We start from the raw sequence: 110,099 nt of genomic DNA on the forward strand, positions 1-110,099 counted from the left end.
TCGACTGTGACCTCCGCGGGGAGGTCGAGGTCCGGGATGTCCGGCTCCTTGCGGATGGAGTCCGGGTCGATGAGCGCGAGCGTGTACTCGAGCCCGTCGATCTGGATGTGCAGTTTGCGCGTCTCCTCGTCGAGTTCGAGTTCGACCAGCTGGCCCGAGTCGGCCATGCCGGCGATGTCCTCAAGCCGCGAGAGGTTCACGCCGATGACGCCGCCGTCGGCCTCGTAGGACTCGAACGCGGCAGCAGACAGTCGCAGGTCGACCATGCCGACGTTCGCCGGGTCGACGGCACGAATCTCGAAGCCGTCCTCGTTCAGGTGGATCTTACACTCGTCCACCAGGACGCTCACCGAATCGAGCGTCGTCTTGAGCGTATCCGCGCTCACGATGGCCTTGAACATGATGAGTGTCGCTACGAAATCGTCCCGTAAAAAGACACCCTTTCACTCGCGTGCGTGGGCGACGCGCGAGGGAGACACAGAGCGAGGTCGAAGCGTAGTAGAGCGAGGTCGAAGCATAGTAGAGCGAAGTCGAAGCGTGGTGACGCCTTGCACTCCAGAGCGACATCCCTAACCGACTCGGCCTGATACCTTCCAGCAATCGACCATGGCACGAAAGGACCACTGGTACAACAAGTCGAAACAGGAAGGCTACCGGACACGGGCGGCCTACAAGCTCAAACAGCTCGACCGGAAGGAGGGGCTGTTCGGCCCCGGCAACACGGTCGTCGACCTGGGCGCTGCCCCCGGTGGCTGGCTGCAGGTCGCCGCCGAGAAGGTCGGCGAGCAGGGGACCGTCATCGGCGTCGACTTCCAGCGCATCAAGGACTTCGGCGACCAGTACGACGCCCACATCGAGACGATCAAGGGCGACATGACCGAGGAGAAGACGAAAGAGCGGGTCAAGGAAGTCGCCGGCGGCGAGGTCGACGTGGTCATCTCCGACATGGCACCGAACATGACCGGGGAGTACAACCTCGACCACGCCCGCTCCATCCACCTCGCCCGGCAGGCGTACGAGGTCGCACTCGACGTGCTCGACACCGGCGGCGACTTCGCCGTGAAGGTGTTCGAAGGGCAGGACCTCCCGCCGCTCCAGAAGGAGATGGAAGCGGAGTTCCAGTACGTCCGTCTCACCAAGCCCGAGGCCTCGCGTGACGAATCGTCCGAGATGTACCTCGTCGCGAAGCACCGCCTCACCGCGCCGGTCTCGACCGGCGACGTGCTCGAGGTGACCATCGAGGACGTCGGCAGCGAAGGCGACGGCGTCGCGAAGGTCGAGGACTTCACGCTGTTCGTCGACGGCGCCGAGAAGGGCCAGACGCTCACCGTCGAGGTGACGGGCCTGAAGCCGCGCTTCGGCTTCGCGAAGCCGGTCGACGACGAGTAGGTTCTGTTCTACTCTCTCCGCGCTTTTCTCTCATTCGCGCTTCTCGCTACGACTCGTCGTCCAGCCGGTCGTGCCGGGCGTCGATCTCGTCGAGGATGTCCAGGTTCTTCCGTATCGACGAGCGGATGGCGTCGCTCCGGTTGACGAACTTCCCGTCGTCGCCGACGTGCTCGTCGAGGTCGTCGAGCAGCTCCTGCGGTATCTCGACGCTTATCTTGGGCATACCAGAGGATTCGCTGGAGAGGGTTTACGACTTACGGGGCGGCAGGGAGAGCTGGAAAAACGGAATCGCGAGGGCGCTCAGGCCGCTTCCTCAGGCTTCGTGCCGCCGCCACCACCACGGAGGCGCCACGGGAACGTCAGTACGCCGAGCAGGAACAGCCCGATGAGGTACGCCAGCGTGACCGGGATGGCCATGATGAGCATCGTGAGGACGCCCGACGGCGTGATGACGGCCGCGAGGCCGAAGATGAGCACGACGACGACCTTCCAGTACTGGCGCTGTTGCTCGTAGTTCACGATGCCGCCCGTGTGGAACAACAGCATCGTGATGGGGATGTCGAGGAACAGCCCGATGCCGGCCGTCGTGAAGAAGATGAGCCAGAAGAAGCTGTTCAGCCGGTAGGAGATGATCATCTCCGCCTGGATGGCGTCCTGGACGAGGTACGAGATGATGGTCGGCGCGACGTAGAAGAAGCCGAGGAAGCTCCCCACGACGAAGCCGACGAGCAGGGCGACGCCCCAGACGAGGAACGTCTTGTTGTTGCCAGAGCCGACGATGCCGCGCTCTTTCATCGCGGGCCACGCGTAATAGAGGAAGATGGGCAGGGTCGCGACCGCCGCGAGCAGCGTGCTCACCTTGACCTCGAAGATGAGTGCCTCGACGGGGTGCAGTGCGACGATGAGGCCGATCTCGCTCGGTCCACCCATGCCGGCGACGACCTCACCGTACGGGAGCGACGACGCGACCGCGCCGGGGTTCGTCGGAGCCGCGCTCGCGGCCTGTGGCGCGCCGGGCATCAGCGTCATCGCGTCCGTCAGCGGCTGACCGGCCTCGAAGAACTTCTCGAAGCCGACGGCCGCGGGGTCACCACGGATCGCTGGCGGGACGCGCGAGATGAAGTTCCGCTTGATGTCGCCGAGTCCACCGCCGTACAGCCACGCGAACGTCCCGAACAGCGTCAGCATGAACACTGCGACGATGCGGAAGAACTTGGACGAGAGCGACTGCAGGATGAACGCGAGGTCGTAGTAGTAGCCGCCGATGTCGTCCTCGGTGGTCTCTTCCTCGGTGAACGGGTTGAGCATCCCCGCCGCGGTCCGGGACATGACGTTCCCGCTCTCCTCGGCGGGTTCGTCGTCGGACATCCCCATGCTCGCGGGGTCGGCGAGGGACTTCGGCTTGCTTCCACCAGACTCCGCCGCTTCGGCCGCTTCCTTCGCCTCGACCGCGGCGTCGAACCGGTCGAGGATGGCCTGTGCCTTGTCCGAGTTGTCCTCGTCCATCGCCTTCCGGGCGTGTTTGAGCGCCTGGCTCTCGGACAGTTCGAGGAAGACCTCCTCGGGTGCCGCCCGGACGCCGGCCTCGTCGAGCGTATCGAGGTCGATGCTCGCCGGGTCACCCATCCGGTGGCCGCCACGCGGGACCGTCGGTTGCCGGAGGACGCGTGCCGAGTACGCGACGAGCACGATGAGTCCGACGATGATGGCGATGTAGCCCGAGACGATGAGCTGGTTGAGGACGCTGATCTCGTTCGTCGGCGCGAACTGCCAGACGGTCAGGTCTGCCGGTCGGAAGGAAGCCGGAATCCTGGGCAGGACGTACCAGTTGACGTACCGCAGCCCCTCGACGGCGAAGAAGCTGTACGCCGCGGTGAACGCCAGGCCGATGAGCAGGAAGTACTGGTAGATGCGCCGCTTGAGCAGGCCCGCGTCGGCCCCGCTCTCTCCCCCTCTGTGCAGGTTGGTGACCATCTTCGCCAGCGCCAAACTCAGGACGTAGAGACAGATGAGCGGAATCGCCCACATGATCTGGGTGAACGGGTCCGGCGGAGAGAACACCGCACCGAAGACGAAGATGAGCACGAACGCGTACCGCCAGTTCTTCCGGAAGAACTCGTAGGGGACGATCTCGGTGTACGAGAGCGTCGACATCACGAGCGGGAGCTGCGCCGCGAGGCCGAACGAGAGGGTCAACAGCAGGATGAACTGGGTCCACTTCGTGATGTCGTAGCTCGGTTTGATGGAGGCGTTGATGGCGTTCGTCGCCAGGAACTGGAACATGAACGGGAAGAAGACCAGGTACGCGTAGATGACCCCCAGCACGAACAGGAAGATACCGAGTGCGGACATGCCGACGATCTGGAACCGGGTGAGCGGCGTCTTCGGTTCGAACCCGCGGCGCGCGATGGCGTCGCGACCGAAGTAGAGCAGTACCGGGAGCGCGAACACGATGCCCACGAACAGCCCGATCTTGAACTGGAGCAGTATGACGTCGAACGGTGTTCGGGCGATGATGTCGACTTGCGTCGCCACCTCCTGCGACATCCGTTGCTGGGTGTTGTCGCGGAGGAAGTCCCAGACGTAGAGACGCAGGGCGTAGATGGTACCCATCAGCCCGATGAGGAATGCGATGAAGACTTTCTGGAGGTGTAACTGCAGTTGACGGAGCAACACCCCGAGGGTCTCTCGGCCCTCGTTGATGGTGCGCGCAGTGTCCTCTCCGACGACCGAACTCATTGGATGCGGAGAGGTACCAACCTCGCAAACATCAATCTTCTTCTCCGGGGGCGAGACCGGAGTAAGAAAAAGGTCTATAACGCGGCGGGCGTCTACTTCAGGTAGATGGCGGACGAGCCCGACGAGTCTGGTCTCTCGAAGGTCGACGACGACGAGCACCAGCCACGAGAGTCAGAGACCGCACCCGACGGCCGGGAGGACGACCCAGCCGACGGTTCGCGGGACGACGGCTCGTCCAGCGACACACCCGACGACGGCGATTTCGATTTCGTCGAGCTGTCCGAGGAGTCAGCCGACGGAGACGATGCTGCCGACGAACCAGCCGACGAGGACGGCTCGGCCGACGGCGACGGAAATGCCGACGACTGGGCTACAGACGACGGGGACTCGGCTGACGCCGGCGACGAAAGCGACCACGGTCTCGTCCCGGACACGCACGAGACCGACCCGAACCAGACGCCCGCGGACGAGGTGGAGATTCCGGATGCAGAGGACCTCCCGCCCCAGACGGCCGAGGACGAATCCGGTTCGGACGGCGAGGTCGCGCGGACCGCCGACGCCGACGGTGGCGAAGACATCCCCGTCGGGCACGCTGCGGGGGCGACTCGCCCCGGTGCCGAACCGACCGTCGACGACTCACCGGAGACGTTCGTCGAGGACGGTGACGACTTCGAGTACGAGAAGCCCCCGGACGACGAGGAGATGCCGCTGGCCGTCCACATCGAGGAGATGGTTCGCCGGCTCGGTATCGTCATCATCGCCGCGGCGGCCGCGAGCGCGGTCGCGATTCCGCTCTCGGAACAGCTCATCACGGCGATGTGGTTCGACGTGCTTCCCTCTGCGGGCGAGCTGACACGACCCCACGTCTACTCGCCGCTCGAGTTCGTCCTCACGAAGATAAAGGTCGCCAGCCTGGCCGGCATCGTCGTCGCCCTCCCCTTGTTCGTCTACGAAACGTATCTGTTCATGCGCCCGGGACTGTACCCGAAAGAGCGCCGGTACTACCTCGCATCGGTCCCGACCAGCCTCGTGCTCGCCGTCGCCGGAATGGCGTTCGCGTACTTCCTCGTCCTGCCCGCGTTGTTCGAGTACTTCATGTACTACACCGAGGGGTCGGCCCAGATCGCCTTCGCGCTCTCCGACACGTTCAACCTCATCATCACGCTGATGGCGTTCCAGGCGGTGGTCTTCCAGATTCCGCTGTTCATCATGCTCGCCATCATGATGGGCGTGACCAGCCGGCGCTGGCTCGAATCGAAGCGCCTGCTGTTCTGGGGTGCGTTCGTGGCTATCGCGTTCGTCTTCGCCCCCGACCCGACCGGGATGGCACCCATCATCATCGCCATCTCGATGGTCGCGCTGTTCGAGGGCACGCTGCTCCTGCTCCGGTGGACGGGCAGCTCGGACGCGGGGTCGTTCGCAGAGACGCTCTCGAGCTGGCGGCCTTACGTCTGGGCGCTGGCCGGCCTGCTCGGCGTGGCCATCAGCACGGTACCCGTTCCGACTGGGTACTACGAGCGCGTGCCAGCGTCGGTCGCCGAACCGCTCGCGACCCTCGGACTGGGTGATACGACGCCGTTCCTGTTCAGCGCGGCTGCCATCTTCCTGTTCGAGGTGGCTGCCTACGTGAACAAGAACTACGTCGGGAGCGTCACGGCGTGGAGAGGACTCCGGAAGGTTCGCCCGTTCGTCTGGCTCGGCGCGCTCATGGCTGGCTACCTCGCCTCGCCGAACTCCGTGCTGGCGCTGGCTATCACCGAGATCGCGCTGCCGGCGGTCCAGGTGGCGGCCATCGTCGGTGGTATCATCGTCCTGTTCGAGCTGGCGGCACTCTGGGCGCGCCGGAACGCCCAGTGACGCTCGGGCCGGCATCCCACCGTTCCCCGCATCTCCTCCGATAGCGACTTCTGGCTTCCGTGTCGACCAGCGGGTATGACGACAGTCGATCCGACGAGCGTCGTCCTCGTCCGCCACGGCCGGACGACGTGGAACCACGAGCGTCGAATCCAGGGCTGGGCCCCGGCCCCGCTCGACGAGACCGGACGCGAGCAGGCGCGGCGACTCGGACGCCACCTGGAAACCGAGTTCGACGTCGACCGGCTCGTCTCGTCCGACCTCCGGCGAGCCCGGGAGACGGCGCGGCTGGTGAACCGCGAGCTCACCGTGCCCGTCTCGTTCGACGCCGACTGGCGCGAACGTGACTTCGGCGTGCTGCAGGGACTCTCCTACGAGGCGCTGTTCGCCGGCTATCCCGAGTTCGACCTCGGTGAGTCGGGCGTCGCGGCGGCTCGCGCGGTGCCGGAAGGTGGTGAGTCGCTGCTCGCGACTCGAGAACGCGTCCTCGATGCGTGGGAGCGCCTCGTCGAGGACTGCGACCCCGGCGAGACGGTCGTCGTGGTCACGCACGGGTTGCCGCTGTACGTACTCCTCGGCCACCTGCAGGGTCGTGACGTCGTGACCGCCGTGACGGAGCACGGCCAGGCGAACTGCGCTGTCAACGAGGTACGGATAGACGACGGTATCACGGTCGTCCGGGAAGGTGACAGGGCGTAGTTTCGGCCGACCAGTACCGACATCTCTGAAACATCGTCTCCAGACCCAGAAAGTACCGGAATCGTGAGACTAGGTGTCCGTTTAACGGTCGTTCCGGACCGAGTTCCGTGTATGACCCGGTGCGCGTTCCACACCCCCACCTTCGACGGCACGTCGACAGACGACTGGGAGGCACCGACCCGCGACGACTTCGAGACCGACGATCTCGGCGTCATCGCCGACCACTTCCTCTGCTCGGAGACCGGTTTCCCCCCCATCCGCTTCGAGGACCTCGCACTGCCGGTCGTCGACCCCGACGGGAACCTGAACCGACACGCACTCGAAGCGATTACGTCTGCCGACCAGGAGTCAGAGCCCCTGGCGGCCATGGACGACCTCGTCGCCGTCCGCGTCCAGTCGCTCGCCGAGCGTCTCAAGGCGTCCTACTTCGAGGACGAGACCAGGGCTGCACGCAGCGATGGTGAGCCCTCGGTTCGGGCGGGCGAGCGCACGACTCAGGGTCGAGATTCTGCCTTCTGACGCACATCCGGGCCGTTAGCCGCAGAACGAGTCGTTTCTATCGTGTGCCACAGCAGTTTTACCCCCTTGCACGCGATAGTGGAGGCCGATGGAACTCTCGGCGATTCCCGGGGTCGGGGAGAAGACGGCGGCGGCGCTGTCCGAACTGGACGACCCCGAGACCGCGTTGGCGGAGGGTGACGTGGCGACACTGGCACAGGCACCGGGCGTGACCGAGGGCCGGGCAGCCCGCATCGCCCGCGCCGCGATTCGGCACACACACGACGACCCGGGGGGCTTCCTCGCGACCGACCGGGCCAGAGAAGTCTACGGGGCGATGCTCGACAGACTCGCGGAGCGGACCGTCACCCGGTTCGCCGCGAAACGGGTCGAGACGTTCTACCCGAGCGGGACCGAATCGCGTATCCAGGAGGTCAGAGGGTTCACCGAGGCGGCGATGTCCCGCGAAGTGGACGAGGCCGTCCTCGAGGCGCTCGACGGCGTCGAACCGCTCGTCGAACCCCGTGACGTCTCCGTCCGTGACCGCTGTCTGGCGACGGCCGATGCCGAAACCTACTCGGCGGCCCGAGAGGCCGTCCCCGAACTCCCGGTCGAGGTGGTCGACGACGCCCGGGGTCTGGCGGAACTCGCCCGGGGATACGCCACCGTCGTGGCGCTCGACGAACAGTTCGCCGGCATCGAGGTCGAGGGAGACGTCCGCGTAGAGCCGGGTGCACTCGACTCGCCGGTCGACGTGGTCCCCGAGCGCATCCTCGCCTTCTTCGCGACCAATCGGCGCCGACTCCGGGCCGCCATCGCGGTCCACGAGGCGGCCGACCTCGACCCGGCGGCCGACCTCGACGCCCTCTCGACCGCGCTCGAGCGGCTGGACGACGACGGGAGTATCGTCGGCGACGAGGAGGTCGACCGCCTCACGACGGCGAAGGAGGACCTCGACGCGGCCGTCACGATGGCGGAGAACATCGCGAACGACCACCTCCGTGAGGCCATCGAGGAGAAGGACGTGACCATCGAGGGCGCGGACCTGCTCTCGCTGGTCGAACGCGGTGCGGGCGTCGATTCGCTCCTCTCGCGCGAACTGGCCGACGAGTACGCCGCGGCCGTCGATTCGGCCCGGGACAACCTCGTGGACGCACTGGAGCTCGACGCCGGCGAGGCAGAGGTAGCGCGCCGGGCCTTCGGCGACGAGCCGACCTACCCGGTCGACCACGACGAGCAGGTCGTCTCCCGGCTCCGGGACGAGCTGACCGCCGCGAAGGAGAGACGAGAGACGCGGCTCAAGCGGGAGGTCGCGGCCGACCTCGCCGACAGGCGCGAGGCCGCCGAGGCGCTCGTTCGGGACGCGCTGGAGCTCGACGTCGAACTCGCGGTCGCCCGGTTCGCGGCGGACTTCGACTGCACGCTGCCGACCTTCGAGGGCGAAGGGTTCGACATCGAAGGTGGGCGGTCGCCGCTGCTGGACGTTCCCATCGACGCGGTCGACCCGGTCGATTACGACGTCTCCGGGGTCGCGCTCCTGTCCGGTGTGAACTCCGGGGGGAAGACGTCGACGCTGGACCTCGTCGCCGCAGTCGTCGTCCTCGCCCACATGGGACTACCCGTCCCCGCCGATTCGGTCCGCCTTCAGCGGTTCTCGGCCCTGCATTACCACGCGAAGACGCAGGGAACCCTCGACGCGGGGGCGTTCGAGTCGACGGTCCGGCAGTTCGCCGGGCTCGCCGAGGGCGGCGCCGATTCGCTCGTGCTCGTGGACGAGCTCGAGTCCATCACCGAGCCCGGCGCTTCGGCGAAGATAATCGCCGGTATCCTCGAAGCGCTCGACGAGAACGGGGCGTCGGCGGTGTTCGTCTCCCACCTCGCCGGCGAGATACGCGAGATGGCCGGCTTCGACGTGACCGTCGACGGCATCGAGGCGCGTGGACTCGAAGACGGCGAGCTCGTGGTCAACCGGTCGCCGGTCAAAGACCACCTCGCGCGGTCGACGCCGGAGCTCATCGTCGAGAAGCTCGCCGAGGAGGACGACGGCAGCTTCTACGAGAGACTGCTGGAGAAGTTCTGAACTGTAGATTGACAGACAATAACCGCACATTACTTACTTCATCATACCGTTTACTCACCCCATTTGAGAGGTGAACACATGACATACGAGTTCCACTGCGACAAGTACGACTGCCCGTTCATGATCCGGACGACCGACGACGAAGAGATACTGGAGCACGTCACACGGCACGCGTCGACGGCACACGGGATAGCTATCGACCGAGGTGTAGTGGAGGACGCGCTCGAGGTCGTCTAAGACCGGTTCAGGGAAACGGTGAAACGCCCACGGAGAAAAGAATCGGGCAGCGAGCCGACGGTTCTAGCGGGACAATGGACAAGCCCTCACGACGCCTTCGTATGAGACATGGTAAAAGAGTTCGAGTGTACCATGGAAGATTGTCACTTCGTCATCCATTCCGACAGTGACGACGAAATCGTCTCGATGGTCCGCAAGCACGCCCAGGACGTCCACGGCATGAGCATGAACGCCGGCCAGATCAAGGGCGGAATCAAGACGCTACAGGCCTGATCGAGGCGCACACAGGCGGGGTTCGAGTACGGTAGCCCATCGGGTGACCAAACGACGAGCGAACCGGGCCACCAAAGAACGACCCGAACGACGGGCACCGCGACGGGGAGCCGGACGTTCGCCACGGCTCGCGCTGTTTTCGTGGGGAGATGACCCGCGTCTGCCGAAGACCTAAGTAGTCTGCGAGGCGTGGTGGAAGTGATGTCAGGCGACCCCGGGGACGAGGGGATGTTGTCGTGGGACGAGTCCGTCTTCCGCAACGAACGCGTCTTCGAGATCGACCACGTCCCGGAGACGTTCAAGCACCGCGAGTCCCAGCTACAGAGCCTGCAGTACGTGCTCCGTCCCGCGGTTCGTGGGTCGCGCCCGCTCAACGCCATCGTCCGGGGACCGCCCGGAACCGGCAAGACGACCGGCGTGCGCCGGATGTTCGACAAGCTGAAAGAAGAGACGACGGGCGTCCGTACCGTCCGGGTCAACTGCCAGATGAATGCGACCCGCTACTCGGTGTTCTCGCGCCTGTTCGAGGGGATGTTCGAGTACGAACCCCCCGCATCCGGCATCTCGTTCAAGAAGCTGTTCGGTCAGGTTACCGAGAAGCTCGTCGAGGAGGATGAGGTACTCGTCGTCGCGCTCGACGACGTGAACTACCTGTTCTACGAGAGCGAGGCGTCCGACACGCTCTACTCGCTACTCCGGGCGCACGAGGAACACGCAGGCGCTCGAATCGGCGTCGTCGTCATCTCCTCGGACCCGAACCTCAACGTGATGGACGAACTCGACACGCGCGTCCAGTCCGTGTTCCGCCCCGAGGAGATCTACTTCCCGCCGTACGACCGGGGCGAGATAGCCGATATCCTCAGAGAGCGCATCGAGCGCGGTTTCCGCGACGGCGTCGTCTCGACCGAGGTCCTCGACCTCGTGGCCGAGCGAACCGCCGAATCCGGCGACCTCCGCGTCGGTATCGACCTCCTCCGTCGCTCCGGGCTCAACGCGGAGATGCGCGCCTCCCGGACGGTCGAACGAGAGGACGTCGAGGCCGCCTACGAGAAGTCGAAGTACGTCCACCTGTCACGGTCGCTGGAAGGACTCTCCACCTCCGAGCGGACGCTCGTCGAGGTCATCGCGGAGATGGACGGCGAACAGGCAGGTACGGTCTACGAGCGGTTCCACGAGCGCTCGGAACTTGGCTACACGCGCTACTCGGAGATCGTCAACAAGCTCGCCGACCTGGGTATCATCACCACCGAGTACGCCGACGTGGAGGGCCGCGGTCGCTCACGGGAACTGACGCTCTCGTACGACGCCGATGCCGTCCTCGACCGACTCTGAGCCCCTCGATCGCTTTCCAGTTCGCTGAGGGCTGCGTCGCTTTTTCTAGGATAGTCACTTACCGAGAGGTATGGACACGCTTCGTACGCGCCGGCAGCTCGGCGCGGCCATCGCCGGGACGAGCGTCGCCGTCGCGGGCGTGCTCGCATCCGCGCTCGCGACCGTCCCCGTCGTGGTTCTCCTCGCGGTCGACAGGAGCGATATCACGATTCCACTGTACGCCCTGTTGTTCCTCGTCGGCTACGCCGCGCTCGCGTTCGTCGGCGTCGCCTACCTCTTCATCACCGGGCGGGGCTGGCGATTCATCGACCTGAAACCGCTTGACAGAGAGGGGTTGAAGGCCGTCGTTGGTTTCACCGCGCTCGCGGTGGCCATCGTCGGCATCGTCGGCGTGCTGTCCCTGGTCGGCAGGATAGAGACGAGCCAGAACGTCAACCTCGCGCCCGGAACCGCAGGCAACACCCAGTATCTGCTCTTGCTCATCCCCATCGCGCTACTGGTGAACGGGCCGGCCGAAGAGTTCCTCTTCCGCAACGTCATCCAGAAATCCCTGTACCGTCACTTCTCGCGACGGAGCGCCATCGTGGTCACCAGCATCATCTTCGCGCTCGCCCACGTTCCGGCCTTCTGGTCCACCGACCTCGCGGCGATGGCGACCTCGATCACCGTCGTCTTCCTCGGCTCGCTCGTGTTCGGGTCGGCCTACGCGAAGACGGAGAGCCTCACGGTCGTCGCACTGGTGCACGGCCTGTTCAACGCGGTTCAGATAGGGCTGCTCTACCTCGCGCTCACGTACGGCCTGTTCTGAACCGGAGAAGAACGCTCCCGGTCCTCCCCAGCCGCGACTCACCAGTCGAGGCGAGCGTCAGACTCAAGCCGGTTCCCGGAGACCGCGTAGACAGATGGGACTCGCAGAACAGTTCTCGCAGGCGCCGGTCCTCGTCTCGCTCTCGCTGGGCAGTCTGGTCGCGAGCGTGCTGATGTTCATCGGCACCATCGCGTTACTGCCGCAGGGGTTCACGGCGACGACCGAGCCGTTCTGGCTGGCGATACTCGCCGTCGGCGTGTCGATTCCGGTCGTCTGGAACGTGCTCTATCCACTGTACGACAGGCTCTCCTGAGCAACGCCGTCAGATTCCCGCCCGGATCACAGCACGCCGAGCACGCCGAGTATCCCTAGTACCACGTCCCCGTAGACGAAGCCGACGAACAGGCCGAGGAAGACCGGGACGAGGAACGGGATACCCGGCGTGACCCACAGTTCCTCCTCAGCGACCAGTTTCTCCAGTCCGTCGCGCAGACGGTCGGGTGAGGTCCCGTACGCGTCCCCTTCGATATCCGCCAGGAACGCCTCCGCGCCCCACTCGTCGAGCGCATCCGTCCCGGAATTCGGGGTCGCGGCGTCAGGGTCCGGCTCGACCGTCCCGCGGTCTGCATCGGGGCCGGTCGCCTCGCCGTCGCCCGCATCGGGGCCGGTCGCCTCGCCGCCGTCGGTCGCCACGTCCCGACTTCGGGTCCGGTCGGGGTCGAGGTGGACCGCACCGTCGGTCGGGTCGTTCGGCTCCGCCGGCAGGCTCTCCGGGTGGCGGAATCGGGTTGGGTCGGCTCGCACCTCGTCCAGTGTGAGCCCGCGCCAGCGGAGGTACATCCGGACCGCGTCGAGGTCGAGTCCCGTACTACGGGGATAGATGAGCGTCTGAATCCGCTCTCTGAGCCCGCCCTCGCGGTCGAGCAGGAGCTTCCCGTGCGTCGTCGGGACCGCGTCCCACCGCGTCGGGACCGCGACGAACATCCGGCTGCTGACGTGGCCCACCGCCCCGTTCCGGACCGCGAGCAGTCCGGGGTAGGCGATTCCCCAGAGGACCGCGTTCGTCAGGACGGTGAACGAGAACACGCGCACCGTGGTGGGGTCGCCGAGCGGGAACGTCGTCCCCGCGAGTTCGATGGCAGGCCAGGTCGGATACAGCACCGCCATCGTCATCAGCGCGCGAGCGTCGGCCCCGCCGAACGCGCCGAGGAAGTGGAACAGATACGCGAGCGAGACGACGAAGCCGACGCTGATGGTCGCCGAGATGACGAACAGTCGCCATTCGCGTCCACCCGCGGCCGCCGCATCCTGGAACTGGAGTGCGAGCAGGACGACGCCGAGCGCCGTGAGCGGCACCCAGGTCAGGTTGTCGACGCGCCGCGTCTTGATGTCCGTGTAGGCGAGATAGCCGAAGACGGGCACCGTCAACAGGCGCAACAGGTCGGGGATCGTCGCAGAGAGGGGGCCGACGTCTACCACTGGAAGAACGGGCTTCGGGGAGGGAGGTAACAGTTACGGTCAAGTCGGTTCGTGAATCGACGGCGAGAGCTACCGCTGGGCGGGGGTGGAAAACGGATGAAGGTGAGACCGTTCAGATGACGCGGTTCTGCAGGTAGTCGAGGTGCTTCGCGTTGTACACGATCTTGACCTCGTCAGCTGCCGGGGAACCGATGCAGGTGAGACGGACGTTCTTCTCGTCGACCTCCTCGTCGGAGAGGATCTGCTGCATGTCCATCTCGATGTCGCCTTCCTTCACGATGGCTGCGCAGTTCGCGCAAGCGCCAGCGCGGCACGAGAAGGGCCAGTCGTAGCCCTGCGCCTCGGCGGCTTCGAGGATGTACTCGCCCTGGTTGACCTCGAGCGTGCCGTAGTCCTCGTCACCGAGGCCGGCGTCCGCCGCTTTGTCGAAGAGGTCGTCGTCGTCCATGTCCCAGCCCTGGTCGTCCAGCACTTCGTAGTTTAGGTAGGTTACCGTGGGCATCACCAGACGGTTCGCACCCCGGACCCTAAGAACTTGCTGTTTTGAGACTTCACGAACGATGATGTTAGAAACGGTCTGTCGTCGTCCGTGGTTCGGTTCGGAGCCTGAGAAATAGACAGCGAGAAGACATGAGCACCCGAGGTCAGGCGTAGAGGGGGAACGTCGAGAACAGCAGATAGGAGGCGACCGCGGAGATGCTGGGCGTCAGGATCCACAGGCCGATGACGCGCGCGGTGGTTCCCGGATCGAACAGGTCGCTCGCTGCGAGCTCGTCCGGTTTCTCCTCGCCGATCGGTGCGACCGGCTCGCCGGGCTTGTCGGTCGTGAGAGCTCCGCCGACGGTCTTCCGCCGCGGCCCCTGAACGGGGTCCTTGCCGCCGTCAGCCGCCGCGCTGGACTCTCCTTTCACCGCCTTCCCCGCGGCCTGTGTGATGGTGGTGGTTCGGGTCGCGCGGCCCCAGCCAAGGCCGACGATGGACATCGTCGCCGAGACGGCGAGCGAGGCGGGGATGCCGATGGCAGAGAGGAACGTGATGAGGCTCGCACTGACGAGCTCGACGATGAGTGCTGCGAGCAGGGGGAGGTCGGTGAGGTCGTTCCCGACGGTGTCGAGGGTCCGACGAGCGATGGTGAACGCGCCGAGCCCGATCGCGCCGCCGGCGAGGAATATCCCCGGGCCGAGACCGATGGCACCCGAGCCGTACAGGGGGGCGATGGCGTTGGCGACGTTCGACGCCCCCGCCGAGTAGGCCATGTAACAGCCGATGGCGACCACGAGGAACTGGCTCACCCGTTGTTTCCTGGAGCCGTCCTCGCCCTCGATGTCGAATCGGACCGAGAGGTACGGGTAGAAGTATCGGCCGATGACCGCACAGACCCAAAACGCGGCGACGGGCGCGACGATCCACCACGAGACGATCTCGCCCATCTTCTCCATGTTGAGGCTCCCGCTGGCCGCTCCCAGCCCCGCGATGGCCCCGACCGCCGTCATCGAGGTTGACGCCGGGACGCCGAACAGGTTGGAGATGAGCAGTGCGAAGCCGACGAAGAAGAGGACGGCGACGCTCGCGGCGAGGGTGAACTCCGACTGGGGGACGATCTTCCCACCCATCGTCTTGACGACCTCGCGGCCCGCCGTCCAGCCGCCGAGCAGCGCGAAGGTGGTCATCAGTCCCGCGGCGAGCAGCTTCGAGACCGTGCCGCTCCCCACGGCGGGGCCGAAGGCGACTCCTGTGGAGGAGCCACCGATATTGAAACCGACGAAGACGGCCACAGCCAAGCCTACGAGGAGAAGCGCTTCGACCATACTGTCCGGGCGTACGGGGAGGGCGCGTAAAAAGGCCGTCATCGTAGTCTTTACCCCGCCTGCACGCCCCCCTCCTGACATGAACCTGTTTCCGGAGTTCGAAGTGATACCCGCCGTGGACGTTCAGGACGGAGAGGTCGTTCAGCTCGTCCAGGGTGAACGGGGAACGGAGAAGACCTACGGCGACCCCGTCGACGCCGCTCGCGACTGGGTCTCCCAGGGCGCCGAGACGCTCCACCTCGTCGACCTCGACGGCGCGTTCGAGGGCGAGCGGCAGAACGCCGACGCGATAGATGCCATCCTCGACGCCGTCGACGTACCGGTCCAGCTCGGCGGCGGCATCCGGACGGCCGAGGACGCTATCTCACTCCTCGAACGAGGTGTCGACCGGGTCATCCTCGGGACTGCGGCGGTCGAGAATCCGGACATCGTCGCGGAGATCGCCGAGGAGCACCCGGACGGCGTCGTCGTCAGCCTCGATGCGAAAGATGGCGAGGTCGTGGTCTCGGGCTGGACCGAGGGCACCGGGCTCGACCCCGCCGAGGCCGCTGGCCGCTACGAGGAGCGCGGCGCGGCAGCCATCCTGTTCACCGACGTCGACGTCGAGGGACGGCTCGACGGGGTCAACACCGACACGGTCCGACGAGTGGTAGATTCGGTCGACGTCCCCGTCATCGCCAGTGGCGGCGTCGCCACGCTGGACGATATCCGGGCGCTTCGCGAGGCGGGTGCGGGCGCTGTCGTCGTCGGAAGCGCGCTGTACGAGGGTCGGTTCACGCTCCGGGAAGCACTCGACGCCTGAGGAAGACGTTCTGCACAGGTACGGAGGTGAGAACGGAGGACAGCCCGACGCCGATGCGGTGAGAGGCCGGCGAGTGTGGTGGGTTCTGACGGCCACCGGAATCTGTTGAAGGCGTCTGGTTCGAGGAGAGTGCGGGTCGGAGGGCGCGGAAGTGGTATGGGGCCGGAGGGCGCGGAAGTGGTATGGGGCCGGAGGGCGCGGAAGTGGTGTGGGTCGGAGGGCGTCTGGTGCGTGTCGGTGTGGGGAATGGTGTGGGAGCGTCAGTCGCGTCTGTGGCCGTGGCCGGCGACGAGCGCGAGCAGATTCAGGGACAGCAACACGAGGAACGCCTGCGTCTCCGCGGGCGTTTCGATACCCGATGCGAGGAGCGACAGGTGCGCGAACGGGAGGGCGACGGCGAGCCAGAAGCTCGCGGTACGGACGGGGGACAGGAGCGTGTTCGAGTCGAGCCGCTCCAGGAGCGAGTTTTCGAAGGTCGGGAATGGTTGTGGCGTTGCGGGGGACATCGGAATCTACCTCGTCTGCATCTACACCATAGTCCGGGTACCACATATAACGAGGCGAGGCTTCGGACGATTTCGGGACGTTTTATCCGATTTCCCAAATATCGAGAAACGGTGCGAGAATCGTTTAGACGTTTTAAAGCCGCAGGATAAAACGTCTCATACAGTTCGACACCGTATAACACACATATTTTTGATACTTCTTCTCAGACTGTATTTCGGCTGCTCGCCGGGAGCGAAATCGCTTTGGACGCGTACCAAGACCTCATTCGTATGACCGACCGTGCCGCAGCAGTCACGCGCGAGACGGGTGAGACGGAAATCGAGGTGACCCTCGACGTCGACGGCGACGGCGAGAGCGAAGTCGAGACCGGCGTCGGCTTCTTCGACCACATGCTCGACGCCTTCGCGAAGCACGGGCTGTTCGACCTGACCGTCCGCTGTGACGGCGACCTGGAGATAGACGACCATCACACGGTCGAGGACGTCGCCATCACCCTCGGCCAGGCGTTCGAGGAGGCCCTCGGCGACAAGCGCGGTATCGTCCGCTACGCCGACCGGAAGGTTCCCCTGGACGAGGCGGTCGCCGGGGTCGTCGTCGACGTCTCCGGCCGGCCGTTCTTCGACTTCCACGGCGAGTTCTCCCAGCCCTACGTCGGCGAGTTCACGAGCCACATGGCCGAACACTTCGCGATGTCGCTGGCCATGAACGCCAGCTTGACCCTCCACTGCGAGGTCTGGGGCGACAACGCCCACCACGAGGTCGAGGCGCTGTTCAAGGCGCTGGCGCGGTCGCTGGACGACGCGACACGAATCGACGAGCGTCGGAGCGACACACCGAGTACGAAGGGACAGCTGTAGTCAGCTGTCGACGGCGTCGCCCATCCCACTTTCGGGGCCGGCAGACCGCATATCCACACGCATAAATCACCAGCCCTCGTCTCTGGAGTCAATGTTCGACGAGATCATGGAGAAGTTCGAGGGCTCTCCGAGCCAGCAGGCTGTCATCCGCCTGCTGCTCGAACGAGGCTTCTCCGTGAACGACGGCGGTCGCGTCGTCTCCGGCGGCATCGAGATTCCCAACACGGGCATCGCCCGCGAAATCGGCGTCGACCGCCGCGTCGTCGACTCGACCACGGACGCCATCCTCGCGGACGAACAGCTCCGGCGCATCTTCCAGAACATCTCGCAGGTCCCGAGCCTGATGGACCTCGCCCCGGTCCTCGACCTGACCGTCCTGACCGTCGAGGTGACCGACGCCGAACAGCAGGGCATCGTCGCGCAGGTGACGAGCCTCCTCGCGGAACACGGCATCTCCATCCGCCAGACCATCAGCGAGGACCCGGAGTTCACCGACGAGCCGAAGCTCCACATCGTCACCGACGAGGAGCTTCCCGGCGAGCTCATCAACGAGATACGGACCCTCGACTTCGTGCGGAAGATCGAGCTGCAGTGAGGCGGTTTCCGGCCTGCGTTCTTCCGTTTGCGGGTGACCGCGGCCTCCTTCGCGCGTAACCGACGCGCTATTGGGTCCCGAATCCAGAGTGAAGATATGGACGAGAACGTCGACGCGGCGCTCCGCTTCGTCGCCCTGCAGCTCGCGGTGGCGACCGCCGCCATCCACCTCTGGGTGGGCTGGCCGGCGTGGTACGCCTACACGCAGGCCGGGCGACCGTTCACCGACCCGCGCGTCGCCCTGTTCGTGCTCTCGTCGCTCGCCGTCCTCGTCGGCATCGGGATGGCGGCCTACGGCGTCCGCCGCGACTACGTCTACGGCCTCGGCATCGTCCTCATGCTCTGTTACCTGCTCGGCTGGCTGTTCCTCGGCGGCCATCCCGACCCCGGCGAGGCGTTCGCTCCGGCGTGGGAGGCGACCGGCCACACCCACGGTTCGGCCGTCCTCACCCTGTTCGAGCACCTCGTCTCGACGTGGACGCTGCTCGTGAGCAAGGTCGTCGAGGTCGTCCTGCTCGCCATCCTCGTCGTGCTGCTCCGCGAGGAGCGCCGGAACCCCACGGGGAGCGGTGACGGCGAGAGCGGGGAGACGGACGCCGAGTCCGAGGTCGCAGCGTGAGCGAGCCCGACACCTACCTGACCGTCGCGGGGCGCGGGCAGGCCGCCTTCGAGGTCCGCGGCTCCGAGTTCATCGGCCACGTCGCGCCAGTCGAATCGGTCGAGGCCGCCGAATCCTTCGTCGACGCCATCTCCGAGGAGTACGCCGACGCGACGCACAACGTCCCGGCGTACCGCGTCCGCGCCGACCCGCTTCGCGAGTGGTCCAGCGACGACGGCGAACCGTCCGGCAGCGCCGGGAAACCCGCGCTGAACGTGCTCGTCCAGCGCGAGATAGAGAACGTCGTCGTGGTCGTCACCCGGTACTACGGCGGCACCAACCTCGGCGTCGGCGGCCTGGTCCGGGCGTACTCACAGGCGGTCAAGGAGGCCGTCGACGAGGCCGGAGTCGTCGAGGAGCGCCCCCACGAACGGTTCACCGTGACGGTGAACTACGACGACTCGGGAACCGTGCGCGGCATCATCGAATCGACCGGCGTCGAGTTCGACGCGGAGTACGACCAGCGCGTCAGCTTCGACGTTCGGGTGGCCGTCGAGGAGGCCGAAGCACTTCGTGATAGACTGCGGAGTGCGACGAGCGGGCGGGCGGAGATCGAGAAGTAGGACGCGAAGAACTCGAACCGAGAAGAAGAAGCCCGTTAGTCCGCCGTCTGCGCCGCCTTGACCTCGTTTCCACTCTGGTTCCGGTTCTCGAAGACCAGCAGTGCGAACAGTGCACCGCCCAGCAGCCGCAGGCCGATCTCGAGCGTCATCGACGTGGCGAAGCCAGCGCCGAACAGCCCCAGCGTCGTCGACGTGATGTCGATGATGATGAACGGCGACATCAGCGCGAGCGCCGAGAGCGCGAACAGGCCGCGCTGGACCGACTCGACGTCGGTGTAGAGGTAGCCGATGACGGTGGCCGCGAGGCCGATGACGCCGACGAAGACGCCGGCCACCGGGAGGACGACCTCGGGCAGGAAGTAGCCCAGCTCGAAGACGTCACCGAGCTGGAGCGGCCGGAGGCTGTTCCCGGTCTGGCGCAACAGCAGGATGCCCGGGGTGAGCACGAACGCGAACGGCACGATGGCCTTGTTCAGCGAGAGCGAGAACGCCTCGACCCCGGTCTGGAACTGGTCGGATTTCGCGATACCTGACGCCGCGTAGGCCGCGACTGCGACCGGCGGCGTGATGTCGGCGATGACGCCGAAGTAGAGGATGAACAGGTGCGCCGCGAGCTGGGGCACGTCGAAGACCGCGATGGCCGGCCCGAGCAGCGAGACGAGGATGATGTAGGTGACCGTCGTCGGCATGCCCATCCCGAGGATGATGGAGGAGACCGCCGTCACGAGCAGCAGGATGACCAGCGAGCCTCCGGCGACTTCGGTGATGAGCGAGGTCAGGTTCGGCCCGAGGCCGGTCACGGAGACGACGCCGGGAATGATACCCGCGGCGGCGACGGCGACGACGACGGGGGTCGCGGTGCGGGCCGCGGACTCCATCGACGTGAAGTTGAACGTGACGTACTTACCGAGGTCGGAGTTCTGGAACCAGCCGACGCCGGTCTCGTCGGACAGTTTCTCCGCCGCGTCGTCGACCTGTTTGTCGTAGTCGAGTAGCGGTGAGGCGGACGAGGAACGGACGACCATCGTCACCATCGAGATGAAGACCGTCGCCCAGCCGAGCTTGCCCGCGGCGGCGAACAACGCGTCGGTCACCGACATCGCAGTGCCCGAACCGCCGGCGATGGCGCTGGTGAGGCTGACGCCCGTGACGGTGAACGCTGCCGTCTGGGCGAGGAACAGCCCGGCGATGGCGCCGAGCAGCGGGACGCGGGTCTTCCGGTTGTAGGCCGCCATGAACGCGATGAGCGCGATGATGGCGACGATGGTGAACCAGGCCGAGCGCGCCGGCGTGAGCCGTTCGACGACGAGGTAGTAGAGCAACAGCAGGATGGGGATGAGATAGAACCAGCCCGTCTGCAGGTGCTTCTTGAGGTCGACGAGCTCCTCACGAGAGACGCCACCGACCCCGGTTCGAGCGGCTTCGAGGTGGACCATCACCCAGACGCCGAAGAAGAACACGATGGCCGGGATTGCCGCCGCCGTGATGACGACGGGATACGGCGTGCCCGTGAACTCGACGATGAGGAACGCGGCCGCGCCCATGACCGGTGGGAGGATCTGCCCACCGGAGGACGCGGAGGCTTCGACCGCGCCCGCGAACTCGGCGCGATAGCCCGACTTCTTCATCAGCGGGATGGTGAACGCGCCGGTCGTCACCGTGTTCGCGATGGACGAACCGGAGAGCGTGCCCATGAAACCAGACGCGAGGACGGAAGATTTCGCGGAGCCACCCTTGCGGGTCCCGGTCGCGGCGTACGCGAGGTCGATGAACCACTGACCCGCGCCGGACATCTCCAGGAAGCCACCGAACAGGACGAAGATGTAGATGAACTTCACGGAGACCTCGACCGGGACGCCGAAGACACCGTTGTTCGTGGTGTACCAGAGGTTGAACATCAGGTCCGCCCAGCCCGTCTCGGGGATGGAGAGGACGCCGAGGTACGGCATATCGCCCGGGATGTGGTGTCCCATCTTCGCGTAGACGATGAACGTCGAGACGATGATGCTGAGGAACAGGCCGAGGGCCCGACGAGTCGCCTCGAGCACGAGCAACACGCCGACGATGGCGAGCAGGTACGCGTAGGAGAACTCGTCGAGGGGGAGACCGGTGAGCGAGATGAGTTCGACGGGAAGCGCGAGGAAGGTGAACACCTCCTGGATGGGCCGCATCGACTGGAGCCCGTAGAGCGGTATCTGACGTATCTCACCGAAGTCCATCACCATGTACCACGAGGTGGCGATGGCGGCGACGATGGAGACCACGTCGAGCGGCGTCACCCGTTCCATCTCCTCGTCGACGGCGAACCACGCGAGGAAGCCGCCGACGCGTGAGGAGGTCGTCGCGAGTGGTGAGCCAGCTCCGGTCGAATCGACGACCTTCGAGTGGAACCGTCGACACGCGTTCGCGAACCGACCGTCGCCGGTCGACGGCGGGTACAGCAAGAACGCGAGCACGAGCGCGAAGGTCACGTGGATCGAACGCGCCTGGAGCGCCTGGAGCGAACCGAGGTCGACGATTCCGTAGAGCGGAACGTCGACACGGAAGATGGTACTCCGGGCGGCGAGCCACATCTGGTACAGCGAGAAGAGCACTCCGAACAGGGCGACGAACGCCGCGGTGGTTCCCCGGATGGAGCGCTTTCGCTCTATCTCCTGGATGAGCTCTTCCTGCTCTTCCTCGGAGATGGTTTCCTCTGGTGTGTCAGTGCCGCCGTCGGTAGCGATTCGGCTGGCCGGAACGTCGGCCTCCGTCGTTTCGTCTGGGTGTTCACGCGTCATGACTACAGTGCTGAAAGCAGCGTCGTGAGTTTCGACTGGCGCCGTGTGTAGATTCGGACAGACTGCTCGTCGGTTCGGGTTACGAGGTCATAGTTGTGCCCGTCCACGACCAGCTCGTGGCCGGCGTCGTGGTGTGGCTGGACCGATATCTCCTGGTACGGACGGTCGAACGTGAGGACGAACCAACCGTCCTCGGTCGTGACGTTCTGGTTGCGGGACGGGAGACCCCAGCCGTAGGACTGGAACTCCATCCGCGTCATCACGAGCGAGTCGTTCCGCACGTGATAGACGTCGCGGATGGGAGTCTCCTCGACGCTGTGATTGTATGCGAGCACGACCGTCGAGTTCCCGTCGACCGGCTGCGTGACGTACGTCTCACCGGTCTCCGAATTCTCGACGACGAGGACACGCTCACCGGGCAACACCGCCCCAGCGGTAACGGCTGCGCTCAGCAGCACGAATACCGCGACGACTACGTGGGTTCTCGAAATGGCTCGCATCGGTTCTGTACTCGCGTATGCAAAAAGCGGTTGGCTACAGTGCTACCCGAAGTAGGCCTTGGCGCCCTCGTGGAGCTCGATGGACATGCCGTCCTGCGCGGAGTCCTTCGTGATGAAGTCCGTCTTGATGGTCAGGTCGCTCGTGTTGTCGAAGATGGCCTTCGTGACCTCCTCGACGACCTTCGCGTCGAGCTCGGAACGGGTGGCGATCATCGCCTGCACGGAGACGGTCTCCTTCGCGGAGTCGACGCCGTCGTAGGTGCCTGCGGGGATCTTGTCGTCCGCGAACCAGGACGCGGCGTCCTTGATCTTCTTGCGGTTGTCACCCTTGACCTCGACGATGGTGATGTCGCTCGTCGTCGCGAGCTCGGCGACCGCGCCGACCGGCCAGCCACCGACGACGAACGCGGCGTCGATGTCGCCGTTCTTGAGCTGCTCGGTCGCGGTGGAGAAGCCGGTGTTCTGCTCGGTGTAGTCCGAGATACCGACGGCTTCGAGGATCTGGACCGCGTTGACCTGGGTACCCGAGCCGAGGTTACCCGTGTTGATGACCTTGCCGCTCAGGTCGCCGATGGTCGAGATGTTCGAGTCGCCGCGGGCGATGATGTGGATGGTCTCCGGGTAGAGCGTCGCGACACCGCGGAGGTTCTCGATGGGCTTGCCCTTGAACTCGTCGAGACCCTCACCGTTCTTGGCGAAGTAGGCGACGTCGTTCTGGATGAGCGCGAAGTCGGCCTTACCCTGTGCGAGCGAGCCGACGTTCGCGACGGACGCGCCAGTGGACTTGACCGTCAGCGTGTGGCTGGAGTTCGCCTCGACGATCTTCTTGAACTCGTTCGAGAGCGGGTAGTAGGTGCCACCCGTGCCGCCTGCGTGCCACGAGAGGTTCTTGCCGCCACCGGAGCCGCCGTCTCCGCCGGAGCCGCCGTCTTTCTTCGTGGTTCCGTCGTCGCCGTCTCCACCGTTTCCGTTGGAGTCGGAGTCATCGCCACCTGTACATCCTGCGAGTCCTGCGAGACCGACTGCACCGGTCGCGCGGATGAAGTCACGACGGTTGTAATCGTCGAACATACCCAGGCCGAGGGGCTGCCCGAGTATATATATTACTACAGCAATCGCGGAACAGTCTGAAATAATCCACTTTCAACCCCTATAATAGCACTTCAGGTGAAAACTTTGTCCAGAGTCCATAACAAATATAAATAAACGACTGGACCGACCCGGTTCCGTTCTCCGCCTCCTCTCGTCATTATATATCATATAACACGACAAAGACTGTCTAGCAAAGTGCCGAATTCGAGACTATACAGCGCATTGGGAAGTGGACACGGTCGTCCAGGTCGCGGACCCGGTCGTCCACGACCGACGCGAGTGTGCGAAACTTGCTTGGCCTCCCCCGCCATCGTCGCCGCTATGCGAACGATAGACGCAGTCGACTACCGGGAACTGGCGCTTCCGGCGGCACCTGCCGTCTCACCTTGCGGTGAGCGGGTCGCGTTCGTCCGGACGGTCCCCGACGACGACGAGTCCTACGAGGCGTCGATCTACGTCTGCCCGGTCGGCGGAAGCGAACCGAGGCGGTTCACCCTGCGAGAGGGCGTCGATGCCGAGCCGACGTGGAGTCCATCCGGCGACCGACTCGCGTTCACCAGCACGCGAGGCGAGGCGGACGACCGCCAGCAGCTCTGGGTCATCGACGCCGACGGCGGCGAGGCCCGTCAGGTGACGACCGTGGTCGGTGGCGTCTCCAGCATCGAGTGGTCGCCCGACGGCGAACGGGTCGCGTTCCTCCAGCAGGTGACGGCGGAGGACCGGGCCGACGACCGGGACCGCCAGGTCGACGGCGAGTACGAGCCCGAGGAGCCGGACCCGCGCGTCATCGACCGTACCGTCTACCGCGCGGACGTGGACTACTTCGACGGTCGCCGCGGCCACGTCTATCTCGCCGACCTGTCGGACGACTCGGTCCGTCGGCTCACCACCGGAGAGGTCGACCACTTCGGGCCGAGCTGGGGCGACGCGGAGACGCTCTACTACGGGCGACAGGTCGGCGACGACCCGGACGACTCCCTCGACGTCGCCCTCGTCGAGCAGGACCTCGAGACCGGGACCGAGACAGTCCTGACGACGGACACCAGCTGGGGCACGCCGCTCCGGGCGACCAGCGACGGTCGACTCGCGTACTTCCACTCGCCGCCCGAGCAGTCGACGCTCCGCCAGACGGAGATACGCGTCTACGACTCGAGGACCGGCGAGACCCACACGCCGACGGCCGGCCTCGACCGGACGATGGCCTACCACCCGGACCTCCAGTGGGGCGCGGACGAGGAGTTCCTCTACTTCCCGACCCCCGACGAGGGGTCGGTCGTCCTCCGCCGCGTCCGCTGGAACGAGGGCGAGGACGCGGACGACACACAGGTCGTCGCCGGCAGGGGAATGCACGTCGGCGACTTCTCCGTCGGGGCGGACGTGCTCGCCTACACGGCCAGCGAGTGGGACCATCCCGGCGACGTGTTCCTCTCGACGCCGGGCGGCGGCGAAGGGACGCGACTCACTCGGCTGAACGAGTCGTACCTCACCGATCGGGCTGTCAGTCAGCCCGAGGAGCTCCGCTTCGAGAACCCGGACGGAGACGAGATACAGGGGTGGCTGCTCACGCCGCCCGACTTCGACGCCGGCGAGACCTATCCGCTGGTCGTCGAGGTCCACGGCGGTCCGCACGTCACGTGGACGCCCGCGGACACGATGTGGCACGAGTTCCAGACGCTCGCAGCCTCGGGCTACGTCGTCTTCTTCTGCAACCCTCGCGGCTCGTCGGGCTACGGCCAGGCGTTCATGCGCGCCATCGAACGCGACTGGGGCGAGAAGACCGGAGCCGACGTGCTCGCGGGTGTCGACGCGGTCTGCGAACGGGAGTACGTCGACGAGGAGAACGTCTTCCTGACCGGTGGCTCCTTCGGCGGGTTCCTCACCGCGTGGCTCGCCGGTCAGACCGACCGGTTCGCCGCCACGGTCGCTCAGCGCGGCGTCTACGACCTGCTCGGGTTCTACGGCTCGACCGACCGCGCGTACAAGCTCGTCGAGGGCGACTTCGACGCGCTCCCGTGGGAGGAGCCCAGATTCCTCTGGGAGCAGTCCCCCGTCGCCCACGCGGACGACATCGACGACCCGATGCTGCTCATCCACGCCGAACGCGACTACCGGGTGCCCATCGGGGGCGCGGAGATGCTGTTCCGGTTCCTCCGCAAGCGAGGGACGCCAACCCGACTGGTCCGATACCCCCGCGAGGGCCACGAACTGTCCCGGTCGGGGGAACCGGCCCACGTCGTCGACCGTATCGAACGCATCCGCCGCTGGTTCGACGGCTACTCCGACCACCACGACGCGCCTCCGGCGCTGGAGCGAGGGCGCGACGATGGGCTATCGGCCGGCGGGACGGGCGATTCGACCGCGAACCGATAGGGTGACCAACGGGCACGTACCTGGGACCGTTTCGTCCGGACTGGTTCCGTTCACGAGTGACTCCCTGCTGGTGGTTCCCACCCGAAACGAGGGGTCGCTCCAGGTCGGCGGTTCGGGTTCACCGGCATCGGGTCAGAGTCATCTGTACCGCTCGATACGCCTCTATAGCACGGTTTCGTCCGGAGAATACAGTGCGTCAGACGTTCCGACTGCTCCCGGTCTTGACCCGAAACGAAGGGGTTGCAGGGCGGCGACTGACGGGGCGAACCGGACCGAACGGGAGCTCTCCGGAGAACTCCATCGCCCTCGCAGCGGTCTATCGCACTCGAAAGGGTGGTTTCGTTCGGAGAACTGACAGCCCTTCCGCGCCGCCCTCGGGCGGTCTTGACTCGAAACGAGGGGGTCGAAGCGAGAGAGCGGGCCGACGGCGGAACCGGATCCCGTTCCCGCTCGGGCCGTCCGTCTGGGCCGGGCTCAGTCGACGATGATGTCGTCGTCGGGCGTCACGGTCCGTTCGGCTGGCTGCATCTCACGCTGGTAGCGGTCGATCCAGTTCGCGAAGCACTCGGGACAGAGCCGCTGGGCGTCTATCTGGGTCCTGTCGACTGCGAGCTGGACCGTCCGCGACAGGGCATCGGACACCGCCTCCCCACAGCTATCGCACGCGTCGTCGGTCATGTCCCACGCGTCGCGTTCGATTGATAAAGTCGTTGAGGTCGCATCAGTGAGATATGAGTGTCGAGCAGGGGTAGTCCGCCGTGTCGCTGGGCGAGGGGTCGAGCCGAGCAGGTCACGAATCACGGTAGAACTGAAGACAGCGCCACTGCTTACGGCTCGCCGAGGCTCGCCGTTCGTCATCCTTGGCGAGAGCAAGCTCTCACTGGCCTTCGTTCACACGTTCGCGAAGACCTCACGCGGCGTCGACGGCGGCCACTCGCGGGACTCGTGACTGCCGTCAGCGCGCGCCAGAATGGTCGTCGAGAGACGGTCGCAGAAACGGTCGGTTCGAGCCTTACGTCGTGCGGAAAGCGCGGTCGCCGGCGTCGCCGAGACCGGGGACGATGAAGCCCTCGTCGTTGAGGTGGTCGTCGATGGAGACCGTGAGCAGGTCGGCGTCGGGGACCTGCTCGCCGACGTGGAGGAGTCCCTCGGGGGCGCTGACGGCAGAGAGGACGAACAGGTGCTCCGGGTCGGGCGCCTGCTCCTGGACGTGCTCAAGGACGGCGGCCATCGTCGAGCCGGTCGCGAGCATCGGGTCGGCGACGATGACGGTGTCCTCCTCGTGGATTTCGGGCAGTTTCACGTAGTCGATGGTGATGGGGAACTGGCCGTCCTCGTTGCGGCCGGCCTCCTCGTCACGCGAGGCGGAGATGACGCCCTGGCGGGCGCGCGGGAACGCCTTCAGCAGACCCTCGACGAACGGGGTCGCGGCGCGCAGCACGTTGATGATGACGACGTCGTCGAGGCCCTTGACGCGCTCGCCCATCGTCTTCTCGAGCGGCGTCTCGATCTCGACGTACTCGGTGTCCATCCGGCCGTCGATGATCTCGTAGCCACAGATACGGCCGAGTTTGACCAGGCCCTTCCGGAAGGCGACCTGTTCGGTCTCGACGCTTCGGAGCTTCGACAGTGTGTCCTTGGCGAGCGCGTGCGTGATGAGGTACGCGTCTCCCCGGTCTTCGATGGTCATACGACAAACGCCGCTTCCCGTGCAATAGAAAGTACCGGTCCTTGGCGACCGTGAGACCCCCTCTCTGGGCCGGGCAGGCCCGATGAGGTGGCGACGGGCGGCGTCACCGACCCCCACTGCTTTGCCCTCCCGGTTCCTGGGTCCCGACGATGGCCGAGGTTTCCGTCTCCCGTCGACTCGCCGCGTCCCGCCCGACCGTCGCCCGAGAACTCGACCCCCGAACGATCGTCGAACTGGAGGGCACGTTCGAGGTCGCGGACGTAACCGAGACGGACGACGGCTGGCTGGTCGAGGCGACCGCCCCGGGGATGCGTGCCGAGTTCGCGGTCCGGGAGTTCGAGGAGGGCGACCGGTCGGGCTACGTCTACGAGCAGGTCGGCGAGCGTGGGCCGTTCGCCGCGATGCGGACCCGGCTCTCGCTGGAACCCGCGTCGGATGGAACCACCGTGACGGCCGAGTCGACGGTCGACCTCGGCCTCCCCGCGAAGGTCGTGACCGACCGTATCGCGGGCTGGAAACGTCGCGGAGAACTCAGACGGGTGCTCGACGGCCTGGAATCGGCCGTCGCGTAGGACGCCGGCTACGACCGACCCTGGCTGTGCAGCCGCTGTGCACGACCGGGCAGGGATTTACGTACCGGTCCGGAAACGGAGAGATATGGGAATCCTTGGCACGGTTCGGGAGATACTTGAAGCGTCCACCCAGTCGACCAGCCGCGGTGACACCGCGACGCAGTCGAAGGGTGCCTACTGGTGCGACGACTGTTCGGAGCGTATCCTGGATACCGAAGTCGAGGGCGACGAGCCGCCGAGCTGTCCGGAATGCGGCGGCGAGATGAGCTTCGAACGGTCGCCCGGGTCGACCGGTTGCGCCTGCTGAGGGGGGCGTCCGTCCTTGCGGGGCGACCTACCGCGTCGCCAGATGCGTGATGATCATCATGAGCCCGGTGAACACGACGAACCGGTCGAGCGTGAACGCCGTGACGCCGACGAACTCCGAGCCCCAGAGGACGACCGCCGCGAACGTCGCCGAGAGGACGAGGTTCATCACCAGCAGCACCCGTGGGTCACCCTGCGATGCCATGGTCCGAACGATGAGCCGGGGTCACTTAGTTCCCGCGCGGATGGGGCGGGCTTTACGGAGTTCGAACCGTACTAGCGCGTATGCGATTCACGAACCGCTCGGGGACCCCCGTCGACCCCGTGCCGTTCTTCGTCGTCTGCGCCAGTGCGGTCGTCGTGCTCTTCTCCTTCGGCCCGGTCTATCTGCTCGCGCTCGATCTGGCGCTCGACGCGGCCATCGGCATCTGTACCCTCGTCTTCGCCGGTATCGTCGGTGCGGCGTACCATCAGCTCGTCTGGCACAGTCGGCCCGAACACCGGGGGGAGATTCCGGCGTCGCTCCGGCTCCAGCGGCTGTTCTACGTCGTCCTGACGGGGATGGCACTGCTCGCACTCCTCTCGCTGCCGCTCTTGCTACGCTGACGTCGGTTCCGGGGGCGGACTCGTATCGAACCGGGATTTAAGACCCGTCACGCCTTGTGGGAACACATGACACTGGTAGCGCGCATCGCTGCGTTCCGAGAGTGGCTGGAAGAGGTGGTCCACGGGCTGTACCACGGCATGTTCGAACACCCGGCGTTCGAGAAGATAGAGCACGAGGCCGAGGACCAGGAGGACGCGTTCTTCTTCGCGTGCTTCGCCGACGCCTTCGGCATCCCGAGTCCGGTGTCGTACTACACTGCGGAGCTGCTCCCCTACCTCGCCGAGGAGTTCGAACAGTGGGAACGGCGGATGTGGGACCGGGGCACCCTGCTCGAACGAAAGGGCGAACAGTACCACTTCCACTGACTATGGAGAAATTCGTCTTCTTCGGTGGGAAAGGCGGCGTCGGTAAGACGACCGTCTCCTGTGCGTACGGCCTGAAATGTGCGAACGCTGGGCTCGACACGCTCGTCGTCTCGACGGACCCCGCTCACAGCACCTCCGACGTGTTCGACCAGCCCTTCGACGACGAACCGGAACCGGTCGACGGCATCGACCACCTCTGGGCGATGGAGCTCGACCCCGACGAGGAGGTCGAGCGCCACCTCATGGAGACCAAACGCGCAATGGGTGACCAGGTGAGTCCGGCCATCGTCAACGACATCAACCGGCAGATAGAGCTGGCACACAAGACCCCTGGCGCGTACGAGGCCGCGCTGTTCGACCGGTTCATCGACGTGATGCGGAACAGCGACCGGTTCGACCGCGTCGTCTTCGACACCTCACCCACCGGTGGAACCCTGCGACTGCTCTCACTCCCCGACTTCCTCGAGGACTGGATCGACCGCCTCATCGACAAGCGCGCCAAGAGCATCGACCTGTTCGAGAAGGCAGCCATCGGCGAACGAGAGGCTCGGCGGAAGGCCGAGAGCGACCCGATAATCGCCCGGCTGACCGAGCGAAAGGAGATGTTCGAGTTCGCCGGCGAGGCGCTGCGCGAGGACGCCCAGTTCTATCTCGTGCTCAATCCCGACGAGCTGTCCATCCGCGAGACGGACCGGGCCGTCTCGCAGCTCACGGAGTACGGACTGTCCGTCGCGGGCCTGGTCGTCAACAAGGTGACCCCGGAGCCGGACGACGACGAGACCGGACGGGGTGCGCGCTACCTCCGCGACCGCTGTGCGACCGAACGAGAGCGCATCGAGACCGTCAAGACGCGGTTCGACGAGCCCATCGTCGCCCAGATAGCGTCCCGAGTATCGGAGGTGAAGGGCGACCTGCTCACCACGGTCGCCGCCGAGCTCGACATCGCGGTCGACTCCCAGCGCGTCGACGGTACTACCTGACCAGCGTCGCCTGTTTCCCTCATCCGTCGCTTGGCGCACGCACAGCCGGCGAGAGTACGCACAGCCGACGGGAGCGACCGCCGCCGACTTGGAGTACCCGCCACCGCCGAGAGCACCGTGTCGGGGGAGGACGACGTGGTCTCTATTTTTCGTTGTAGAGCCGGGTTACTGTCCATATCTCTAAACAAGTTTTAAACGGTAGTTTGTCATGCATTAGCGTGAGGTAACTCAACATGGTACAGGCGATATGGTTGGTCGTCTCCGTACTGTTCACGTTCAGCGTGGGATACATCGGGTACAGCAAGTATCTATCCCGTTTCGTGGGGCTGGACGACAGTCGGGAGACACCAGCGCACAAGTACGAGGACGGACAGGAGTACGTGCCGGCGAAGAAGCCGGTACTACTGGGGCATCACTATTCGAGTATCGCGGGCGGAGCGCCTATCGTCGGACCCATCACGGCAGCGGTCTGGTGGGGATGGGTCCCTGCATTCCTGTGGATCGCCATCGGCAACCCACTTTTCGGCGCGGTGCACGACTTCATGTCGCTGAGCACCAGCATCCGTCACGACGGGAAGTCCATCGGGTACATCATCGGCGAGTACGTGGGCGAACGCGGCAAGGACATGATCCTGTGGTTCGCGTTCCTTACCATCGTCCTCGTCATCGCGGTGTTCGCACTGGTCGTCGCGCTGGTCTTCACGGCGTACCCGCAGGCGGCGACGGCGAGTCTGGTGTACATCGCGCTCGCACTGGTGTTCGGGGTGTACCTCTACCAGCTCGACCTGCCGTTCGTGCCCGGGGCGGTCGCATTCATCGCGGCCGTCTTCGGTGGTATCTTCGTCGGGGTGGAGTTCCCGATCGCACTCACCCCCGGTGCGGGGCCGTTCGCACCGTATCCGGAGGGAACCATCGTCCTGCTGTCCGGGACGCCGCTTCCGGCCGTACTCGGCAGCACGAACATCGCGATGTGGATTCCGGTCGTCATCGCGTACGGCTTCGTCGCCAGCGTCCTGCCGGTCTGGGTCCTGCTCCAGCCGCGTGACTTCCTGACGTCGAACCTGCTGTACGTCGGCGTCGGCGGCACGCTGCTCGCGGTCATCGTCGGGACCTTCACCGGTGCCGGGCAGACGCTGGCCATCAAGCTCCCCGCGTTCAAGGGCTTCATGGGTGACCCCGAACTCGCGGCGGCACCCCTGTTCCCGCTGCTGTTCGTCACCATCGCCTGCGGAACCATCAGCGGGTTCCACTCGCTGGTCTCGTCGGGGACCACGGCGAAGCAGCTCGACAAGGAGTCGGACGCGCGGATGATCGGCTACGGCGGGATGCTCGGCGAGGGCCTGCTCGCCTCCGTCGCGCTCGTGACCGTCGCCGTCTACGCGAACATCCCGACCGGGAGCGGTATCGGTCTCGCACTCCCGAACTTCGCGACCGGCGGCGGCATCATCCTGAACGCCGCGTTCGGCATCAACGAGACGCTGGCCGCCGCGTTCATGGGCCTCGTGCTCGTGAGCTTCCTGCTGACCAGCACCGACACGGCCGTCCGGCTGGGCCGGTACATGATGGAGGAGCTCATCGGCACGCCCGAGACGACGCTCCAGAGCTACGGCGCGAACAAGTACGCGACGGCAGCCATCCAGTGCGTGCCTGCGTACGTCCTCGTCGCGAGTGGCCGGTGGGCCGACCTCTGGCCGCTGTTCGGCGGCGCGAACCAGACGCTCGCCGCACTCGCGCTGCTCATCGCCACCATCTGGCTGGCCAACTGGGACGAGAGCAAGCAGCTGCTCAGTACGGGCGTCCCGATGGCCATCATGTTCACCGTGACGACCACGGCGCTACTCTACCTGGCCTTCTGGCAGAACCTCTACCAGAAGTTCGTGCTGGGGAACTGGGGCCCCGACGTCACCGAGCCGACGACGATAATGCAGGTGGCCGCGGCAGTACAGATACTCATCGCACTGGTACTGGTCTACCTCGCCCTGTCGCTCCTCCGGATGGGCTACACGCACATCCAGGAGGCGAAGGGGACGGGGACCGTCGCCACGGACGGTGGGGAGGTGGCCGGCGAGGAGTGAGGCCTCAGCCGAAGAGACCACGGACTCGGTCGACGAGACCGGTTCGCCCGGCCTCGACCGAGTCCCACAGCTGAAACGCGCGCCAGACGTCCGCTTTCTCACTCGCGACAACTCGCTCACGTTCGGGAGCGACGACCACGAGATTGACCTCGTAATGACCCTTGAAGCCGTGTTTGAGCAGCGTCCGGTCGCGGAAGCCCGAGACGAACGACGCCACCTCGTCGGCTATCTCGGGAACGACGCAGACGAAGGTGAACTGCGTCTCGAAGTGGTGGTCGTCGAGCGTTATCCAGTCGTCGGAGAGCTCGTGGCCGAGCGCGACCAGTTCCTCGAGGTCCGCGGTGGTGACCTCGTCTCGCCGGTCGACGAACAGATGCTCTGTCGACTCGTGGTAGCCGTACCGCAGGGCGGCGATGAAGAACTGCTTCTGGTTCTTGATGAGCATCTTGCCGTAGAGCGGGAACGTCCGTCCCGCGACCTCGCGGTCCTTCTCGAGGTCGTAGTTGAACATCAGCCGGTCGGAGACACGGTCGAGGTACTCGTCCTCCCAGTCGGGAACGTTCGCGGTTCCGTCCGCACCGTCTGCCTGGCCCGTCTCGGCCAGTTCCCGGTCCGCCCGAGCTTCGTCCTCACGCATCGTCTGGATCGTACGCGTGGGCGTCGTCGACCACCGGTGCACCGACCGCGAGCAAGCAGACCGGTTCGTCGGCGTCGGCGGGGTTGTAGGCCCGGTGGGGACTGTCCGGCTCGGCGACGAACACCTCGTCCGACTCGACCGTGTACTCGCCCTCCGGCGTCTCGACGGCGAGGGTCCCGTCGAGGACGTAGAACAGTTCCTCCTGCTCGTCGTGGACGTGGTAGACGAACGGGACCTGTTCGCCCGGGTCGACCTCGTACCGGTTGAACGCGACGTTCGCGAGGTCCGCGGCGCCGCTTATGCTTCGCTGTGTAGACGGCCTGTCGGGCGTCTCATCTATCGAATCCACCTCGATGTGCTGGTACCCCATACCCCCGGTGACGGAACCGACCGACAAGAAACCACTGTCGTGTGGTCACATGGAGCGAAGGTTTTTGGTAACAGACGGTCGTGCAGTGAGACACGTATGGGAACGAACGACGACGTCGAACAGTGCGGTCGATGTACCATGAGTTCGGTCGTCGAGACGACCGGCGGCGAGCACGGGAAGAACCCGTTCGACGGCGACCGCATCGAGCTCGACGACGACGAGCTGCGGTCGGTCAACGGACACGTCGTCGCACTCGGCCGGCTCAAGAACCGGCTGAACGACTGGGCGCGGCGTCTAACCTACGGTCGCTGACCGGTCCGGTCCGTCCGGCGAAGTCGTTTCTCACTTCTGTCCATCTGACACACGGACGGCGGCCTCCGTGTCGGCACCGTGTGCCCCGTGACCGTCAGCCGTACCCGAGACACATCGCTGGAAGCTTTATCACGGACGCTGGCCTACGGACCAGCAACCGATGGAAGAGAGCATCTCCGGGTTCAAGGTGCGTGGAACGTGGCCCGAGATCGTCGAACACGGCGAGAGAGTGACACGCGCCCTCCGGGACCTCGACGCGAACGACGGCGAGTACGCCGACGCGTTCGAGGCGTGGAACGAGTGGCGGCCGAAGGCCACCGACCGACTCGACGAGGACGTCTCGGAGAAGACCGCCGCCCAGGCGAGCGTGAAGGAGGGCGAGGGCGAGAAGGCCGGTAAGAGACCGAACGAGGACGTACAGACCGCTGGGGAGAAGATATCCGAATCTTACGAACGGCTCGAAGAGGGCGACACGAACGACGCCGTCAGCAAGTGGAACGAGTCCATCGAGTACGTGGCTCGCGCGGCCGACTCCGCCGGGCGGAAGGCGCTCAGGAAGGTCGAGAGTACGGTCTACCAGCGCGTGATGACACAGCTCGCACCCTATTACTTCGACAACGCGCTCGTCTCCGCCAACATCCAACAGACCGGCGGCGACGAGGACCGGTTCATCTTCGAGGTCAACGTCAACGACGACCACCTCAAGAGCGAGGTCGCCGACCGGCTCTACGAGTACGAGGACACGGTCGACCGCTGGCACGTCGACACCGAGAAGGAGACCGCGGAGGTCGAAGCCGTAGAGGGCGTCGAGCCCCCCCAGTCCGACGACCGCGCGAAACACACCACGAACTGAGACGGTGCACGGACTGGGACGGCGGGGTGACACCGTCGGTCCCCTCTTTCGCTTCTCGAGACGATACCGACTTATAGCCGCCCGTCGACCGTCCGACAATGCTCGACGCCGCGACGATAGCGACGTTCGTCGTCGCCGGACTGGCCAGTCTATTCATGGCGTGGTCCATCGGGGCCGGGTCTTCAGGCTCCACACCGTTCGCCCCTGCAGTCGGTGCGAACGCGATATCCGTCATGCGCGCTGGGTTCGTCGTCGGAATCCTCGGCTTCGCGGGTGCAGTGTTGCAGGGGCAGGGAGTCGCCGAAGCGGTCGGCGAACAGCTCGTTCGGTTCCCCGCTGGCGGCGGCCTGACCGCTATCGCAGCGACCGTCGGCCTGCTCATCGCTGGAGTCCTCGTCGCGGTCGGCATCTTCGCCGGCTATCCCATCGCGACCGCGTTCACCGTTACCGGTGCGGTCGTCGGTGTCGGACTGGCGATGGGCGGCCAGCCCGCCTACGAGAAGTACCAGGTCATCGTGGCGATGTGGGTTGCCGTCCCGTTCGTCGGTGGCGGAGCCGCGTACGCGGTCGCTCGACTGCTCCGGGCGGAACGCGTCAGTGAGCGCATCGCGGTCCCGATACTGGCCGGCGTCGTCGGCGTCATCGTGGCGAACGTGGGCTTCGTCCTGCTGGGTCCCTCCCCCGAGGTGAGCTGGTCTATCGCCCGCACGCTCGCACACTCGCTCCCCGGTCCGACGGTCCCCGTGACGGTCGCCGTCTCGGTCGCCATCGGCGCCCTCTGCGCTGTGGTACTGGCTCGCGACATGGCCCGCGACGAGAACGCAGGCCAGCGGCACTTCCTGCTCGTCCTCGGCGGACTGGTTGCGTTCTCTGCCGGCGGCAGCCAGGTCGGCCTCGCCGTCGGCCCACTCGCTCCCCTGCTCTCGGACTACGCGGTCCCCGCGATTGCGATCCTCGTCGGTGGCGGGCTCGGTCTGCTGGCCGGCTCGTGGACGGGCGCACCCCGGATGATCAAGGCGCTCTCGCAGGACTACTCGTCGCTCGGGCCCCGGCGGTCCATCGCCGCACTCATCCCGAGCTTCGCCATCGCCCAGACCGCGATCTTCGTCGGCGTCCCCATCTCGTTCAACGAGATAATCGTCAGTGCCATCATCGGCAGCGGGTACGCCGCCGGTGGAGCTGGAGTCAGCCGGAAGAAGATGGTCTACACCGTCCTCGCGTGGGCCGGATCGCTCGCGCTCGCGTTCGTGGTCAGCTACCTCGGCTACCTCGCGGTCGCCGCGATTCTCTGACCCGGCGACAGAGTCGTGATAGCCACCACCCCTTGTAGACGTTGGGCTATCATGGTCTGCTTCTATCTGTCTAACAACTAATTCACGCATGAGATGGTTACCAGGTCGAATTTCCAGTGGCCGTACAGTGAGGAGATCCCCGACAGGCACCGTCATCGGCGGGCCTCATGACAGTCTCGATCGCTGTAACAGTCCCCGTCGAGAGCGTCATTCCAGGACACAACAGATTCGTCGAACCCGAGCAATCCGCCGAGTTCGAGCGGGTCGTCTCCTGCGGCCCCGGTGAGATGACGACCCTCTGGGTGAGCGGCCCCGAGCACTCCCGTGTCCCAGAGCCACTGGAGGCGCATCCCGGCATCGAGCGAGTCACGAGCCTCGAACAGTACGAGGACAGCAGCCTCTACGAACTATCGTTCTCGGAAACGAGCGGTCCGGTCGCGCTCGCGATCAAGGAGACCGCCGTGCAGGTCCTCCGCTCGGAGACCGTCGATGAATCCCTGCTGCTCACGCTCCGATTCCGGTCCCACGAGGACCTGGAGGAGTTCATCCAGACGCTCAGGGAGGACTCGATCGCGTTCGAACTCGCATGGAAGGGTGACAGCGAGATCACACAGGACGGCGGAGTGGACCGTCTGACCCAGCGACAGCGCCGGACGCTCTGGCTGGCGTACGAACGAGGTTACTTCGACATCCCGCGACGGGCGACACTCGCAGAGCTCGCGGACGAGCTCGACGTATCGAGTCAGGCCGTGTCGGAACGCCTTCGACGAGCACTGAAAGGACATCTCGCGGGAACGCTGTCGAAGAACTAGTTACTCGCTCGAGGGGACCTCGTTCGTCTCGGGCTCTGCTGCGTCGCCCTCTTCGGACTCCGAGGCCGATTCGAGCCGGGTGAGCCGCGCTTTCATGATTCGGGTGTTCTCGACCTGTTCGACGGTGATACGGATGTCACCGTAGGTCAGCTCCTCGCCCTCCTCGACGAGCCGTCCCGCCCGGTTGAAGATGAAGCCTGCGATGGTCTCGAACTCCTCGCCCTCGGGCAGGTCGATGTCCATCGCCTCGTTGACGTCCTCGATGTTGACCTCGCCGCGGACGATGTAGGTCTCGCCGTCGACGGCCTCGATGGGCTCTTCCTCCTCGGCTTCGAGAATTTCGCCCACGATCTCTTCGATCATGTCCTCCATCGTCACCAGCCCCTCAGTCGTCCCGAACTCGTCGATGACGATGACCAGGTGCATCCGGTTCTCGCGCATCTCCGCCATCAGCTCGTCGACGTTCTTCGACTCGGGGACGTGCAGCGTCGGCTGGATGAGGTCCGCGAGGTCGATGTCGTCGGGTTCGGTCACGCCGTAGTTCAGGTCCCGGACGAGGTCCCGGATGTGGACGACCCCGATGACGTTGTCCAAGCTCCCCTCGTAGACGGGGATTCGTGCGTGGCCGGACTGGATGCACTTCTGGATGGCCTCGTCGATGTCGGCGTCCTTCGGGACGGCCTCCATGTCCAGCCGCGGCGTCATGACCTCCTTCGCGATGGTGTTGTTGAAGCGGAAGATGCGCTGGAGCATCTCGCGCTCTTCCTCTTCGATGACGCCCTCGCGCTCGCCGGTCTCGATCATGTCCTGTATCTCGTCCCGCGTGACGTACGAGGTCTCGATGGCCGAGCGACCACCGGTGACCTTGTTCACGATGCGGGTGAGGTAGTCGAACAGGACGATGAGCGGCAGGAGGACGTACTCGGAGACCTTCAGCGGGCGTGCGATGCGCAACGCCCACGATTCGGTGTTCTCGACGGCGTAGCTCTTCGGGGCGCTCTCGCCGAACAGGAGCACGAGCGCCGTGATGCCGAAGGTGGCGGCGGCGACCGCCTGCCCCTGGTCGAGGTACATCGCGAACAGCCCAGTGGCGATGGACGACATCGCGATGTTCACCAGGTTGTTCCCGACCAGGATGGTGACGAGCAGCCGGTGCGGGTCGTTCTTCAACTCTGCAACCGTCTCGGCAGCCGGTGCCCCGTCTTCGACGAGCGAGTCGATACGGTGCTTCGCGAGCGAGAACATCGCGATCTCCGAGGAGGAGAAGAACGCGGATAGACCGATCAAGACCGCTATCGTAAGGACCCCGAGAGAAGCGATGACGTTCCGCGAAAGCTCGAGACCGAGAAGCGAGACGTAGTCACTCTGGAGGACCACGGCCGCAGCACTAGGCAATGAACCCATTCAACACTGACCCTTGGTAGGCCCTACGATTAACTCTTTTCTCTTTCATTGTCGAATCGCACAGAACCCAGCCTGCCGCGAGCAATAGCTTTTCCGCCCGTCCTGCCGAATCGGAACCTATGACAGAGAGCGAACCTGCTATCACGCTGTACCGGTTACAGGCGTGTCCGTTCTGCGAGCGCGTCGTGCGCGTGCTCGACGAGTACGGCCTCGATTACCGGTCGCGCTTCGTCGAACCGATGCACTCGCGCCGGAACGTCGTCAAGCGGGTCTCGGGCAAGCGGACCGTCCCGGCCATCGTCGACGAGCAGACCGGCGTCACGATGTCCGAGAGCGCCAACATCGTCGACTACCTGCACGCCACCTACGGCGAGGGAGGTGTCAACTGATGGAGCTCGAGTTCGACGTCGTCGACCTCGGCGAGACGGACCACGTGGACGAGGGCGACACCGCGCCGGACTTTACGCGCCCGCTGGTGAACGAGGAGTTCTGGGAGGACCGCAGTCTGTCCGAGCTGACCGACGACGGGCACGTCCTGCTCGTCTTCCACACGATGGACGGTGCGTTCCCCTCGACGTACATCTGGAACGAGATTCGCGACCGCGACTGGGGCGAACGGTTCGACGTCCAGGTCGTCGGCCTCTCCATCTCCGACCCGTACGCGCACTCACAGCTCATCCGCGAGCGCGAGATGGAGTACGAGCTGTTCTCCGACCCGGGGAACTGCGTCGCGCGCGAGTACGGCATCGCCCACGACCTCGACGGTATGGCCGGAATATCCGAACCCCGTCCGGCCGTCTTCCTGCTCGACGCCGACCGGACCGTCGAGTACGCCTGGGTCGCCACCGAGTGGCCCGACTTCCCGGACTACGACGTCGTCGAGGAGCATCTTCCCCAGGCCTAAGCATCGCGGGACCCCCTCCAGTTTGGGACAACGGCCAAGAGCAAGACTGGCGTGGGCTGCGATATGGCAACTCGTGCCGAACCCCGCTTCGAGACCCGCGACGACTTCACCGTCGTCGGTCTCTCCATGCGTGCGACCCCGGAGGCGAACTTCAGTGCCCACTGGACCAACTTCGACGCCCGCCAGGAGACGTTCGCTGAACTGACAGACACCAACGAAGCCTTCGGAGTCGAATACGACTTCGACCCCGCAAGCGATTCGTTCACCTATCTCGCCGGCGTCGAGCCAGCGCGCGACGCACCGCTCCCATCGGACGCCGAACAGGTGGACGTCCCCGGTGGCCGGTACGCCGTCTTCACCACCACCCTCGAGGACCTCGACGACGTGATGGACTACGTCTACACCGAGTGGTTCCCGAACACCGAGTTCGAACGCGGCGAGGGCCCAGAGTTCGAGTACTACGGACCGGATTTCGACCCGTCCGACCCCGAGGCGACCTTCGACGTGTACGTCCCCGTTGCGAACTGAGCCCGCCTTCCCGCCTCTCCTCTTCCGAGCACATCCCCGACAGTATCAACCATCAGTACATTTATTAATTACCAATGGAAGTTTTCGTTGGAAACACATGGTGAAACAGACACGGCGTTCGATGCTGAAAGCCGGCGGAACAGCCGTCCTCGGCGCGGTCGGGGCGACGACGCTCTCCGAGACCGCCGCAGCAGACTACGTCGGCCTCCCGGTCTACACGACGGCGGACCTCAGCGTCCGAAGCGGCCCCGGACTCGGCTACAACCGCGTCGCCGTCTCGGAGCAGTACACCGGCGGGTACATCGTCGACGGCCCGGTGTCCAGCGACGGCTACACCTGGTGGAAACTCGACTACTGCGGCGACTCCAACAACGGTCGCGTCACCGGGTGGTCGGTCGAACAGTACCTCGCCAACGCCGACTTCGCCTATCCCGCGACCGGCTACTGTTCCTCGGACTGGTACGACTCGCGGAGCTACGGCTACCACTCCGCCGTCGACATCACCAACGACACCGGAACGCCCATCCTGGCGGCCAGAAGCGGGACCGTCAGCGTCGTCGGCTACGAGTCCGGCGGCTGTGGCAACTACATCAAAGTCGACCACGGCGCGGGCTACACCAGTCTCTACTGCCACCTCTCGTCGGTCTGGGTCAGCGAAGGACAGTCCGTCGGCACCGGCGACCAGATCGGTGAGATGGGCTCGACCGGTAACTCGACCGGCCCCCACGTCCACTTCGCCATCCGCCTGAACGGCGCCGACAAGTACGTCCCCGGCGAAAAGGGAGACGAGATCCAGGAGCTGGCCGGACTCGCGAAGGACTACGACGGCATCGGCTCGTTCTGAGTCGGTTCCGGCGACTCCTCCCGTCCGTCTCACGTCATCACTCCCGGCGACTCGAACTCGCCACCGTTTTTTCCCTGTACATCGAACGCGCAGCCATGCAGGAAGCCGAGATAGCCAGGGCTGGCCGTGCCATCCGCGACGGCAAGCTCGTCGTCTACCCGACCGAGACGGTCTACGGGCTTGGCGCCGACGCGCTCGACGCGGCGGCCGTCGAACGGGTGTTCGAAGCGAAGGGTCGGAGCCGGGACAAACCCGTCTCGCTCGGCGTCCCGACGGTCGAGGACGCCCTCGAACACGTCCGCGCCAGCGACCGCGAGGAACGGTTCATGCGCGAGTTCCTCCCGGGGCCGGTGACCGTCCTCTGCCGGCGACGCGAGCACGTCCCCGACGAGCTGACCGCTGGCCGGGAACGCGTCGGCATCCGGGTGCCGGACCATCCCGTCGCACTCGACCTGCTGCGTGAGGCCGGAACGCCGGTGACAGCGACGAGTGCGAACGTCAGCGGGACACCGAGCGTCACCGACCCCGCCGAACTCGACCCCGAGTTCCTCGACGAGGTCGCCGTCGTGCTCGACGCCGGCGAGACAGACGGGACCGAGAGTACCGTCGTCAACGTCGAGACTGGCGAGATTCTCAGGCGTGGCTCGCTGGCCGACCGTATCGAGGCGTGGCTGACCGAGCACGACTGACTCTACCGGCGGCACGGAGTCGGCGGCCGCCGACTACAGTCCCAGCAGCGTCCGCAGACTCCGGGTCCTCACGCCGCAGTCGCTCGCGTACTCGCAGGACCCACATTTCGACCGATTCCGGAGCCGCGGCGGTGGCCCGTCGATGGCCGCCACAGTACGCATCGCACGGCGGTAGGCCGCCTTCCGCCTGCCGGTGACGTCGACCGACCGGATAACGCCGTAGGCCGGGTATTCGACGAAGGCTCGTTCCACCGGAACCTGTTCCTCCCACGCGAGCGCTTTCGCCGCCGCGACCGCCCAGACGGAATGTGGCTCCCAGACTCCGTTCTCCGGCGGTTTCCCCGGCGAGACCAGCGACGGCTCGGGCGGCCCGGTGAGCACCTTGTGGACGACGCCGCGAACCTCCCGCCCGGTGAGTAGCACCTCCCGACGGTCGGGGTCGCACAGGTCGTCGAACCGGTCGCACCAGTCCCGCGTCTCCCGCAACCGCTCGCGGTACTCCTGCGGCGGGAGTTCGACGGGGAGTTCGCCGAGCATCTCGTCGTCGGCTTCGAGGAGCGTCGGGTACCGGAACGCGAGGGCACGGACCCGGGCGACCGACTCCGGAGGCGACCGCTCGCCCTGTCTCGCGTAGTAGAGCTTTCGCGGGCAGTAGGTGGCGACCCGGAGGTCGCTGAAGGCGAACACGCCGTCTCTGGCCGCGGCTTCCTATTTAAAAGTCGACGTTCGACTCGGGCTCGGTGTCCTCGGTCGCGTCCTGCAGCCCGGTCTTTCGCACGTCCTCGGTCAATCGGCCGGACAGGTCGGCGTCCGACAGGATGGACGCGAACTCGTCGCGGTACCTGTCGTTCGCGGCGCGGGCCTGCTCCCGGGCTGCACGGGCGTCGAGGAACCGCTCGAGCTCGTCCGCCGAGACGTCGAGGTCGGCGGCGAGGGCAGCGGGCGATTCCCCGGCGTCGCGTCGCGCTGCCGCCTCACGCAGGTCGAACGGTGCGTCGAGGTCGGCGTCCCGTAGCAGGTGGCAGTCGAGTCGCGCTCGGAAGACGGTCCCCTCGGTGGCGTCGAGAGTCGCGGAGATCTCGGCGTCGTCCTCCCCCTCGTGGAACGCCCGGACGAGTCGGCAGTACGCCTCGTCGTCGAGGTCCGTCCGGAACTCGTAGCGCTCGCGGAGTTTCGCGACGACGGCGGCGAGTTTCTCACCCACGTCCCCCCGCTCTACGAGCGACCCGCGCGACTCCTCCTGCCGTTCGGTGACGGTCTCCCCGTCCGCCACGTCGACGAATATGTCTCGGAGCTGCTCGGTCTTCTCGTCCATCGTGATAGGGAATGTATGCGAAGGTCCGTATAAAAGGCTGCGGACGGTGGACTGACCACCGAACGGCTCCCGTCGACGCGGCCGGGAGTTCGGAGACTTGGCCCACGTTTGACCTGTCGGCGCGTGGTACGAACGGGGTGACCCCGAACGTATGAGCGCCGACACCGAGCCCACCGGTGCGTCCCTCTCGTACCGGAAGATACTGGAACGCGAGATGGAGAGCGCGCTCAGGGAGATGGAGCGACCGGCGGCCGGCGTGTTCCTCTCGGCGTTCGCCGCGGGACTGAACCTCAGTTTCGGCGCGCTGTTCATGGCGATGGTGTTGACGTTCTCGGGCGGGTTCGCGTCGACGCTGGTGAAACAGACCGCGCTGGCCGGCGTCTCGGCCATCGCGTTCCTGTTCGTCGTCCTCGGCCAGACGGAGCTGTTCACCGCGCACTCGACGATGGCCATCCTCCCGGTGCTCGACGACCGCGCCTCGCTTCGCGACCTCGGCCGCGTCTGGACGGTGACCCTCTCGGGCAACCTGCTCGGCTGTGCCGCGTTCGCCGTGCTCGTCGCCGTACTCGGTCCGGCGATGGGAGTCGTCACGCCCGCAGCCGCCGGGTCACTCGCGTCGGCGCTCCTGCCGTATCCCTGGTGGGTCGTCTGCTGCAGCGGTATCGTCGCCGGCTGGTTGATGGGACTCGTGACGTGGCTCTCGGCGGCGAGTCGGGACACCGTCGGCCGCATCCTGTTCGTCCTGCTGGGGACCGCCGTCATCGGGTTCGGGCCGTTCCACCACAGCATCCTCGGTAGCACGGAGCTCCTGCTCGCCCTCCTGCTCGACCGTGGTGTCGGGCTCGCCGGCTTCGCTCACTTCCTCGGCTGGACGGTGCTCGGCAACGTCGTCGGGGGTGCCGTCTTCGTCGGGCTACTCAACTACGGTCACGCTTCGCTCCCGGGCGAGCAACAGGACGTGACGCTCGAAGGGTAGCTCTCGACGGACCCCGGCTCGGGCGGAGCCCCAGCGCACGCCAGTAACCTGTTCAGGGTCGGGGACGTCTTGCACCGACCGCCGCCCCTGCTGGCGATTCAGACACCTGTCCCACCCGACCGGTAAATTAGCAACTAGTTGCGCATTCTCGCAAGACGGGACCGGGACGCTATATGCGGGTGTAACAAGATTTAAGCCCCAATCGTCCGGGTGATAGACTATGACAGTTCCGCTGCAGACGGGCCCGACGAGGGAGACGTTCTGGCAGATCGGTCACGTGCAGGAGGTGGTCTTCTACTTCTTCGCGCTGATGGCGGTCCTCATCTTCGGCTGGGGGGTGTACCAGCGGTTCGCCCGGTACACCCAGGGGTCGGAGGACTGGTTCGACCGTACCGACGAGCTGGGACGTCGTATCGCCGAGGCGGCGAAGATAGTCGCCTCGAACGAGAAGCAGTTCAACCGCGACCTGTACGGCGGGTTGATGCACACGTTCATCCTGTGGGGGTTCCTGACGCTGCTCATCGGGACGACCATCATCGGCATCGACATCGACCTCTGGCAGAAGCTCCTCGGCAACGAGCCGTTCCTCTCCGGGGCGTTCTACCTCTCGTACTCGCTCGTGATGGACGCGATGGGGCTGCTGTTCGTCGTCGGCGTCGGCATGGCCATCTACCGTCGCTACTGGGTCCGTAACGAACGGCTCTGGGGCAAGCACACCTCCAGGGAGGACGACCTCTTCATCTGGACGCTGTTCCTGCTCGGCGTCGGCGGCTACGCCGTCGAGGGGCTGCGCATCCTCGGGCAGGGTGCCGGCAGCGAGTCGTTCCCCGCCTTCGAGCGCGTCAGCTTCGTCGGCTGGTTCGTCGCCGAAACCTTCCAGGGGATGGGCATCGACCCGACGATGGCGGCGGACATCTACCCCGCGATGTGGTGGAGTCACGCACTGCTCGCGTTCGGCTTCATCGCGCTCATCCCGTACGCGAAGCCGTTCCACATGATCTCGAGCTTCGCGAACGTGGTCGCCCGCGACGAGAAGGCCGGCAAGCGTCTTCCTTCCGTTCCGGCCGCACTCGACGCCGAGACCGGTGCCGAGAGCATCGACCACTTCTCGTGGAAGGAGATACTCGACCAGGACGCCTGTACGAAGTGTGGCCGCTGTTCGTCGGTCTGCCCGGCGAAGGCCTCCGGTCGTCCGCTCGACCCGCGCGACGTGATCCTCGACCTGAAACAGTACCGTGAGAACCTCGACGCGGGTGGTGAGGAGAAAGCAATCGTCGCCGACGGCGGCACGTCGGTCATCCAGGCGGAGACGATGGAGTCCTGCATGTCCTGCATGGCCTGTATGGACGCCTGCCCGGTCGAGATAGAGCACCTCAAGTCGTTCACCCGGATGAACCGCCAGCTGACCGACTCGGGCGAGATTCAGCCCTCGCTGCAGGAGGTCTTCCAGAACGTGATGCAGAAGGGCAACACGTTCGGCGACCCGAACCGCAAGCGCGGCGACTGGACCGAGAAGGTCGACGTCGACGTCCCCGACGCTCGCGAGCAGGAGGTCGAGTACCTCTGGTACGTCGGCGACTATCCGAGCTTCGACGAGCGGAACAAGAAGGTCGCCCGGTCGCTGGCGACCATCCTCGACGCCGCCGACGTCAGCTTCGGTATCCTGTTCGACGACGAGAAGTACGACGGCAACGACATCCGCCGCGTCGGCGAAGAGTTCCTCTACATCGAGCTCGCCGGCCACCACGTCGAGTCCTTCCAGGACTGCGAGTTCGAGAAGATCGTCTGTACCGACCCGCACTCGTACAACACGTTCAAGAACGAGTACCCGGAGGTCGACTTCGAGGAGTTCGCCGACGACCCGATGATGCCGTTCGAGGTCGAGGAGCTGTGGAACACCGACGGCGAGATAGACGTCCTTCACTGGACGCAGGTCGTCGAAGAGCTCGTCCCCAAACTGGGACTCTCCGGCACCGAACTCGACTACACCGTCACCTACCACGACCCGTGCCACCTCGGTCGCTACAACGACGAGTACGAGGCGCCGCGCGAGCTCGTGAAGGCGACGGGCTGTGACCTCCACGAGATGCCGCGCAACCGCGCCAACTCCTTCTGCTGTGGCGGCGGTGGTGGCGGCCTCTGGATGGAACTCGAGGAGGAGACGAAGCCGAGCGAAGAGCGTCTCCGCGAGGCTCTAGAGGACACCGACGCCGGCGCCGAGATAGAGAAGTTCGTCGTCGCCTGCCCGATGTGCATGACGATGTACGAGGACGGCCGCAAGACCGGCGGCTTCGAGGAGGACATCGAAATCGTCGACGTCGCCGAGCTGGTCGTCGAAGCCATCGGCGAGCAGGAGAAAGCGTCGCTGTAACACGGCGACGACACGACGGCGGTCTTCTTCCGTTTCTTCGGTGGAGTGGCTCCGCGCGACGGCTTCGGTCCGAAGCGACCGTACCGTCGATTCCAGCTGCCGTCTCGGAAGAAGTGAACTCGAGACGAACGGACGTGAACGCGAAAACGAGCTACGGGTCTCTCGCACGAAGGGCCTGCGCGACGGCGGTTCCCACACCACGGATAACCGGCGTCGGTCGGCCCGAACCGTCGGGGCCACGTCCCACTGGTGACACCGGCGAGATGCGAGATGGCGGGCGCTCGGCCCCCTCCCGACAGGAACCGGAGGGGTGAGCGCTCTCGGAGACTCAGGCCGTTATCTCGTCTATCTCCTCGAACTCGATGTCGGCGGATTCACCGGGCTCGCCGGACAGTTTCCGTGCTATTGCGGTCGCGGCGACCGAGAGACCCACGAGGACGACGACGGTGGCGAGCTTCGTGCCCGCTCCCGACCCCGACGTCGAGGATTCCGTCTGGACCTCCCGCCCGGTCTCGTCCGGGACGTCGACGCCGCTTTCGCCGCCGAATTTCGCGCCGTCCATGCGGATCTCGAACAATGTGAGTTTCTCGAATGCCATACAACTCAATACGCAGATATAGTATAAATCCGTTGTGAGAGAAGTGCTATCTCGTAGTAACAGCCCCCGAGACGTAGGGTATAGAGCATATAATTCTGTTTCTACAGTTCGCAAATCACGACAGTTGTCCCTCAGTTGACTACTCCCCTCGCGTCTGCCACTCAGCAGCGAGCAGACTGTACAGGTGGACGTCGACGTACTCGCCGTCGACGAACTTCGCGTCGCGCATCACGCCCTCCTCGGTGAAGCCGACCTTCTCCAGCAGGCCGCGCGAGCCATCGGTCCACGAGAGAGCACGGGCCTGGACGCGGTGGACTCGTCGCTGGCCGAAGAGGTGGTCGAGTACGAGCGGGACCGCCTCCGACATCAGTCCCTCGCCGTGGGCGGGTGGGGTGAGCCAATAGGCGACCTCGAACGCGCCCGCGTTCTCGTCGCGAGGCCAGCCGAACAGCACGCCGACGGGTTCGACCTGCTCGCCGGCGGCCTCCGTGACGAACCGGTCGGCGTATCCCGCGTCCTCACCCTCGACGCAGACGAGCAGCTGGAGCCCGTCCCCGTCGTCGTCGCCGTCGTCGACGTGGTCTCGTTGCTGTTCGAGGTTGGACGGGCCGGCCATCGTCATGGGCCGGCGGATGCGCGGGTCGTTCGCGTTGTCGCGGAGGAACTCGGCGTCGTCCTTCTCGACGGTGCGGAGGGTGACGCAGTCGCCAGCGAGGAACAGGGCTCCGGGCATGAAGAGATGTCCACGGGGCGACGGTAAAATCGTTCTGGGGACGTGACAGGAGAGGTCGCAGGCGGTCTCAGAGGAAGCCGAGCTCGATGACCCCGAACGTGAGCAGCGTGAGGAGTATCTCGAACGACAGGGTCCCGACGGCCGACAGCACGACGAACTTGCGGGTGTCCATCTCCGAGAGCCCGGCGGGGACCGTCAGCATCCCACGGGTGAACAACAGCGTGTTGCTCAGGGGGACCGCGAGGACGCCCCACCGGTCGAACCAGGACTCGAAGCGGTCCAGCTGCGAGTCGCTGATTCGGAACCACGGCCGCTCGAGCAGGCGTTCGCGGCCCCAGCGCTTGGCGAGCAGGAACAGGAGCACCTGCCCGATGGTCGCGCCGGCGACCGCCGTGGCGAAGATGAGGGCGTAGACGGTCGGGGTGTCGGGTGCGACGCTGGTCTTCTGGGCGACGATGATGGCGCCCGGCACGAGCGATTCGCTGGGTGCGAAGTAGAGCAACATCGCACCTTCGAGGATGAAGATGGCGAACAGGGCGGCGAGCCAGTACTCCTTCAACAGCACCTCGAAGAAGGCCTCGTCGCGGTTGAGGAACAGCCAGATGCCGGCGACGGCGAAGCCGCCGAACAGGACGAACACGCCGTAGTCCATGGCGAGACGTTTCGTGGACGACCGGGCCTCGTCGGAGAAGACCGACCCGACGGCGAGGGCGAACAGTGCCGCGACCGCGAGCTGTGGGGAGAGCGAGAGGGCGGCTGTCATCACTCCCATCGAACCCGGCAGCGGGCAAAGTTCTTGCGTGATTCGTCCGGGGGACGACAGCTTCCGGGCGTTGAACCCTCGATATCGCGGTATCTGGTGGGCCCAGAGCACAGGCCGACACCCAATGGGTGGAGCGACGGGATTTTGGAACGGGCCGTCGAAGGCCGACCATGACCCTCATCGACCGCCCGCGCCGGCTCCGCGGGGACGGCGTCCGCGGCCTCGTCAGCGAGACCAGTCTCCGACCGACCGACCTCATCGCACCGGTGTTCGTCGACGCGACGACCGATTCTCGAACGACCATCGAGTCGATGCCGGGCCACGAGCGCGTCCCCGTCGACGACGCGGTCGACCGCGTCGAGGAGGTCCTGGAGACGGGCGTCGAGGCCGTCATGCTGTTCGGAATTCCCGAGTCGAAGGACGAAAACGGCTCGCGAGCCTGGGCGACCGACGGCGTCGTCCAGGAGGCGACCCGCCGGATCACGGCCGAGACGGACGCCTACGTCATCACGGACGTCTGCCTGTGCGAGTACACCGAACACGGCCACTGTGGCCTGCTCGAGGAACACGCCCACGAGGACCCTGACCTGACCGTCGACAACGACGCGACCCTCCCACTGCTCGGAGACATCGCCGTCTCGCACGCACGCGCGGGGGCGGACATGGTCGCCCCCTCCGGCATGATGGACGGGATGGTCGGTGCCATCCGCGGGGCGCTCGACGACGACGGTCACACCGACGTGCCCATCATGAGCTACGCGGCGAAGTTCGAGTCCGCCTTCTACGGGCCGTTCCGCGACGCTGCCGACGGTGCACCCTCGTTCGGAAACCGCCGCCACTACCAGATGGACCCGGCGAACCGCCGCGAGGCGATGCGCGAGGTCGAACTCGACGTCGAACAGGGCGCGGACGTGCTGATGGTCAAGCCCGCGCTGCCGTACCTCGACGTCGTCTCGGACGTCCGTCGCGAGTTCGACCATCCCGTCGCCGCCTACAACGTCTCCGGTGAGTACGCGATGCTCCACGCCGCCGCCGAGAAGGGCTGGCTCGACCTGGAGGCGGTCGCGCACGAATCGCTGCTCTCCATCAAGCGGGCCGGCGCGGACCTCATCCTGACGTACTTCGCCGAGGACGTGGCGCGCCAGCTCTGAGCGCGCGCCAGGTTTCGATACCCTCGAATCGCAAGCAGGCGTCGGGGGTCGTGTTCACTCGCTCTCGAGTTCTCGGGACGACCGGGTACGAGACACGTTGACAATCGTCCGGGAATATCGCGTCCAGATGCCCGGTTTCTGGACAGAATACATCCTTAAACAGCATTGATTCGCTTATAATCCGTACGTATGCCCACCCAACAGCATTTATCCAGACGTTTGTCAACACCAACCATTATATAGTAACCGTCCGACGCCATCGACCGGAGAAAACAGTCACAAACATGGTCGATATGAGCGAAAACATTGACGAACGTTCGGAGATTTTCAGTAACGTGTGGGGGAAGCGGGAGGTGGTGGTCTGATGCTACCGCTCCAGACCGAGCTCGGTGCCGTCGCGAACAGCATCAACTACGTGTGGATTCTCGTGGTGTCGTTCCTCATCTTCTTCATGCAGCCCGGCTTCGCGCTGCTGGAGGCAGGACAGGTACGGGCGAAGAACGTGGGTAACGTCCTGATGAAGAACATGACCGACTGGGCGCTCGGCGTCCTGGTCTACTTCCTCGTCGGTGCAGGCGTCGCCGGCATCGTCGGTGGACTCACCTCGAGTGGTGCGCTCGACGTCATGGGTGCGTTCGCCTACATCGGCGAGCCCGGTTCGACGGGCTGGATCGACTGGGTCTTCGGGGCGGTGTTCGCCATGACGGCGGCCACCATCGTCTCCGGCGCGGTCGCAGAGCGCATGGACTTCAAGGCGTACGTGGTGTTCGCGGCGGTCATCACGGGCGTCATCTACCCCGTCGTCCAGGGGCTGACCTGGTCCGGCGGCCTGCTCGCCGGCTCGGGCTACCTCGGCGCGGCGCTGGGCGTCGGCTACCTCGACTTCGCCGGAGCGACGGTCGTGCACATGGTCGGCGGCGTCGCCGGCCTCGTGGCCGCGAAGATGGTCGGCCCGCGCAAGGGCCGCTTCGACGAGAACGGCGACAGCCAGCCCATCCCGGGCCACTCGATGCTGCTCGCCGTGCTCGGCACGCTCATCCTGGCCTTCGGCTGGTACGGCTTCAACGTCGGCACGCAGGCGACGGTCCTCTCGGTCGCCGAGGACGGCTCCGTGGCGTTCATGGGCGCGGCACTCGGCCGCGTCGCACTCGTCACCACCCTCGGCATGGGTGCCGGCGCGGTCGCGGCGATGGTCGTCTCGACCTCGTGGCAGGGCAAGCCCGACCCGCTCTGGATGGCGAACGGGCTGCTCGCCGGCCTCGTCGCCGTCACGGGCGCGGTCCCCCACGTCACCTGGTGGGGCGGCCTCGTGCTCGGTGCACTCGGCGGCGCCATCGTGCTGCCGGCGTACCGCTTCACGGTCGACACGCTGAAGATCGACGACGTCTGCGGCGTCTTCGCGGTCCACGGGGCCGCGGGCGCGATCGGCACGGTGCTCATCCCGGTCTTCGGTGCGTCCAGCTCCGGCGTCGCCATCCTCGGTGACGGCTGGGCGTTCATGGGTGCGACCCAGCTGGCGATGCAGGTCGTCGGGGTCGCCCTCATCGCGCTGTGGACCATCGTCGCGACGGGCGTCACGTTCGCCGCACTCGACAGCGTGTTCGGTCTGCGCGTCTCCGAGGAGGAGGAGATCGCCGGCCTCGACGCTGGCGAACACGGCGTCTCGACGTACCCCGAGTTCGTCGGCGACAGCGGCCCCGACTCGGCCCGCGCGGTGCTGAGCACCGACGGCGGAAGCGGCGGTGTCCGCGCCGACGGCGGCACGACCGTCGAGTCCTCCGGGGGTGAGACCGATGACTGATGTCGAGGTCGTAGACAGCGACATCAAGATGGTCGTCGCGATAATACGGCCGGACCGGCTGACGGAGGTCAAACGGGCACTGGCCGCCGCTGGCGCACCGTCGCTGACCGTCACCGACGTCTCCGGCCGCGGCTCACAGCCCGCGAAGAAGAGCCAGTGGCGCGGCGAGGAGTACGTCGTCGACCTCCACCAGAAGGTCAAGGTCGAGTGCGTCGTCGCCGACGTCCCGGCCGAAGACGTGGTCACCGCCATCGCGGAGGCCGCGCACACCGGCGAGAAAGGTGACGGCAAGATATTCGTCCTCCCCGTCGCGTCGGCCTACCAGGTCCGCACCGGGAAGGAGGGGGTGGAAGCAGTGTAGGCCGCGGCTGACAGGGTGCCGCCCCCTGTCTCACCACCGACCACGCAACCTGTCAGGTCCTCCTGCCACCGCAGGCACGCCGCGGCGCCGGCCACGCGCGCCACGTCCGCCGCGGCACGATAGTCCTCTTTTCCGACACGACGAACGTCAGATTCTGTGGCAACATTTGTCCAGACAGTGCCCACAATATGACCTTATACAACACCCATTCGATTATAACCTGGACAGTCGCCAATATACGGAGACAATAGTAGACATTTGTAGTCCTTGTCTTTATGTGCTGCCATACCGTGACAGACTAACCGAAGCGAGAATGACGAAGTTCACGATATTCAGCCACTCAGCGGACGAACGTCCAGCAGATGTCGCGGAGACTACGGAGGGGAACAGATGGTCCTGACCCCGCTTCAGACCGACGTCGCCACCCTCGTCGAAGGCGTCAACCTCATGTGGGTGCTCGTCGTCACGTTCCTCATCTTCTTCATGCACGCCGGCTTCGCCATGCTCGAGGCGGGCCAGGTACGCTCGAAGAACGTCGCGAACCAGCTGACGAAGAACATGTTGACCTGGAGCGTCGGCGTGATGCTGTACTTCGCGGTGGGTGCGGGAATCTCCACGCTGGTGGGAGCCTACACCGGTCCCGGCACCAGTACGGTCGGTGAGGCGTTCAGTTACGTGAACGGCGGCTCGGCGGACTGGGTCAGCTGGCTGTTCGGGGCGGTGTTCGCCATGACGGCGGCCACCATCGTCTCCGGCGCGGTCGCGGGCCGCGCGAAGCTCCGGGCCTACGTCGGCTACACCGTCCTCCTCGCGGGCGTCATCTACCCCGTCGTAGTCGGCTTCACCTGGGGTGGCGGTATCCTCGCGGAACTCGGCTTCCACGACTTCGCTGGCGGCATGATCGTCCACGGGATGGGTGGCGTCGCCGGCCTCACCGCCGCCTGGGTCATCGGCCCCCGCCTCGGCCGCTACAACGACGACGGGAGCACGAACGTCATCCCGGGTCACTCCCTGACGTTCGCGGTCCTCGGGACGCTCATCCTGGCGTTCGGCTGGTACGGTTTCAACGTCGGAACCGCCTTCACCGTCTTCTCCCCGACGCAGGCCGCCGAAGGAACGCTCGAACTCGGCTCGTTCGCCTACGTCGGCCGCGTCGCGCTCGTGACCACCCTCGGCATGGCGTCCGGCGCCATCGGCGCGGCGCTCGTCTCGCTGTACAAGACGAGCAAGGTCGACACGCTGTACGTGGCGAACGGGCTGCTCGCCGGCCTCGTCGGCATCACGGGCATCGCCGACGCAATCGTCTGGCCCGGTGCCATCGCCGTCGGGCTCCTCGCCGGGGCACAGCTCCCGGTCGTCTTCGAGTTCGTCGAGAAGCGCCTGCGGATAGACGACGTCTGTGCGGTCTTCCCGGTCCACGGCTCGGCCGGTATCCTCGGCGCACTCGCGTTCCCGCTGGTCGCGATTCCGGGCGCAGAGGCCAGCTTCGTCGCTCAGTTCGCGGGCGTCGCACTCATCGTCGGCTGGACCGTCCTCGCGACGGGACTCGTCTTCGGCGGTGCGAAGTACCTCGGACAGGCTCGCGTCTCGGCGAGACACGAGCGCGAGGGTCTCGACGTCAGCGAACACGGCGTCGACACCTACCCCGAGTTCGGCCAGCCCGACCCCGTCACCGACGGCGGGATGGAGGTCGTCCGTGCAGACGGCGGCCGGCCCAACGCGGGCGGCATCAAGCTGGTCATGGCGTACATCCGTCCGGACAAGCTCGGCGACGTGAAGCAGTCGCTCGCCGCGGCAGGTGCACCCTCGCTGACGGTGACGAACGTCTCGGGTCGCGGGTCGCAGCCCGCGAAGAAGGGCCAGTGGCGCGGCGAGGAGTACGTCGTCGACCTCCACCAGAAGGTCAAGGTCGAGTGCGTCGTCGCGGACATCCCCGCCGAAGAGGTCGTCGAAGCCATCGCGGACGCGGCCCACACCGGCGAGAAGGGCGACGGCAAGGTGTTCGTCCTCCCGGTCGACTCGGCGAGACAGGTCCGCACCGGAAAGGTCGGCCCGGAAGCGGTCTAGACGCACGAACCTCCGGATTTTCGGGGTGTCAGCGGCGGAACCCGAGGGGAAAGCGGCTTTCCCGTCGGCGTGGTACTTTCTCACATGAGCTTCAGAGACAGGCGGGACGCCGGAGAGCGTCTCGCCAGCGTCCTCGACGACTGCGACGTCGACGCCGACGTCGTCGTCGCCGTCCCCCGCGGAGGTGTTCCGGTCGGCCGAATCGTCGCCGACGAGCTGGGCGTTCCGCTCGGCGTCGTCGTGGCGAAGAAGCTCGGCGCCCCGGGGAACAGCGAACTCGCCATCGGGGCGGTCGCCGCCGACGGGACCATCTGGCGCAACGAGAACCTCGTCCGTCGTCTCGGCGTCGACCCGGGCTACGTCGAGAGGGAACGGAAGCGGGTCGCCAGGGCGGCCAAGGAGAAAGCGACCCGGTACGCGCCGGACGGCCCGCTGGACCTCGCGGGCAAGCGGGTCCTCGTCGTCGACGACGGCGTCGCCACCGGGGCGACGATGTTCGCCTGCATCGAATCGTGTCGGAACGCGGGAGCGAAATCGGTCGCGGTCGGCATCCCGGTCGCCCCGCCGCACACGGTCGAGGAGCTCAAGCGGGTCGCAGACGACGTCTGCGCGGTCGAGACGCCGCCACACTTCGCCGCGGTCGGCCAGTTCTACGAGCGCTTCGAGCAGGTCTCCGACGAGGAAGCCATCGCCGCGCTCAAACCACCGCGTCGCGGAGCGCCCGGCGCTTGACCAGCGCGAAGCCGGCACAGATGACGAGGAATCCGAGGACGGTCCCCGCGGAGACGACCTCGTCCAGCCAGTACCAGCCGACGAGCGTCGCGAACACGGGTGCGACGTAGCCGACGAGGTTTATCTCGACCGGCCCGAGCCGGTCGAGCAGCCCGAAGTACAGCAGGTAGCCGACGGCACCGGCGGCGAGGACGAGGTAGCCGAAGGCGAACGCGACCCGTGAGGTGACGGCGACGGTCTGCGATTCGCCGGCTACGAGGCTGGCCACGTGGAGAAGCGGGCCACCGACGAGCATCATCCAGCCCTGCCGGGCGGCCACGCCGAGCTCCGGGTCCTCCCTGCGGAGGCCCACGGCGGCGAGTGCGAACGCGGCCGCGGACGCCAGGAGGAGTACGATACCGAGCGGGTCCGGCGCGTCGACCGCCATCGGCCCGGGAACGGCGAGGATGGCGGTGCCGACGAGTCCGAGGCAGACGCCGGCGACACGAGAGGGTGTGGGTCGGGCGGTATCGAGGAAGGCCGCGGCGAAGCCGACGCTCCAGATGGGGACGGTCGCGAGCACGACCGCGCCGACTGCACCCGAGACGCGGGCCTGACCGAGGAACAGCAGGCCGTTGTGGACGGCGACCATGCCGACGCCGCCGACGAGGACGCTCCGGGCGTCGGCGCTGCCCGGCAGGATACGCTGGCCACGAGCGAGCGCGTACGCCAGCACGACCACGCCGATGGCGTCGAACCGGAGCGCGGCCATGAGCAACGGCTCGACGCCGTCCCTCGCGGCGCGAATCGCCGGGTACGACGCACCCCAGAGTGCGGCGAGTGCGACGAACCCGAACAGGTTCTCGTGGCGTCTCACGGTTCGGCCGAGGAGAGGGTCGGCAATAGCAGTTGCGTGGTGTCAACGCTCAACATGATAGCCGGCGGGCCGTCGAGTTCGACGCCAGTGAGATAATCCTTTTAGGCCACCCACCGAACGCCCGCCCATGAACGAGGAGAACTCGCGGAACCTGTACGACCGGGCGCTGTCGGTCATGCCCGGCGGGGTCAACTCGGCGGTCCGCGCCGCCATCGAGCCGTACCCGTTCTTCGTCGAACGCGGCGACGGCGGCCACGTCATCGACGCCGACGGCAACCGCTACATCGACTGGGTGCAGGGGCTCGGCCCGCTCCTGCTCGGCCACGACCTTCCCCAGCCCGTCCAGTCCGCCGTCCAGAAGCACGCCAGCGCCGGGCCGATGTTCGGTGCACCGACCGAGATAGAGGTCGAACACGCCGAGTTCGTCACGCGACACGTCCCGAGCGTCGAGATGATCCGGTTCGTCAACTCGGGCACCGAGGCGACCGTCTCCGCGGTCCGTCTCGCCCGCGCCTACACCGGCCGCGACAAGGTGGTCGTCATGCAGGGCAGCTACCACGGCGCGAACGACTCGACCCTCGTCGAGGGCGAGGGCGGCGACCTCCACCCCTCGAGTCCAGGTATCCCGGATTCGTTCGCCGAGCACACCATCGCCGTCCCGTTCAACGACGCCGAAGCCGCACGCGAGGTCTTCGAGCGCCACGGCGACGACATCGCCTGCGTCCTCGTCGAACCCATCCTCGCCAACTACGGCATCGTCATGCCGGAGAACGGCTACCACGAGACCCTCTCGGACCTCTGCGAGGACAACGGCTCGCTGCTCGTCTTCGACGAGGTCATCACCGGGTTCCGCGTCGGCGGCCTCCAGTGCGCCCAGGGCAAGTTCGACATCGACCCGGACCTCACCACGTTCGGGAAGATCATCGGCGGGGGCTTCCCCGTCGGCGCTATCGGCGGCAAGGCCGACATCGTCCGCCACTTCACCCCCTCCGGCGACGTGTTCCAGGCGGGTACGTTCTCCGGCCACCCCGTGACGATGGCCGCCGGGCTCGAGACGCTGAAGTTCGCCGCCGAGAACGACGTCTACGACCACGTCAACCGCCTCGGAGACAGGCTCCGCCGCGGCCTCACCGAGGTCTGTGCCGAGGTCGCCCCCGAGTACACCGTCGTCGGCACCGACTCGTTGTTCAAGGTCATCTTCACCCGCGAGGGCCCGACCGACCGCGAGGGGCAGTGTGAAGCCGGCTGCCAGCAGGACCCCGGCTGCCCGCGCTACGACTACTGTCCGAAGAACGGCGCGGACGTCGCCCGGGCCGAGACCGACCGCTGGCGACGCCTGTTCTGGCCCCGCATGAAGGAACAGGGCGTCTTCCTCAGCCAGAACCAGTTCGAGGCCCAGTTCGTCTCCTACAGCCACACGGAGGAGGACGTCGACGAGACAATCGAGGCCTACCGCGAGGCGCTGTAGGCGGCGAAGAGCAGCGGCAGCCGACCGAATTCTCCGTATTCGCCGAATCGAAGCTCGAGAGCCGTCTTTCGCCCTCGTACTGGTGCTCTGTCGGTCGGTGAAGGACCTCGTCCATAAATCCCATGCCGCGATACCAAATCGGGCATGGCCTGAATCACTCGGCTCAGTATAGACGCCCTTCAGAGCGCCCATCGTGGTCGTCGACGGCGGAGTCGCAGGACTTCCGCTCTGTCTGCCGAGCGGGCTGCGGCCGACCAGCTGGATACGGCGTCGCGACCCCGGCGTCGAGCGCGCACCGACCCCTTGGAACAGTCCGAAAGTATTCACGTTCTACGACACGAGTACCAGACATGCCCAACCAGTGGGAGCTCGTCAGCGTCCTCGTCGCACTCGAGTTCGTCGTGCTCGGCGCGTTCGCCGTCCTGTTGTTTCCCCTCGAAAAGGTCGCGGGCGTCCTGCCACTGCTCGCGCTGTTCACCGTGGCGCTCGTCCTCTACTGGTACCCTGGGTCGACGTCGTGAACGGCGGGTGACGGCCCAGGTCAGGACTGCTTCAACCCCGTCACGTCACACGAGATACCGACCAGGCCGACCGGGAGGACAGTCCCGTCACGCCGCAAGATGCGATATTCGGGGTCGTACGACGCCTCGTCGGTGATCGCCGCCGCCAGTCCCCTCCGACGGCCGCACGGTGGTCGGGGTGCACCACCGCCTGCAGGTCCGCGATGGTCTCAAGTTCGTCGTCCTCAAGCGCACACCACGTGCAGCGTTCTCCCGAGAAGACCCCTCGTCGGTAGTGCGGTCCCAGATGACGCCGAAGTTGGCGCTCTCCGGGAGCAGCTCGGGACGTTTTTGTTAGTGATACTCGCGCGCACGAGCCGCGGTCCGAGCCTGTTCGACGTGGTACTGGATGGCGACCACCGGTATCCCGATCTGCGCCGACGGCTCGCCGCCCTTCTGCAGGCAGGTGGTTCGGGCGTAGTTCATCCGTGCCCGGCATCCAGGAGACGCGCGTGGACGGCCAACGACCCATTTGATATCGCATTATTCGGTTTATCGTCTGAGTGCCCCACCCCAACGGTGAACTGTACAGAGCGGCCAGAGACGGGGTCTCGAGTGCGCCAGACAGCCGAATTCGAGAACTATCGGGAGTCCACCAGTCCACGACGCGTCGAGGCGACGGTCTGACCCGAAACTGGAGGGCTTTTCACCCTCGGCCGCCGACTGCCGTCCATGCGAACACGCGGGACCATCCGACTCGCGACGCGAGGCTCCGACCTCGCGCTGCGACAGGCGGCCACGGTCCAGTCTGCCCTCGAGGACCAGCGCTACGAGGTAGAGCTGGTCACCGTCGAGACCGAGGGGGACAAGATACGTGACGAGTTGATACAGAATCTCGGGAAGACGGGTGCGTTCACCCGGACGCTCGACGAGAAGGTGCTCTCCGGCGACGTCGACGCGGCCGTCCACTCGATGAAGGACATGCCGACCGAGTTCCCCGACGACCTCGTCGTCGCGGCCGTTCCGGAACGCGGCCCGGCGAACGACGTGCTCGTGACGCCGGATGGCGGTTCCATCGACGACCTCGAACCCGGGAGCGTCGTCGGAACCTCGTCGCTTCGGCGCGGGGCACAGCTCCGCCACCACCGCGACGACATCGAGGTCGAGCCCATCCGCGGGAACGTCGACACCCGCATCGAGAAGGTGCTCGCCCCCGCTCTACAAGCCGAGCACGAGCGACGGAGCGAGGCCGACAAGGAGCGCAAGGGTGCGACCGGCGAGGACGACTTCGACCCCGAGTTCGACCAGAACGTCGACGAGTGGTTCGACGGCCTTCCCGAGATAGAGAAGCGAGCGCTGGGCCGCGAGATCGAAACCGAGTACGACGCGCTCGTGCTCGCAGAGGCCGGGCTCCGTCGCATCGGCCTCGACCACCACGTCGAGTTCGAGCCACTGCCGACCGACGGGTTCGTCCCGGCGGCCGGGCAGGGTGCACTGGCCGTGACTGCCCGCGACGGCGAGGTCGCAGAGGCGCTGTACGGCGTGCTCGACCATCCCCTGAGTCGCGTCGAGACGACGGTCGAGCGGACCGTCCTCTCGACGTTGAACGGTGGCTGTATCGCCCCTATCGGCGTCTACGGCCAGCTCCAGGGCGAGTACGTCCGGACGGCGGTCCAGGTGTTCCACCCGGAGGGCGACGGTGTCGTCCACGAACGACGGGACATTCCCGTCGAGACGCACCTGAAGGCCGCCACCGCGTTCGCCGAGGACCTCGCGGAGAAGGGCGCTGCGGAGTACGTCGCGGCGGCCCGCGACGATGAGTGACGCAGCGAAGTCGGGGGACGTCGCCGAGCAGGGGACGGTCTACCTCGTCGGAAGCGGCCCCGGCGACCCCGAGCTGCTGACGGTCAAGGCGACGCGGCTGCTCGACGAGGCCGACGTGGTCCTCCACGACAAGCTCCCCGGTCCGGAGATACTCGAGCTGATTCCCGCGGAGAAGCGCGAGGACGTCGGGAAACGTGCCGGGGGCGAGCGGACCCCACAGTCGGAGATAAACGCCCGGCTGGTCGAGCTCGCGCGCGAGGGGAAGTCGGTCGTACGGCTGAAAGGCGGCGACTCGTTCGTCTTCGGCCGCGGCGGCGAGGAGGCCGAGTACCTGGCCAAGCACGGAATCCCGTTCGAGTACGTCCCGGGTATCACCTCGGCCATCGCCGGGCCCGGAGTCGCCGGAATCCCCGTCACGCACCGCGACCACGCTTCCTCGGTCTCGTTCGTCACGGGTCACGAGGACCCGACGAAGCCTGAGTCGACGGTCGACTGGGAGGCGCTGGCGGCGACCGGCGGCACCATCGTCGTCCTGATGGGCGTCGGTAAACTGCCCGAATACACGCAGGCGCTCCGGGACGCCGGCATGGACCCCGAGACGCCGGTCGCACTGGTCGAACGGGCTACCTGGTCGGACATGCGGGTCGCGACCGGCACGCTCGACAGCATCGTCTCGGTCCGCGACGAGGAGGCCATCGAACCGCCCGCGATAACCGTCATCGGTGACGTCGCTGGCACCCGCGAAGCGGTGCTGGAGTTCCTCCGATGACGACGAGAGACACCACCGTCGCGGTCTTCCGCCCTGACGACGAACGGCTCGTCGACGCGGTGGAGCTGGTCGAGTCCCTCGGTGCGACGCCCGTCGCCGACCCGATGCTCGAGGTCCGCCCGACGGGCCTCGGCCCCCGGGAGGGCGCCGACTACACGGTCCTGACGAGCAAGACCGGTGCCGAACTCGCCCGTGCAGCCGACTGGCAGCCCGACGAGACGACCGTCTGCGCAATCGGTCCCTCGACGGCCGCGGCGCTCCGCGAGCAGGGCTACGAGGTCGACATGGTCCCCGACGAGTACACCTCGGCGGGGCTGGTCGCAATGCTCGCCGACGAAGTGGCGGACGCGACGGTCGAGGTCGCCCGGAGCGACCACGGTAGCGAGGTCCTCATCGACGGCCTCTGGGACGCGAACGCCTACGTCCACCAGACCGTCCTGTACGAACTCGTCCGACCTGCAGGTTCCGGAAAGTCGGTCGAACTCGCTGCCGCGGGTGACCTGGATGCAGCCGCGTTCACCTCCTCGCTCACCGTGCAGCACTTCGTCGAGGCAGCCGAGGAGCTGGGAGTCCGAGACGCGGCCATCGCCGGGCTGAACGACGCCGTCGTCGGCGTCATCGGTACCCCCACGAAGGAGACGGCCGAATCGTTCGGTATCGAGGTCGACGTGGTTCCCGAGAACGCGGACTTCGACGAGCTGGCGTGCGAGGTCGTCGAGGCGGCCGCGCCGACGTATCACGAGTGACGTATCTGGACGGACTTCTTTCACTGAAACAGCGAGTATGAACGCAGGCAAACCTGTCGCCCTCGTCACCGGCTGGCAGGTCACCGCCAGTCTCTGTTTCTACGCGCTGTTCGCCTCGACGGCCGTGCTGAGCGACGCGTTCGCCCTCTCGGGCTTCGCCGTCGGTCTGCTCGTCACCGGGGCGACGCTGGGCTACACCCTCGCGCTGTTTCCCGTGGGAGCTACCGTCGACGCGCTTGGCGAGAAACCCGTGATGGTCGGTGGGCTGCTCGCGCTCGCAGCGGGGGCGGCCGGCGTGGGGGTCGCCCCCTCGACGCCGCTTCTGTTCGCCGCCGCGGTGTGCCTCGGCGTCGCCTACGCGACCGCGATGCCCGCCACCAACCGGGCCATCGTCGCCAGCGTCCCGGCCTCCTACCGGGGACGGGCGATGGGGGTCAAACAGGTCGGCGTTACGGCGGGTAGCGGCCTCTCCGCCCTGCTCGTCGTCGGGCTCGCACCCCAGATCGCCACCTGGCACGCCGGATTCTTCGCCGCGGCAGCCATCGCAGTGGTCGTCGCCGGACTGTTCACACTCGCGTACGATGGCTCCCCGGGCGGTGACTGGGCGCTGCCGGACCTCGGCGGCCTCCGGGCGAACCGGGCCTACGTCGCACTCGTCTCGGCCGGGCTGTTCCTCGGCGCGGCGCTGTTCACCCTCGTCGGCTACACCACTCTGTTCCTCACCGACGGGGTCGGCGCGTCGGTCGCCCTGGCCGGCCTCGGCTTCGCCGCGATGCAGGTCTCGGGGAGTCTGGGGCGTGTCGTCGCCGGTGGACTGGCGGACCGACTCGACGACGGGAACCACGCCCGCGCGAGTGCGACGGTGATGCTCGGACAGGTCGGCCTCGGTATCGGCTTGCTGGTGGTGCTCGCGACCGCCGACCTCGGCGTCGTCGCCGCACTCGTGGTCGTCGTCCTGCTCGGCGCGACGGTGCTGGGCTTCACCGGTCTGTTCTACGGCTGCATGACCGCCATCGTCCCGGACGACGAGGTAGGTGCGGCCACTGCGGGCGGGCAGACCGCTCTAAATTCGGGAGCCCTCGTCGCGCCGCCGGCCTTCGGCTGGCTGGTGGACGCGGCCTCGTTCGGGATGGGCTGGTCGCTTCTCGCGGGGTGTGTCGCGGTCGGAACAGGGTTGCTGGCGGTGGTTCGGCGGACGGTCGGCAGGGACTGACTGGCCGGCGACCACCTCCGCGACGACTCGCTCGATGATGGGCACCTCGGTGACGACTCGCTCGACGGCGACTCGATAGCGACAGATACCGCCGTCAACACCTGTTCATCGTACGAAAGAGGCCGTTTCAGCACGTTTCGGAGAGCGTTGGGTAATCTGGTCGAGAGTACCGAATGAACCGCATGCTGCGATATGAAATCTACACTGCGCAGCTATCGCTGGCCGTCGTCGAACAGGGAAAGAATGCCGCTTTCGTACTTTCAGGCGGTCTGCAGACGATTCAGCACGACGAACTCCTCACTCCACCCCGCCGACACCCGACGACGCCTCCGGCAGGTCGTACGGCGTCGCGTCCAGCCCGAGCTCCTCCAGCGCCGCGGCGAGGTGTTCGTCCTTCGCGTAGTCGGCCCCGTCCTCCTCGCGGATGCGCTGTGTCGTCGCCAGCACCTCAGCGCGGCGGTCGTCCGGAACGTCGTACTTGTCGGCCGAGAGCTCGATGACGAGGCCGTTGTTGTCCTGCGTGTAGATGGAGTGGAAGATGCCCCGGTCGAAGACGTTGTACGGGTGGCCAGCCTCGTCGAGCGCCTCCATGACCGCCTCGTACCGCTCCGGGGCGACGCTGAAACAGAGGTGGTGGACGCCGCCGACGCCGGTTCGCACGCCCCGCGACGAGGGCCGGTCGTCGCTGACGAAGAATGTGAGGATGCGGCCGTCACCGGTGTCGAAGAACAGGTGCGTCTGCGAAGGATCGTCGAGGTTCGGCTGGCGCAACACGAGGCGCATCCCGAGCAGGTCCCGGTAGAACGCGAGCGTGTCTTCCTCGTTGCTCCCCCAGATGGTGACGTGGTCGGTGCCGGTCGTCCGGAAGGCGCTGTCCGGGAACTCGGCGCTGACGGGTGCAGAGTCGTCTGTCGGCATGAGCGAAGATACGGGAGCCGTGCGGAAAAGCGCTCGCGGGCGTGGACGACACCGGGTGACGGGCGTGTCCCCTGCCGACGACGACGGTCGCCTCGTGCCCCCATTCGCCCGGCCACGCAACCGAGGCTTTATCCCGCATACCGACCCAACCACCGACGAATGTCCGCCAGCGCCCCCGTTCCAGAACTCGCCGACCGCGCCGCCGCGTGCGCCGAGCGGCTCCGCGCCGCAGACGAGGTCCTGCTCTGCTCGCACATCGACGCCGACGGCCTGACGAGCGCGGGGGTCGCCGCGCAGGCGCTCGAACGCGCCGGCATCCCGTTCGAGGTGAACTTCGAGAAACAGCTCGACGCGGAGTCGGTCGCGGCCATCGCGGAGACGGACTACGAGACGGTTCTGTTCACCGACTTCGGGAGCGGCCAGCTGGACGTCATCGCACCGCACGAGGAGCGCGGCGACTTCACGCCGGTCATCGCGGACCACCACCAGCCCGCCGACGCCGAGACCGAGTTCCACCTGAACCCGCTGCTGTTCGGCATCGACGGCGGCTCGGAACTCTCTGGGGCGGGCGCGGCGTACGTCCTCGCGCGGGCGCTTGAGGCCGACGGCGACAACAAGGACCTGGCGGCGCTGACCATCGTGGGGGCCGTCGGCGACATGCAGGACACCGACGGCGAACTCCACGGGGCGAACGCGGCCATCGTCGAAGACGGCGTTGCTGCCGGGGTCGTCGAGGCCGGGACCGACCTCGCGGTGTACGGCAAGCAGACACGAGAACTGCCGAAGCTGCTCGAGTACGCCTCTGACGTCTACATCCCTGGTATCACGAACGACCGGAACGGAGCCGTCTCGTTCCTCAACGAACTCGACGTCGAGTGCAGGACTGGCGACGACTGGAAGCGCTGGGTAGACCTGACCGCCGACGAGAAACAGACCATCGCGAGCGCGCTGGTCCAGAAAGCCGTAAAGAGCGGGGTACCCGCCGACCGCATCGACGGGCTGGTCGGGACGACCTACACCCTGACGGCGGAGCCAGCGGGGACGGAGTTGCGGGACGCCAGCGAGTTCTCGACACTGCTCAACGCGACGGCGAGATACGACCGGGCGGACGTGGGGCTCGCGGTCTGTCTCGGCGAGCGCGAGGGGGCACTGACGGCGGCCCGTGAACTGCTCCGGAACCACCGACGGAACCTCTCGGAAGGACTCCAGTTCGTCAAGAACGAGGGCACCACGAAGGAGGAACACGTCCAGTGGTTCCACGCCGACGACCGCATCCGCGAGACCATCGTCGGCATCGTCGCCGGGATGGCGCTGGGCGCGTCGGGTATCGACCGGAGCAAGCCGATCCTCGCGTTCGCCAACGAGAGCGCCGAGGAGGTGAAGGTCAGTTCGCGCGGAACGGGGGCACTCGTCCGGAAGGGGCTCGACCTCTCCGTCGTGATGCGCGAGGCGTCGAACGCGGTCGGCGGCGACGGCGGGGGGCACGTCGTCGCCGCCGGCGCGACGATTCCGCGCGGGAGAGAAGCGGAGTTCGTCGCGGAATGCGACAGGATAGTCGGCGAGCAGCTGGGCGAGTAAGGTCGGCGAAACGACGAGGCTGACTCCTACTCGTAGAACCGCTCCGGGACGTGCTGCCGGAACCGGGGCGGGACGGCACGGGCGAGGCTCGACCAGACCGCAGCCAGCCGTTTTCGCAGTACGACGTAGCCCGCGCTGACCGCGACCGTCACGACGACGAGCGGCGGGACCGGCTCGGGAAGGGTGAGCGCCGGCAGCCCCATCGCACCGGCGAGTGCGAGGTCACGGGGTGAGCCGTCGTACGGGACGAGCCGCCGCGGTTTCAGCCACCGCTTGTGGTAGTGACTGTAGACGGCTTTCTCGGAGCGGGCCTCCCACGGTCGCAGTTCGAGTCCGCCGCCGTACAGGTCCATCACCGGGTGGAGCGCGAAGGCGACGAAGAACGTCGCGAGCGCCAGCGTCCACGTCGAGGGGAACGCCAGGGCGAGCGCGACCGCGAACCCGGCCGGAACCCAGCCCATGACCGGGTAGTGAAGCGTCTCTCGGTGTCCAGCGTAGATGTCAAGGTCCGGGAGGACGCTCCCGGTGACCGCCGCCATCACCAGTGGTGTCGGGTCGCCACCGCTGACCCGTACCACGAGCGTCGCGAGCAAGAGGCCCGCGAGCGCGTGCGTCATGGCCATCATCGGTGGCCGTGGTACGACACGGAGGTATACAAACTTGTCCCGCCGGTGTTTTTCCCGGGGAACGCGTACCATCCACTATGAGACGAGTGACACTCGTGACGCGAGCGATGCAGGTGTCGCTCGTCGGGATGTTCGTTCTCGGGCTGACGCTCAGGAACGTGAGCGTCGTCGTCAATTCGCTGGGTGCGCTCGGAGTCACGCTCCTACCCGCGGTGCTCGAACGCGACTTCCGTATCGAACTCGACCCGCATTTCACCGTCTACCTCGCCGTCGCCGTCTCGCTTCACGCCCTCGGGATGTTCGGCTTCTACGACGCAGTCTGGTGGTGGGACCACATGACGCACACGCTGTCCGCGACCGTCGTCGCGGTCATCGGCTACACGACCGTGATGGCCATCGACGCCCACAGCGACAGGCTCTACCTCCCGCCACGGTTCGTCACCCTGTTCGTCCTCGCGTTCACGCTCGCGATGGGCGTCTTCTGGGAGGTACTCGAGTTCGTCCTGCGCGAGGTTGCCATCGCGGTCGATCTCGACCCGGTTCTCATCCTCTACGGCGTCGAAGATACGATGTACGACCTCGTGTTCGACCTCGCCGGGGCGCTCGTCGTCTCGCTGTTCGGGTCGAAAACCGTCAGAGAACAGAGCGAAGCCGTCGCGGCGTGGCTCGATAGACGGCAGCGAGCCAGATGAGCGGCCAGTAGCACGCGAGAGTCGGCGCCGGCGTGGCCGCTAGTCGCGCCACGCGGCGATGTTCTCCTCGCGGAGTTCGCCCTTTGCCTGCCATTCGCGGGGGCGACAGGCGACGACCGCGGCTGCGAGGTACAACAGCGAGACGAGGGCCGTTACCACGGTACCGGGAATCGAACCGATGTCGGCCGACGCGGGCCAGCTGGCCTGGGACGGAACGACGACGACTCGCGCGATCCAGGCTGCACCCAGGATCGTGAACAACGGGAGGTAGACCCGGCGGAGCCGGTGCGCCATCGCCTCCTCGAAGGAGACCTTGATGACGGGGCGGCGGTAGTCCTCGCTGAGGCGGCGCCGCCACTCCATGTCGAGGACGTCCGACGAAGGGTCCAGCCCCTTCGCGAAGACGTTCTCCTGCAGCATTCGGACGCGGGAGCGCCAGATGTCGTAGCCGCGGTACCGGCGCGACTCCATCACCAGGAAGGCGGTCAGCATCACGCCCGCGATGAGGATGAGGTAGTGCGGGCGGTCGGGGCTGGCGAACGCGAAGGTGAGGATGGCCGCCATGGTCGTCACCGCCCAGTTGGTCGTCCGGTCCAGGCGCTCTCGCCAGAACTTCATCCGGTGGATCTCGCCACGGTAGAGATGCGCGAGCGACGAACTGGGCCCCATCTCCGCCTCCAGCAGCCCGCTGCCGATGTCGCGGGCTTCCGCGCTCTCGGGGTCGAACCGGGAGCCGGCCCGCGTCGTTCCGCCAGCCGGGGAACCGACGGTGGATCGGTCGGTTACCGACCGGTCGGTCGTCGGCTGGTCGTCCATCGTCCGCTCGTCGGACGAGGCGCCGGGCTGCCGTTCGTCTGCCGACGATTCACCCGTCATCGCCTCACTGTTCGCTCGCCTCGGCGGGCGCCCGCTCGTCGTACTTCGTGCGGAACTCGCCGATGAGGCTTCCCATCTTCGCGTACCAGTCGTTGAGCATACGCTGCATGTCGTCGGCGATCTGGTCCGGGTCGACGGGATGGTAGACGTGGTAGTAGCCACCCTGGTCGTAGTTGACTTGCTCCTGCTGGACGAAGCCGGTCTGCTGCAGGCGCTTGATTGCGCGGTAGGCGGTCGACCGTTCCCGGTCGACGCGGTCCGCGACCTCGTCGACGGTCAACGGCTCGGCGCTCTCGACGAGTGCCGAGAACACCTGCTTGTCGAGCTCCTTGAGTCCGTGGATGCACTCCAGCAAGCCCTCGCACTCCATGTCCTGCTGCAGGTACTCTCGCATCGAGTTAGCCATGTCTGTTCCGTGGTACGCACCTCAGCGGTAAAAAGCCTTGTTCGATTCGTGCAACACTGTGAATTACTGTGTCTCGAAGGGGGAGGAGACGGTAGGCGCGAGTACCCTGCTGTCAGTCGCCCGCGGCGGCAGTCTCGCTCCCTTCGCCGGATTCCGACCGCCAGTAGCCCTGGGCGTAGGCGCCGAGGAACATACCCAGAATCCCGTACAGGATGGTGACGTTCCCGACGCCGAGGCTGGCGTAGGCCGCGCCCGGACAGATGCCGGAGATTCCCCAACCGACGCCGAAGATGGCGCCACCGGCGAGGACGTTGCTGTCGTAATCCTTGAGTCGCCGGGTGTAGGCGTCGCCGGTCAGGGGCGCTCGACGGCCGGACCTGCTCATCGTCCAGAAGGCGATGCCGGCGACGACCGACGCGCCGCCCATGACGAACAGCAGGCCGAAGTCCTCCAGCAGGAGGAAGTCGAGGACGACCTCCGGCTGGGCCATCTCGCTCACGGCGAGGCCGACGCCGAAGACGAGGCCGCCGAGCAGGACGAGGCCGTAGAAGGCGGCCCCGCGTTCCTGGTTCGCGCTCATGCGCCACCTCCGAGGACCGCGAGCACGTTGGCGGTCCCGATGGCGATGACGACGAAGGTCGCGACGTTCACGAGGGAGGTCTCGGAGAGCGATCCGACGCCACAGACGCCGTGGCCGGACGTACAGCCCTTGCCGACGCGGGTACCGATGCCGACGAGGAAGCCGCCGACGAGCAGTCGCCACGGGGCGACCTCGGTGGTGAACCAGTCGCCGCCGGTCGCGAGGGTATAGCCGAACGCGCCGAGCACGATACCGAGCGTGAACACGACGCGCCAGTCGCGCGTGCTCGTGAACCGGAACTGCTGGAATCGGGAGAGGCTCGAGGCGTAGGACCAGGTCGATTCGAGGAACGTGCTCGCCCCGGCGATGATGCCGGTTCCGAGGTAGATGACGACGGTGCCCAGGCCGATGAGCAGGCCGCCGAGCAGGTAGTGGTCGATGCCGTTCGGGAACAGTGTCTCCATCATTGGTGAATCAGGTCCTCCGTCGTCGCTGGGTTCGAATCCGCCGTCATTGGTGAATCAGGTCCTCCGTCGTCGCTGGGTTCGAATCCGCCGTCATTGGTGAATCAGGTCCTCCGTCATCCTTGGGTCAGGTCCTCCTGGCTCGCGGCGCAGTTGTTGGGGCCGAGTTCGAGCTCGAACGCCTCCTCGTCGTCGGTCTCGCGGACGCCGCGGTTCGTGTCGATGATGTCCTCGTAGTTCGAGGGTCGCTCGGGCATGTCCGAGAGGACGAACTCGACGAACTCGTCGCGGTCCATCGAGAGCGCACCCATCCGGTCGAACAGGTGCCCGAGCGTGTCGGTGTAGGTGCCGTCAGCCGCAGGCGTCGCGCTGTCGCTGACGTGGCCGGGTGCGACGACGATGTCGGTCGGCAGTTCGCGAAGTTCCTGCAACGAGTCGTAGAGCTGGCCGGCCGCCTCTGGAGCGCCCTCGTCTCCCGATTCGAGGTCGGGCCGGGCGACGCTCTCGACGAACAGGAAGTCCCCCGTGAACAGGGCCGAGTCGTCGAGCGCGTAGCTCGTCATGCCAGAAGTGTGTCCGGGCGCGTGCTTTACGGTCACGGTTGCGGAACCGACTGCAAGCTCGTCGCCGTCCTCGAGGACACGGCTGGGAGTGAAACCGGTACCGCGGTCGAGCGCGGGCTTCGGGTAGGCGAGCGTCGCGTCGGTCTCCTCGGCCAGTTTCCGTGCGCCGCTGACGTGGTCCGCGTGGATGTGGGTGTCCATCGTGTAGCGGATATCGGCACCGCGAGACTCGGCGTCAGCGACGTACCGCTCGGTGAACTCGCGGAGCGGGTCGACGACCGCAGCCTCGCCGTCGGAGACGACCATGTACGAGAGACAGCCGCTGGAAGGCCGCAGATACTGGAGGACGGTCGCGTCGGTGTCGAACGAGAGCTCGGTGGCACGGTAGACGCGCGCCCACTCGTTCATCCCACCCGCGAGGTTGACCGCGTCGACGCCCGCCTCGACGAGCAGTTCGGCGACCATCTCGCTCGAGCCGCCCTTCGCACAGACGACCACGACCGGTTCACCATCGGGGACCTGCTCGAGCAACTCGTCCGTCACGCCGTCGAGGAAGTCGAAGTAAGGGACGTTCGCGACGGTGACGTCGTCGCCAGAGATGTGCCACTGCTCGTACTCGTCCGTGGCCCGGACGTCGAGGATGGTCACCTCTTCGTCGCCGTCGACCTGTTCGTACAGCTGTTCCGGGTCGATGCTACCGACGGTGTCGTCCGGTTCGGCGGACGCGTTGTCGCTCATGGGTACTCGAGGCTACCGGATGGCTGGACATAAGCGTTTTGCTGGTCTTTCGCAATACGCACAATACTAAATGTGGCGGTGGGCCTCCTTGACCCGCCAAATCAGGCACTTAGAGCTGTGTAACAGAACTATCCTCGTAGACACTCAACCAACACGGCGCCAACCAGCGCCAGATATTTATTGTAGTGCCCAATATTGTGCAGTACACACAACAATGAACGACTCCATCGAACCTACCGAGACACTCGACGTGAAAGGCGAGAACTGCCCGATGCCCGTCGTCAAGACGAAGCAGGCTATCGACGACCTCGAACCGGGCGACGTCCTGGAAGTCGTCGCGACGGACTCCGGCAGCATGAGCGACATGCCCGGCTGGGCCGACACGACCGACGGCGTCGAGCTGCTCGACCAGGAGGAGGGCGACGGCGTCTACACCCACTACGTCCGGAAGACGGAGTGAGTCCCATGAGCACCGAGACATCCGCAGACGAGTCCGACTCGGCCGCTGGACAGGCCGACGGGTCCACTCAGACGAGAGCGGACCTTCACGCGCGTATCGACGAACTGGAGACCGAGCTCGCCGAGCTGAAAGAGGAGGTGGTCGACGACCAGCAGAAGATGGTCATCATCGCCACGAAGGGCACCCTCGACATGGCGTACCCCCCGCTCATCCTGGCGAGCACGGCGGCCGCGTTCGGCTGGGACGTGACCGTCTTTCACACGTTCTGGGGGCTGGACATCCTGCACGAGGAACACTCCGAAAACCTCGGCCTCAGCGCTGTCGGCAACCCGAACATGCCGATGCCGAACGCGGTCGCCGCCCTTCCGGGCATGGACCGCATGGCGACGAAGATGATGGAGAAGAAGATCGCCGACAACGACACCGCGACCATCGACGAGCTGCTGCAGACCGGCCTCGACATGGGCGTCGAGTTCCAGGCCTGTCAGATGACCATCGACCTGATGGGCTACGACGAGGACGACTTCCGCGACGGCGTCACGGTCGGCGTCGGGGCGGCCAGCGCACTGAGCGAGATGACGGATGCGGACGTCCAGCTGCTGGTCTGAAACGGGAATCTACAGCTTCTCCGAGAGGGTCCCGTTCCCGAAGCCGCCGAGGGTGACGTACGCGAGAATCGCGTGGACCACGAGCGCCACGAGCAGCAGCCAGCGGTTCGCTATGGGCTCGTTGTACCAGAAGACGTCGACCGACCACGGTTTCTCGAACAGCGGCCAGAACGGCTGGACCGGGTCCGCGATATCCGGTGCCGACAGCATATCGGCGAAGATGTGGCTCAGGCCGCCCCAGAGCAGGGCGAACGCGGTGAAGAGGAACAGCTGCGTCCGCGATGCGGAGTGGTGTTCACTGTCGGTCCACGCCCGCTGGAGCGTCCCCCGGAACACCGTCGAGATGATGGCACCCGCGACGAGGGCGACGGCGAGGACGAACACTACGGTGTGAGTCACGCCGTGGTGCTCGACCGGAACGACCAGCTGCAAGTAGAGGTCCGAATCCGGGAGCATCGCCGTCGTCAGTGCAAGGGCGATGAATGCGATGCTACGTCTGCCGTTCCAGACCAGCCAGGCGGGGGCGGCCCAGAGCAGCGCCATTCCGAAGTGACCCATCACGTCGACCATGTCATCGGGTTCGGTTCGTGTCGGGAAAGACAGCGAGCCTATCTACGTTCGGGCGAGTGGGCTCAACCGAGCGTGAGTTCGCCGGCGAGTCGCGGGAAGACGGTCTTCCCGAAGTGGACCACGAGTACGACGACGAGCGGGCCGAGAAACAGTCCGTACCAGCCGAACACCATCGTCCCGAGGACGTACCCGAGCAGGATCAGCCCCATGTGGATACCGCTCCGGGCGGCGAGTAACGACCGGACGAAGAAGTCCGGGATGGTGTCGACGAGCAGGGCCGCCACCGCGAGGAAGACGAGCGGGTACCACATGGGAATCGACCCGGCCAGCGCGGCGAAGACGAGGTAGCCCGCGTAGGGAAGGTAGACGAGCTTCATGCCGATGACGGGTATCAGCATACCCATCCCCGTCAGCAGCCCCAGCAGGATGGGTATCGTCACGATGTCCGGTCCGGGGACGACGAGGTTCAACAGCAGGTAGGTCACCGTCGCGATGCCTGCGGAGACCGCGACGACGGCCAGATTACCGAAGAACACCGTCTCGAGGTCGTCGTCGACGGACTCGACGAGGTCTCTCGTCCGGTCGTCGAGTTCCACAGACCCGAGGAACCACGCCCGAAGCTTGTGGTCGTCGCGGAGGAGATAGAAGAGGAACACGCTGATGAGGAACAGCCTGGAGAGGACCGCGAAGACGACGGTGGCAGCACCGAGCGCCGGCTTCAGCGCCGACCGGGCCGTGGCCATCACGGAGGACGAGGTCTTCCCCTGAGCGACCTGCCAGAGGGCTTCGAGGTGGCCGTGTTTCGCCAGTCCGATGTACGGCTGTAACGAATTACGGTACCCCTCCATCGACGAACCCGAGAGCACCGTGTTCAGCTCCTGCAGCCCGAGCAAGAGCCCGTACCCGAGGACCGCGACCATGGGGAGGAGGACGACCAGCACGGTGGCGACGACCTGCAGGTTCGAGTGCTCGACGTGGTCGTCGAGTCGGCGGTGCAGCGGACGGGTCGCGTAGTAGAGGAATAGCGCGGTCACCACCGACCCGATGTAGTCGAACAGGGCGAACGCGACGACCGAGACGAGGACGAATCCGGCGGCGAGCCAGACGAACGCGTCGGTCTCTCGGTCTACGAGCAGTTCCATACACGAACGAGGAGTCGAAGCAGGAAAAACGACCGACCCAGATGTGTGCCCCCGGAACCTGCGAATCAGCCCGTCCTCACAGTCTGCCGAACTGTCGATACCGGACCATACTCGGAATCGACCTGGCGAAGTCGACGACGCTGTCCCAACCGGCCTGACCGACGAGGGCTACGACTCGCTGACCCGGCCGACTCGGGCTCCCTGCGGCTGCCCGTGCCATACGAGCCGAGCGTTCTCTGCTGGTGTGAGTCAGCTTGGGTGAGCGCCCACCAACCTCATTTCATATCGCAGTATCCAGTTTATTCACTGCAGCTAGTGCCTGCCGAGAACAGCCGAGAAGAGCGACGAGAGAGTATATAGACCGCTCCCGGGTCCGAAATAGTGCATCGAGACGAACGCGCTGTAGGGTAGCAGCTCGTGGCGGCACGAAACGTGCACCCGGATATTTCCGTGAATGCGTTCGCTGCCGGGAACGAACGGGCGCAGTCTACAGGGTGGAGATCGAGTGGTCCACTACGACGCCGGTCACTCGGAGGAACGAGCGTCGTGCCCACGGTCGAGACAACGACCAACCGGTTCGGCACGGCGACGCGTGGGCTCTGCCAACTGCAATCGGGACTCACCCCACGGAGAGACCACTATCGTCACAGACTCCGGGCCTGATCCTGGTTACCGCGCCGTGTGCATCCATGACTCGTCGTCGGTACCTGTCGAATCGTTTCGTCAGCATCGTACCGCTACCGTATCGGGATTCCACCGTATCGAGCACTGACTCGGCTGACCGAACGCGTTCGGCTCAGAACCGAACCCAATTAGATGAATCGTATTTCAGGATATAGAATAGCCATAGCTCACCGACAGCTGCAACCTCAACCAGAACACGATGTCGGCTCTCAAATACACATTCATCTTCACTCCGCTTGCGAAAACCCACCAATTCTTGTCGGGTATCGAATAAGCAGAGATAACCGTCCAGCGAACCTCTCGATAGAGAGTTAGATGGATATCTCAGAGATTCTCTCGACGAAATTCACCGAATTCGACATCGGGACGCCGTTGTCGAAGGTGGCAGGCGCGTTCGAGAACCGACAGCTCGATGCGGTCGTGGTCACCGACGGCGACGAGTATCGCGGTGTCGTCAGCCGACGGCAGCTGGCCTCCTCGTCCAACCAGCCATCGGCGAAGGTCGGTACACAGGCACAGCACGTTCCGACCGTCGACCGGACCGAGGACGTCCGCGAGGTCGCGCGGCTCATGCTCGGGAGCGACGCCAAGACCCTTCCCGTTCTCAAAGACGACCGGGTCGTCGGTGTCGTCACGGCCGACGCAGTCCTGCGAGCGGTGAGTCCGTATCTCGATGCCGTCACCGTCGACGACGCGTACACGTCGAAACTGATCAGCGCGACCCCGGAGACCACGGTCGGACAGGCACTGAATACGTTCCGGGAAGCACGCATCGCACACCTTCCGGTCATCGACGAGGGCTCTCTCGCGGGCATGCTGAGCCTGTACGACGTCATCGACTTCACCACGCGAGGTGGCAGAAAGAGTCAGGGCGCGGCGACGGGCAGAGGCGGCCGTGGCGGCAGGGGTGGCCGAACGGGCGGCGGCCACGGCGGCTCCGGATCCCGTGGTGGCGAGAGCGACCGACTGCTCGACCTTCCCGTCCGAAACCTGATGACCGACGCCGTCGCGACCGTCAAGCGGAGTGCACCGCTCGATACCGCCGTCGAGGCCATGTTCGACCGGGAGATATCCTCGCTCGTCGTCACGAGCGACGAGACGGACGAACCGATCGGTATCGTCACGAAGACGGACGTCATCGAAGCGCTCACCTGGGAACGCGAGGACAGGCAGGCCGTACAGGTGTTCGGTCTCGACCTGCTCGACGGGATGGACTACGACGACGTCGTCGCGTTGCTCGAGAGCGTAACCTCGAAGTACGGCGATATGCGGGTCATCAAGGCCAGCATCGAACTCAACGAGCACAAAGAACAGAGCCGTGGTGTGCCGCTGGTGCTCGCACGGATCCGGCTGGTCACCGACCGTGGCTACTTCACCGCCGAGGGGGAGGGCTACGGCGCGACCCACGCACTTCGTCTCGCTGCGAACGGCGTCGAGCGACAGGTACTCAAAGGGAAGACGTACGGTCACTCGAAGAAGCACCGCGATACCGAGAGGCAGGAACCGCTCTACGGCTGGTGGCTCGGCGGGTGAACCGGGCCAGGTGAGACGGTGAAGATAGCCCGTGAGGTCGACTGGGAGGAGTCACCTCACGGGTGAACCGATTCATTTCTCGAACGACGGCTGCGACTCCCGGAGGAACCGGTCGAGTTCCTCTTCGATGAGCGTGGACACGCGCTCGCTGTATCGCCAGAGAGCCGCGTTGATTCGCTCTTCGGTCTCGTCGTCGATGCCGTCGGCCCCTTGCAGGACCGAATCGCTCGTTATCTGGGGATGGTACACGCAGACGACGCCCACCGACCGGTCCGAACTGGTGGGTCCGCCCGTGTGGATACCATACTGGTCCGTCCCCCAGACCCCGTCCCCTCCCTGTCGTTCCATCGCCGAGTCGAGCGCGTCGAGGACCCGAAGCTCCTCCGCGGTCAGGAGGGGTGTGTCACCTTCGAAGAGTTCGGTGTATGCCCGCGTCCGAGCTCGTTGCGTCCAATCCTCGAGGCGGGAGCGAGCCTGTACGACGAGCTGTCGTTCGTCTAATAAATCGGTCATGCTACTAGGAGGGCCCTCAGCCCAATCAACGTTCGTGTAACTTCACAATGCAATGAAGCGTCCGGCTACCGTTCACGAATGGCGCTCGGTAGAAGTGTCAGTAGGCTACGTTAAGCACGTAGACGCCCCATAGTACGTCATGGCAACCATCGTTTACCAGGGTACGGACGACGTCGTCTCTACAGACGTCGACGACGACGACCTGCACTACCGCGAAGACCACTGGCAGATTCACCACGGTGACGACCAGTACACCTACATCCCGCGAGAACGGGTCTACACCGTGAAGATGACGGACCCGCACGCCATCGACGAAGTCGGGAACTGAATCTCTCCCGAGCGCCGGTCGAGTGCCAGCCCGGGCGCGCAGGACCGATTTCTGGGGCAGAACTCCGGAGAGTCGGTGGCACCATCTGCAGGAAGCCCCAATCAGAAGACACTTACTGGGATTCCGAGTCTCGCAGTATATGCCAGGCGCCCGAATCACGAGTGGAGACCGGGTCACGCTCCGAACGCTCGAAGCCGATGACGTACCGTTCCTCCAGCGAGGCTTCGCGAACCCGGAGATACGGTACCCGATGGGGAATCCTCTCCGGAACCAGTCGGAGATAGACATCGAAGACGGCGACGGCGACTCGTTCCTGGTCTGCCTCGACGACGAGGACGACGGTGAACCGAGGCGAATCGGCGTGGTCACGGTCGGCGACGCAGACTGGCGCCGCCCCGAGCTCGGCTACTGGCTCGTCCCCGAAGTCCACGGACGGGGATACGGGAAAGAGGCGGTCTCGCTCGTCGTCGACTACGTCTTCCGGACCTACCCTCATCCCGCCATCGGCGCGGTGGCGTACGACTTCAACGAGGCCTCGCGGGGACTGCTCGAGTCGCTCGGGTTCTCCGAAGAGGGCTGCATCCGGCGAGACCGGTTCATCGACGGGGCGTACGTCGACACCTACCAGTACGGGCTCCTTCGCGAGGAGTGGGACGTCGACCGGTAGGGCGACGCGGTCGAAACGCCTCATTTTTGTCCGACTGCGTCCACGGCACGAGTATGACCGACCTCGACCCCGAGACGTTCGAGGAGGAGAAGTACGTCGAGTACTTCCCCCGCCTCCAGCAGGCGTACAAGAACGCGTTCAACACGATGAACGAGGCGTACGACTCTCAGCTCATCCACGGTATCGACCAGCAGGTGCTGAACGAGTCCGAACCGCACTACGAGGGCGACGGCGAGTTCTCCATCGAACTTCCGGACGACCCGTACGAGCGACTCACCGCGGTCGTCGTCGACGAGGAGAAGTTCGACGAGGTGCTGTCCGAGTACCTGGAGAAGATAGAGTGGGAACTCAAGCGCGTCTTCTCGATGACCTGAGAACGGCGTCTAGAGGTCTTTACCCGTCACGTCTTCTGCGACTTCCTCTGCACCCTCAGCGAGTGCGCCCTCGACGCCGCCCTCGCTGTAGCCTTCCAGCATCTCCTTGATGAGTTCGAGTACGTTCATGCCGAGTGGTTCTCGTCCGTAGACACTATAACTGTTCGGGATTAGTGAGCATTCACCACGCCGGAATGTTTCGGCGTCGGAACCGCCGCTAATGCATGGACAGTCCTGCACCGGCAGCTGCTCCGATGCTGATACCGATGGCGATTCCGAGTCCGACATTGTCCATCGCGACACCGAGTGCGACGCCGAGTGCGATTCCAACGCCGATCTTCTCCTCGTCGAGTTCGTCATCCATGCCGTTATACGTCTCGCGTCACCGCGAAAACCGTGTCTGTTGTTCGGTGCATCAGTCCGTACACCGGGTCGGTGCGACCGGGGCACTGACCGCGAGCCCTCTAAAAACGGTGCGCAAGGTTTAGGGACGCCGGTCCCCAATCCGCGTGTATGAGTACGGAGACCGCAGAGGGCGACGACCTGGAAGAGCGCGTCACGAACTTCCTGCGTCGCAACTTCCCGCAGATTCAGATGCACGGCGGCAGCGCGGCGATTCAGAACCTCGACCGCGAGACGGGCGAGGTCACCATCCTGCTCGGCGGTGCCTGTTCCGGCTGTGGCATCTCGCCGATGACCATCCAGGCCATCAAGTCCCGCATGGTCAAGGAGATTCCCGAGATCAACCAGGTCCACGCCGAAACCGGCATGGGTGGCAGCGGTGACAGTGGTGGCATGTCTCCCTCGTTCCCCGGCGAGACCGTCGACGACGACGGCGCCGAGGACGACGAAGGACCGCAGGCCCCCTTCTGAGCCGCCGGCTCCTGACGGTTCGCAGTCGGTAGAACCCCTCGATTTTCACCGCGTTATCGCGTGACGCACCAAAGCACGTAGAACGACAATACTTAGTCTCTCGTCCCCCCCACACGCAGTATGAACCGCACCGACGGTGCCGGGCGGAACGTCCTCTTCGTCGTGATGGACACGGTCCGCAAGGACCATCTGTCCGTCTACGGGTACGACCGCCCAACAACCCCTGGCCTGGAGGCGTTCGCCGAGGAGGCGGCCGTCTTCGAACAGGCCGTCTCGCCGGCGCCATGGACACTTCCGGTGCACGCATCGTTGTTCACCGGGCTCTACCCGAGCCAGCACGGTGCCAGCCAGGAGAACCCGTATCTCGAAGGAGCGACGACGCTAGCCGAGACGCTGTCGTCGACCCACCAGAGCGCCTGTTACTCGTCTAACGCCTGGATCACGCCGTACACCCACCTGACCGACGGCTTCGACGACCAGGACAACTTCTTCGAGGTCATGCCGGGCGACTTCCTCTCCGGGCCGATGGCCAAGGCCTGGAAGGCGATGAACGACAACGAGAAGCTTCGCCGCATCGCGGACTGGCTCGTCTCGGTCGGGAACATGGCCCACGAGTACCTCGCTTCGGGCGAAGGTGCCGACTCGAAGACGCCACAGGTCATCGACCAGACCCAGAACTTCATCGACTCGGCCGACGGCAACTGGTTCCAGTTCATCAACCTGATGGACGCCCACCTGCCGTACCACCCGCCGGAGGAGTATCGCGAGGAGTTCGCACCCGGCGCGGACCCCCAGGAGGTCTGTCAGAACTCGAAGGAGTACAACTGCGGCGCGCGCGACATCGACGACGACGAGTGGGCCGACATTAAGGGCCTCTACGACGCCGAGATCCGACACATCGACGCCGAACTCCAGCGGCTGTTCGACTGGATGAAGGCGGAAGGCCACTGGGAGGACACCCTCGTCGTCGTCTGTGCCGACCACGGCGAACTGTTCGGCGAGCACGACCTGTACGGCCACGAGTTCTGCATCTACGACCCGCTCATCAACGTCCCGTGCCTGGTCAAGCATCCGGACCTCGAGCCGGGCCGGTACGAGGAACAGTTCGAACTGCACGACATCTACCACACCATCCTCGACCACGCAGGCGCGGAGGCGACCGACCCGCAGGCCGTCGACTTCGATCCTGCCCGGTCGCTGCTGTCCGACAGTCACCGCGAGGGCGTGACCCCGCCGCGGACCGACGGCGACGACGACGTCGACTTCGGCGAGTACGCGTTCGTCGAGTACTACCGGCCTGTCGTCGAGCTCAAACAGCTCGAGCAGAAGGCCAGCGCGGCCAACATCGAACTCGACACGGACTCCCGGTTCTACTCTCGCATGCGCGCCGCCCGTCGCCTCGACGGGAAGTACATCCGGAACGAGCGCATCACCGACGAGTTCTACCGCATCGACGAGGACCCCGGCGAGACCGTCGACCGCATCGGCGAGGACGACCCCGTCGAGGCCGAGGTCGAAGCCGCCCTCTCGGCGTTCGAAGAGCGCGTCGGCGGCGAGTGGAAGGAGGTCGACGACGGCGACGTCCTCCAGGACATGAGCGACGACGCCAAGGACCGACTGCAGGACCTCGGCTACATCGAATAGCGTGACGGGGAGGGTCTAGTCGCGTGACGGGGAACTCTCGCGGGTCACTGAGCGAGCTGTTCGGACGCCAGACCCTCGTCAAGATGGCCGTGGGCTTCGTCATCGCCCTCGTCCTCGTCTACCTGCTGGGGACCGTCGTCGGCTGGCGCGCCACCATCGACGAACTCCAGCGAGCCGACGGTACCTGGATAGCCATCGGCTGTCTGTCGACGCTGGTCTGTCTGATGATGTGGGGCCGCGCCTGGCAGATAGTGCTCAGGGTCGGCGGTATCGACGTTCCGTACCGGAAGCTCGTGGTGACGTACTTCGCCGCGACGTTCGCGAACTACGTCACACCGCTGGGCCAGGCAGGCGGCGAGCCGTTCATCGCCTACGTGCTCTCGCGGGACACCGAGGCGGACTACGAGCAGAGCCTCGCGAGCGTCGTCACCGCGGACCTCCTCAACCTCCTGCCGTTCTTCAACTTCGCGGCCATCGGCGTCGCATACGTCTTCGTCCAGTCGTCGCTGGGCGACTCTGAGACGGTCGGCAACCTCGTCCTCGGGCTCGGCGCGCTCGCCGTGGGTGTCCCCGCCATCGTCTGGGCCGGGTGGCGACACCGGGCGCAGGTCGAAGACGGCGTCGTCGCCGTAGTTCACCCGCTCGCACGGCTCACCGACCGGGTCAGTGCGGACGGTATCCGCAAACGTATCGAACGGTTCTACGCGTCCATCGAACGCATCGCGGCCGAACCCCGGTCGCTCGCACACGCACTGGCGTACTCCTACCTCGGCTGGTTCTTCTTCGCGTTCCCGATGTACGCCGCCATCCGGGCGACGGGGTCGGACGTGAAGCTCCTGCTCGTGTTCTTCATCGTGCCCGCCTCGACCATCGCCGGCATGGTCCCGACCCCGGGCGGACTCGGGGCGGTCGAAGGAGCGCTCACCCTCCTGCTCGCAGAGGTCGCGAAACTTCCGACGACGAGCGCCCTCGCCGTCACGACGCTGTACCGTGTCGAGAGCTACCTGTTCGCGCTGCTCGTCGGCGGCATCGCGGCGCTGTGGGTTACGGCACGAGCCTGACTGGCAGTTCCGGAGACCGCACTTCAGTCGGGCCGGAGACCCTGACCTTCCTCCCACGCTCGGAGCAATCGCGTCGTGGTTTCGCAGACCGGGACGGCAACGTCGGCGTCCCGTATCTCACCCGCCCGTTCGACGACGTATCCCGTGATGGCGTCGACCTCGGTTCGCTTTCCCGCGAGGACGTCCTGTCGCATCGAGGACGTGTTCTCGGCGGTGGCGCGGGCGACGGATTCGACCGCCTCGACGGCCGCGCGATTCGTGAGCGCGACGTCGTGGCCGCGGGCGACGCGGGCGGTCTCCCTGGCGGCGTCTGTGGCGAGACGGTGCGCCGCGCCACCCAGCAGGTCGCCGTTATCCACGTCCGCGAGTGCGGTGATGGTGTTGATGCCGGCGTTCACGGCGAGTTTCTCCCACAGCCGTCGCGGCATGTCGGTCGCGAGCTCGGCGACGAAGCTGCCCGTGAACACGGCCTCGAGTTCGTCATCCAGTGGCCCCTGTCCGCCGGTGTGGACGCCGAAGACGAGCTCGCCGACGCCGGTGCACTCGACGACGCCCGGCTCCCTGAGCATCGCCCCGTAGGTGACGGTCCCGGCGTAGACCGGACAGTCGAGGTGTCGGGCGAGCGTCGCCTCGTTCCCCATCCCGTTCTGGAGGGAGCAGACCACGTCGAATTCGCCGGTCTCGAGGTCCCTGGCGGCTGCGGCCGTGTCGAACGCCTTGACGGTGACGAGCGCGAGGTCGCCTGCCAGGTCGGTCCCGTCGATCGTGGCCGCGGGCTGGGTGACGAACTCGTCGTCCGGCGTGAGGACCCTGAGACCGTCGTCTCGCACGGCCCGGGTGTGTTCATCGCGAGCGACCAGGGTCACGTCGTGGCCGTCGTGGGCCAGCATTCCGCCGACCAGACTCCCGAGGCTTCCGGCGCCGTAGACGACGATACGCATACCGGCCCCTGCGCGGGGCGGCGACAAAAACAGCTAGTCTTCGGTCCAGTAGTAGATCTCTTCCTTGCCGACCCCACAGCCCGGGCAGCTGTCCGGGATGTCGTCGTCGAGTCGGCCCATCTCGCCGCACTGCCAGCAGCGCCACATGAGCTCGCCTTCGCCGAATTCGTGGCCCGCTCGGATGTGCTCGATGCTCATGCCGTCGACGCCGTCCTCCGCCGTGACGTAGAAGCCGTGCTCGTCGAACCCTCGGATGGTCCCGACCTTCGTCCCGTCCGAGGTGTAGATGTCGGTGCCGAAGCCGAGCCGGCTCTGCTCGCTCTCTTGCATGTGTTACCAGACGGCATAGAGCAGCATAAAACAGGGTGTCGATACGATTCGTCAGTCCACATTCGGGTTATTAGTCCGATTCATCTAGAAATTCCGTCCAGAACTGGTTCGCGCAGTCGATCACGACTCGTCTGTTCCGTCGCCCGCCGGCCACGCCATCCCCTCGTCCGTCTCCGGCCGGTTCGTCTCGCGGACCGCCGGGAGGTTCGGGTCCCGGAACGGGTCACGACCCAGTACCGCACCCTCGAGGTCGCGCTCCTCGAGTTGCGTCTTGAGCACGCGCGTCAGCCGGTTGATGTTCGTCGTCGTCAACCCGTTCCGCTCCAGCATCGCCTGGAACTTCGGGTTCTCCTTCAGCGAGGTGAACTGCTCGTACAGGTCCTCGAGGCGCTCCTCTGAGAGGCTCGCGATCCACTCGTGGTCGTCGAGGCCCAGCTGCTGCCGACGTTCCCGGTCGACGACGTACCGCAGGACGACCAGCGAGACCGTCTCGAGCGCGCGCTGGCTCCCGAACTTCGTGAAGTCGAGTTCGCTCACGATGCCCAGCGTGCAGTCGCGCTCCCAGCGCGTCACGTCCAGCGCGGAACAGAGCGCGTGGGCGATACGGAGTTTATCGAGCTGGTGCATCCGGACGCCGTGACCGGCCATCGCCCCGTGCTGTTCGTCGTGTAGCCGACGGATGTTCTCCGACAGATCCGACGACGGATCCCTCGCCCGACCGATGAGGGTCGCACTCGGCGTGATGACGTCCCAGCGCCGGGTCACCTCGTCCTTGACGGCGTCCACTCGCGACAGCGAGCCGTCGCCGGGACCCGCGCTCACCCAGCGGGCCAGCGGGTCCGACTCTCCGTCACCACCGACGGCCGCGGCCGCGGTGTCACCATCGAAACTCATGGGTAGAATATCTGCGCTTGTGACGGTTCAATGCATCGGAGAAATCGACAGGTGAGTCAGCCGTGGCTCGTCGGTGGTAGCTCCCGTAGAACGCTTCACTATGAGCCGTTGTCACCAGAAGCACTTAAAGGACGAGCGGCCAGCTACATGAAGTCCGCCGCCGGTCGGGAACCACTCCTCGAAAAAGCGGGACCAAAAAGCGCTCGCTCCGCTCGCGAACGGCTACATGAAGTCCGCAATACCCGACTGCTTGTTCTTGTCGTCCTGCGACCCCCTTTTTCCGCGTCGGGTTCCCTCCCGCTGGTCGGGAACCGCTCCTCCAAAAAGCGGGACCAAAAAACGCTCGCTCCACTCGCGAACGACTACATGAAGTCCGCAATACCCGACTGCTTGTTCTTGTCGTTCTCGAAGACCGAGTTCAACGACTGCTCCAGTACCTCCAGTCGCTGTTTCGTGTAGGGCCGGCAGTCGAACTCGTCGGCGACGGTGATGGCGGTCTGCATGTACTTGTTGACCGACCCCTGGTGCACCGTGAGGTTGACCCGGCCGCCGCACTCCCGGCACTCGCCACTGAGGGGCATCCGGCGGTACTTCTCGCCGCAGTCGAGACAGCGCGTCTCCTGTCGGGAGAAGGCACGCAGGTTGCCGATGAGGTCCGGCAGGAAGTGCCCCTCGATGATGCGCTCTGCGACGTCGGTCTCGTCGACGGAACGGAGTTTGCGAGACAGGAGCAGCTGGGCGTCCATCTTGTCCTGCATCGAGCCGAGGGTCTTGTACGCCGAGAGCGCCGGGCCGAGGTGGATGTTCGTCGTGTCGTGCGTGTGCGCGAAGTCGGTGTACTCGCGGTCGGTGCCGAGCGTCTCCTCGGCGATCTTCATGATGTCCTCGACGTCGTCGGGGTCGGCCATCTCGCGGGTCGCCTCGTAGAACTCGCGCGGGTACTCCCACATGATGTCCATGTTGTGGGCCTCGTCGTCGATTTCCGAGGGGTCGATGCGGCTGGACATGACGAGCGGGGCGTCCATCTTCCCGCCACGCTTGTCCGGCAGGAACTGCTTGCTGAAGTTCAGCAGGCCGTCGAGGAGGAGCATGACGCAGTCCTCGTCGCCGTCGCACTGGGCGACGTGCAAGCCGTTCGCAACGAGGCGGTGGGTGTCCGAGACCGTGAGTGAGTACGTGTATTCGACATCCGATTGCCGAACGTCGACACGTTCGACCGCCTCTATCTCAGGACGACCGCCGTCTGCTGCCGCAGGTGCGGGTGCAGAACCGCTCCGTGTTGCATCCATCGTCTCGACTGGCAACGGAGCACCAACGTCCAGTTCCTTCGCCTCGACTCGTGCTGGACCATCCTCCCAGACGACCATCGAGTGGTCCGGTGTGACGGTTATCGACCTACCGGATTCGGTCTCTATCTCGACGAGGTGGTCCGGCGACCGGTGTTTGGAGACGGCTTCCACCGGTTTCCTGACGAGTGACCCGTCGTCTGCGAGCGACGGAACCAGCACTTCTCCGTCCAGTTCCTGCACGAGCGTTCCGAAATCGTCCTCCTCCGCAGTCTCCGGGTCGAGCCGGTCCTCGACGAAGGCCCGAATCTCGTCGTAGTGCATCTGCCCTTCCTCGTCTTCGAACCAGATTTTCGTCTCCGGATGGAAGCAGTTCCGCCGCTTGGCCGCATGGAAGTACGGATGCGCGTACCCGACAGCCGCGCTCGTGAACCCGACGACTCGCCCGACCGTCGCCGCGGAGGTGTGCGGCGCCATGCCGAAGACGAGTTCGCCGATGAGCTCCTGTCGCTCCTCCATCTCGTAGAACGGTTCGAGACCGTAGTACGATTCGAGGAGGTCGTCGACGAAGTCGGCGGTCTTGAGCATGTGCTCGGCCGCGCCGTCGGAGAGGACGACGTCCTGGACCTTCAGCTCGACCAGCTGGTCATCGTGGCGGAGAGGTTCGCCGTGGATATCCTCCTCGTAGCCGAGACCGCGGAACTGGTCGGCCGTGGCGTCGAGTTCGACGGGGCGGACGGCGGTGACCGGAAGGTCGGTCATGTCGTAGCGGACCGTCCCGTCCTTGAACGCGGTCACGCCGTGTTTGGCGCGAAGGACGCCCTTCGCCATCGGTTCGGGCGTTTTGTTCGTCGACATCAATCCCTTGACGCCCTTGAGTATCTGGAAGGAGGCCTCGCGCTCGCCGACCTCGTCCATGGCGTCCCAGTACTCCGCCTTGACGTCTATCTCGTGGAAGGTGACGCTGGTGCCGTCGACCTCGCAGCGGTCGCAGTAGACCCGGCCCGCGTCGTCGGGTTCGAGTTCCGTCTCGCAGTCGGGACAGAAGTAGTACGGTTCGGTCCGGCTATCGCAGTTCGGACAGCGGGTCTTGTAGGAGTGTTCGCCACAGGCGGGACACTCGCGGTCGCCGGCCTGGACCTCGACGCGGCCGGGCGTCGAGCGCATGTCCGGGGCGAACTTCGCCGCCTCGGCGACCGAGCGCTGGGTTCCACCGGCCTCCCCGATGGGGAACAGTGTGTGGACGGCGGGCGAGAGGTCGCGTGACTCGGACTTCTCGGGGCGGCCCATCCGGGCCCCGATTCTGGTTGGAGCACGTTCCTGTATCTCGAACTGAGCGACCTCGTTGACGGCTTTGACGGCGTTGTCGCCGCCGTCCCACTCTCGGGCCTCGAGCGAGAGGTCGTCGGCGTCCCACTGCTTCTCGAGGTCGCGGCTGAGTCCGAGACTCAAGACGAACGGGAGCCAGTCGTCGATGCGGAGCTCGTCCTCGGTCTGGGTGTGCTGGAGGAGCAGGTGTTCGACCGTCTCACGGACGTCGCCGCGCCGAGGGACGTGGAGGGTCTCGCCCTCGATTCGGCCGTCGGCGACCGTCTCGGCGAGTTCCTCGAAGCGGTCGACCGAGACGTCGTGCCAGAGGTACGTGTACTTCGGGTGGAGCGGGGCGTCGTAGGCGTCGACCCAGTCGAGCGCTTCCTCGGCGGTCGGGTCTGCGAGGTCGACGTGCGGCGAGTCCGACAGTGCCTGAACGTTACAGCCGGCGGCCGCGAGGTCCTGTCGCCACCACTCGACGGTGTAGGAGGCGGGGACCAGCGGATGGTTGTTCTCGACGAACTCGCCGAAGTTGACGAGGTACTCGCCCGCGTCGAGTATCTTCTCGACGCCGTTCCTGACCTCGAGGGCCTCCTCGGGGTCGTCGATGCGGCGGACGTCTCCGTTCGCGAGACGGACGGTCGGGCCGTCGATGGAGTCGACAGGGACGACACCCGCGGCCTTTCCGGGCCGTTCGGTCTTTATCTGGGTGCCCGTCGCGAGGAAGTCGTCGACGAGGTGCATCGTCGCGGGGTGGACGCCCGCGGTCGCGAAGCCGTGGTTTCGGGAGCGGCCGTAGCGGAGCCGGAAGCCGCCCTCGCTGCACGGGTGGCCGAAGACGGGGCGACCGGCGATGAGGTCGCGCAGGTACTTCGTCGCGGGTTCGGCGCGGGGTGGGCCGGACGGGCCGGCAGGTTCTGGCGATTCGTCGTCCTCGTCGTCCTGCGCGGATTCTGCGTCGGCGTCGTCTCCGCCGTCGCTCTCGTCTGCTTCGCTCTCCCCGTCGTCGTCTTTGTCGTAATAGGTGCCATCGATGAGGTCCTGGAGCCACGGCCAGTCGACCTCGTCGAGGTTCTTCGTGTAGCGCTGGATCTTCGGGGCCTTGAGTGCAATACCCTCGGCCATGACGAGGCACATCCCACCACGGGCGGAGTTCGTGTCGATGCGTTCGAGGTCCCGGAACCCGGACACCTCCTCGTCGCCCGTCGCCTCGCCGTCCAGCATGATGGGCATGTGCTTGGCGATGAACTTCGTCTCCTTGTCCTTCGGCGAGTACTGGAGTCCGGTCTCCTTGTCGTAGAGGGCGATCTCCTCGGCGTATCGCTCTATCTCCTCGCTCCGGGCTTTGAACTCGTCGATGTCGAGCAGTGCGCGGGCGTAGTCGGCGACGAGGACGGACAGCGCCTGCGCGGTCCCACCGGCCGAGCGGATCGGGCCGGCGTAGTAGACGTTGACGAACTCGGTGCCGTCATCGTTCTGGAGCAGTTCGACGCGGTCGATTCCCTCGATGGGGGCGGCGACGACACCCTCGGTGAGCAGGGCGACAGCGGTTCGGACCGCGCCTTCGATCTTCCCTTCGCGGCTCTCGTAGTCACCCACGTCGCCCTCGACGAAGTCCGTGACGAGTTCGAGTGCGGCCTCCTCACGGCTCATCTCGCCCTCGAGTTCGCGGACGCGCTCGGCGACGCCATCGATGCCGAGGATGTTCTCGACGCGATCGGCCATGTCCCGGGCCGTCGGAATCTCGACCTCGGGCTCGGGGTCGCCGCCCAGTTCTTTGGCCGTCTCTGCGACCTCGAAGGCCTCGTCGAGTCGTGATTCGATGCGCTCGAAGTAGCGCTCGTCTTCCTGGCGCATCTAGAGCCAGAGGTCGAGGTCTGTCGTCTCGTCGTGCTCGCGCACGAGTGACTCCTCGAACTCGCGGACGTACAGTTCGCCGGCCCAGACCGTTCCAGCGTCGAGGTGGCCGGCGAGAGCCTGCCCGCTCGGTCGCGAGAGGACGGCGTGCGTGTGGGCGAACGGTTCGCCGTTCAGGTCGGAGACGTTGCCGACGCAGGCTGCGACTTCGAGCGGTTCGTCGAAGACCGCGGCGTCGTACTCCTTTCGGTCCTGGTCGTAGAACCAGACTTCGGCGTCCTGAACCGCCCCGAGGCCTGTGAACCACGCCGCCTCCATCCCCTCTTCGGCGGCGAGGGACTCGACCTGTTCGCGCCAGTCGCCGCCGGTCTCCAGGCGGACGACGAACTCGCGCGCAGTCGCGACTTCCCGGTAGTGCATATCCACGTCGAGGGTCGTCGTCGGCAAAAAAGTAGTGTCCTCGTGCTTCGCGGGCGAGCCGAATAGGAGAACGAGAGAGCCTCGGCTACGGGGTGGTGAAACGACAGAGAAGCGAGATGCCGATTATCGCCAGTCCGGTAGGTCTGGCGCGTCGTCGGCTCGCATCGAGAGCCACGCACCGTCCGCTGTAATGTCCGCGATGACGTACTCCTTCGCGGAACCGTCGTCATCGACAGACGCTACAACGTCGCGGTCCTCGGGGAACTCCGTCGGACCTGACTCTGATGCTGCCATATGAGTCACTGTCTCATGGTGCACCATAAACTCGTCGACTCGACAGTCAAGTTGGTTGGGCTACCGACACGAGAGATGGGTGAAAATGGATTCACGGCCGAGTAGTGATTTTCGGTCGTGACAATTCGATGCTGGAGAGTTAAGTCTTCATTCCGCGCGCGCTTCTTAACGTTTTGGGTATGTAAAACGACCACAGACCATAACGGTAATTTTAACCATATACCTTTCAAAGGGATGCGTGGGATGACAGACAATACCAGTATTGACCGTCGTCGCTTCCTGAAGGCGACTGGCGGCGCAGCATCTGCAGCGGCGGTTGCGGGTTGCCTCGGTGGCGATGGTGACAGCGAGGGCACCGAGACCGACACGGGCACGAAAACGAACGAGAAAGCGACGTCCAAGACGACGCGCAAGAGCGAGGACCGCGAGAAGCTGGACAAGACGTTCCAGCTCATCAACTCCACGATGAGTACGCTGGACCCGATCAAGGCGACGGACACGGCGTCCGGCACGGTCATCCAGCAGGTCTTCGACGCGCTGATGAACTACCCGAACGGCGAGGTCGAAGTCGAGCCGCTCCTCGCGAAGGACTTCAGCGTCTCCGACGACTACAAGACCTACACGTTCAACCTCAAGGAGGACGTCAAGTACCACAACGGCGACACCGTCACGGCACAGGACGTCGTCTACTCCTTCGAGCGCCTCGCAGCCTCCGAGAACTCGCGGCGTGACTACTTCATCCTCTCGTACGCGATGAACGTCAAGCACGAGACGGACAGCGAAGGCAACTACAAGCCCGGCTCGCTCCAGATGGAGGCCGTCGACGACACGACCTTCAAGTTCACGCTGACGAAGCCGTTCGCGTCGACGATGGAGATGCTGGCGTACACCTCGTTCTCCGTGATTCCGGAGGGCATCGTGGGCGACATCGACGGCTACGATGGCGAGATGTCCCACGAAGAGTTCTCGACGAAGAACCCCGTGGGTGCGGGTCCGTTCAAGTTCGAGAACTGGGAGACGAACACCCAGGCGTCCGTCGTCCGCAACGACGACTACCACGGCCCCGTGCCGTTCGTCAAGGGTGTCCACTGGCAGGTCATCACCGACCCCGACGCATCGTACAACTACGGTCAGAACAAGAACTCTGACCTCGTCTCGATGCCGACCTCGAAGTACGACCCGAGCAAGGTCAAGGTCGAGAAGACCGACGACAAGGGTCGGAAGATCGGTACCTACGGTCCGATGCGGAACGGAATGAACGCGGACTATCTCCAGTACGCGACCATCAACTCGTTCTACATCGGTCTGAACGCGAAGAACGTCGAAGCCCCCGCCCGGAAGGCCATCGCATACGCGATGAACCAGAAGGAGGGTGTGGACGCAGTCTTCAAGGGACGCGGCCAGCCCGCGTACCACCTCACGCCGCCGGGCATCTACCCGGGTGGCGCACCGAAGTACGAGGAGCACGCGAAGAGCAAGTACCCGTACGGCTACAACAAGACGGACCTCGAGTCGGCACGCCAGGTCATGGAAGACGCCGGCTACGGTCCCGACAACAAGTACGAGGTCACGTTCACCACGTACCAGTCCGACACGTGGCAGGGTCTGGGTAAGATCCTCCGCGACAAGCTGACGAACGCCCACATCAACATGAAGCTCGAGGAAGCGCCGTTCTCGACGCTCCTCAGCCGTGGTCGCAAGGGTAACCTCGCAGCGTACTCGCTGGGCTGGATCATGGACTGGCCCGCACCGGACAACTTCCTCGGCCAGATGGTGCCGAAGCTCACCGACACCAGCCAGGAAGGCGGTGCAAAAGGCTTCTACCTCGACTGGGACGACGCCGAGAGCGACGCCGCACAGAAGGCCAGCGACGCCTGGAAGACGATCCAGGACAACCCCGAGCCGACCGACTCGGCGCAGCAGAAGCGTAACGAGGCCTACGTCGCGATGGAAGAAGCCAGCTGGGAGGACATGGTCCTCCTGCCGGCCTACCACCGTGTCGACGAGCGCTTCTCGTACCCGTGGGTTGACATGCCGCGCACCGGCGCAGCTGGTGGCAGCCGCATGAAGTACAACAACGTCTACCTGAACGACCGGAGCTAAACGACGGGGATAATCCCCCAATTTTCAATTTTTTACCGGGTAGCAACGGCTATAACGGCAATTTCACCCGTGGAGGAACGCAAGACATAACCATGAGTGCAGAATACGCTATGAATAGAACAATGGTGATGGAAGTGGATCACCGGAGGGATGTGACATGAGTAGATGGGGGTACTTCGCCCGACGCCTACTCCTGGCCATCCCTGTGGTGCTGTTCGGAACGACAATCACGTTCATGGTCATCAGAATGGGTCCGCTCGACCCTGTCGCGGCTATTCTTGGCCAGAACGTGCCACCGTCGAAGTACGAAGCAGTCGAAGCACAGCTCGGCCTCAACAGACCGCTGTGGGAACAATATATCGAGTACATGGGAGGACTCCTGACGTTCGACCTCGGTAATTCGTACGTCATCAAAGACGGGACGAGCGCGATGACCCTCATCGCCCAGCACGCACCGCGGACGCTCTGGCTGGGCTTCTGGTCGGTCCTCATCCCGCTCTTCATCGGGATTCCGCTTGGTTTCTACGCCGGACTGAACCCGAACACGCTCAGTGACTATTTCGCCTCATTCGGCGGAATCGTCTGGCGTGCGATGCCGAACTTCTGGCTGGCGGTCATCCTCCTGTCCGTCCTCAGCCAGTCGAAGACGTACTTCTTCGGCTTCGAGTGGCAGTCGTTCCTCGTCCAGTCGAAGATCGCGACGCCACCGCCGCTCAACTTCTACGACCCGAGTGGGACGACGGCGATAAAGCTCGGCGGGACGACGCTGTTCGACTTCCCGCTGTTCGAGTTCAACAGTGAGACGTTCATCAAGGCCGTGAAGATGGTCCTGCCGCCGGCACTCGTCCTCGGTTCCGCATCGATGGGTAACGAGATGCGTCTCGGCCGGACGGCCGTGCTGGAGACGGTCAACTCGAACTACGTCGAGACCGCCCGCGCGAAGGGACTCTCGAACCGAAAGATCGTCTGGAAGCACGTCTTCCGGAACGCGCTGATTCCCCTCGTTCCGATCATCTTGAACGAGGCGTTCCTGCTCATCGGCGGCTCGGTCATCCTCGAATCGATCTTCAGCATCAACGGGCTCGGCTACCTGTTCTACCAGGCAGCCATCCAGGGCGACATGCCGCTGGTCGGCTCGCTGATGTTCATCTTCATCCTCATCATCGTGTTCATGAACATCCTGCAGGACTTCATGTACACGATAATCGACCCACGTGTGGGGTACGAATAACATGAGTCAGCAAGACAACGCGCAACTGCGCGACCGAATCCTCGCACACCCCGAACCTGCTCTCGTCTGGCTCGCGGGTGTGGCGGTACTGCTCGCCGTCGAGTTCGGGGCGTTCATGGAGACGCTCGTCCTCTTCGGTGACCAGATCAATCCGCTCGTCAACGGGAGTGGCGAAGTCGGTGGCTGGTACGTCGAACAGATGTTCAAAACGTTCGGAACCGCTGGCGGCGCCGTGATGTCCGCCCTGGGTGCGCTAGTCATCCTCGCGATCCTCTCGGTGTTCGTGAAGGCGCTGTTCATCCCCTTCAACATCGTCGAGAAGCTCGGGTTGCAGGACATCCCCATCTCGGTCGACCTCCTCGAACGAGTCATCATCGCCGTCGGAATCGCAATAGTCTGGGCGGTTCTCCTCTACGAACCGCTCGCAGTGCTCCCGGCGCTCCCGCTCATCGGCGAGCCTTCTATCGCACAGCTCATCCACGGCTTCTCCCAGACCGTCGCAGGAATCGCGACGTGGCTGGCAGACACCTTCCCGACGCTGCTCTCGCGCGACCTGATGCCCAACGATGGGTTCAAGCCACCCGCGAACAGCGAGTTCTCGACGGGTCCGCTCGGCCCGTACCACGGGACGTTCCTCGGGCTTGCACCCGCGTACGCGTGGGCCATCCGCGTCGTCGCCATCTACGTCTACGCCTTCATGTGGCTGGCGTGGATGTGGTTCGGCTACAAGACGTTCCGACGTCACTACCGCTACGCCGACTGGACCCCGCGCGACGACATGGTCGACCGACTCCGTGACCACCGCTGGGGTCAGTTCGGTTTCGTCATCGTGTTCATGTTCATCGTGCTGGCACTGTTCGCACCTGCACTCGGCCCGGCCACAACGCAGGAGAACATCTACGACCCGTACAGCTACACGTTCAACTACACGGAGAACGGACAGGTACAGGAGATCAGCCACGGTGCGGCGAACCTGCAGAGTCGGTCGCAGGGTGACCCGAACCGCAACGTCGGGCCGATGTCCTACGACCAGTACGGCAGGTTCCACCCGTTAGGGACCTTGACGACGGGGAAAGACCTGTTCACGTTCATGGCCGACGGGGCCCGCGTCTCGCTGTTCATCGGGCTCGTCGCCATCTTGCTGAGCGGCTTCATCGCGACCTCGCTCGCGATGGTGACGGCGTACTACAAGGGTCTCGCGGACCTGCTGGTCGTCGTCACCAGTGACTCGATACAGGCGTTACCAGGCTTACTGGTGTACATCCTGTTGTCCGTCGTCTTCGGGTCACACCCGATATCGAACGTCTACAGCGGCGGACTGCTACTGGCGCTCATCTTCGCGGCCACCGGCTGGCCGGGACTGTGGCGCGCCATCCGTGGTCCAGCGTTTCAGGTCTCCGAACAGGAGTGGATCGACGCGGCCCGGTCCTACGGGCAGCGTCCGACCGTGACCATGAAGAAGCACATGATCCCGTACGTCGCGGGCTACCTGCTCGTCTACGGTTCGCTCACGCTCGGTGGCATCATCATCGGTGTGGCAGCACTGTCGTTCCTCGGTCTCGGCGTTAGTCCGCCGACGCCCGAGTGGGGCCGTGCGGTCAACGCCGGTCGCCAGTACGTGACGACCGTGTCCTGGCACATCTCGACCATCCCGGGAATCATGGTGACGCTCGTCGTCCTCGGTTTCAACGCCTTCGGTGACGGCGTGCGTGACGCCATCGACCCACAGTCCGGCGGGGCCAGTGCTGACGAGGCCGCTGCCGCAGGGGGTGGTGGATGATGTCCATCCAGACCCAGCGCGAGGAGCCCATCCTCCGCATCAAGAACCTCCAGACCTCCTTCTTCACCGACAAGGAGGTCATCCGCGCCGTCGACGGCATCAACTTCGACATCCACCACGGTGAGACGGTGGGTATCGTCGGCGAGTCCGGCTCCGGGAAGTCCGTGACGGCCCGGTCCATCATGGGCCTCGTCGAGAATCCCGGGAAGACGCTCAAGGGCAGTTCGATCCAGTTCCGCGACACTGAGACGGTCGAGCGGTTCGCGAACACGTACACGACGCGCGCCGTCGACCTGACCGAGCTCGAAGCGAAGCACGACCTCGCGACGGTCGTCGCCGACGCGATGGAGCAACACGGCGCGAAGCCCGGCGAGCTCACCAGCCACGAGAACTACGCGAGTCTCCCGCCGGAGCGCGCCGACGCGACCCAGATGGTCGCCGACGGTGCCGTCGGCTGGGACGACCTCATCGCATCCGGTTACGCGGACAAGCTGAACCTCATCGACGAAGAGGACTTCATCTTCGTCGAGAAGGGTGTCACGGAAGGCGGAAACATCCACGTCGACCGCGGCTTCGTCGACGTGACCCGTGCGCACGAGCGCGGTCTCCGTCGCCTCCGTGGCGGGAACATCGCGATGGTGTTCCAGGACCCGCTCACGTCGCTCAACCCAGTCTACACCGTCGGGAACCAGATCAAGGAGGCGCTGCGTCTCCACCAGGGTCTCCGAGGTGCCGATGCGACCGAGGAGGCCGTCAACCTGCTCGAAGCGGTCGGTATCCCGGACGCCCGCCGACGCGTGGGCGAGTACCCCCACCAGTTCTCCGGTGGGATGCGCCAGCGGGCCGTCATCGCGATGGCACTGGCGTGTGACCCGGAGCTGCTCATCTGTGACGAGCCGACGACGGCACTCGACGTGACCATCCAGGCACAGATCCTGGAGCTGCTGCAGGAACTGCAGGACGAGCGCGACCTGGCCATCATGTTCATCACCCACGACATGGGTGTCATCGCGGACATCGCAGACCGCGTGAACGTGATGTACGCCGGTGAGCTCGTCGAGTCCGCACCGGTCGAAGAGCTGTTCGGAAACCCGAAACACCCCTACACGCAGGGGCTTCTCTCGTCGATTCCCGGGCGGCAGAAGGGTGACCGCCTCGTCACCATCGAGGGTGACGTCCCGACGCCGAACGAGGAACCGACGTACTGTCGGTTCGCACCGCGATGTCCGAAAGCATTCGACGACTGTCAGGTCGTCCATCCGGAGTCGGTCCAGGTGAACGAGGACGCCACGAACCACACCGCGGCGTGTCTCCTCTACCCGGAGGACGTCTCACAGTCGGAAGCTATCGAACTTCACAAAGCCAAAGGGGGGAGTGACAAATGAGTAAGCAAGCGATGTCCCAGGCCCAGCGGAGCCAGCGGTCGGATACGATGATCGAGATCCGGAATCTCAAGACGTACTATCCGGGCGGTGGGCTCATCAACGATGAACCGGTGAAGGCTGTCGACGGTGTCTCCTTCGACATCAAGAAAGGTGAGACCCTGGGACTCGTCGGCGAGTCCGGCTGTGGCAAGTCGACGCTCGGCCGCACCCTCGTCCAGCTCGAAGACGCGACCGATGGCGTGAGCCGGTTCCAGAAGAACGACGTAGTAGAGCAGATGGCCAACGCGTACGGTCGCCGGACCGTCATGCTGGCCGACGTCTACCAGTCGAACGACCCCGTCGAGCTGGTGACCAAGCTGTTCGCCGAAGGCGTTCCGCCGCGGAAGCTGACGGAACAGCCCGGCTACGAGACCGTCAGTTCCGACGAAATCGACGCCGCCGACTTCGTCGCGCAGACGAACCTCACCGTCAAGGACGTCATCGACCAGGGCTTCGGTGCGAAACTGGGCCTGTTCGACGAGAAGGACTTCGTCTTCATCGAGGAGGGTAGCTTCGACGGCGACGAGTACCGTGTCGAGCAGGGCTACATCGACGTGACTGCCGCTCCGGGGCGCGCACTGAAGCGGCTCCGCGGCCAGCAGCTCGGTATCGTCTTCCAGGACCCCGAGTCCAGCCTGAACGACCGGATGACCGTCGGTGAGATCATCCGTGAACCGCTGGACGTCCACGGCAAGGGGACGCCCCAGGAACGACGCCAGCAGGTCAGAGAGCTGCTCGAGACGGTCGGACTGCGACCCGAGCACTACTACCGGTACCCCCACCAGTTCTCCGGCGGACAGCGCCAGCGCATCGGTATCGCCCGGTCGCTCGCCCTGGAACCGGACTTCCTGGTGCTCGACGAGCCGGTCTCGGCGCTGGACGTCTCTGTCCAGGCGAAGATCCTCAACCTGCTCGAGGACCTCCAGAACGAGTTCGGCCTGACGTACCTGTTCATCGCCCACGACCTCTCGGTCGTCCGGCACATCTGTGACCGGGTCGCGGTGATGTACCTCGGGAACATCATGGAGATTGGTCCCACGGACGACCTGTTCGAGAACCCGGGCAACCCGTACACGCACTCACTGCTGTCGGCGATTCCGGAACCGGACCCGACCTCCCAGAAGGACCGCATCACGCTCCGGGGCACGCCCCCGAGCCCGCGCGACCCGCCGGTCGGCTGTCCGTTCAGCACGCGCTGTCCGGTCAAGATCCGGCCCGAGGAGTACCAGCACGTCGACGACGAGGTCTGGCAGCGCGTCGAGATATTCCGCGAGGTCGTCCGTGAGCGGACCCGTGCGGACCGCTCGCTGACCGACCGTGCGAAGGAGCTGCTGGGCAAGCAGACCCGGTTCTCCGACATCACGGAGATCACCGACGAGCTGTTCGGCGACATCGACGTCCCGGACGACGTGGCCGAACACCTGCGCGAGGCCGCGAACCACGTCGAGAAGGGCCACGAGAACAAGGCCCGGAAGTACCTGTTCGAACAGTTCGGGAGCATCTGTGACAAGCAGCATCCCGAACATCACGTCGTCGCCGACGACGGTCGGACGAGTCTGTGCCATCGGCACATGGACGAGTACGACGAACCTGCAGTCGCGTTCCGCGAGATACTGTAGACACGATGGAAGACGCCCCGCCCGAGGTCCGTGGCCTCGTCCGCATCGCCCACAAGACCCTCGACGCCGTCTCCTACGGCGTCCTCGTGGTCATCCTCGTGGCGGGACCGGCCGCGTTCCTCGAGCTCTCGGGGCGGGGAACGCTGTTCACGACGAAACACCTCCTGTTCTGGGTCGGCTTCGGCCTGCTCGCCTACGCCTCCTTCCAGCTCCGTCCACCGTCACCGAAGGAGCTGGACGACCGGGAGGGAATCTTCGTCACGTCGGGTGACGACAGGCAGAAGAGGGCCGATACGACCATCGGCGGTCGTTCCGAGACGACGGTGGAGAAGGTGGTCGCGCTGTTGCCGCCGATGCGGTGGGCCCCGCTTCGACCGGACGAGCGGTTCTCGGTCCACGCGAAGCTGCTGGTCGCCGCGATACTGATGCTCGCGCTGTCGATGGCGATGGAGTTCGTCTTCGGCGTCGCCCAACCCGGGACCCAAAGCGCGGCGACCGCGGTCCGTCTGTTCTGACGCAGGGAGACACCCTTATCAGACTCCACTCCCTGTGTGGCTGTATATGCCAGACGTACCTGATTCCGAGGACGAAATCAGCTACGCGGATCGTATCGCGAACAACGCCGACGTCCTCAAAGGGGCGTGGTCGGGCGCACTGGAGGACATGGACGCCATGGCCGAGGCGCGCGAGGAGGAGGGCTGGGAGACGGCGAAGGTGATGGCCGGTGACACGGCTCCACGGAGCCGCGAATCCGGTCGCGACGACGACGACCGCTTCGGGCTGGTCTTCGTCGCACCGTCGAACATGGGCGAGGACTTCAGCGAGGCCTTCGCGGGCAAGCAGTTCCCACAGTACGAGGTCTACCGCCGCGAGATGGACGGGAACGTCTTCCTCGTCGTCGAGTACATCGACCCGGACACGAAGACGGCCATCTTCGTCGCCGGCCAGTACGAGCTGCGCCACGCCGCGGGAATGGTCCACGATGCCGAGGAAGCGGGCGAGTTCTACACGTACGTCCAGAAACTGTCGGGTGACATCCTGGGTGTGTTCAAGCACGACTCCCACGAGAAGTTCGTGCCCCACGCCGACCGTATCGACGATTGGCTGCCGAACGTCTCGGGGCCGGGCGACGTCGAGAAGAACTGACGCTCTCGCCGAACGTTTCCGTTCTCCGCCGACCGCTCCACGAGTACGTCCAGTACCGAGAGACACCGTTCGTGACCGGTCCGGACAGTTCCCGGACACGAACCGGTGGGGCGTGATTCGACGTGACACAGCCCCGCACACGAAACAGGGGCTTTATGCGCCGATTGGCCCTATACTGCTGATATGAAAGTAGCCGACGCGATGACCCCGCGTGCAGAACTGGTGACCGTCGAGTTGCCGGGCACCCGTGACGACGTGCTCAAGTACCTGCAGGAATACGGGTTCTCCTCCGTGCCGGTCGTCAAACAGACGGACGACGGCGAAGAGTACCGCGGTCTCGTCTCGCGTGACGCCCTCATCGAACGGCCGGACGAGGACCAGCTGGCACTGCTGATGGAGGACGTGCCGACCACGACGGCCGAGACCGAGCTCACGGAAGTGGCTCGGCTGATGGTCGAGGAACACGCCCGCCGTGTCCCCGTCGTCGACGGCGAGCTGGAGGGTATCATCACCGTGACCGACGTCGTCCACGCCATCGCAACGGGCGATGCGGAGACCGACGCCATCGTCGGTGACCTCGCCAGCCGTGACGTCAACACGACCTACGAGGGTACCCCTCTCCCGGTCGCCGAGCGCGAACTCTACTACGCGAACGTTCCCTATGCGGTCGTGCTCGACGAAGAGGCGGAGATGTCGGGGATGTTGACCGAGGTCGACATCATCGAGGTCGCTCGCATCGTCGAGGGCGAGGACGACACCGGCGAGTCGCTCGCGAACGAGGACGACGAGTGGATGTGGGAGGGCATCAAGGCGGTCGGCAACCGCTACCTGCCGACCCGGAACGTCGAGATTCCGGCGGAGCCCGTCTCCGACTTCATGACCGAGGACCTGGTGACGGTCTCGACGAAGAAGACCGCTCAGGAGGCCGCACAGCTGCTCATCCGTCACGACATCGAACAGATTCCCATGGTCTCGGGCGACAACCTCGTCGGCATCGTGCGCGACATGAACCTGCTGGAGGCGCTCTATGACTGACGCGGAGAAGGTCGTCGAACTCGCGAAGCGTCGCGGGTACTTCTTCCAGTCGACCGGTGCCTACGGTGGCGTCGCCGGCTTCTACACGTTCGGCCCGCAGGGTGCGGCGCTCAAGCAGAACGTGGAGGACGCCTGGCGCGACCGCTTCACCATCAAGGAGGGCAACTTCGAGATAGACGCACCCACCATCGCCCCCGAGGCGGTGTTCGAGGCGTCCGGCCACCTCGACGGCTTCGACGACATGCTGGTCGAGTGCCCGGAGTGCGGCGAGAGCCACCGCGCCGACCACGTCGTCGAGGACGCGACCGACATCGAGGACGCAGAGAGCTACCCGATTCCCGAGGTGGAAGAGCTCATCGCCGAGTACGAGCTCGTCTGTCCGTCCTGTGGTGCCGGTCTCGCCGGCCAGGCGGTGACGGAGTTCAACCTCATGTTCCAGACGAACATCGGTCCGGGCTCCAGTCAGCCGGGCTACCTGCGCCCGGAGACGGCACAGGGTATCTTCGTCGAGTTCCCGCAGCTGAAGGAGTACGCCCGGAACACGCTCCCGTTCGGCGTGACGCAGATCGGCCGCGCCTATCGGAACGAGATCTCACCGCGCAAGTCCATCGTCCGCGTGCGCGAGTTCACCCAGGCCGAACTCGAGCTGTTCGTCGACCCCGAGGAGGACGAGCCCGACCTCGAGGCCGTCGCCGACGTCGAGGCGCCCCTGTACTCCGCCGAGATGCAGGACGCCCCGGACGGCGAGGCGACGACGATGCGCATCGGTGACGCCGTCGAGGAGGGCATCATCGCCAACGACTGGGTCGCCTACTACCTCGGTCGCGCCAAGGAGTGGTACGAGCGGGTCGGCGTCGACATGGACCGCTTCCGCTTCCGCCAGCACCTCGCGGGCGAACGCGCCCACTACGCGGCGGACTGCTGGGACGCGGAGGGTCTCATCGACGACGACTGGATCGAACTCGCCGGTTTCGCCTACCGGAGCGACTACGACCTCTCGAAGCACGCCGAGTACAGCAACGAGGACTTCACCATCTTCAAGCAGTACGACGAGCCGAGGACGGTCGAGCGAGCCACGGTCGACCCGGACATGAGCTACCTCGGTCCAGAGTTCGGCGGTGCCGCAGCCGACGTCGCGGACGCGCTCCAGACGCTCGCAGAGCGCGACCGGACGGCCTTCGACGGCGACACGGTCGCGGTCGAGGTCGACGGCGAGACGTACGAGATACCCACAGAGAAGGTCGGCTTCAGCGTCGACGAGGTCACGGAGTCCGGCGAGCACATTACGCCGCACGTGGTCGAGCCTTCGTTCGGTGTCGGCCGTGCCCTCTACACCGTCGTCCACCACGCCTACCGCGAGGACGAGGTCGCAGGCGAGAAGCGCACCTACCTCGCGCTCGAACCCGAGGTCGCCCCGACGGTCGTCGGCGTCTTCCCGATGGGTGACGACGTCGCCGAGGTCGCACAGCAGACCGCCCAGGAACTCCGCGAGGCGGGCCTCTCCGTCACCTACGACGACTCCGGTTCCATCGGCCGCCGCTACCGCCGACAGGACGAGGTCGGCACCCCGTTCTGCGTCACCTTCGACGCGGACCCCGAGGGTACGGCGACCATCCGCGAGCGCGACTCCACGGACCAGGTCCGCGTCGACGTCGACGAACTGGTCGACGTACTGACCGACCTCCGAACCGGCGACCGAACGTTCGACGACCTCTGAGATGGACAGCGAGGTCGAACGACGAATCGTCCACGCGAGCGGGGCAGTAGTGCCGACTGTCTACCTGCTCGGCCAGCTGGAGGGCGTGCCGGACGTCCCCTGGTCGTGGGTACAGGCGTTCCTGCTAGTCGGGACGGTCTCGGCGCTCTGTCTGGAAGCCGTCCGGCTGTTCGTCGGCCTCGACTGGGTCATCTTCGACAAACTCACTCGCGAGTACGAACAGGACAACCTCGCGGGCTACGCCCTCTACGCCATCGGCGGGACCTTCGCGGGTCTGCTGTTCGAACCGACGGTGGCCATTCCGGCGATGTACATGCTGAGCATCGGCGATCCCATCAGCGGCCTGCTCTCGTCGGGCGAACTCCGGGACGTGAAACGACCCCGCGTGCTGGTGGCGATGTTCACCGTCTCGTTCGTCTTCGCCATCCTCTTCCTGCCGCTCCTGGCGGCGATAGCCGCGGCGCTGGCCGCGACGCTTGCAGACGGTGTCAAACCGGTCGTGGCCACCTACGTCATCGACGACAACCTCACAATCCCGATCGCGGCGTCGATAACCGGCTGGGTCGGCCTGCAGTACCTCCCCGAGGTCGTCCTCGCGACGGTCTGACACGGCGGACGGCGGGAGAGGGTGGACCGAGATTCGAGTAGAACCGAACTCCGTGGCGGTGTCGATTCGAAAGATGGCATCGACTTACCACAGTTAATCCACCAAACTTATTACCGTTGGCTGTTCAGCATCGACAGCCACGGCGTACCGTCGTGGCCGACACCGACGGTACGGGTGATGACCCCCCAATCCCCCCATCTCCCACTCGTACCGTTCGACGGCCGACCGCACCTCTTCTGTCGCGGTCGGCTTCCGTTCCACGTCCAGCGACAGGTCCCGAGACCGTGAGCTGGCCCACGATCCGGCCGCCGCTCGCTTCACTTCCACCGTGGTCGGCGAACCCTTAAACGAGACGCCGCCCAATGATTGGCCGATGGCTGCCACCGACGAGGCGTCTATCGAGCATCCGCTCCTCGCGCCGAACTTCCTCCAGCGTCGTCTCTACCAGCTGCAACTCGCCGGGACGGCCGCCGAGGGGCACACGCTCGTCTGCCTCCCGACCGGACTGGGCAAGACGACCGTGAGCCTGCTCGTGACGGCGCGGCGGCTCGACGAGGTCGGCGGAAAGTCGCTGATGCTCGCCCCGACGAAACCCCTCGTCCAGCAGCACGCGGAGTTCTACCGCGAGGCCCTGCAGGTGCCCGACGACGAGATAGTCGTCTTCACCGGTGACGTCCGGCCCGACGACCGTGCCGCCCTCTGGGAGGACGCGACGGTCGTCATGGCCACGCCACAGGTCATCGAGAACGACCTGGTCGGTGGCAGGATCTCGCTGCGCGACGTGACACACCTCACCTTCGACGAGTGCCACCGCGCGACGGGAGACTACGCCTACAACTACATCGCTGAACGCTACCACCAGGACGCCGCGAACCCCCTCGTGACGGGCATGAGCGCCTCGCCCGGTGGCGACGAGGAGGAGATTCTGGAGGTCTGTGAGAACCTCGGCCTGCGCGACGTCGAGGTGATGACCGAGGACGACGCCGACGTCTCTGAGTACACCCACGAGACGGAGGTCGAGTGGAAGACGATAACCTTGCCAGAGGAGGTCATCGAGATACGCGACGCGATAAACGAGGTCATCTCGGACCGGCTCGGCAAACTGAAGGAGATCGGCGTCACCCGCGCCACGTCACCCGACCTCTCCGAGAAGCAAGTACAGAAGATACAGGCCCAGCTCCGCAAGATGATGGACAACGACCAGTCGGCGGGCTACAAGGGCATGAGCCTGCTCGCGGAGATCCGCAAGCTTCGGACGGCCGTCACCTACGTCGAGACCCAGTCGGTCGAGGCGACACGTCGCTACTTCGAGCGACAGGAGAACGCCGCCCGTGCCTCCGGCGCGTCGAAGGCCAGCCAGCGGATGGTCTCGGAGCCGAAGGTCCGCGAGGCCATCCGACGGCTCGAATCGTTCGACGACATCCACCCGAAGTACCGCGAGGCGCGCATCCTGCTCGCGGAGACCCTGGGCATCGAGAACGGCGAGCGCGTCATCGTCTTCACCGAGTCGCGCGACACCGCGGAAGCGCTGACGGAGTTCCTCTCGAACCACTTCACCGTCAACCGGTTCGTCGGTCAGGGCGACAAGGAGGGCTCGGACGGCATGACCCAGAAGCAGCAACAGCAGGTGCTCGAGGACTTCAAGGCGGGCGAGTTCGAGGTTCTCGTCTCGACCTCCGTCGCCGAGGAGGGGCTGGACGTCCCCGAGGTCGACCTCGTGCTGTTCTACGAACCGGTCCCCACCGCGATTCGGTCCATTCAGCGCAAGGGCCGGACCGGCCGGCAGGACGAGGGTCGCGTCGTCGTGCTGATGGCCGAGGACACCCGCGACGAGGCGTACTTCTGGATCTCGCGGCGGAAGGAGAAGCAGATGGAGTCCGAGCTACGGAAACTCAAGGGCGTCGCCGAGACGGTCGGCGAGCAGCTCGACGCCGCGGACCAGTCCAGTCTCGGTGAGTGGGCTGGTGAGGGCGGCGGGAGCGGTTCCGGCGCCGGGGCCGCGAGCGGGGACGGGTCGCCAGCGGCGGCCGACACCCAGCCGGGCCTGCAGGACTTCGGTGCGAGTGGAGACGACGAAGAAGACGACGCCGGCGACGGAGCAGCGGCCGACGACGATTCGGCCGGCGAACCCGAGGCGGAGACCACCGACCAGTCCACGGAAAACGGCGTCGTCGCCACCGCCGAACCGCAGGACGACGACACGGTCGAGATCGTCATCGACCAGCGCGAGATGGACTCCTCGATTCCCCGCGACCTCTCGACTCGCGAGGACGTGACGACGCGGCTCGAGACGCTCGAGGTCGGCGACTACGTCCTCTCCGACCGGGTCGCCGTCGAGCGGAAATCGGTCGAAGACTTCCTCGACACCCTCGTCGGGGCCGAGCGCTCCGTCTTCGAGCAGGTCCGCGACATGGCGAGCCACTACGCCCGACCCGTCCTCGTGGTCGAGGGTGAGGAGAGCCTCGTCGGCTCCCGGGACATCCACCCGAACGCGGTCCGCGGCGCGCTCGCCTCGCTCGCCGTCGACTTCGGCGTCAGCATCCTCCGGACCGAGGGCGAGGCCGATACCCGGGACCTGCTGGCGGTCATCGCGGCCCGGGAGCAGGAGGCGAACGACCGTGAGGTCTCAGTCCACGGCGGGAAATCGAAGAAGACGCTACCGGAACAGCAGGAGTACGTCGTCAGCGCCATCGCCGACATCGGCCCCGTGACAGCCCGCTCGCTGCTGGCGCACTTCGAGACCGTCGAGGAGGTCATGTGCGCCCGCGAGGACGACCTGCTCGAGGTCGACGGCGTCGGACAGGTCACGGCCGAACGCATCCGCGAGGTCATCGGGAGCAAGTACGAGCCGTGAGCGAGGCATTCCTCGGCGCGGTACGGAAGACCGCCCCGGGGCTGCTTCTGACGGTCGCCGTCCTCGTCGGCGGCCAGCTACTCGACGTGAGCGCGAGCCTGCGCTACGGCGCGGGACTGGTTGCCTTCACCCTGTGGATGGGCTGGTTCGTCATCACGTTCGTCCACTGGTTCGAGTGGCGAGAGGACTGAGAGAGCGAAAACGAGCGGGGAACGAGGCGAGGGGCGAGTTGGGAATGGAGCGAAATCGAGCGCGACGCTACTCTCGGAGCACCGCGAGGGCGTCCGCCGCCTCGCGGACCGTCGCGAGACAGTCGCGGGCGCGAGCCGGGTCGTCCGTGCTGGCCGCGAGTTCGCTGAAGTATCGGATGGTCTGGGCGATGTCGGCTTCTGCTTCGGCGAACTCGCCGGACAGTCCGGCTTCACTCGCCCCGGGTTGCGGCGTATCCTGCACGGCAGTCCCCCCGTTACGTGACGTGCCGCTCGACTGGGCCGCGTCGACGCGGGGCTCCGGCTGCCTCGCACTGCCGAGGTCGGCCGCCGTCGGCTCTGCGTCGGTGTCGGCATCGTCGGCGTCCGTCGCCCGGGAGGATTCCTGCTCGCGGACTGCCTGTCGAGACGCCCGTGCGCTCGCGTCTGAATCCCGCGTGTCCGCCGCCTGCTGTTCCTGGGCTGCGGTTGACTGGTCCTGCGATGCCGAGTCTGAATCGGCCTGTGCCCGCTGCGCGGCGGCCTGCTGTCCCGCTGCCTGACAGCTCGGGCAGAACTCGTTGCCGTCGTACCGGAAGATGGGGTCGCCACAGGTGTTGCAGTGGCTGTTCGTCATCGTCGCGCCCTGGAGCAGGAGTTCGCTCATCCGCTGTGTCGACTTGCGGTCTTCTTCCTCCTTCGCGAACTTCTGTCGCAGTTTCTCGCGCTCTGCTTCCTTGTCGAACTCGCTCATGTCGGGGAAGAGGAGCGTGAGAGACGAAAAGCCTACGGACCGGCCGGCGGTTCACCTCGCTGGTCCGGCGACCGAGCGGGCACCCCTCGAGTGCCGTCCCGCCCGCCGTCGCCGGTGCCTGCCGAACCGCCGGTCTCGAATCTCGGCGTCGCAATCGCAGTCGGTTACGGATGTACAGTTTCGGGTCGTATCCGCGGGAGAGATTGTCCGAATGTGCTGAAATGGGCCGTCCCGGGCCGGTCTCGGTGCCGGAACTCGACTGCCGACTTCGACACGTTTAACGAGGCTCCGGGAGCATTGGCGCACGTTATGGCGAAAGTTAGCGTAGTCGGCGCGGCCGGCACGGTCGGAGCCGCCGCAGGCTACAACCTCGCGCTTCGTGACGTCGTCGACGAACTCGTCTACGTGGATATTCCGGACCAGGAAGACGTGACAGTCGGCCAGGCCGCGGACGCCAACCATGGCATCGCGTACGACTCGAACACGACCGTCCGCCAGGGCACCTACGAGGACACGGCGGGCTCCGACGTGGTCGTCATCACGGCCGGCATCCCGCGCCAGCCCGGCCAGACCCGCATCGACCTCGCGGGTGACAACGCGCCCATCATGGAGGACATCGGCTCCTCGCTCGCCGAGCACAACGACGACTTCATCACGGTGACCACCTCGAACCCGGTCGACCTGCTCAACCGCCACCTGTACGAGGCTGGCGACCGCGACCGCAACAAGGTCATCGGCTTCGGCGGCCGACTCGACTCCGCGCGCTTCCGCTACGTCCTCGCGGAGCGCTTCGACACGCAGGTCCAGAACGTCGAGGCGACCATCCTGGGCGAGCACGGCGACGCACAGGTCCCCGTGTTCTCGAAGGTCCGCGTCGACGGCCGCGACCCCGAGTTCACCGACGACGAGAAGGAGGAGATCCTTGGCGACCTGAAAGAGAGCGCGATGAACGTCATCGAGCGCAAGGGTGCGACCGAGTGGGGCCCAGCGACGGGTGTCGCCCACATGGTCGAGGCCATCCTGCGCGACACGGGCGAGGTCCTGCCCGCGTCGATCAAGCTCGAGGGCGAGTTCGGCCACGACGACGTCGGCCTCGGCGTCCCGGTCAAGCTCGGCTCGGACGGTGTCGAGGAGGTCGTCGAGTGGGACCTCTCCGAGTTCGAGCGCGACCAGCTCGGCGAGGCGGCGGAGAAGCTCTCCGAGCAGTACGACAAGATCGCCTGAAGATAGCGGGAATTCGGTCAGCTTTCTCGGTCGCTGGCAGGACGTCCGGCGACCGGCCACTGTTCGTTCGCCCGGTCCGGGAGCCTCTCACCGAGCAGTTCCGCCCACTCGCGGAGATGAGAGGTACGGTCGTCTGTCGGCATGGCGGTACGAGAGAAGACGTCAGCGAATCGCATAACTTTTTCCTCGGAAAATCTACACGTCCCGGCGAGAGCGGTAGGCTCGGAATCAGCCCCGCTCGAAGAACTCGCCGACTAGCTTGCGCTCTGCCGCCCGGAGGTGCTGGTGGTAGGTCGAGCGAGCGATACCCATCGAGTCCGCGAGGTCGTCGCCGCTGGTCGGCCGCGGCCACTCGAAGAAGTCGCCGTAGTAGGCTCGCTGAAGCGCCGTCAACTGGCGCTCGGTGAGCTGTTCTTCGAGTGCGGCGATGAACTCCTGTTTCGTCGTCGCTGGCCGCTCGCACTCGCGGTACGCGGAGAGACTCACGCCGTCGTATTCGGCCTCGATGGAATCGACGATGGACCGGGCGTTGGCCTCCCGGGGAAGCTCGACGTCGACCCTCGCGTCGCCCGGGTCGGCCGTGATTCCCGTCACGTCGCCGCCGTACTCCGCGAGCGTCGAGAGCAGTCCCGCGTTCGCGACGGTGAACTCGATCAGGCAGACTCCCTCGTTCTCCGTGATGACGTTCACACCGCGGACGGCCTCCGCCTCCTCGGCGGCCCGAACGACGCGCTCTGGGTCGTCGCTCTCGACCGTGAAGAACATCCCGAGCGAATCGCCCTCGCGGTAGACTGACCCCGCGTATCTGAGCGTGGCGTCGGCCTCGTTCGCCACCTCCACGAAGAAGACGGACCGGTCCTGCACGCTGAACGAGAGCTGGACGAAGCTGTCGGCGGTGAGCGTCCGGCGCGTCTCGACCGCGGAGATGGCGGTCGCCACCATCCGGCCGAGCGCGGCGAGGATGGTCTTCTCACGGTCGTCGAGCACCGACTCGTCGTCGGTGTAGACGGTGAGGACGCCGTACCGGGCGTCGCGGTAGACCAGCGGGACGACGGCGACCGTCGTGAACTCATCGTCCACCCGGGCCCGGTGCCACTCGGGGTGGACCAGGTCGTCGGCCGTCGCGACCTGTACCGTCCCCGTCTCCATGGCGCGTTCGACCGGTCCGTCGCTCCCGTCGAGGACGAGCGGCTCGCCGTCGCTCTCACCACCGACGATTGCGCTTGGGCGGACACTCCCGTCCGCGAGGTCGGGTTCGCCCGTCCACGCGCACGAGAACGGGTCGGTGCCGGCGAGCAGCTCGCACATGTCCTGCTGTATCTCCTCCCTGGTCGTCGCGGTGACCAGCGCCCCTGCGGTCTGTTGGATCAGCCCGTCGACCCGGTCGAGGAGGTGCTGGAGCCCCTCGCGTTCCGCCGCCAGCATGGCGGCGCGGTGCTCGGCCGTCCGTTCGGCCTCGACCCGGTCGGTGACGTCCGTCTGGAAGCCCACGAAGTGGGTGACCTCGCCGGTTTCGTCGCGGATCGGGGCGACGTCGACGCGGTTCCAGAACCGCTCGCCGTCGCGGGTGTAGTTGACCAGTTCGACCGTCGTCGGCTCCTCGTTCTCGATACCCTCTCGCATCTTCGCGGCGGCCTCAGGTTCCGAGTCCGGCCCCTGGAGGAACCGGCAGTTGCGGCCGACGACCTCCTCCCGCGGGTAGCCGGTGAGTCGCTCGAAGGCGTCGTTAGCGTAGACGAGCGGCAGGTCGTCCTTCCGGGCGTCCGCGAGCGTGATGCCGACCGGGGCCTCGTCGAGCGCTCGTTCTTTGAGTCGCTCGGTCGCGGTGAAGCCACCACCCACGGCCTCGACCCGCTCGCGGAGTCGTATCGCCCAGTCGCCCTCGCCACGGCGGACGTAGCCGTCGACACCGGATGCGACGGCTCGTTCGGCGAGCGCTTCGTTTCCGTCACCGCTACACAGTACGTACGGGACGTCGCCGTGGACCGTCCGAACCGTCTCGAGCAGCTCCACACCGCTTCCATCGTCGAGGAGAGCCTCGCTGACGACGCAGTCGGGAACGGCCCTGCTCAGCGCCGCGAGTGCCTCGTCGGTGTCGCCGACTACGTCCACGTCGAAGCCACCCGCTACCAACTCGTCCGCCGTCGCAGCCGCCCGGTCGTCGTCGCCGTCGACGAGCAGCACCCACGTCCCGTCTGTCATGGGCGCCAGTAGTGAGTGCGCGGCTAAAGAAGTTCGGCCGCGTGTGGCGGTCTGCGGACAGTTCTCACGCGATAGTTCCAGACCGGTGCGGAGTGTGCCGTCTCAGGGAATCAGCTGCTCGCCGTCGTCGTCGTAGACAACGATGGCGTCGACCGGGCAGCTTCGAGCGGCGAACTTCGCGTCCAGCTCGGCGTCCTCGGGAATCTCCCGGACGAAGACGTCCTCAGACTCTTCCTCGCCGTCGACGAGAACGGCCTTCCCGGCGTCCTCGTCGCGCTCGAACCCCTCCCACTCGGCGGTGCACTGGAACATCCCGATGCAGGTGTCGCGGTCGTACTCGATCTTCATGCGCGGGGATTCGGGCGAGGGGTGTATATCGGTGTCGGGAGGTGGGAGACGCGACCGGAGGGAGCGTTTCCAATATCGAACGGGGAGCGGAGCGACCCGTGAAGCAGGAGACGCGACCGGAGGGAGCGTCTCCTGGACCGAACGGGGAGATTCAAGGCACCCATAATTTCAAACATCCGAATGTTTTGCGGGGTGAATCGTGAAGAGCGAACCGTAAACCGAGAGACTCGACCGGAGGGAGGGTCTCCGGTACCGAAGGGCGTCGATATCCCGGGGTGTAGAAATATTCATTATCTCACACGTCCATATAACAGATGATTCTACTCGCATAGCGGCGGCTGCACCGACCACGGAATGGAACGGCCAGGTCCGGTGTGTCGTCCCGACGCTGGAGCCACGGAGAGTCAGATGATATCCATGGTCACAAAAACCAGCTCCACCGCACAGGTGGACACAATATCTACGGAGCGGATGCGTCAGACGGCCATCGCGGCCATCGTCGGTGGCATCCTCGTCATCTCGTTCACCATCGCGACCGTCGCGTTCGGTGTCGAGACGAACACGAGTGAGGAAGCCCGGGTCGGCATACTGTACGCTCTCGGTGCACTGTTGATCGTCGGTGGACTCTACGGCGTCCACGAGACCGCCAAGGCGGCGTACGGCCGGCTCGCCACCGGGGTCGCGGTCCTGCTCGGCATCGGCCTGGTCGGCATGGCCGTCGGTCTGCTGGTCAACTTCGCGTTCCCCAGCGTGGGGAGCGAGGACGCGACCCTCGGCGGAACCATCTGGTTCCTGAGCCTGGTCGTGACCTACCTCACGGCTAGCATCTACGGCGTCGTCCTGCTGCGGACCCGGGCGGTCTCTCGCGTCGGTTCCGCGCTCTTGGCGTTGACCGTTCCGGCGCTCGTCGTCGCCCTGGTCGGTGCCGAGATGCTGGTCGTCGCCGGCATCGACGTGCTCGGGCTGCTGTGGTTCGTTCCGTTCGGCCTCGCGTGGGTCGTCCTGGGGAACGACCTCCGAACCCGCGCGGTCGCTGCTCGCGAACCCACGGCCAGCCCGGTAGCCTGAGCGGCTACCCGATTCGAACGGTATTTTTCGGAACCGGTCTTTCGCTCACTGAGTTCGCCTACGGCGTTCCCCGCGAACGAAATCCACATCCCGTACCGGCCCCTAGCCCGGACGACATGGACGTCGCCACGCTCAGAGAGCGCGCAAGCGACCTGCCGCGCGAGCCGGGCGTCTACCAGTTTCTCGACGGTGACCAGACGCTGTACGTCGGGAAGGCGGTCGACCTCCGTTCGCGAGTCCGGTCCTACGCCGACCCGCGGTCGGCCCGCATCCGACGGATGGTCGACCGGGCCGACGACCTCGACGTGGCGGTTACGGACACGGAGACGCAGGCGCTGTTGCTCGAGGCGAACCTCATCAAGCGCCACCAGCCGCGGTACAACGTCCGGTTGAAGGACGACAAGTCCTACCCGATGGTCCAGCTCACCGCTCACGAGTTCCCCCGCATCGAGGTGACTCGCGACCCGAGCGAGGAGGCGACGGTCTACGGGCCGTTCACCGCCGTGGGTCCCGTCGAGACGGTCGTGAAGGCGCTCCGGGAGACCTTCGGCGTGCGCGGCTGCTCGGACCACAAGTTTGCAAATCGGGAACGACCCTGTCTGGACTACGAGATGGGGCTCTGCACTGCACCCTGCACCGGCGAGATCGACGAGCCGGGCTACCTCGCCGACGTCGAGTCGGTCAAGCGGTTCTTCGGCGGCGAGACGGGCGTACTGGCGGACCCACTCCGTGGCGAGATGGAGGCCGCAGCGGCCGACCAGAACTTCGAGCGGGCCGCGAACCTGCGCGACCGGCTGGAAGCCGTCCAGTCGTTCCACGGCGGAGGCGGCGAGGCCATCAGCGGCCAGAGCCACGAGCGGAGCGTGGACGTCCTCGGTGTGGTCATCGAAGGCGACGACGCGACGGTCGCCAGACTGCACGCCGAGGGCGGCCAGCTCGTGGAACGGGACCGACACCGTCTCTCGACGCCCGAAGACGCTGACCCCGACGAGACGATTCCGGCGGTCATCGCGGCGTTCCTGGTCCAGTACTACGCCGAGCGCCAGCTACCCGATGCGGTCCTCCTGCCGGAACACCACGGCGACGAGGAGGTCGCGGCCTGGCTCGACGCGGAGGGTGTCGCGGTCAGGGTGCCAGGGGCGGGTCGGGAGGCGAAGCTCGTCGAATTGGCACTGAAGAACGCCCGACGACACGTCGGTCGGCGGGACGAGTCGGGCGCGCTGGCTGCCGAACTCGGTCTCGGCTCGGTCTCGCGCATCGAGGGCTTCGACGTGAGCCACGCCCAGGGGACCTCGGTTGTCGGCAGCGACGTCACCTTCGTCGACGGGTCGCCGGTGAAGGCCGACTACCGGCGGAAGAAGCTCGTCGAGGAGAACGACGACTACGCGAACATGCGCGAACTGCTCCGCTGGCGGGCGAGCAGGGCGGTCGAGGGACGCGACGACCGGCCGGACCCGGACCTGTTGCTCATCGACGGCGGCGAGGGGCAGCTCGAGGCGGCACAGGCCGCGCTCGACGAGGTCGGCTGGGCCGTTCCGGCGGTCGCGCTTGCGAAGCAGGACGAGCTGGTCATCACGGCGTCGCGGACCTACGACTGGCCGAACGAAGCGCCGCAGCTCCATCTCCTCCAGCGCGTGCGTGACGAGGCCCACCGGTTCGCGGTGCAGTATCACCAGACGCTCCGGGACTCCGTGGACACCGCGCTCGACGGAGTGCCGGGCGTGGGTCCCGAGACCCGAAAGCGTCTCCTTCGGCGGTTCGGGAGCGTCGAGAACGTCCGGGAGGCGTCGCTGGCCGAGCTGCAGTCGGTCGACGGCGTCGGTGAGGGTACCGCGGCATCAATCCGGAACCACCTCGGCGGCCGAGAGTGACCGCGGTCACACGGGCCGATCGGTGAGTTCGTTCCTCCAACCAGGAATCCAGTCTTCGTCACGGTGTCGCGTGTCTAGATGCCCGTCATCTTCGCCGTGAGTGCGTCTCCGAACGGCGCTCGGTACGCTCGTCGAACGTCTCCCGACCTGCCGAGGTAGTTTGACGGACCACCACCTATATCATCTCGAAGGTCAAACATAGAATTAGAGATGTCTAAATCTATATCTGGTAGCAGACACGAATGGGGTGTTCGTCGATGAACGAATACCTCGACGTGACGCTCGCCTCTCTCC

General features: G+C 65.7%; 115 protein-coding genes (2 of these 115 cut by a window edge). 71 read left to right on the forward strand and 44 right to left on the reverse strand.

Annotation, left to right across the window (positions count from 1 at the left end; translation table 11 throughout):
- Window positions 1-401: the 5' portion of a DNA polymerase sliding clamp gene (locus ACSC1Y_RS07745; protein WP_435334177.1), read on the reverse strand. It extends 343 nt beyond the left edge of the window; 401 of the gene's 744 nt are visible here — the first part of the coding sequence; the start codon lies at window positions 399-401; the stop codon falls past the left edge of the window.
- A 205-nt stretch (window positions 402-606) separates the two neighbouring features.
- Here ACSC1Y_RS07745 and ACSC1Y_RS07750 point away from each other — a divergent pair, with 205 nt between their 5' ends.
- Entirely contained in the window at window positions 607-1,389 is a 783-nt protein-coding gene (locus ACSC1Y_RS07750) for a 23S rRNA (uridine(2552)-2'-O)-methyltransferase (RefSeq protein WP_435334178.1), read from the forward strand.
- Between the two features lie 46 nt (window positions 1,390-1,435).
- Here the strand turns inward: ACSC1Y_RS07750 and ACSC1Y_RS07755 are convergent, their stop codons facing one another.
- On the reverse strand, window positions 1,436-1,612 hold the full coding sequence (locus ACSC1Y_RS07755) for a ribbon-helix-helix domain-containing protein (RefSeq protein WP_435334179.1): 177 nt from the start codon (window positions 1,610-1,612) through the stop codon (window positions 1,436-1,438).
- 77 nt (window positions 1,613-1,689) lie between these two features.
- Entirely contained in the window at window positions 1,690-4,128 is a 2,439-nt protein-coding gene (locus ACSC1Y_RS07760; RefSeq protein WP_435334180.1) for a twin-arginine translocase subunit TatC, read from the reverse strand.
- A gap of 105 nt (window positions 4,129-4,233) precedes the next feature.
- On the opposite strand from ACSC1Y_RS07760, the gene ACSC1Y_RS07765 reads away from it, so the two are divergent.
- The 9 genes from ACSC1Y_RS07765 (at window position 4,234) to ACSC1Y_RS07805 (ending at window position 12,222) form a co-directional block, all read left to right on the forward strand.
- On the forward strand, window positions 4,234-5,985 hold the full coding sequence (locus tag ACSC1Y_RS07765) for a twin-arginine translocase subunit TatC (RefSeq protein ID WP_435334181.1): 1,752 nt from the start codon (window positions 4,234-4,236) through the stop codon (window positions 5,983-5,985).
- Window positions 5,986-6,060: 75 nt separating this feature from the next.
- Window positions 6,061-6,681: a histidine phosphatase family protein gene (locus ACSC1Y_RS07770; RefSeq protein ID WP_435334183.1), complete on the forward strand. Its 621-nt coding sequence runs from the start codon at window positions 6,061-6,063 to the stop codon at window positions 6,679-6,681.
- 111 nt (window positions 6,682-6,792) lie between these two features.
- A complete protein-coding gene (locus ACSC1Y_RS07775; protein WP_435334184.1) occupies window positions 6,793-7,200 on the forward strand; it encodes a hypothetical protein in 408 nt (135 codons plus the stop codon).
- Window positions 7,201-7,288: 88 nt separating this feature from the next.
- Window positions 7,289-9,259, forward strand: coding sequence for a MutS-related protein (locus ACSC1Y_RS07780; RefSeq protein ID WP_435334185.1), 1,971 nt, complete (start codon window positions 7,289-7,291; stop codon window positions 9,257-9,259).
- A gap of 78 nt (window positions 9,260-9,337) precedes the next feature.
- Window positions 9,338-9,496 (forward strand): DUF1059 domain-containing protein, encoded by a 159-nt coding sequence (locus ACSC1Y_RS07785; protein ID WP_435334186.1) that lies wholly within the window; start codon window positions 9,338-9,340, stop codon window positions 9,494-9,496.
- 108 nt (window positions 9,497-9,604) lie between these two features.
- Window positions 9,605-9,769: a DUF1059 domain-containing protein gene (locus tag ACSC1Y_RS07790; RefSeq protein ID WP_435334187.1), complete on the forward strand. Its 165-nt coding sequence runs from the start codon at window positions 9,605-9,607 to the stop codon at window positions 9,767-9,769.
- Between the two features lie 201 nt (window positions 9,770-9,970).
- The gene (locus tag ACSC1Y_RS07795; RefSeq protein WP_435334188.1) at window positions 9,971-11,101 is read left to right on the forward strand and encodes an ORC1-type DNA replication protein; all 1,131 of its coding nucleotides are present in this window, start codon (window positions 9,971-9,973) and stop codon (window positions 11,099-11,101) included.
- A gap of 70 nt (window positions 11,102-11,171) precedes the next feature.
- Window positions 11,172-11,909, forward strand: a complete 738-nt coding sequence (locus ACSC1Y_RS07800) for a CPBP family intramembrane glutamic endopeptidase (protein WP_435334189.1) — start codon at window positions 11,172-11,174, stop codon at window positions 11,907-11,909.
- Between the two features lie 94 nt (window positions 11,910-12,003).
- Window positions 12,004-12,222, forward strand: coding sequence for a hypothetical protein (locus ACSC1Y_RS07805; protein WP_435334190.1), 219 nt, complete (start codon window positions 12,004-12,006; stop codon window positions 12,220-12,222).
- Between the two features lie 26 nt (window positions 12,223-12,248).
- Here ACSC1Y_RS07805 and ACSC1Y_RS07810 read toward each other — a convergent pair whose 3' ends face one another.
- The 3 genes from ACSC1Y_RS07810 to ACSC1Y_RS07820 all read right to left on the reverse strand — a co-directional run bounded on the left by ACSC1Y_RS07810 (window position 12,249) and on the right by ACSC1Y_RS07820 (window position 15,196).
- The gene (locus tag ACSC1Y_RS07810) at window positions 12,249-13,388 is read right to left on the reverse strand and encodes a prepilin peptidase (protein ID WP_435334191.1); all 1,140 of its coding nucleotides are present in this window, start codon (window positions 13,386-13,388) and stop codon (window positions 12,249-12,251) included.
- A 112-nt stretch (window positions 13,389-13,500) separates the two neighbouring features.
- The gene (gene fer, locus ACSC1Y_RS07815) at window positions 13,501-13,890 is read right to left on the reverse strand and encodes a ferredoxin Fer (RefSeq protein ID WP_435334192.1); all 390 of its coding nucleotides are present in this window, start codon (window positions 13,888-13,890) and stop codon (window positions 13,501-13,503) included.
- 142 nt (window positions 13,891-14,032) lie between these two features.
- Window positions 14,033-15,196, reverse strand: a complete 1,164-nt coding sequence (locus ACSC1Y_RS07820; protein ID WP_435334193.1) for an inorganic phosphate transporter — start codon at window positions 15,194-15,196, stop codon at window positions 14,033-14,035.
- An 85-nt stretch (window positions 15,197-15,281) separates the two neighbouring features.
- Between ACSC1Y_RS07820 and hisA the strand changes: the two genes are divergently transcribed.
- Window positions 15,282-15,998 (forward strand): 1-(5-phosphoribosyl)-5-[(5-phosphoribosylamino)methylideneamino]imidazole-4-carboxamide isomerase, encoded by a 717-nt coding sequence (gene hisA, locus ACSC1Y_RS07825; protein ID WP_435334651.1) that lies wholly within the window; start codon window positions 15,282-15,284, stop codon window positions 15,996-15,998.
- A gap of 260 nt (window positions 15,999-16,258) precedes the next feature.
- Here the strand turns inward: hisA and ACSC1Y_RS07830 are convergent, their stop codons facing one another.
- Window positions 16,259-16,504 (reverse strand): DUF8028 family protein, encoded by a 246-nt coding sequence (locus ACSC1Y_RS07830; RefSeq protein WP_435334195.1) that lies wholly within the window; start codon window positions 16,502-16,504, stop codon window positions 16,259-16,261.
- Between the two features lie 270 nt (window positions 16,505-16,774).
- Here ACSC1Y_RS07830 and hisB point away from each other — a divergent pair, with 270 nt between their 5' ends.
- From hisB to ACSC1Y_RS07850, 4 genes are all read left to right on the forward strand, one after another.
- Entirely contained in the window at window positions 16,775-17,362 is a 588-nt protein-coding gene (gene hisB, locus ACSC1Y_RS07835; protein WP_435334196.1) for an imidazoleglycerol-phosphate dehydratase HisB, read from the forward strand.
- Window positions 17,363-17,453: 91 nt separating this feature from the next.
- Window positions 17,454-17,957, forward strand: coding sequence for a TrpY family transcription regulator (trpY, locus tag ACSC1Y_RS07840; protein WP_435334197.1), 504 nt, complete (start codon window positions 17,454-17,456; stop codon window positions 17,955-17,957).
- Between the two features lie 96 nt (window positions 17,958-18,053).
- Window positions 18,054-18,575: a hypothetical protein gene (locus ACSC1Y_RS07845; protein WP_435334198.1), complete on the forward strand. Its 522-nt coding sequence runs from the start codon at window positions 18,054-18,056 to the stop codon at window positions 18,573-18,575.
- Window positions 18,572-19,177 (forward strand): IMPACT family protein, encoded by a 606-nt coding sequence (locus ACSC1Y_RS07850; RefSeq protein WP_435334200.1) that lies wholly within the window; start codon window positions 18,572-18,574, stop codon window positions 19,175-19,177. The genes ACSC1Y_RS07845 and ACSC1Y_RS07850 overlap by 4 nt, the downstream gene beginning before the upstream one ends.
- A 35-nt stretch (window positions 19,178-19,212) precedes the next feature.
- On the opposite strand, the gene ACSC1Y_RS07855 is transcribed toward ACSC1Y_RS07850, so the two are convergent.
- The 3 genes from ACSC1Y_RS07855 to ACSC1Y_RS07865 form a co-directional block, all read right to left on the reverse strand.
- Window positions 19,213-21,957, reverse strand: coding sequence for a TRAP transporter permease (locus ACSC1Y_RS07855; protein ID WP_435334201.1), 2,745 nt, complete (start codon window positions 21,955-21,957; stop codon window positions 19,213-19,215).
- A gap of 2 nt (window positions 21,958-21,959) precedes the next feature.
- Window positions 21,960-22,415, reverse strand: a complete 456-nt coding sequence (locus ACSC1Y_RS07860) for a DUF1850 domain-containing protein (RefSeq protein WP_435334203.1) — start codon at window positions 22,413-22,415, stop codon at window positions 21,960-21,962.
- Window positions 22,416-22,499: 84 nt separating this feature from the next.
- Window positions 22,500-23,528, reverse strand: a complete 1,029-nt coding sequence (locus ACSC1Y_RS07865) for a TAXI family TRAP transporter solute-binding subunit (protein WP_435334204.1) — start codon at window positions 23,526-23,528, stop codon at window positions 22,500-22,502.
- A 342-nt stretch (window positions 23,529-23,870) separates the two neighbouring features.
- Here ACSC1Y_RS07865 and ACSC1Y_RS07870 point away from each other — a divergent pair, with 342 nt between their 5' ends.
- Complete coding sequence (locus tag ACSC1Y_RS07870; RefSeq protein WP_435334206.1) at window positions 23,871-25,919, forward strand: S9 family peptidase; 2,049 nt, start codon at window positions 23,871-23,873, stop codon at window positions 25,917-25,919.
- Window positions 25,920-26,393: 474 nt separating this feature from the next.
- Here ACSC1Y_RS07870 and ACSC1Y_RS07875 read toward each other — a convergent pair whose 3' ends face one another.
- A complete protein-coding gene (locus tag ACSC1Y_RS07875; RefSeq protein ID WP_435334207.1) occupies window positions 26,394-26,597 on the reverse strand; it encodes a DUF7569 family protein in 204 nt (67 codons plus the stop codon).
- Window positions 26,598-26,931: 334 nt separating this feature from the next.
- Window positions 26,932-27,609, reverse strand: a complete 678-nt coding sequence (gene upp, locus ACSC1Y_RS07880; protein WP_435334208.1) for a uracil phosphoribosyltransferase — start codon at window positions 27,607-27,609, stop codon at window positions 26,932-26,934.
- A gap of 149 nt (window positions 27,610-27,758) precedes the next feature.
- Between upp and ACSC1Y_RS07885 the strand changes: the two genes are divergently transcribed.
- Entirely contained in the window at window positions 27,759-28,181 is a 423-nt protein-coding gene (locus ACSC1Y_RS07885; RefSeq protein WP_435334209.1) for an SRPBCC family protein, read from the forward strand.
- Between the two features lie 85 nt (window positions 28,182-28,266).
- Window positions 28,267-28,488: a hypothetical protein gene (locus ACSC1Y_RS07890; protein ID WP_435334210.1), complete on the forward strand. Its 222-nt coding sequence runs from the start codon at window positions 28,267-28,269 to the stop codon at window positions 28,486-28,488.
- Window positions 28,489-28,515: 27 nt separating this feature from the next.
- On the opposite strand, the gene ACSC1Y_RS07895 is transcribed toward ACSC1Y_RS07890, so the two are convergent.
- Window positions 28,516-28,692 (reverse strand): DUF8107 family protein, encoded by a 177-nt coding sequence (locus tag ACSC1Y_RS07895; RefSeq protein ID WP_435334211.1) that lies wholly within the window; start codon window positions 28,690-28,692, stop codon window positions 28,516-28,518.
- An 80-nt stretch (window positions 28,693-28,772) separates the two neighbouring features.
- On the opposite strand from ACSC1Y_RS07895, the gene ACSC1Y_RS07900 reads away from it, so the two are divergent.
- From ACSC1Y_RS07900 to ACSC1Y_RS07915, 4 genes are all read left to right on the forward strand, one after another.
- Complete coding sequence (locus ACSC1Y_RS07900) at window positions 28,773-29,093, forward strand: hypothetical protein (RefSeq protein ID WP_435334212.1); 321 nt, start codon at window positions 28,773-28,775, stop codon at window positions 29,091-29,093.
- A gap of 66 nt (window positions 29,094-29,159) precedes the next feature.
- Window positions 29,160-29,459 carry a DUF7990 family protein gene (locus ACSC1Y_RS07905; protein ID WP_435334213.1) on the forward strand — a complete coding sequence of 100 codons (300 nt, stop codon included), beginning with the start codon at window positions 29,160-29,162 and terminating at the stop codon, window positions 29,457-29,459.
- A gap of 2 nt (window positions 29,460-29,461) precedes the next feature.
- Window positions 29,462-30,439 carry an ArsA family ATPase gene (locus ACSC1Y_RS07910; RefSeq protein WP_435334215.1) on the forward strand — a complete coding sequence of 326 codons (978 nt, stop codon included), beginning with the start codon at window positions 29,462-29,464 and terminating at the stop codon, window positions 30,437-30,439.
- 233 nt (window positions 30,440-30,672) lie between these two features.
- A complete protein-coding gene (locus tag ACSC1Y_RS07915) occupies window positions 30,673-32,514 on the forward strand; it encodes a carbon starvation CstA family protein (RefSeq protein ID WP_435334216.1) in 1,842 nt (613 codons plus the stop codon).
- A gap of 4 nt (window positions 32,515-32,518) precedes the next feature.
- Here ACSC1Y_RS07915 and ACSC1Y_RS07920 read toward each other — a convergent pair whose 3' ends face one another.
- Together ACSC1Y_RS07920 and ACSC1Y_RS07925 are read right to left on the reverse strand one after the other, a co-directional pair.
- Window positions 32,519-33,151, reverse strand: coding sequence for a DUF8052 family protein (locus tag ACSC1Y_RS07920; RefSeq protein WP_435334217.1), 633 nt, complete (start codon window positions 33,149-33,151; stop codon window positions 32,519-32,521).
- Complete coding sequence (locus ACSC1Y_RS07925) at window positions 33,144-33,521, reverse strand: cupin domain-containing protein (RefSeq protein ID WP_435334218.1); 378 nt, start codon at window positions 33,519-33,521, stop codon at window positions 33,144-33,146. The genes ACSC1Y_RS07920 and ACSC1Y_RS07925 overlap by 8 nt, the downstream gene beginning before the upstream one ends.
- Window positions 33,522-33,617: 96 nt before the next feature.
- Here ACSC1Y_RS07925 and ACSC1Y_RS07930 point away from each other — a divergent pair, with 96 nt between their 5' ends.
- From ACSC1Y_RS07930 to ACSC1Y_RS07945, 4 genes are all read left to right on the forward strand, one after another.
- A complete protein-coding gene (locus ACSC1Y_RS07930; protein ID WP_435334219.1) occupies window positions 33,618-33,833 on the forward strand; it encodes a DUF8007 family protein in 216 nt (71 codons plus the stop codon).
- A gap of 160 nt (window positions 33,834-33,993) precedes the next feature.
- Complete coding sequence (locus ACSC1Y_RS07935) at window positions 33,994-34,686, forward strand: DUF5828 family protein (RefSeq protein ID WP_435334220.1); 693 nt, start codon at window positions 33,994-33,996, stop codon at window positions 34,684-34,686.
- A gap of 98 nt (window positions 34,687-34,784) precedes the next feature.
- A complete protein-coding gene (locus ACSC1Y_RS07940) occupies window positions 34,785-35,978 on the forward strand; it encodes an inorganic phosphate transporter (protein WP_435334221.1) in 1,194 nt (397 codons plus the stop codon).
- A 167-nt stretch (window positions 35,979-36,145) separates the two neighbouring features.
- The gene (locus tag ACSC1Y_RS07945; protein ID WP_435334222.1) at window positions 36,146-36,790 is read left to right on the forward strand and encodes a helix-turn-helix domain-containing protein; all 645 of its coding nucleotides are present in this window, start codon (window positions 36,146-36,148) and stop codon (window positions 36,788-36,790) included.
- Here the strand turns inward: ACSC1Y_RS07945 and ACSC1Y_RS07950 are convergent, their stop codons facing one another.
- Entirely contained in the window at window positions 36,791-38,194 is a 1,404-nt protein-coding gene (locus tag ACSC1Y_RS07950; protein ID WP_435334224.1) for a hemolysin family protein, read from the reverse strand. It lies immediately after the preceding gene.
- A 119-nt stretch (window positions 38,195-38,313) separates the two neighbouring features.
- On the opposite strand from ACSC1Y_RS07950, the gene ACSC1Y_RS07955 reads away from it, so the two are divergent.
- From ACSC1Y_RS07955 to ACSC1Y_RS07975, 5 genes are all read left to right on the forward strand, one after another.
- The gene (locus ACSC1Y_RS07955; RefSeq protein WP_435334225.1) at window positions 38,314-38,583 is read left to right on the forward strand and encodes a glutathione S-transferase N-terminal domain-containing protein; all 270 of its coding nucleotides are present in this window, start codon (window positions 38,314-38,316) and stop codon (window positions 38,581-38,583) included.
- Complete coding sequence (locus ACSC1Y_RS07960; protein ID WP_435334227.1) at window positions 38,583-39,098, forward strand: redoxin domain-containing protein; 516 nt, start codon at window positions 38,583-38,585, stop codon at window positions 39,096-39,098. The genes ACSC1Y_RS07955 and ACSC1Y_RS07960 overlap by 1 nt, the downstream gene beginning before the upstream one ends.
- 63 nt (window positions 39,099-39,161) lie before the next feature.
- Window positions 39,162-39,626 carry a GyrI-like domain-containing protein gene (locus tag ACSC1Y_RS07965; RefSeq protein ID WP_435334228.1) on the forward strand — a complete coding sequence of 155 codons (465 nt, stop codon included), beginning with the start codon at window positions 39,162-39,164 and terminating at the stop codon, window positions 39,624-39,626.
- Between the two features lie 97 nt (window positions 39,627-39,723).
- The gene (locus ACSC1Y_RS07970; RefSeq protein ID WP_435334229.1) at window positions 39,724-40,470 is read left to right on the forward strand and encodes a peptidoglycan DD-metalloendopeptidase family protein; all 747 of its coding nucleotides are present in this window, start codon (window positions 39,724-39,726) and stop codon (window positions 40,468-40,470) included.
- A 95-nt stretch (window positions 40,471-40,565) separates the two neighbouring features.
- Window positions 40,566-41,159 carry an L-threonylcarbamoyladenylate synthase gene (locus ACSC1Y_RS07975; protein WP_435334230.1) on the forward strand — a complete coding sequence of 198 codons (594 nt, stop codon included), beginning with the start codon at window positions 40,566-40,568 and terminating at the stop codon, window positions 41,157-41,159.
- Window positions 41,160-41,192: 33 nt separating this feature from the next.
- On the opposite strand, the gene ACSC1Y_RS07980 is transcribed toward ACSC1Y_RS07975, so the two are convergent.
- A complete protein-coding gene (locus tag ACSC1Y_RS07980; RefSeq protein WP_435334231.1) occupies window positions 41,193-41,846 on the reverse strand; it encodes a CRISPR-associated protein Cas4 in 654 nt (217 codons plus the stop codon).
- Window positions 41,847-41,871: 25 nt separating this feature from the next.
- A complete protein-coding gene (locus ACSC1Y_RS07985) occupies window positions 41,872-42,474 on the reverse strand; it encodes a conditioned medium-induced protein 4 (RefSeq protein ID WP_435334233.1) in 603 nt (200 codons plus the stop codon).
- A gap of 151 nt (window positions 42,475-42,625) precedes the next feature.
- On the opposite strand from ACSC1Y_RS07985, the gene ACSC1Y_RS07990 reads away from it, so the two are divergent.
- Together ACSC1Y_RS07990 and ACSC1Y_RS07995 are read left to right on the forward strand one after the other, a co-directional pair.
- On the forward strand, window positions 42,626-43,450 hold the full coding sequence (locus ACSC1Y_RS07990; protein WP_435334234.1) for a formate/nitrite transporter family protein: 825 nt from the start codon (window positions 42,626-42,628) through the stop codon (window positions 43,448-43,450).
- A 220-nt stretch (window positions 43,451-43,670) separates the two neighbouring features.
- A complete protein-coding gene (locus ACSC1Y_RS07995; protein WP_435334235.1) occupies window positions 43,671-45,821 on the forward strand; it encodes a heterodisulfide reductase-related iron-sulfur binding cluster in 2,151 nt (716 codons plus the stop codon).
- A gap of 328 nt (window positions 45,822-46,149) precedes the next feature.
- Here the strand turns inward: ACSC1Y_RS07995 and ACSC1Y_RS08000 are convergent, their stop codons facing one another.
- The 3 genes from ACSC1Y_RS08000 to ACSC1Y_RS08010 all read right to left on the reverse strand — a co-directional run bounded on the left by ACSC1Y_RS08000 (window position 46,150) and on the right by ACSC1Y_RS08010 (window position 47,804).
- Window positions 46,150-46,419 (reverse strand): hypothetical protein, encoded by a 270-nt coding sequence (locus ACSC1Y_RS08000; RefSeq protein WP_435334236.1) that lies wholly within the window; start codon window positions 46,417-46,419, stop codon window positions 46,150-46,152.
- A 139-nt stretch (window positions 46,420-46,558) separates the two neighbouring features.
- A complete protein-coding gene (locus tag ACSC1Y_RS08005) occupies window positions 46,559-47,152 on the reverse strand; it encodes a GNAT family N-acetyltransferase (RefSeq protein ID WP_435334238.1) in 594 nt (197 codons plus the stop codon).
- A gap of 67 nt (window positions 47,153-47,219) precedes the next feature.
- The gene (locus ACSC1Y_RS08010) at window positions 47,220-47,804 is read right to left on the reverse strand and encodes a DedA family protein (protein WP_435334652.1); all 585 of its coding nucleotides are present in this window, start codon (window positions 47,802-47,804) and stop codon (window positions 47,220-47,222) included.
- A 281-nt stretch (window positions 47,805-48,085) separates the two neighbouring features.
- On the opposite strand from ACSC1Y_RS08010, the gene hemB reads away from it, so the two are divergent.
- From hemB to ACSC1Y_RS08035, 5 genes are all read left to right on the forward strand, one after another.
- Window positions 48,086-49,066 carry a porphobilinogen synthase gene (hemB, locus tag ACSC1Y_RS08015; protein WP_435334239.1) on the forward strand — a complete coding sequence of 327 codons (981 nt, stop codon included), beginning with the start codon at window positions 48,086-48,088 and terminating at the stop codon, window positions 49,064-49,066.
- A 364-nt stretch (window positions 49,067-49,430) separates the two neighbouring features.
- Window positions 49,431-50,867, forward strand: a complete 1,437-nt coding sequence (locus ACSC1Y_RS08020) for an ammonium transporter (RefSeq protein ID WP_435334240.1) — start codon at window positions 49,431-49,433, stop codon at window positions 50,865-50,867.
- Window positions 50,860-51,228 (forward strand): nitrogen regulatory protein GlnK1, encoded by a 369-nt coding sequence (glnK1, locus tag ACSC1Y_RS08025; protein ID WP_435334242.1) that lies wholly within the window; start codon window positions 50,860-50,862, stop codon window positions 51,226-51,228. The genes ACSC1Y_RS08020 and glnK1 overlap by 8 nt, the downstream gene beginning before the upstream one ends.
- Window positions 51,229-51,618: 390 nt before the next feature.
- The gene (locus ACSC1Y_RS08030) at window positions 51,619-53,295 is read left to right on the forward strand and encodes an ammonium transporter (RefSeq protein ID WP_435334243.1); all 1,677 of its coding nucleotides are present in this window, start codon (window positions 51,619-51,621) and stop codon (window positions 53,293-53,295) included.
- A gap of 84 nt (window positions 53,296-53,379) precedes the next feature.
- Window positions 53,380-54,027, forward strand: a complete 648-nt coding sequence (locus ACSC1Y_RS08035) for a phosphoribosyltransferase (protein ID WP_435334244.1) — start codon at window positions 53,380-53,382, stop codon at window positions 54,025-54,027.
- Here ACSC1Y_RS08035 and ACSC1Y_RS08040 read toward each other — a convergent pair.
- Complete coding sequence (locus ACSC1Y_RS08040) at window positions 53,993-54,883, reverse strand: DMT family transporter (protein ID WP_435334245.1); 891 nt, start codon at window positions 54,881-54,883, stop codon at window positions 53,993-53,995. The genes ACSC1Y_RS08035 and ACSC1Y_RS08040 overlap by 35 nt on opposite strands.
- A gap of 127 nt (window positions 54,884-55,010) precedes the next feature.
- Here ACSC1Y_RS08040 and hemL point away from each other — a divergent pair, with 127 nt between their 5' ends.
- Both hemL and ACSC1Y_RS08050 read left to right on the forward strand, forming a co-directional pair.
- The gene (gene hemL, locus ACSC1Y_RS08045) at window positions 55,011-56,351 is read left to right on the forward strand and encodes a glutamate-1-semialdehyde 2,1-aminomutase (RefSeq protein WP_435334246.1); all 1,341 of its coding nucleotides are present in this window, start codon (window positions 55,011-55,013) and stop codon (window positions 56,349-56,351) included.
- A gap of 350 nt (window positions 56,352-56,701) precedes the next feature.
- The gene (locus ACSC1Y_RS08050) at window positions 56,702-56,872 is read left to right on the forward strand and encodes a hypothetical protein (RefSeq protein WP_435334247.1); all 171 of its coding nucleotides are present in this window, start codon (window positions 56,702-56,704) and stop codon (window positions 56,870-56,872) included.
- Window positions 56,873-57,205: 333 nt separating this feature from the next.
- Here the strand turns inward: ACSC1Y_RS08050 and ACSC1Y_RS08055 are convergent, their stop codons facing one another.
- Complete coding sequence (locus tag ACSC1Y_RS08055) at window positions 57,206-57,337, reverse strand: hypothetical protein (protein WP_435334248.1); 132 nt, start codon at window positions 57,335-57,337, stop codon at window positions 57,206-57,208.
- Between the two features lie 246 nt (window positions 57,338-57,583).
- On the opposite strand from ACSC1Y_RS08055, the gene hemC reads away from it, so the two are divergent.
- Genes hemC through ACSC1Y_RS08075 form a run of 4 tightly spaced genes read left to right on the forward strand, consistent with a single transcriptional unit; the run spans window position 57,584 to window position 61,403 of the window.
- Window positions 57,584-58,675 (forward strand): hydroxymethylbilane synthase, encoded by a 1,092-nt coding sequence (gene hemC, locus ACSC1Y_RS08060; RefSeq protein WP_435334249.1) that lies wholly within the window; start codon window positions 57,584-57,586, stop codon window positions 58,673-58,675.
- Window positions 58,668-59,444 (forward strand): uroporphyrinogen-III C-methyltransferase, encoded by a 777-nt coding sequence (cobA, locus tag ACSC1Y_RS08065; RefSeq protein ID WP_435334250.1) that lies wholly within the window; start codon window positions 58,668-58,670, stop codon window positions 59,442-59,444. The genes hemC and cobA overlap by 8 nt, the downstream gene beginning before the upstream one ends.
- Window positions 59,441-60,190, forward strand: a complete 750-nt coding sequence (locus ACSC1Y_RS08070; RefSeq protein WP_435334251.1) for a uroporphyrinogen-III synthase — start codon at window positions 59,441-59,443, stop codon at window positions 60,188-60,190. The genes cobA and ACSC1Y_RS08070 overlap by 4 nt, the downstream gene beginning before the upstream one ends.
- Before the next feature lie 37 nt (window positions 60,191-60,227).
- The gene (locus tag ACSC1Y_RS08075) at window positions 60,228-61,403 is read left to right on the forward strand and encodes an MFS transporter (protein WP_435334252.1); all 1,176 of its coding nucleotides are present in this window, start codon (window positions 60,228-60,230) and stop codon (window positions 61,401-61,403) included.
- Window positions 61,404-61,700: 297 nt separating this feature from the next.
- Here ACSC1Y_RS08075 and ACSC1Y_RS08080 read toward each other — a convergent pair whose 3' ends face one another.
- A complete protein-coding gene (locus ACSC1Y_RS08080) occupies window positions 61,701-62,321 on the reverse strand; it encodes a VOC family protein (RefSeq protein WP_435334254.1) in 621 nt (206 codons plus the stop codon).
- A 159-nt stretch (window positions 62,322-62,480) separates the two neighbouring features.
- On the opposite strand from ACSC1Y_RS08080, the gene recJ reads away from it, so the two are divergent.
- The gene (recJ, locus tag ACSC1Y_RS08085; RefSeq protein WP_435334255.1) at window positions 62,481-63,899 is read left to right on the forward strand and encodes a RecJ family nuclease; all 1,419 of its coding nucleotides are present in this window, start codon (window positions 62,481-62,483) and stop codon (window positions 63,897-63,899) included.
- Window positions 63,900-63,925: 26 nt separating this feature from the next.
- On the opposite strand, the gene ACSC1Y_RS08090 is transcribed toward recJ, so the two are convergent.
- The gene (locus ACSC1Y_RS08090) at window positions 63,926-64,525 is read right to left on the reverse strand and encodes a metal-dependent hydrolase (protein ID WP_435334256.1); all 600 of its coding nucleotides are present in this window, start codon (window positions 64,523-64,525) and stop codon (window positions 63,926-63,928) included.
- Between the two features lie 77 nt (window positions 64,526-64,602).
- On the opposite strand from ACSC1Y_RS08090, the gene ACSC1Y_RS08095 reads away from it, so the two are divergent.
- Window positions 64,603-65,217, forward strand: coding sequence for a DUF2238 domain-containing protein (locus ACSC1Y_RS08095; protein WP_435334257.1), 615 nt, complete (start codon window positions 64,603-64,605; stop codon window positions 65,215-65,217).
- 39 nt (window positions 65,218-65,256) lie between these two features.
- Here the strand turns inward: ACSC1Y_RS08095 and ACSC1Y_RS08100 are convergent, their stop codons facing one another.
- From ACSC1Y_RS08100 to ACSC1Y_RS08120, 5 genes are all read right to left on the reverse strand, one after another.
- Window positions 65,257-66,093 carry a DUF2270 domain-containing protein gene (locus ACSC1Y_RS08100; RefSeq protein WP_435334258.1) on the reverse strand — a complete coding sequence of 279 codons (837 nt, stop codon included), beginning with the start codon at window positions 66,091-66,093 and terminating at the stop codon, window positions 65,257-65,259.
- Between the two features lie 4 nt (window positions 66,094-66,097).
- Window positions 66,098-66,499 carry a helix-turn-helix domain-containing protein gene (locus tag ACSC1Y_RS08105; RefSeq protein WP_435334259.1) on the reverse strand — a complete coding sequence of 134 codons (402 nt, stop codon included), beginning with the start codon at window positions 66,497-66,499 and terminating at the stop codon, window positions 66,098-66,100.
- 112 nt (window positions 66,500-66,611) lie between these two features.
- Window positions 66,612-67,079, reverse strand: a complete 468-nt coding sequence (locus ACSC1Y_RS08110; protein WP_435334260.1) for a DUF6691 family protein — start codon at window positions 67,077-67,079, stop codon at window positions 66,612-66,614.
- Window positions 67,076-67,546 (reverse strand): YeeE/YedE family protein, encoded by a 471-nt coding sequence (locus ACSC1Y_RS08115; protein WP_435334261.1) that lies wholly within the window; start codon window positions 67,544-67,546, stop codon window positions 67,076-67,078. The genes ACSC1Y_RS08110 and ACSC1Y_RS08115 overlap by 4 nt, the downstream gene beginning before the upstream one ends.
- Before the next feature lie 113 nt (window positions 67,547-67,659).
- Entirely contained in the window at window positions 67,660-68,844 is a 1,185-nt protein-coding gene (locus tag ACSC1Y_RS08120) for an MBL fold metallo-hydrolase (RefSeq protein ID WP_435334262.1), read from the reverse strand.
- A gap of 214 nt (window positions 68,845-69,058) precedes the next feature.
- Here ACSC1Y_RS08120 and ACSC1Y_RS08125 point away from each other — a divergent pair, with 214 nt between their 5' ends.
- Complete coding sequence (locus ACSC1Y_RS08125; protein WP_435334263.1) at window positions 69,059-69,304, forward strand: sulfurtransferase TusA family protein; 246 nt, start codon at window positions 69,059-69,061, stop codon at window positions 69,302-69,304.
- Window positions 69,305-69,309: 5 nt separating this feature from the next.
- Window positions 69,310-69,912 carry a DsrE/DsrF/DrsH-like family protein gene (locus ACSC1Y_RS08130; protein ID WP_435334265.1) on the forward strand — a complete coding sequence of 201 codons (603 nt, stop codon included), beginning with the start codon at window positions 69,310-69,312 and terminating at the stop codon, window positions 69,910-69,912.
- A 9-nt stretch (window positions 69,913-69,921) separates the two neighbouring features.
- On the opposite strand, the gene ACSC1Y_RS08135 is transcribed toward ACSC1Y_RS08130, so the two are convergent.
- Window positions 69,922-70,482: a metal-dependent hydrolase gene (locus tag ACSC1Y_RS08135; protein WP_435334266.1), complete on the reverse strand. Its 561-nt coding sequence runs from the start codon at window positions 70,480-70,482 to the stop codon at window positions 69,922-69,924.
- A gap of 62 nt (window positions 70,483-70,544) precedes the next feature.
- On the reverse strand, window positions 70,545-71,624 hold the full coding sequence (locus ACSC1Y_RS08140; protein WP_435334267.1) for an AI-2E family transporter: 1,080 nt from the start codon (window positions 71,622-71,624) through the stop codon (window positions 70,545-70,547).
- A 999-nt stretch (window positions 71,625-72,623) separates the two neighbouring features.
- Here ACSC1Y_RS08140 and ACSC1Y_RS08145 point away from each other — a divergent pair.
- The gene (locus ACSC1Y_RS08145; RefSeq protein ID WP_435334268.1) at window positions 72,624-73,841 is read left to right on the forward strand and encodes a CBS domain-containing protein; all 1,218 of its coding nucleotides are present in this window, start codon (window positions 72,624-72,626) and stop codon (window positions 73,839-73,841) included.
- 72 nt (window positions 73,842-73,913) lie between these two features.
- Here ACSC1Y_RS08145 and ACSC1Y_RS08150 read toward each other — a convergent pair whose 3' ends face one another.
- Window positions 73,914-74,354, reverse strand: coding sequence for a DUF7539 family protein (locus ACSC1Y_RS08150; RefSeq protein ID WP_435334269.1), 441 nt, complete (start codon window positions 74,352-74,354; stop codon window positions 73,914-73,916).
- A 139-nt stretch (window positions 74,355-74,493) separates the two neighbouring features.
- On the opposite strand from ACSC1Y_RS08150, the gene ACSC1Y_RS08155 reads away from it, so the two are divergent.
- From ACSC1Y_RS08155 to ACSC1Y_RS08165, 3 genes are all read left to right on the forward strand, one after another.
- On the forward strand, window positions 74,494-74,682 hold the full coding sequence (locus ACSC1Y_RS08155) for a hypothetical protein (protein ID WP_435334271.1): 189 nt from the start codon (window positions 74,494-74,496) through the stop codon (window positions 74,680-74,682).
- A 139-nt stretch (window positions 74,683-74,821) separates the two neighbouring features.
- The gene (locus tag ACSC1Y_RS08160) at window positions 74,822-75,349 is read left to right on the forward strand and encodes a GNAT family N-acetyltransferase (RefSeq protein WP_435334272.1); all 528 of its coding nucleotides are present in this window, start codon (window positions 74,822-74,824) and stop codon (window positions 75,347-75,349) included.
- Between the two features lie 53 nt (window positions 75,350-75,402).
- Complete coding sequence (locus ACSC1Y_RS08165) at window positions 75,403-75,723, forward strand: DUF5783 family protein (RefSeq protein ID WP_435334273.1); 321 nt, start codon at window positions 75,403-75,405, stop codon at window positions 75,721-75,723.
- Window positions 75,724-75,940: 217 nt separating this feature from the next.
- Here the strand turns inward: ACSC1Y_RS08165 and ACSC1Y_RS08170 are convergent, their stop codons facing one another.
- Window positions 75,941-76,087: a glycine zipper domain-containing protein gene (locus ACSC1Y_RS08170; protein WP_435334274.1), complete on the reverse strand. Its 147-nt coding sequence runs from the start codon at window positions 76,085-76,087 to the stop codon at window positions 75,941-75,943.
- A 149-nt stretch (window positions 76,088-76,236) separates the two neighbouring features.
- On the opposite strand from ACSC1Y_RS08170, the gene ACSC1Y_RS08175 reads away from it, so the two are divergent.
- From ACSC1Y_RS08175 to ACSC1Y_RS08185, 3 genes are all read left to right on the forward strand, one after another.
- Window positions 76,237-76,596, forward strand: coding sequence for a NifU family protein (locus ACSC1Y_RS08175; RefSeq protein WP_435334275.1), 360 nt, complete (start codon window positions 76,237-76,239; stop codon window positions 76,594-76,596).
- 120 nt (window positions 76,597-76,716) lie between these two features.
- A complete protein-coding gene (locus ACSC1Y_RS08180; protein WP_435334276.1) occupies window positions 76,717-78,240 on the forward strand; it encodes a sulfatase in 1,524 nt (507 codons plus the stop codon).
- 23 nt (window positions 78,241-78,263) lie between these two features.
- The gene (locus tag ACSC1Y_RS08185; protein WP_435334277.1) at window positions 78,264-79,301 is read left to right on the forward strand and encodes a lysylphosphatidylglycerol synthase transmembrane domain-containing protein; all 1,038 of its coding nucleotides are present in this window, start codon (window positions 78,264-78,266) and stop codon (window positions 79,299-79,301) included.
- A 23-nt stretch (window positions 79,302-79,324) separates the two neighbouring features.
- Here the strand turns inward: ACSC1Y_RS08185 and ACSC1Y_RS08190 are convergent, their stop codons facing one another.
- From ACSC1Y_RS08190 to ACSC1Y_RS08215, 6 genes are all read right to left on the reverse strand, one after another.
- Window positions 79,325-80,242, reverse strand: coding sequence for a ketopantoate reductase family protein (locus ACSC1Y_RS08190; RefSeq protein ID WP_435334278.1), 918 nt, complete (start codon window positions 80,240-80,242; stop codon window positions 79,325-79,327).
- 33 nt (window positions 80,243-80,275) lie between these two features.
- Complete coding sequence (locus ACSC1Y_RS08195) at window positions 80,276-80,572, reverse strand: DUF7130 family rubredoxin-like protein (RefSeq protein WP_435334279.1); 297 nt, start codon at window positions 80,570-80,572, stop codon at window positions 80,276-80,278.
- 120 nt (window positions 80,573-80,692) lie between these two features.
- Window positions 80,693-81,466 (reverse strand): DNA-directed RNA polymerase subunit epsilon, encoded by a 774-nt coding sequence (locus tag ACSC1Y_RS08200; RefSeq protein ID WP_435334280.1) that lies wholly within the window; start codon window positions 81,464-81,466, stop codon window positions 80,693-80,695.
- 362 nt (window positions 81,467-81,828) lie between these two features.
- Window positions 81,829-85,920 (reverse strand): DNA-directed DNA polymerase II large subunit, encoded by a 4,092-nt coding sequence (locus tag ACSC1Y_RS08205; protein WP_435334281.1) that lies wholly within the window; start codon window positions 85,918-85,920, stop codon window positions 81,829-81,831.
- Entirely contained in the window at window positions 85,921-86,340 is a 420-nt protein-coding gene (locus tag ACSC1Y_RS08210) for a PPC domain-containing DNA-binding protein (RefSeq protein WP_435334283.1), read from the reverse strand.
- A gap of 123 nt (window positions 86,341-86,463) precedes the next feature.
- Window positions 86,464-86,634: a DUF7556 family protein gene (locus ACSC1Y_RS08215; protein ID WP_435334284.1), complete on the reverse strand. Its 171-nt coding sequence runs from the start codon at window positions 86,632-86,634 to the stop codon at window positions 86,464-86,466.
- Between the two features lie 243 nt (window positions 86,635-86,877).
- On the opposite strand from ACSC1Y_RS08215, the gene ACSC1Y_RS08220 reads away from it, so the two are divergent.
- The 12 genes from ACSC1Y_RS08220 (at window position 86,878) to ACSC1Y_RS08275 (ending at window position 102,341) form a co-directional block, all read left to right on the forward strand.
- A complete protein-coding gene (locus ACSC1Y_RS08220) occupies window positions 86,878-88,737 on the forward strand; it encodes an ABC transporter substrate-binding protein (RefSeq protein WP_435334285.1) in 1,860 nt (619 codons plus the stop codon).
- Between the two features lie 157 nt (window positions 88,738-88,894).
- Window positions 88,895-89,968 carry an ABC transporter permease gene (locus tag ACSC1Y_RS08225; protein WP_435334287.1) on the forward strand — a complete coding sequence of 358 codons (1,074 nt, stop codon included), beginning with the start codon at window positions 88,895-88,897 and terminating at the stop codon, window positions 89,966-89,968.
- Between the two features lies 1 nt (window position 89,969).
- The gene (locus ACSC1Y_RS08230) at window positions 89,970-91,748 is read left to right on the forward strand and encodes an ABC transporter permease (RefSeq protein ID WP_435334289.1); all 1,779 of its coding nucleotides are present in this window, start codon (window positions 89,970-89,972) and stop codon (window positions 91,746-91,748) included.
- On the forward strand, window positions 91,748-93,133 hold the full coding sequence (locus tag ACSC1Y_RS08235; RefSeq protein WP_435334290.1) for an ABC transporter ATP-binding protein: 1,386 nt from the start codon (window positions 91,748-91,750) through the stop codon (window positions 93,131-93,133). Before ACSC1Y_RS08230 ends, ACSC1Y_RS08235 begins: the two co-directional genes overlap by 1 nt.
- Complete coding sequence (locus ACSC1Y_RS08240) at window positions 93,130-94,791, forward strand: ABC transporter ATP-binding protein (protein WP_435334291.1); 1,662 nt, start codon at window positions 93,130-93,132, stop codon at window positions 94,789-94,791. The genes ACSC1Y_RS08235 and ACSC1Y_RS08240 overlap by 4 nt, the downstream gene beginning before the upstream one ends.
- 5 nt (window positions 94,792-94,796) lie before the next feature.
- The gene (locus tag ACSC1Y_RS08245; protein ID WP_435334292.1) at window positions 94,797-95,306 is read left to right on the forward strand and encodes a DUF7555 family protein; all 510 of its coding nucleotides are present in this window, start codon (window positions 94,797-94,799) and stop codon (window positions 95,304-95,306) included.
- Window positions 95,307-95,352: 46 nt separating this feature from the next.
- A complete protein-coding gene (locus ACSC1Y_RS08250; RefSeq protein WP_435334294.1) occupies window positions 95,353-95,937 on the forward strand; it encodes a DUF7529 family protein in 585 nt (194 codons plus the stop codon).
- A gap of 183 nt (window positions 95,938-96,120) precedes the next feature.
- Window positions 96,121-96,972 (forward strand): CBS domain-containing protein, encoded by an 852-nt coding sequence (locus tag ACSC1Y_RS08255; protein WP_435334295.1) that lies wholly within the window; start codon window positions 96,121-96,123, stop codon window positions 96,970-96,972.
- Window positions 96,965-98,689 carry a glycine--tRNA ligase gene (gene glyS, locus ACSC1Y_RS08260; protein ID WP_435334296.1) on the forward strand — a complete coding sequence of 575 codons (1,725 nt, stop codon included), beginning with the start codon at window positions 96,965-96,967 and terminating at the stop codon, window positions 98,687-98,689. The genes ACSC1Y_RS08255 and glyS overlap by 8 nt, the downstream gene beginning before the upstream one ends.
- Window position 98,690: 1 nt before the next feature.
- Window positions 98,691-99,296: a dolichol kinase gene (locus tag ACSC1Y_RS08265; protein WP_435334297.1), complete on the forward strand. Its 606-nt coding sequence runs from the start codon at window positions 98,691-98,693 to the stop codon at window positions 99,294-99,296.
- A 373-nt stretch (window positions 99,297-99,669) separates the two neighbouring features.
- Complete coding sequence (locus ACSC1Y_RS08270; RefSeq protein ID WP_435334298.1) at window positions 99,670-102,150, forward strand: DEAD/DEAH box helicase; 2,481 nt, start codon at window positions 99,670-99,672, stop codon at window positions 102,148-102,150.
- Window positions 102,147-102,341, forward strand: coding sequence for a hypothetical protein (locus ACSC1Y_RS08275; RefSeq protein ID WP_435334299.1), 195 nt, complete (start codon window positions 102,147-102,149; stop codon window positions 102,339-102,341). Before ACSC1Y_RS08270 ends, ACSC1Y_RS08275 begins: the two co-directional genes overlap by 4 nt.
- A gap of 67 nt (window positions 102,342-102,408) precedes the next feature.
- On the opposite strand, the gene ACSC1Y_RS08280 is transcribed toward ACSC1Y_RS08275, so the two are convergent.
- Window positions 102,409-103,092: an Sjogren's syndrome/scleroderma autoantigen 1 family protein gene (locus ACSC1Y_RS08280; protein WP_435334301.1), complete on the reverse strand. Its 684-nt coding sequence runs from the start codon at window positions 103,090-103,092 to the stop codon at window positions 102,409-102,411.
- A gap of 309 nt (window positions 103,093-103,401) precedes the next feature.
- Here ACSC1Y_RS08280 and mdh point away from each other — a divergent pair, with 309 nt between their 5' ends.
- Window positions 103,402-104,316, forward strand: coding sequence for a malate dehydrogenase (gene mdh / locus ACSC1Y_RS08285; RefSeq protein WP_435334302.1), 915 nt, complete (start codon window positions 103,402-103,404; stop codon window positions 104,314-104,316).
- Between the two features lie 17 nt (window positions 104,317-104,333).
- Here mdh and ACSC1Y_RS08290 read toward each other — a convergent pair whose 3' ends face one another.
- The 3 genes from ACSC1Y_RS08290 to ACSC1Y_RS08300 form a co-directional block, all read right to left on the reverse strand.
- A complete protein-coding gene (locus ACSC1Y_RS08290; protein ID WP_435334304.1) occupies window positions 104,334-104,459 on the reverse strand; it encodes a hypothetical protein in 126 nt (41 codons plus the stop codon).
- A gap of 85 nt (window positions 104,460-104,544) precedes the next feature.
- Window positions 104,545-106,518, reverse strand: a complete 1,974-nt coding sequence (locus tag ACSC1Y_RS08295) for a bacterio-opsin activator domain-containing protein (protein ID WP_435334305.1) — start codon at window positions 106,516-106,518, stop codon at window positions 104,545-104,547.
- 102 nt (window positions 106,519-106,620) lie between these two features.
- Window positions 106,621-106,866, reverse strand: a complete 246-nt coding sequence (locus ACSC1Y_RS08300) for a ferredoxin (RefSeq protein ID WP_435334306.1) — start codon at window positions 106,864-106,866, stop codon at window positions 106,621-106,623.
- 417 nt (window positions 106,867-107,283) lie between these two features.
- On the opposite strand from ACSC1Y_RS08300, the gene ACSC1Y_RS08305 reads away from it, so the two are divergent.
- From ACSC1Y_RS08305 to ACSC1Y_RS08315, 3 genes are all read left to right on the forward strand, one after another.
- Window positions 107,284-107,934 carry a hypothetical protein gene (locus ACSC1Y_RS08305; RefSeq protein ID WP_435334307.1) on the forward strand — a complete coding sequence of 217 codons (651 nt, stop codon included), beginning with the start codon at window positions 107,284-107,286 and terminating at the stop codon, window positions 107,932-107,934.
- 116 nt (window positions 107,935-108,050) lie between these two features.
- Window positions 108,051-109,805, forward strand: coding sequence for an excinuclease ABC subunit C (locus ACSC1Y_RS08310; RefSeq protein ID WP_435334308.1), 1,755 nt, complete (start codon window positions 108,051-108,053; stop codon window positions 109,803-109,805).
- 257 nt (window positions 109,806-110,062) lie between these two features.
- Window positions 110,063-110,099: the start of a putative manganese transporter gene (locus ACSC1Y_RS08315; RefSeq protein ID WP_435334309.1), read on the forward strand. 1,199 nt of this gene lie beyond the right edge of the window; the window shows 37 of its 1,236 coding nt (coding positions 1-37); the start codon lies at window positions 110,063-110,065; the stop codon falls past the right edge of the window.

This window comes from Haloarchaeobius lipolyticus (assembly GCF_051208015.1).
GTDB lineage: Archaea > Halobacteriota > Halobacteria > Halobacteriales > Natrialbaceae > Haloarchaeobius.

Coding starts and splice junctions, on each gene's coding strand:
- ACSC1Y_RS07750 (WP_435334178.1), top strand. CDS start 607: ATGGCACGAAAGGACCACTGGTACAACAAGTCGAAACAGGAAGGCTAC.
- ACSC1Y_RS07755 (WP_435334179.1), bottom strand. CDS start 1,612: ATGCCCAAGATAAGCGTCGAGATACCGCAGGAGCTGCTCGACGACCTC.
- ACSC1Y_RS07760 (WP_435334180.1), bottom strand. CDS start 4,128: ATGAGTTCGGTCGTCGGAGAGGACACTGCGCGCACCATCAACGAGGGC.
- ACSC1Y_RS07765 (WP_435334181.1), top strand. CDS start 4,234: ATGGCGGACGAGCCCGACGAGTCTGGTCTCTCGAAGGTCGACGACGAC.
- ACSC1Y_RS07770 (WP_435334183.1), top strand. CDS start 6,061: ATGACGACAGTCGATCCGACGAGCGTCGTCCTCGTCCGCCACGGCCGG.
- ACSC1Y_RS07775 (WP_435334184.1), top strand. CDS start 6,793: ATGACCCGGTGCGCGTTCCACACCCCCACCTTCGACGGCACGTCGACA.
- ACSC1Y_RS07780 (WP_435334185.1), top strand. CDS start 7,289: ATGGAACTCTCGGCGATTCCCGGGGTCGGGGAGAAGACGGCGGCGGCG.
- ACSC1Y_RS07785 (WP_435334186.1), top strand. CDS start 9,338: ATGACATACGAGTTCCACTGCGACAAGTACGACTGCCCGTTCATGATC.
- ACSC1Y_RS07790 (WP_435334187.1), top strand. CDS start 9,605: ATGGTAAAAGAGTTCGAGTGTACCATGGAAGATTGTCACTTCGTCATC.
- ACSC1Y_RS07795 (WP_435334188.1), top strand. CDS start 9,971: ATGTCAGGCGACCCCGGGGACGAGGGGATGTTGTCGTGGGACGAGTCC.
- ACSC1Y_RS07800 (WP_435334189.1), top strand. CDS start 11,172: ATGGACACGCTTCGTACGCGCCGGCAGCTCGGCGCGGCCATCGCCGGG.
- ACSC1Y_RS07805 (WP_435334190.1), top strand. CDS start 12,004: ATGGGACTCGCAGAACAGTTCTCGCAGGCGCCGGTCCTCGTCTCGCTC.
- fer (WP_435334192.1), bottom strand. CDS start 13,890: ATGCCCACGGTAACCTACCTAAACTACGAAGTGCTGGACGACCAGGGC.
- ACSC1Y_RS07820 (WP_435334193.1), bottom strand. CDS start 15,196: ATGGTCGAAGCGCTTCTCCTCGTAGGCTTGGCTGTGGCCGTCTTCGTC.
- ACSC1Y_RS07830 (WP_435334195.1), bottom strand. CDS start 16,504: ATGTCCCCCGCAACGCCACAACCATTCCCGACCTTCGAAAACTCGCTC.
- hisB (WP_435334196.1), top strand. CDS start 16,775: ATGACCGACCGTGCCGCAGCAGTCACGCGCGAGACGGGTGAGACGGAA.
- trpY (WP_435334197.1), top strand. CDS start 17,454: ATGTTCGACGAGATCATGGAGAAGTTCGAGGGCTCTCCGAGCCAGCAG.
- ACSC1Y_RS07845 (WP_435334198.1), top strand. CDS start 18,054: ATGGACGAGAACGTCGACGCGGCGCTCCGCTTCGTCGCCCTGCAGCTC.
- ACSC1Y_RS07855 (WP_435334201.1), bottom strand. CDS start 21,957: ATGACGCGTGAACACCCAGACGAAACGACGGAGGCCGACGTTCCGGCC.
- ACSC1Y_RS07865 (WP_435334204.1), bottom strand. CDS start 23,528: ATGTTCGACGATTACAACCGTCGTGACTTCATCCGCGCGACCGGTGCA.
- ACSC1Y_RS07870 (WP_435334206.1), top strand. CDS start 23,871: ATGCGAACGATAGACGCAGTCGACTACCGGGAACTGGCGCTTCCGGCG.
- ACSC1Y_RS07875 (WP_435334207.1), bottom strand. CDS start 26,597: ATGACCGACGACGCGTGCGATAGCTGTGGGGAGGCGGTGTCCGATGCC.
- upp (WP_435334208.1), bottom strand. CDS start 27,609: ATGACCATCGAAGACCGGGGAGACGCGTACCTCATCACGCACGCGCTC.
- ACSC1Y_RS07885 (WP_435334209.1), top strand. CDS start 27,759: ATGGCCGAGGTTTCCGTCTCCCGTCGACTCGCCGCGTCCCGCCCGACC.
- ACSC1Y_RS07890 (WP_435334210.1), top strand. CDS start 28,267: ATGGGAATCCTTGGCACGGTTCGGGAGATACTTGAAGCGTCCACCCAG.
- ACSC1Y_RS07895 (WP_435334211.1), bottom strand. CDS start 28,692: ATGGCATCGCAGGGTGACCCACGGGTGCTGCTGGTGATGAACCTCGTC.
- ACSC1Y_RS07900 (WP_435334212.1), top strand. CDS start 28,773: ATGCGATTCACGAACCGCTCGGGGACCCCCGTCGACCCCGTGCCGTTC.
- ACSC1Y_RS07905 (WP_435334213.1), top strand. CDS start 29,160: ATGACACTGGTAGCGCGCATCGCTGCGTTCCGAGAGTGGCTGGAAGAG.
- ACSC1Y_RS07910 (WP_435334215.1), top strand. CDS start 29,462: ATGGAGAAATTCGTCTTCTTCGGTGGGAAAGGCGGCGTCGGTAAGACG.
- ACSC1Y_RS07915 (WP_435334216.1), top strand. CDS start 30,673: ATGGTACAGGCGATATGGTTGGTCGTCTCCGTACTGTTCACGTTCAGC.
- ACSC1Y_RS07920 (WP_435334217.1), bottom strand. CDS start 33,151: ATGCGTGAGGACGAAGCTCGGGCGGACCGGGAACTGGCCGAGACGGGC.
- ACSC1Y_RS07925 (WP_435334218.1), bottom strand. CDS start 33,521: ATGGGGTACCAGCACATCGAGGTGGATTCGATAGATGAGACGCCCGAC.
- ACSC1Y_RS07930 (WP_435334219.1), top strand. CDS start 33,618: ATGGGAACGAACGACGACGTCGAACAGTGCGGTCGATGTACCATGAGT.
- ACSC1Y_RS07935 (WP_435334220.1), top strand. CDS start 33,994: ATGGAAGAGAGCATCTCCGGGTTCAAGGTGCGTGGAACGTGGCCCGAG.
- ACSC1Y_RS07940 (WP_435334221.1), top strand. CDS start 34,785: ATGCTCGACGCCGCGACGATAGCGACGTTCGTCGTCGCCGGACTGGCC.
- ACSC1Y_RS07945 (WP_435334222.1), top strand. CDS start 36,146: ATGACAGTCTCGATCGCTGTAACAGTCCCCGTCGAGAGCGTCATTCCA.
- ACSC1Y_RS07950 (WP_435334224.1), bottom strand. CDS start 38,194: ATGGGTTCATTGCCTAGTGCTGCGGCCGTGGTCCTCCAGAGTGACTAC.
- ACSC1Y_RS07955 (WP_435334225.1), top strand. CDS start 38,314: ATGACAGAGAGCGAACCTGCTATCACGCTGTACCGGTTACAGGCGTGT.
- ACSC1Y_RS07960 (WP_435334227.1), top strand. CDS start 38,583: ATGGAGCTCGAGTTCGACGTCGTCGACCTCGGCGAGACGGACCACGTG.
- ACSC1Y_RS07965 (WP_435334228.1), top strand. CDS start 39,162: ATGGCAACTCGTGCCGAACCCCGCTTCGAGACCCGCGACGACTTCACC.
- ACSC1Y_RS07970 (WP_435334229.1), top strand. CDS start 39,724: ATGGTGAAACAGACACGGCGTTCGATGCTGAAAGCCGGCGGAACAGCC.
- ACSC1Y_RS07975 (WP_435334230.1), top strand. CDS start 40,566: ATGCAGGAAGCCGAGATAGCCAGGGCTGGCCGTGCCATCCGCGACGGC.
- ACSC1Y_RS07985 (WP_435334233.1), bottom strand. CDS start 42,474: ATGGACGAGAAGACCGAGCAGCTCCGAGACATATTCGTCGACGTGGCG.
- ACSC1Y_RS07990 (WP_435334234.1), top strand. CDS start 42,626: ATGAGCGCCGACACCGAGCCCACCGGTGCGTCCCTCTCGTACCGGAAG.
- ACSC1Y_RS07995 (WP_435334235.1), top strand. CDS start 43,671: ATGACAGTTCCGCTGCAGACGGGCCCGACGAGGGAGACGTTCTGGCAG.
- ACSC1Y_RS08000 (WP_435334236.1), bottom strand. CDS start 46,419: ATGGCATTCGAGAAACTCACATTGTTCGAGATCCGCATGGACGGCGCG.
- ACSC1Y_RS08005 (WP_435334238.1), bottom strand. CDS start 47,152: ATGCCCGGAGCCCTGTTCCTCGCTGGCGACTGCGTCACCCTCCGCACC.
- ACSC1Y_RS08010 (WP_435334652.1), bottom strand. CDS start 47,804: ATGGACTACGGCGTGTTCGTCCTGTTCGGCGGCTTCGCCGTCGCCGGC.
- hemB (WP_435334239.1), top strand. CDS start 48,086: ATGACCCTCATCGACCGCCCGCGCCGGCTCCGCGGGGACGGCGTCCGC.
- ACSC1Y_RS08020 (WP_435334240.1), top strand. CDS start 49,431: ATGCTACCGCTCCAGACCGAGCTCGGTGCCGTCGCGAACAGCATCAAC.
- glnK1 (WP_435334242.1), top strand. CDS start 50,860: ATGACTGATGTCGAGGTCGTAGACAGCGACATCAAGATGGTCGTCGCG.
- ACSC1Y_RS08030 (WP_435334243.1), top strand. CDS start 51,619: ATGGTCCTGACCCCGCTTCAGACCGACGTCGCCACCCTCGTCGAAGGC.
- ACSC1Y_RS08035 (WP_435334244.1), top strand. CDS start 53,380: ATGAGCTTCAGAGACAGGCGGGACGCCGGAGAGCGTCTCGCCAGCGTC.
- hemL (WP_435334246.1), top strand. CDS start 55,011: ATGAACGAGGAGAACTCGCGGAACCTGTACGACCGGGCGCTGTCGGTC.
- ACSC1Y_RS08050 (WP_435334247.1), top strand. CDS start 56,702: ATGCCCAACCAGTGGGAGCTCGTCAGCGTCCTCGTCGCACTCGAGTTC.
- ACSC1Y_RS08055 (WP_435334248.1), bottom strand. CDS start 57,337: ATGAACTACGCCCGAACCACCTGCCTGCAGAAGGGCGGCGAGCCGTCG.
- hemC (WP_435334249.1), top strand. CDS start 57,584: ATGCGAACACGCGGGACCATCCGACTCGCGACGCGAGGCTCCGACCTC.
- cobA (WP_435334250.1), top strand. CDS start 58,668: ATGAGTGACGCAGCGAAGTCGGGGGACGTCGCCGAGCAGGGGACGGTC.
- ACSC1Y_RS08070 (WP_435334251.1), top strand. CDS start 59,441: ATGACGACGAGAGACACCACCGTCGCGGTCTTCCGCCCTGACGACGAA.
- ACSC1Y_RS08075 (WP_435334252.1), top strand. CDS start 60,228: ATGAACGCAGGCAAACCTGTCGCCCTCGTCACCGGCTGGCAGGTCACC.
- ACSC1Y_RS08080 (WP_435334254.1), bottom strand. CDS start 62,321: ATGCCGACAGACGACTCTGCACCCGTCAGCGCCGAGTTCCCGGACAGC.
- recJ (WP_435334255.1), top strand. CDS start 62,481: ATGTCCGCCAGCGCCCCCGTTCCAGAACTCGCCGACCGCGCCGCCGCG.
- ACSC1Y_RS08090 (WP_435334256.1), bottom strand. CDS start 64,525: ATGATGGCCATGACGCACGCGCTCGCGGGCCTCTTGCTCGCGACGCTC.
- ACSC1Y_RS08095 (WP_435334257.1), top strand. CDS start 64,603: ATGAGACGAGTGACACTCGTGACGCGAGCGATGCAGGTGTCGCTCGTC.
- ACSC1Y_RS08100 (WP_435334258.1), bottom strand. CDS start 66,093: ATGACGGGTGAATCGTCGGCAGACGAACGGCAGCCCGGCGCCTCGTCC.
- ACSC1Y_RS08105 (WP_435334259.1), bottom strand. CDS start 66,499: ATGGCTAACTCGATGCGAGAGTACCTGCAGCAGGACATGGAGTGCGAG.
- ACSC1Y_RS08110 (WP_435334260.1), bottom strand. CDS start 67,079: ATGAGCGCGAACCAGGAACGCGGGGCCGCCTTCTACGGCCTCGTCCTG.
- ACSC1Y_RS08115 (WP_435334261.1), bottom strand. CDS start 67,546: ATGATGGAGACACTGTTCCCGAACGGCATCGACCACTACCTGCTCGGC.
- ACSC1Y_RS08120 (WP_435334262.1), bottom strand. CDS start 68,844: ATGAGCGACAACGCGTCCGCCGAACCGGACGACACCGTCGGTAGCATC.
- ACSC1Y_RS08125 (WP_435334263.1), top strand. CDS start 69,059: ATGAACGACTCCATCGAACCTACCGAGACACTCGACGTGAAAGGCGAG.
- ACSC1Y_RS08130 (WP_435334265.1), top strand. CDS start 69,310: ATGAGCACCGAGACATCCGCAGACGAGTCCGACTCGGCCGCTGGACAG.
- ACSC1Y_RS08135 (WP_435334266.1), bottom strand. CDS start 70,482: ATGGTCGACGTGATGGGTCACTTCGGAATGGCGCTGCTCTGGGCCGCC.
- ACSC1Y_RS08140 (WP_435334267.1), bottom strand. CDS start 71,624: ATGGAACTGCTCGTAGACCGAGAGACCGACGCGTTCGTCTGGCTCGCC.
- ACSC1Y_RS08145 (WP_435334268.1), top strand. CDS start 72,624: ATGGATATCTCAGAGATTCTCTCGACGAAATTCACCGAATTCGACATC.
- ACSC1Y_RS08150 (WP_435334269.1), bottom strand. CDS start 74,354: ATGACCGATTTATTAGACGAACGACAGCTCGTCGTACAGGCTCGCTCC.
- ACSC1Y_RS08155 (WP_435334271.1), top strand. CDS start 74,494: ATGGCAACCATCGTTTACCAGGGTACGGACGACGTCGTCTCTACAGAC.
- ACSC1Y_RS08160 (WP_435334272.1), top strand. CDS start 74,822: ATGCCAGGCGCCCGAATCACGAGTGGAGACCGGGTCACGCTCCGAACG.
- ACSC1Y_RS08165 (WP_435334273.1), top strand. CDS start 75,403: ATGACCGACCTCGACCCCGAGACGTTCGAGGAGGAGAAGTACGTCGAG.
- ACSC1Y_RS08170 (WP_435334274.1), bottom strand. CDS start 76,087: ATGGATGACGAACTCGACGAGGAGAAGATCGGCGTTGGAATCGCACTC.
- ACSC1Y_RS08175 (WP_435334275.1), top strand. CDS start 76,237: ATGAGTACGGAGACCGCAGAGGGCGACGACCTGGAAGAGCGCGTCACG.
- ACSC1Y_RS08180 (WP_435334276.1), top strand. CDS start 76,717: ATGAACCGCACCGACGGTGCCGGGCGGAACGTCCTCTTCGTCGTGATG.
- ACSC1Y_RS08190 (WP_435334278.1), bottom strand. CDS start 80,242: ATGCGTATCGTCGTCTACGGCGCCGGAAGCCTCGGGAGTCTGGTCGGC.
- ACSC1Y_RS08195 (WP_435334279.1), bottom strand. CDS start 80,572: ATGCAAGAGAGCGAGCAGAGCCGGCTCGGCTTCGGCACCGACATCTAC.
- ACSC1Y_RS08200 (WP_435334280.1), bottom strand. CDS start 81,466: ATGAGTTTCGATGGTGACACCGCGGCCGCGGCCGTCGGTGGTGACGGA.
- ACSC1Y_RS08205 (WP_435334281.1), bottom strand. CDS start 85,920: ATGCGCCAGGAAGACGAGCGCTACTTCGAGCGCATCGAATCACGACTC.
- ACSC1Y_RS08210 (WP_435334283.1), bottom strand. CDS start 86,340: ATGCACTACCGGGAAGTCGCGACTGCGCGCGAGTTCGTCGTCCGCCTG.
- ACSC1Y_RS08215 (WP_435334284.1), bottom strand. CDS start 86,634: ATGGCAGCATCAGAGTCAGGTCCGACGGAGTTCCCCGAGGACCGCGAC.
- ACSC1Y_RS08220 (WP_435334285.1), top strand. CDS start 86,878: ATGACAGACAATACCAGTATTGACCGTCGTCGCTTCCTGAAGGCGACT.
- ACSC1Y_RS08225 (WP_435334287.1), top strand. CDS start 88,895: ATGAGTAGATGGGGGTACTTCGCCCGACGCCTACTCCTGGCCATCCCT.
- ACSC1Y_RS08230 (WP_435334289.1), top strand. CDS start 89,970: ATGAGTCAGCAAGACAACGCGCAACTGCGCGACCGAATCCTCGCACAC.
- ACSC1Y_RS08235 (WP_435334290.1), top strand. CDS start 91,748: ATGTCCATCCAGACCCAGCGCGAGGAGCCCATCCTCCGCATCAAGAAC.
- ACSC1Y_RS08240 (WP_435334291.1), top strand. CDS start 93,130: ATGAGTAAGCAAGCGATGTCCCAGGCCCAGCGGAGCCAGCGGTCGGAT.
- ACSC1Y_RS08245 (WP_435334292.1), top strand. CDS start 94,797: ATGGAAGACGCCCCGCCCGAGGTCCGTGGCCTCGTCCGCATCGCCCAC.
- ACSC1Y_RS08250 (WP_435334294.1), top strand. CDS start 95,353: ATGCCAGACGTACCTGATTCCGAGGACGAAATCAGCTACGCGGATCGT.
- ACSC1Y_RS08255 (WP_435334295.1), top strand. CDS start 96,121: ATGAAAGTAGCCGACGCGATGACCCCGCGTGCAGAACTGGTGACCGTC.
- glyS (WP_435334296.1), top strand. CDS start 96,965: ATGACTGACGCGGAGAAGGTCGTCGAACTCGCGAAGCGTCGCGGGTAC.
- ACSC1Y_RS08265 (WP_435334297.1), top strand. CDS start 98,691: ATGGACAGCGAGGTCGAACGACGAATCGTCCACGCGAGCGGGGCAGTA.
- ACSC1Y_RS08270 (WP_435334298.1), top strand. CDS start 99,670: ATGGCTGCCACCGACGAGGCGTCTATCGAGCATCCGCTCCTCGCGCCG.
- ACSC1Y_RS08280 (WP_435334301.1), bottom strand. CDS start 103,092: ATGAGCGAGTTCGACAAGGAAGCAGAGCGCGAGAAACTGCGACAGAAG.
- mdh (WP_435334302.1), top strand. CDS start 103,402: ATGGCGAAAGTTAGCGTAGTCGGCGCGGCCGGCACGGTCGGAGCCGCC.
- ACSC1Y_RS08290 (WP_435334304.1), bottom strand. CDS start 104,459: ATGCCGACAGACGACCGTACCTCTCATCTCCGCGAGTGGGCGGAACTG.
- ACSC1Y_RS08295 (WP_435334305.1), bottom strand. CDS start 106,518: ATGACAGACGGGACGTGGGTGCTGCTCGTCGACGGCGACGACGACCGG.
- ACSC1Y_RS08300 (WP_435334306.1), bottom strand. CDS start 106,866: ATGAAGATCGAGTACGACCGCGACACCTGCATCGGGATGTTCCAGTGC.
- ACSC1Y_RS08305 (WP_435334307.1), top strand. CDS start 107,284: ATGGTCACAAAAACCAGCTCCACCGCACAGGTGGACACAATATCTACG.
- ACSC1Y_RS08310 (WP_435334308.1), top strand. CDS start 108,051: ATGGACGTCGCCACGCTCAGAGAGCGCGCAAGCGACCTGCCGCGCGAG.